Raw genomic sequence first — 111,545 nt, forward strand, 5'->3', positions numbered from 1 at the left:
TCCGCGGCTGCACGTCGTCCATCTCGTCGCGCATCCGGACGCCCTCTTCGGTGAGGGCGACCTCGACCACCCGCTCGTCGGCGGGCCGGCGGGTGCGCTCGATGAGTCCGCGTGTCTCGAGCCGGCGCAGCAGCGGCGACAGCGTGCCGGAGTCGAGCGCGAGACGGTCGCCGAGATCGCCGACGGTCTGCGTCCCCTCGCTCCACAGCGCGACGAGCACGAGGTACTGCGGGTAGGTGAGGCCGAGCGGCTCCAGCACGGGGCGGTAGGCGGCCGTCATCGCACGGCTCGCCGCGTAGAGCGAGAAGCAGAGCATGTCATCGAGTACCGCGGCCATGCACTAACGATTGCACACAATTGAATTGTGCACAACTGAATGGATGCCGCAGCCGTGACCGAACCGGGACCTGAGTCCATCGACAGCGGGACGCCGGTGCCCGAGACTGTGCTCGGGCGGAGCGGCCGATGGGGGCCTGCGGTGGTCCGCACACCGGAACAGAGGAGTTCGCGATGGCGTCAGGATTCCGCAGCATCGCTGCACTCGTCGCGGCGGCAGGCCTCGTCCTCGCCGGAGCGGTGACGGCCACGGCCGTGGACGGCGACGCCCAGGAGGTCTACCACGTCGTGCAGATGGGCGACTCGTACTCCGCGGGCAACGGCGCCGGCGACTACTACGGCGACCCCGCCGCCTACCGGAGCCACCGCAGCTGGGCGAACCTCTACGCCGACTGGCTCTCGACGCAGCCCGATCTGCCCGTGCAGTACGTCTCCTACGCGCACAGCGGTGCGGAGACCTCCGACATCCTCGAGACCCAGCTGCCGCAGGTCTCGCCCGACACCGACCTCGTGATGTTCACGATCGGCGGCAACGACGTCGGGTTCTCCACGATCGTCGAGAACTGCTTCCTGGTGGCCTACCGCAGCGCCGACGGATGCCGCAGCTCGGTCGACGCCGCAGAAGCCGACCTTCCCGACGTGGTGGCGGCGACGCGGAAGATCCTCGACGAGCTCGCCACGAAGCTGAAGCCCGACGCGCAGATCGTGATCCTGGGCTATCCGCTGCTGGCGACGGACACCCCGTACATCCTGTGCGACTACCACGTCATCTGCTGGGGCGACTACGAGTACGACGCGTCCGCGGGCGTGCGGCAGCTGGGCCTGGAGGCCAACACGCTGCAGGACACGCTCGTCGCCGAGTACAACCAGCAGCCCGGCGTGCCCCAGGCGATCCACGTCACCGACATCCACGACCTCTTCGCCGGTCATGAGCCGGCGCCCGGCGACTCGAACCCGTACCGGTGGGTGGACGAGTTCTTCGAGACCGAGACCCAGCAGGTGCCGCCGGGCTTCTCGGCCGAGACCGACTACCGCTACAGCGCCGACAAGTTCACGTTCTGGCACCCCGGGATCACCGGGCACGCGCAGGAGGCCGCCCACCTCGAGTCCGAGCTGGGGCTGCTGCCGCGGGCGAAGGCCGTGCAGGCGGCGAACGCGGCCGCGCCCGCCGACCCGGCCGGGGCGGCGGCACCCACCGCGTGGCTGGCGGGTCCGTACGTGCGGCCGGTCGGGGCATCCGTCGTGCTCGACGCGCGCGGCTCGGCGGCCGGCGGCGGCCGCCTCGTGTCGTACGAGTGGGACACCGACGGCGACGGTGTCTACAACCAGACCACCGCGGAGCCGACGCTGACCGTGCCGTTCCCCGCGACCGCCGACATCACCGCGTCGGTGCGGGTCACTCAGACCGACGGCCAGACGGCGACGGCGAGCACCCAGGTGCTCATCTCGGTCGACGGCGATCAGGTTCCGGATGCCGCGGACAACTGCCCCACGATCGAGAACGTGAGCCAGAGCGACCTGGACGGCGACGGCGTCGGCGACGACTGCGACCCCACGTCGGGATATCCGCCGCTGCAGGACGCGCCCGGGTTCTCCTGGCAGGCCGGGGACGGCGTGGAACAGCGCGCGGGGTCCGACCCGTTGCCCCTCGACGCGGTGCCGGCGGACTCGCCCGGTCGTGCGGTGACCCTCGTCGGGGTGCCCGCCGAGGGCGTCCCCGCCGGCGGTCAACTGACGGTCTCGGCGAGCGGCTTCACGCCGGCCGACCCCGCACAGGTGTCGATCGACTCGGAGTCGTACCTGCTCGCCGACACCGAGATCGGTGCGGACGGCACGCTCTCCGTCACGGTCACCGTGCCCGCAGGGCTGAGCGCCGGCGTGCACCGCGTCTACGTCACGGCTCCCGCCACCGTGGCCTCGGCCGAGGTGACCGTCGTGGCCGCCGATGCCGGGACGGGTGGGGGCTCGGTCTCGCCGGGTGCCGGCACTGGTTCCGGCTCCTCGGGCTCAAGTCCCACGCGCGGCGCGCTCGCGGCATCCGGCGCCGACGTGCCGACGGCGCCGATCGCCGCAGGCGTCCTCGCTCTGGGCGCCGGGCTGGTGCTGGCGCTCCGCGCCCGCCGCCGCCGCGCCTGAGCCGGCCCGGTCCGACCCGGGTGAGCTCGCACCCGGCCTCCACCGTGCACAGCTCAGGCGATCCGCGCCTGTGGAGCGCTCGGGGACGCCATTTCGGGGAGTTCCGCCTGGTTCTGCCTGGGTTGTGCACGCCGGGACGGGGGCGACGCGGCGCGCGACAGCGCTGAGCCGGCGCCTTGCGCTGGCGCTCAGCCGCGCGCGCGGAGCGTCGGGCCGCCCGCGATGCGGACGGTCAGGCCGCCGTCGGCGTCGCGGAGGATCGTCGCGAGGGTGTGCGTGCAGTCGCGGCACCGAACGATGAACGCCGTCCGGTCGGCCTCCACCGACCACTGCGCGAGCGGGGCCCGGCGTCCGCACGTTCCGCACTCGACCTCGACATCGGTCGCGCCGGCCGCGCCGAGCGTCTGCAGGACGCCGGCGAGGACGTTGCCGTCGAGCTTGTGCACGAGGTGCTCGGGGGGCCGCGGGCGAGGCGTGATCTGGCTCATGATCCTCCGAACCTCTCTGTGCGGACACGGGCCGGGTCGTGTCCCGCGGCCACGAGGGCGTTCGCGGTGGCCTCGACGAACCCGGTCGGCCCGCAGACGAAGGTCATCGTGTCGGCGGACGGGGGCCAGGTCAGCTCCGCGATCCGGTCGGGGGTGAGGCGCCCGACCGGACCCGTCCATCCGTCCGGTCCCTGGCGGGTGTAGGCGAAGGTGACCTCGGTGAGCGGGTCGGCGAGGGACTCGACCTCGGCGCGGTACATCGCGTCGGGGCCGGAGCGCACGGAGTACAGCAGCCGGAACCGCGCCGTGCTCCCCGACGCGCGATGCGCGCGCGCCATGGCGATGAGCGGCACGATGCCCGACCCGCCGGCGATCAGCTGCACGGGGGAGGTGGCCGCAGCATCCCACACGAAGTACTCGCCCAGCGGACCCTTCACCTCGAGGGCGTCGCCCACCTCGGCGATCTCGCCCAGATAGGGCGAGACCTCGCCGTCGGGCACCACGTCGACGCCGAGCTCGACGTCCTCCCCGGGGCCGGACGAGGCGATCGAGTACGACCGTTCGGCCTGGTAGCCGTCCTCCGCCGTCAGGCGCACGTCGAGGTGCTGACCGGGCTCGTTGCCCGGCCACCCGGGCACGTGGAGCGTGAGGACGCGCGAGTGCGGCGTCTCGGAGCGGACAGAGGAGATCGTGGCCGGCATCCAGCCGCGCACCTTCACCAGTACCGCTCCTCCTTCCAGGGGTCGCCGTACATGTTGTAGCCGTTCTGCTCCCAGAAGCCCGGCTCGTCGCGCTTCTGCATCGACAGCCCGCGCACCCACTTCGCGCTCTTCCAGAAGTACAGGTGCGGCACGAGAAGTCGCGCGGGGCCGCCGTGCTCCGGATCGAGCGGCTTGCCGTCGTACTCCGTTACGACCCAGGCCTTGCCGCCGCGCAGGTCCGCGAGCGGAACGTTCGTCGTGTACCCGCCGTAGGAGTGCGCCATCACGTACTCGTACTCCGTGGAGACGCCGGCCAGCAGGGTGTCGAGGGAGACGCCGCGCCACGTGGTGTCGAACTTCGACCACCGGGTGACGCAGTGGATGTCGGTGGTGACGTCTTCGTGGGGGAGTGCGGCGAACTCGTCCCATGACCAGGACGTGACATCGCCCGACTCCGCGACGATGCCGAACGCCCACTCCGTGAGCGGGATCTTCGGTGTCGGACCGGCCGACAGCACGGGGAAGTCGGTGGCGAGATACTGCCCGGGCGGAAGCTTGGGGTCCGACTCGCGCCGGCGGGCGCCGAAGCCCCGGGTGAACTGAGCCATCGCGAAGACCTCTTCCCTCGGAGCCGACCGTCGAAGCGAGGATACCGCCGCGGGAGCGGTCCCGTCCAAGCCCTCCTGCGACCCCCTCGCGGCGGCATGATGGGGGCATGCCGAGCCTCGATCCGTCCGACGCCGCCGCGGCGGATGCGCTGACCGCGCGCGACGCCCCGGCGCTGGTCGGTCGCGCGGTCATCGAGCAGCGGTGGCGCGCCGCGTGCTTCCTGCACTGGCGGGTCGATCCGGCCGTCGTCGCTCCGCTCCTCCCGCCCGGCACGCGGCCCGACGTCTTCGACGGGTCGGCGTGGGTCGGGCTCATCCCCTTCGTGCTCAGCGAGTTCCGGTTCCTGCCGCTGCCACCCGTGCCGCTGGTCGGATCGTTCGTCGAGATCAACGTGCGGACCTACGGAGTGGATGCCGCGGGCCGCCGCAGCGTCGTGTCCCGCGACGACCGCGAGCTGCTCGCGACGCAGATCGCCCGGGATTCCTCACGCGGTTCTCCGGTCCGACCTTCCTGCCCCGCTGACGGGGGTGTCGCGCGCCTCCTCATACGATCGCGAGCGGCAGCGTCACCTCGAAGCGTGCACCTTACGCGACTGCGAGCGGCAACGTCACCTCGAAGCGTGCACCGCGGGGCGCCGGCACGCACGTGACGTCGCCGCCGTGTGCGCGGGCGATGCCGCGGGCGATGGGCAGTCCGAGGCCTGCTCCCGCGCGGGCCTCCCGCGACGGGTCGAGGCGCACCAGTCGGTCGAAGATGCGCTCGCGCTCCTCGGCCGGCACCCCGGGACCGTCATCGGTCACGACGATGCGGGCGGTCGCGGCATCCGCGTCATCGACGAGGACCTCCACCACCACCGCACCGTCTCCGCCGGTCGCACGCGCGGCGTTGTCGACGAGGTTCGACACGATCTGACCGAGGCGATCGACGTCGGCGTCGACCGGCACCGGGCGGTCGGGCACGCGCGTCCGCAGATCGAGCGAGGGACGCCGCAGCGACAGGCGGTCGGCCTCGCTGCGCACGAGTCGGCCGAGGTCGACGCGCGTGGGGATCAGATCGAGGCCGCGATCGAGCCGCGCCATCATGAGCATGTCGTTGATGAGGCGCGAGGCGCGACCGGACTCCCGGGCGATCTGCGTCGCGAGCAGCTCGCGGTCGTCGCGGGACAGGTCCGCGCGCACGAGGGTGTCAGCCGCGGCACGGATGCCGGCCACCGGGGTGCGCAGCTCGTGCGCGGCGTCCGAGACGAAGGTGCGCATGCGTGCCTCGGCGTCCAGCGCCGACCGCTCGGCCCCCTCGACGTCGTCGAGCATCTCGTCGAAGGCGCTCGCCACCCGGCCGATCTCGGTGCGCGGTCGATCGGGGCGCAGTCGACGCCCCCGGTCGCCCGACGCGATCGACCGCGCGACCGTTGTGACGCGTGTGAGGGGAGCGAGCGTGGAGCGGACCACCAGCAGCACGCCGACCACCGCGAGCATCAGCACCGCCGCGGCCGCGATCGCCATGACCGTCCGCAGCTGCGCGACGGTGGCGGAGATCTGCGCCGTCGACGCGGTGAGGGTGAGTGTGGAGCCGTCGCTCAGCGTCGAGACGAGCGTGACGAGCTGGTCATCGCCGGAGATGGCGGATGCCGCGACCGAGACCTCACCCGACGTCGACGTGTCGGCGGACGAGCCGCTCTCTGCGGCGGGACCCGGGCGCGGGCCGCCGTCGGGACCGAGCCCGGCGGGCGGTCCCTCTCGCAGCTGGTCGGGACTGGGACCTGCGACCACCTCCTCGCCGGCCGCGCTCTCGATGCGCACGGAGAGTCCCTGCGCCGACAGACGGTCGGCGAGCTCGTCGCTGTCGACCGTTCCGACGAGCGAGGCCGCGGCCGCCGCCCGGTCCTCGAGCCGGTCTTCGAGCTGCGTCCTGAGCTGTGCGCCGTAGATGACGTCGACCGAGACCGTGAGCCCGATGAGGAGCACGACCATGAGGGCGAGCACGGCCAGAACGGTGCGCGTGCGCAGCGAGGCGGTGCGCAGGGCCGATCCGCTCCGGCCGCCGCCGGGGATCGGCGCGGTCACGCTGCCGCGGTCAGGCGGTAGCCCATGCCGCGCACGGTATGTATCAGTCGGGGGCCGTGCGACTCCATCTTCCGGCGCAGCGAGCTCATGTGCACCTCGACGAGATTGGGGTCGTAGTCGTCGAAGCCCCACACCTGCGTCAGGATCTGCGTCTTCGACAGCGTACAGCCGCGACTGGCGGCGAGGAATGCGAGGAGCCGGAACTCGGTGGCCGTCAGCGGGAGGGCGACATCCGCGCGGCGGGCGGTCGCGGCATCCGCGTCCACCACGAGGTCTCCGATCTGCAGCACCTCGGGGATGCGGCCGCGGCGCCGCAGCACCGCGGTGGCCCGGGCGACGAGTTCGGCCATCGAGAACGGCTTGCTGACGTAGTCGTCGATGCCCTCGCCGAAGCCGCGGAGGCGGTCATCCACCTCGTCGCGGGCGGTGAGCATCATGACCCCTGCGTCGCTCGCACTGCGCACGGTCGAGACGAGCTGGATGCCGGTGGGCCCGGGCATCATCCAGTCCAGCATCACGAGGTCGGGGGAGAAAGAGGTCAGCCGCCCCCTCAGGGTGGTGCCGTCGGGCGCGCCTTCCGCGACGAACCCGTCCGCACGGAGGGCGGCGACGACGGAGGTGCGGATCGTCTGGTCGTCGTCGAGGACGAGAACGCGGGCGGGGGGAGGCATGCCCCGGACGCTATGTCGGCATTCTGTGCGGCGACTATGACTCCGCCCACGGGTTGCTGAGCCTCGGCAGGCTTAAGTCGGGCTTCAGTTTCGGCTCGGATCGTGGTTCTCAGCCGGTGGACGCCGGCGCCGGACACGTCCGGCAGACCGAACACGGAGATGACATGTCCCACGACGACACGACCCCGAACGAGAACGCGGGGGACGACCGTTTCGCCCGCGATGAGACGCCGGATGCCTCGACCCGCCCGTACGAGCGGATCGACCCGGATGCCGCGACCCGGCCCCACGAGCGCATCGGCGACCCCGCCGCCGGCTCGGCCTTCGCCAAGACCCGCCCCGCGGGCGCCGATCGCGCCCGCTCCCGCACCTGGAAGCGACCCAGCCTGATCGCCGGTGCCGTCGTGCTCGGCCTCGGCCTCGTCGGCGCCACCGCGGCCATGGCCACCGCCGGCTCCGGCAACGGCATGATCCCGGCGGCGGCGAGCCCCAGCGCCTCGGCGAGCGTGACGGGGAGCCCCGCGGACGGGCCGGCAGCTCCCACTCCCGGGGCCACCGCGCCCGCGCCGGGTGCCACCGCGCCCGCCGACGGATCGGCGCCGACCCCTCCCGCCGAGGGAACCGCGCCCGACGGCGGCACCACGCCGAAGGATCCGGGGGTGTGCGGCCCCGATGGCGGTCCCGCCGCGGGCGGCCCCGGCGCCAACGGCCCGCGCCCCGACGGCACCGCCCCCACGCCGCCCACGGACGGCACGGCGCCCACTCCGCCCACGGACGGTTCGGCGCCCACCCCGCCCGCAGACGGCACGGCTCCGACCTTGCCGGCCGACGGCTCGGCTCCGACCCCGCCGGCGCCGCCCGCCGACGGCACCGCTCCCACCCCGCCCGCCGACGGCACCGCTCCCACCCCGCCCGCCGACGGCAGCGCCCCCACCCCGCCCGCCGGTTCCTGACCCATCATCACCGCCGCCCCCACCGTCCCCGAGACGGCGGGGGCGCCGTGCGTCCCGGACATTCCGGCGGGCGCGCGGGGCGGCACGCCGGATCGTGGATGCCGCACCCCGTGTGTCGGCTCAGATCCCCGCTGATCTGTCCGCCACGTGGCCGAAGGGCACCCGGGTCAGCGCTCGATCAGCCCGCGCAGCTCCCGATTGTCGGCGGTGCCGGAGAACTCCACGATGCGGCCGTTCGCGATGCGGAGCATCGAGAACTCGGCGACGTTCACGTGACGGCGGGTGGGCGCCAGCGCCCCCAGCGGGCCGAGGTGGGTGCCGCCGGCGCGCGTGTGGGCGGCGAGGCGGTCGTCCTCGACGAGGAGCTGGATCCGGCGCCACTGCCAGTCGGGGAACGCCTGGAAGAGCTCGGCCATGTCCTCCACCCACGCGTCGGCGCCGCCCGGAAGGTGCGCCCGACGCACGGCCGGGTCGACGAAGGCCCGGATCGCCGCCAGATCGTGCCGGTTGCAGGCCTCGAGGTACTCGGCGTGCCACTCGCGCATCTCCCAGGACTCCACGCCTCCATTCTCGGCGCCTGAACGAACATCCCGTGCCCGCAGCGCCATCCCTCCGCCCTTGCGCCCATGACGCGCACGCCCCTACGGTTCCGAGCAACGGAACCGTAGGACCGACGGGAGCGACATGGCCGCGAAGACACCGAAGGCGCTCGACGAGCGCACGCGGGCACTGCTCGACCGGATCGAGGCGCAGCTCCCGGCGGGCGACCTCCGCGAGGCCGCGATGTTCGGCACGCACGCGGTGATGCTGGACGAGGTGATGGTGATCGCCGTCCGCAAGGATCACAGCCTCCTCGTGCGGGTGGACGCCGACGACGATGCCGAGCTGATGGCCCGGCCCGAAGCATCCCGTCCCGACATGGGGCCCCAGCGGTCGATGGGTGTCGGCTGGATCCAGGTGGATGCCGCGTCCCTCGACGACGATGGTGTGCTCGACTTCTGGGTCGGTCACGCCCGCCGCCGGTTCGAGCGTCACGGCCCCGGCGCGCAGCCGGCGGCGTGACGCGCGCGGCTCACCTCAGGTAGGAGGCCCCGTTCGCATCGAGGACGGCGCCGGAGCACCAGCGCGCCTCCGGGGAGGCGAGCCACTCGACCGCGGCGGCGATCTCGTCGGGCGTGCCGACGCGTCCCCATGGGCTCTGCGAGCGGATGTCCTCCCCGCGGGCGCCCGACAACGTCTCGGCCTGACGCTCGGTCGCGATGAACCCGGGCGCGACGGACGTCACCGAGATGCCGTGCGGCGCGAGCGAGACGGCGAGCGACTGCCCCATGGCGTGCAGCGCGGCCTTCGTCGCTCCGTAGGCCGGATACTCCGGCTCTCCGCGGTAGGCGCCGCGCGAGCCGACGTTGACGATCGCGCCGGGCGCGCCCCGGGAGATGAGGTGGCCCGCGACGGCGTGCGCCAGAGCCGCCGGGGCGATCAGGTTCACCTGCGTCATCTCGTGCCACGCGGCGTCCCAGTCCTGATCGGATGCTTCGCCGGCGACGTGCCGGTTCGTCGCGGTCGGCGCGACCCCGGCGTTGCACACCAGGACGTCCACCGAGCCGAGAGCGGCGATCGCGTCGTGGACGAGCCGGCGGCAGGCGGCGGGATCACCCAGATCTGCGCCGAGGGCGACGTGGCCGCGCCCGGGGAGCGCGGCGGCCAGGGCTTCGGCATCGTCGCGCGAGCTGCCGTAGTGCACGGCGACCCGGTCGCCGGCCTCCGCGAAGCGCCGGGCCACGGCGGCGCCGATGCCGCGGGCGGCGCCCGTCACCAGGACGCCCCTCATACAGACCGTCCCGCCGAACTCCGGGACGCCCGTGCAGCTCCGCGCGCCGTCGTCACGAGACGGCCGTGGTGACGAGCTCGGTGATCCTCTTCTCGACCGCCGGCGTCCAGGCGCGTACGGCGAACCCGACCGGCCACAGGTCGCCGTCGTCGAGCGCGGCGCTGTCCTGGAAGCCGATGGTGGAGTAGCGCGTCTTGAACTTCTTCGACGCCTGGAAGAAGACGACGACCTTGCCGTCCGCGTCGGCGTAGCCCGGCATGCCGTAGTACGTCTTCGGCACCAGGTGGGGTGCAGCATCCGTCACCACCGCGTGCAGGCCTTCGGCCAGCACTTTGTCGTCGGCCTCGAGCTCGTCGATCGCCTTGCGCACCGCGGCGAGCCCCGCCTCGCGGTTCTTGCCCGCCTTCTCCTGCTCGCGCAGCTCCTTCGCCCGCTGCTTGACGGCGTCGCGCTCATCCTGGCTGAGTCCGTCCGATGCGCCCTTCGCGGCCATCATTCCTCCCGAGTGTCCCGGCCGATCCGTTCGGCCCCTCTCTCACGCTAGGCCCGCAGCCCTCCGGCCGCTTCTCCGATCCTGACCGTCCGTCCCCTCCCGCCTGCGCGGCGGTCGGCCGAGCCGCCACCGCACGCCCGCGGCACACGGCCGCGAACCCGCCCTCACAGGAGACGGATAGCCTGTCGGAGCGGCGGAACGCACACCGCGCACCGAGGAGGATCCATGTCGCACACCCTCGACTTCGACGCCGTCGGCATCGACGCGCTCCGTGCCGGGGGCGGCATCAAGTGGTCGCTGTTCCCCGACAAGATCGGCGCGTTCGTGGCCGAGATGGACTTCGGCACGGCGCCGGAGATCACGGCCGCGCTGCACGCGGCGATCGATGCGGGCGCGCTCGGGTACCTCCCGTCGGCGCTCGCGGCGGACATGTCGTCCGCCACGGCCGCCTGGCATCGCGACCGGTACGGCTGGACCGTGGATCCCGCCCACATCCACCCGATCGCCGACGTGATCAAGGGGCTGGAGGTCGCGATCGAGCACTACAGCGCTCCGGGCAGCCCCGTCATCCTCCCCACCCCCTCGTACATGCCGTTCCTCAGCGTTCCGCCGACGATGGGCCGCGAGATCATCCAGGTGCCGCTCGTCGAGGGGGAGGACGGCTACACGCTCGACCTCGACGGCATCGACCGCGCCTTCGCGGCCGGCGGGGGTCTGCTGATCCTCTGCAACCCCTACAACCCGGTGGGTCGCGTCTTCACCCGCGACGAGCTGACGGCTCTGTCGCTCGTCGTGGAGCGCCACGGCGGTCGCGTCTTCTCCGACGAGATCCACGCGCCGCTGGTGTACGCCGGCTCCGCGCACGTCCCCTACGCGTCGGTGTCGGCCGCGACGGCGGCGCACACGGTCACCGCGACCTCCGCCTCGAAGGCCTGGAACCTCCCCGGCCTCAAGACGGCGCAGCTGATCATCACCGATCCCGAGGACGCCGTCGTGTGGGAGCGCATCGGACCCATGGCCTCCCACGGCGCCAGCACCCTCGGCGTCATCGCCAACACCGTCGCCTACGCCGAGGGCGGCGCGTGGCTCGACGGCGTGATCGACTACCTCGACGGCAACCGGCGCTTCCTCGGCGAGGCGCTCGCCGCCGAGCTGCCCGGCATCCGCTACCGCGCTCCGCAGGGGACGTACATCGGCTGGCTCGACGCGCGAGGACTGGGATTGGATGCCGCTCCCGCAGCCTTCTTCCGCGATCACGCCGGCGTCGCACTCACCGAGGGCAGCGACTGCGGACCGGCCGGCGCCGGCTTCCTGCGCTTCGTCTTCGCCACGCCACGGCCGATCATCGCGCGCGCCGTCGAGCAGATGGGCGCGGCGTACCGCGAGCGGGCTCAGCAGCAGGGATCGCCTCAGCAGTAGGAGCGGTGCACGTGCCAGGAGTCCTCGGCGCGGAACACGTCGAAGACGAATGACGCGCCTTCGGCGTCGGTCGCCTGGAACCGCCAGCCGTAGAGGCCGCGCCGCGGCTCGGCGCCCGAGGCCCAGACCGACTCGCGCAGCCGCGTCGGCACATCGGTCACCGTCCATTGCCGCCCCGCGAAGAACATCCGGCTGGGGATGTCGCCGGTCATCCATATCGTGACCTCATGATCGATTCTCGCGGTGTCCATGGGAGCCTAGAGTAGAACAAAGTTTCGACAAGCGCGAGAGCGTCGGTGGCCGGGGAAGGATGCGGAACCGTCGTGGGGACCAACCGGAGGTACGCCGATCACGTCGACCGGCAGATGGACGAGCGGGTCCTCGAACGCATCGCCCGCTCCGGTGCCCTGCAGACCCTCTCCGACCTCGAGTTGCAGCTCGAGGCGGAGCTGTTCACCCGCGATCCGCGTCCACGGCCCGTCACGGCGTGGGTGCGCTTCGGCGAGACGCCCGTGCAGGTGCGCGCCGACGCGTGCGCGTGGACGCCGCACGCCGTCGGCATACGCTTCGCCATCGGCGGTCGGGAGTACAAGACGTGGGTGTGGGCCTCGGCGGTACGCCCCGCCGACCAGGGCCGACGGCCCGCGACGACGTGATCGCGATCCGGGCGGCGACGTGATCGCGATCCGGCCGGCGGGTGACCGCACCGGCATCGGTTCGAGACGACGGATGCCGCGGCGCTCCGTAGTCTGTCGTGAGTCGCATTCGCACCCGAGGAGCAGGACATGACCCGACTGGACCTCGTCCCCGCGCTGAGCGCGCCCGAGCTTCTGGCCGTGCCCGTGCGCGAGGCGCTCACCGCACTCGATCCGGGGCTCGCCGACCGCATCCGGGTGGCCCCCATCGACCCGGCGCTCGCCGACACCGCCGCGTTCTGCGCCGCCTACGACGTGGCGCTCGCGGCCTCGGCCAATTGCCTCGTCGTCGCCGGACGCCGCGGCGAGACTACGACCTACGCCGCCTGCGTGGTGCTGGCCACGACGCGCGCCGACGTGAACGGCGTCGTGCGGAAGCTGCTCGACGCGCGGCGCGCGAGCTTCGCGCCGATGGACGACGCGGTCTCCGCGACCGGCATGGAGTACGGCGGCATCACGCCGCTCGGGCTCCCCGCGTCCTGGCGGATCCTCATGGACGCCCGCGTGGCCGACGTGGAGGTGATCATCGGCTCCGGACTGCGGGCATCGAAGATCGCCCTGCCGGGCGCGGTGATCGCGAATCTGCCCGGTGTCGAGCTCGTCGAGGGGCTGGCCCGCGATCTGGAGCCGACCGGCTGAAGCGGCGGATCGGCTGAACCGGCAGATCGGTCGAACGGCCGCGGAACCCCACAAGCCCTGCGCAGCCTGAGGCGGAGTGGAACCTGAACGCCTTCCCGGAGCCGGGCACGGGCGACGATCTAGAATGGGCGCATCCCCGTTATCTGTTTGGATAACGCCCGTCGTGCTCTCTCTGGATCCGTCGTGACCTCTGCCACACCCGCCCGCGCCTTCGAGCTGCGCCACGTCCAGCTCGCCCGCGCTCTGTTCGCGGCGATCGCGGCGGTCATGATCACCTTCTCGCCCGACCACTCGGCGGGCATCGGGCTGTCGGTCTTCAGCGGCTTCGCCATCGCGACGGGCCTCATCTTCGGCCTTTCCGCCTGGCTCGTCCTCCCCGCCGGGCAGCGGTGTGTCGGCGTCACGATGGGCATCCTGTCCCTGCTCGCCGGCATGATCGGCGGCATCACCACCGCCCGCTCCACGACGCTCTTCTTCGTCGTGGTCATCGTGTGGGCGCTGGCGACCGGTCTCACCGAGACGATCGCGGGAGCTCGCGCCCTCCGCGCCGCGGCGCCCGGTGTCTCCGCCGAGCGCGGTGCCGCCCGCGACGCGCTCACCGTGGGCGTCATCACACTCGTCCTCGGCGCCGCCCTGCTGTTCGTGCCCACGCAGTACGCGCTGCAGTACTACATCGCCGAGGCCGACCGGAGCTTCACGCTCACCGGCATCACCATCGGCGTCGGCGTCCTCGGCGGCTACGCCGCCATCGTCGCGGTGTACCTGGCGATCGCCGGGTTCTCCCCGCGGCGCGAAACCGACGCCGTCACCACCGACGGATCGTCCGCGGTCGTGGAGGCCGCAGCATCCACCTCGACGAGTCGTGCGTCCGCCGACCTCCGGACGACCGAAGAGGCGCCGGGAGGCACCGCATGACCGACAAGCCGACCCGCCGCGACCTCATGAAGCCCGTGCAGCTGCTGGGACTCGCCTTCGGCGCCGCCCTCTTCGCCGGGATCGTCACGCTCATCTCGATGGGGTTCTTCCAGCAGCGGCAGGACGGTCAGTCCGGGCACGCCCTGCTCGTCGGACTCATCGTCGCGGGCATCACCTTCATCGTCGTGCTGGTGGGACTCGCCCTGATGCTCCTCGTCGTCGACCCGGCGCAGGTGACCAAGCAGGTCGACCGCCCGGTGCTGTACGACAGCGACCGACACCCGCACGATGAGACGACTCCGGATGCCTCGGCCCCCGGTGACGGCTCCGCTCCGCGTCGCTGAACCCGAAGCATCCGACTGTCCGTCACCTCGCGTTCATCCGGGCGTGATTGAACGGAGTCGATGGCTCCGTTCCGTTCGTCCCGCCTCCCGGTCGCGCTGCTGCTGAGCGCCGGTGTGGTCGCCGGCGCCGTCGGCGCCGCCCGCGTCGTGCTCGCCCGGCAGGCGGCGCACGCGCGACGGCTGATCGGCAAGCCACTGGGGGAGGATGCGCCCCGCGCCGACCGCATCTACAAGCGCAAGCGCGGCGACGCCGTGCGGCTGGTGCTGCTGGGCGACTCCATCGCCGCCGGGCTCGGCGCCGTGCAGCCGTCCGAGACGCTCGGCGCACGCCTGGCGAAGGGAATCAGCCGGGAGACGGGGCGCGCGGTGGAGCTGCGCACGGTCGCCGTCGTCGGCGCGGAGTCCTCGATGCTCGCGGAGCAGCTCACCCGCCTTCCTGCGGCGGACGTGGGCGACGTCGCGGTGATCGTGGTCGGTGGCAACGATGTCACGCACCGCGTGCCGGTCGAGGTCTCAGTGCGGCACCTCGGCGATGCCGTCCGCGAGCTGCAGCGGCGCGGAGCCGTCGTGGTGGTGGGCACGTGTCCTGACCTCGGCGCTCTGCGTCCGGTGCCGCAGCCGCTGCGGGCGCTCGGGGGCCGGGCGTCGCGCCAGCTCGCCGCGGCGCAGCGCACCGCCGCGGTCGCCCTCGGCGCCTACGCGGTCGACCTGGCCGCGGTGGTCGGGCCGTTCTTCATCACCAACCCCGACGAGATGTTCAGCCTCGACCGGTTCCACCCGTCGGCACTCGGCTACCGGCGCACGGCGACGGCGATCCTGCCGTCCGTGCTGCGCGCACTGGGCGTGCACGACCGCGCCGCGTTCGGCCACCACGCGCCGCGGAGCTGACGCGCGGCGGGCTGGGTCAGCCCGTGCGGCGGGCCGGTCAGCTCGCGTCGTGGCGGAGGTCGACGAGCTGCGAGGCGAGACCGGTGTACGTGCGCGGGGTGAGGGCGAGCAGGCGCTCGCGTGCAGCATCCCCGATGTCGAGGCCCTTCACGAAGGCGGCCAGGTCATCCGCACCCACCCGGCGACCCCGGGTCAGGTCCTTCAGCAGCGCATAGGGGTCGCTGATCTGCGAGCGGCCGGCGGCGATCTCTGCGCGCACGACCGTCTGGATCGCCTCGGCGAGGACCTCCTGGTTCGCCTCCAGGTCGGCGTCGAGCACCGGCTGGGCCAGCGAGATCTCGCCGAGACCGCGCTGGAGGTTGTCGAGGGCCAGCAGCGAGTGCCCGAGGGCGACGCCGATGTTGCGCTGCGTGGTGGAGTCGGTGAGGTCGCGCTGCAGACGGCTGGTGACCAGCGTGCCCGCGAGGGTCGCCAGCAGGCCGCCCGAGATCTCCAGGTTCGCCTCGGCGTTCTCGAAGCGGATCGGGTTGATCTTGTGCGGCATCGTCGACGAGCCGGTCGCCCCGGCCACGGGGATCTGGGTGAAGTAGGCGAGCGAGATGTAGGTCCAGATGTCCGTGGCGAGGTTGTGCAGGATGCCGCCGGCGTGCCGGATGCGGTCGTACAGCTCCACCTGCCAGTCGTGCGACTCGATCTGCGTCGTCAGTGGGTTGAAGCCGATGCCGAGGCCCTCGATGAAGGCGCGGCTCAGCTCCGGCCAGTCGACGTCCGGTTCGGCGGCGACATGTGCGGACCACGTGCCGGTGGCACCGGAGAACTTCGCGAGGAAGTCGGTGCCGCGCACCTGCGCCGCGACCCGCTCGAGCCGCCAGGCGAAGACCGCCAGCTCCTTGCCCATCGTGGTCGGCGTGGCCGGCTGACCGTGCGTGCGGGCGAGCATGGGCGCGTCGCGGTGCTGCTCGGCGAGCTCGCGGAGCGTCGCGATGACCTCCTCCAGCCGGGGCAGCCAGACCTCGAGCACCGCGCGGCGGACGGTCAGGGCGTAGGAGGCGGAGTTGACGTCCTCGCTCGTGCACGCGAAGTGCGTGAGCTCGGCGATGCCGTCCAGTCCGAGCTCGGTGAGCCGGTCGCGCACCAGGTATTCCACGGCCTTCACGTCGTGCCGGGTGACGGCCTCCTTGTCGGCCAGCCAGTCGATCTCGGCCTGACCGAAATCGAGGTACAGGGCGCGCAGTCGCGCCTTGTCGTCCTCCGACAGCGGGGAGGTGCCGAAGAGGGCCCGGTCGGTCAGGACGATGAGCCACTCGACCTCGACCTCGACGCGGGCGCGGTTGAGCCCGGCCTCCGACAGGTGGTCCGTGAGGCCGGCGACCTGTGCGCGGTAGCGCCCGTCGAGGGGACTGAGAGGCTGAGGGGGGAGAGCGGGCACGAGTCTGCCGTCCTGTCACTGCGGGGTGGGGGAAGGCCCTGTCGGAGCCGACGGGCGGATCGCCGGCTCGAGCTGCCGGAACAGCGACCTGCCTGCGGCCTCGATCATACCGAGGACCTCATCGAACATTCCGGGCCCGGCATAGTACGGATCGGGCACGTCGAGCGTGCCCGCGCTGCGGTCGAACGACAGCAGGAGCGCGATCTTGTCGGTGTCGGCCTCGGAGCGCGCCCAGCCGTGGAGGATCCTCTCGTGGCTGCGGTCGAGGGCCACGACGAGGTCATTGCGCATGAAGTCGTCGTGCGAGAACTGGCGACCGCGGTGGCGGCGGCCGTCGTACCCGCGTCGCTGTAGTGCGGCGAGGGTGCGGTGGTCGGCGGGCTCGCCGACGTGGAAGTCGGCGGTACCGGCGCTGGAGGAGCCGACGCGATCGCTCAGGCCCGCCTCACGGGCCAGCTGCCGGAACACGATGTCGGCCATCGGCGATCGGCAGATGTTGCCGGTGCAGACGAAGACGACGCGGAACGGCTCCTGGGCGTTCGCGGTCACCCTGCCATCATGGCGTGCCCGTGCGCTCCTGCACAGGACGGGTAGCCCCCTCCATCCCCCCGAAGGCAGGGGAGGGGAGACGGATGCTGCACCCCGGCCGACCACGATCGGATCATGCCGCTCGACCCTCCCTGCTCCGTCGATGACGCCGCCGACCTCGCCCTGGCCCGGTCGCGGCTCGAGGAGGTGGTCGCGCGGCTCGCCGACGCCGCCGCGAGCGCGACGCGACTGTGCGAGCTGACCGCGTGGAGCACCCCGGCGCAGCGGCGCTTCCGCGACGCCGTGAGCCTGTGGCGCAGCGACATGGGGAGCGTCGAGGCGCTCGCCACGGCCGTGGGCGACGACCTCTGGTGGGCGCAGCTGCGCCGGGCGGTGGGGGGAGCGTGCTGAGGGTGCGGGGCGGACGGCGGGGCCGGCGCGTGCGTGGTGGGTCGCGCCTGACGGGCGGGCTGACGGTGCGGGGCGGGTCGAGCGTGACGCGTGGGCGGCGGGTGACCGGTCGGCGGCGCGCGACGGGCGGCGGGATCCGTGGGTGACGGCGACCTCGACATCCGCGGCGGCGGGGCGGTGTCGGTCGACAGCGAGACGTTGCGCGTCGCGGCCGACGGCTTCGGTGTGCTCGGCCGGGAGCTCGACGACATCGCGGCCGCGGCCGGTTCGGCCGGAGCGCTGGTCGCACGACTCCCGCGCGAGGAGTGGCACCTGAGCGCCCGCATCGCCGACCTCGTCGTGCGCATCCACGAGAAGCGTGCGCGGGCAGAGGGCTTCGACGCCGAGCTCCGCCATGCCGCGGCCGTGTACGACCTCGTGGAGCTGCAGGCGCAGCGTGCGCTGGCCGCCGCCGGAGGCGACGAGGTCGGCGCGGCGCGGTGGGACGCCGCCATCGCCGCGCTGGAGCGCGAGCATCCCGGCGCCCTGGTGTCGGCGCGCGCGGCCGTGATGGCGGCGGAGGCGGGGTGGCCGCTCGACCTCGCGAAGCAGTCGGCCACGGGAACCTGGTGGCTGCCGTTCGGGGGTGCGCTCCTCTCGGGCGCGGCGGCCTACAGCGCCTGGCAGACGGTCCGGCGCATCGGCGCGGGGACGATCTCGTCCGGGGAGCGTCTGACGACGATGCCGGCGGCGGTTCAGGTGCGGCCCGTCGCCCCGACACGCCGTACGAGCGCGCCGGCCACGCTGGCGCAGGCGGCGGAGCGCATCCCCGGCGGAGGCGAGTCGCGCATCCGCGTCGAGAAGTACACGATGCCCGACGGATCACGGCAGTTCGCCCTGTACGTCGCGGGCACGCAGGCGCCGGCCGGGTTCGGCGGCGACGATCCCTTCGACGAGCTGTCCAACGCGCAGCTCTATGCCGGGGTCTCCTCGGCCTCTTACCAGGCGACGCTCGAGGCGCTGCGGCAGGCCGGGGCGCAGCCCGGCGATGTGCTGCACGACTTCGGGCACTCGCAGGGCGCGATGATCACCGCGCACGTCGCGCTCGAGGCCGGCTACGACTCCCGCACGCACGTGACGTTCGGCTCACCGGTCGAGGCCGACGTGGGCGCCAGCACGCTCAGCGTGGCGGTGGCGCACACCGACGACCCGGTCGCGGCTCTGCAGGGCGGAGGCCACCGCGAGGCCGTCGGCGCGCCCGGGAGCTTCATCGCCCAGCGCGAGGCGGATCCGGCCGGCGGCGTCCGCGATCTCGGGCTCCCCGCCCACGGCATGGACGGCTACGTGCAGACCGCCGGCATGCTCGACCGCTCCGACGATCCCCGCATGGACGGCGTCCGCGCCGTCTTCGACGAGCTCGGCACCGCGACGAGCGTGCAGGTGACGGAGTACTCCGCCGCGCGCGTGCTGCCCGCCCCGGAGGCCGCGCCGCATCCGCAGCCCGGGCCGGCGCCGCTGCCGCTCAGTCCCGCTTCTTCTCCGGGCGCAGGATGAGGCCGAAGACCCAGTTGATCAGCGAGATGATGATCGCCGCGACCACGCCCCACCAGAAGTCCTCGACCCGCAGGCCCCAGCTCCAGAACGACGTGATCCACGCCGTCAGCCACAGGAGGAACGCGTTGATGACGAGCCCGATGAGCCCGAGCGTGAGGACGTACAGCGGAAACGCCAGCACCTTGATGACCGTGCCGATGATCGAGTTGACGAGGGCGAAGATCACCGCCACCAGCAGCAGCGTGAGCACGAGCTGCAGGGTGTCGCCGGGCGGGAAGGCGATGACCCGCACCTGCAGCGCGGGGATCAGGGTGACCACCCAGATCGCGAAGGCGTTGATGACGACGCGGATGAGGAAGCGCATGGCCACATGATCGCACGGGCCGCAACGGCGCACACGGTGCCCTCTCGTCTCCCACGCATCCGCGCTCTTAGACTCGGACGGGTGACAGACGAACAGGGCCTCCGCCCCGCCCCCGTCCGCATCCGTCCCGAGATCGCGGCCCTGCCGCCCTATCGCCAGGGCAAGCAGGCCGGCGCCGACGCGTTCAAGCTCTCCAGCAACGAGAACCCGTTCGATCCGCTCCCCGGGGTCGTCGAGGCACTGCGGGCGACGGTCGCGGTCAACCGATACCCGGATGCCACGGCCTCCCGCCTGCGCCATCGTCTCGCCGCCCGGTTCGGCGTCGACCCCGACGGCGTGCACATCGGCGCCGGAAGCGTGTCGATCCTCGCGCAGCTCATGCTCGCCGTCTCCGGTCCCGGCGACGAGATCGTCTACGCCTGGAGGTCGTTCGAGGCCTACCCCGGACTCGTCCTCATCGCCGGCGCCACCCCCGTGGAGGTGCCGCTCACGGCGGACGCGCGTCATGACCTGACGGCGATGGCCGCGGCCGTGACCGACCGCACGCGCGCCGTCATCGTGTGCAGCCCGAACAACCCGACCGGGACCGCGGTCACGCACGACGAGTTCGAGCAGTTCGTGGCATCCGTCCCGAAGGACGTCCTCATCATCCTCGACGAGGCCTACGCGGAGTTCGTCACCGCCCCCGGATCCGTCGACGGCATGCGGGTGCTCGGCGTCTCGCGCCACCCGAACGTCGTCGCCCTCCGCACCTTCTCGAAGGCATTCGGCCTCGCCGGACTCCGGGTCGGCTACGCGATCGGCGACTCGCGCATCCTCGACGCCGCGCGCAGCACCAGCATCCCCCTGTCGGTCACCGCGCAGGCCGAGGAGGCGGCGCTCGCCAGCCTCGCCGCCGAGTCCGAGCTGCTGGAGCGGGTGCGCCACATCGCCGTCCGACGCGACGCGCTCGCCGCCGGGCTCCGCGAGGCCGGCTGGCGGGTTCCCGACGCGCAGGGAAACTTCGTCTGGCTGCCGACGGGGGCCGACACGCTGGCCGTCGCCGCCGCGTTCGAGGAGGAGGGGCTCATCGTCCGTCCCTTCGCCGGCGAGGGCGTGCGCATCTCGGTGGGCGAGGAGGAGTCTGTCGAGAAGGTCCTACGGATCGCGGCATCCGTTGTCCAGACCCTCCCAGAAGCCCACGCGGGCCGGGCGTTAGCGTAGGACCGTGACTCCGTCCGAAGATCCCGCGCTCGTGCGCGTGCTGGCGGCCGACGGGTCGCTGGCCCACACCGCCGCCGCCGAGCCGTACCTGCCGATCATCGAGGCGCTCAGCGACGCCGACCTCGAGCTCTTCTATCGCGACATGGCGGTCATCCGCGCCTTCGATCAGCAGGCGACCAACCTCCAGCGGCAGGGGCAGCTGGCCCTCTGGCCGCCGAGCTTCGGCCAGGAGGCCGCGCAGGTCGGGTCGGCCCGGGCCGCCCGCCCGCAGGACCACCTCTTCCCGTCCTACCGCGAGCACGTCGTCGCGCGCATCCGCGGTGTCGACATGCTCGACATCATCCGCGTCATGCGCGGTCTGACGCACGGCGGGTGGAACCCCGTCGACCCGAAGAACGGCAACACGCACCTCTACACACTGGTGCTCGGAGCGCAGACGCTGCACGCCACCGGGCTGGCTATGAGCATGGCCTTCGACGGCCGCTGCGGCACGGGCGATCCCGAGCGCGACGAAGCCGTCATCGTCTACTACGGCGACGGCGCCTCGAGCCAGGGCGACGTGCACGAGGCGATGGTGTTCGCCGCGAGCTACCGCACCCCCGAGGTGTTCTTCCTGCAGAACAACCAGTGGGCGATCTCGGTTCCGGTCTCGACGCAGTCGCGCACGCCGCTCTACCGCCGGGGCGAGGGGATCGGCATCCCGAGCATCCAGGTCGACGGCAACGACGTGCTCGCCAGCTACGCCGTCTCGCGCGTCGCGCTCGATGAGGCGCGCGCCGGTGAGGGCCCGCGAGCGATCGAGGCGATGACCTACCGGATGGGCGCGCACACCACGAGCGACGACCCGACGAAGTACCGCACCGCCGAGGAGGAGCAGTCCTGGGCGCTGCGCGATCCGATCGAGCGGATGCGCCTCTTCCTGCGCGGCCGCGGCGCCTCCGACGCGTTCTTCGCCGACGTCGAGGCCGAGGGTCGGGCGCTCGCCGAGGATGTGCGCGTGCGCACCGTCGCCCTCGAGACCCTGCAGACGGGCCAGATCTTCGACAACGTCTACGCTTCGCCGCATCCGCTCGTCGACGAGGAGCGCGCGTGGCTGGCCCGGTACGAGGCATCCTTCGAGGAGGGCGCATCATGACGCTCGAGACGACCGACATGACGGATGCCGCGGCCCCCGCGCCGATCACGCTGCCCATCAGCCGCGCGCTGAACGCCGGCATGCGCCGCGCGATGGAGGAATCCGACCGCGTGCTCCTCATGGGCGAGGACATCGGCCGCCTCGGCGGTGTGTTCCGCGTCACCGAGGGGCTGCAGGCCGACTTCGGCGAGCGGCGGGTGATCGACACGCCCCTCGCGGAGTCCGCGATCGTCGGCACCGCCATCGGACTCGCCATGGGTGGGTTCCGTCCGGTCTGCGAGATCCAGTTCGACGGCTTCGTCTTCCCCGCGTTCGACCAGATCACCGCGCAGCTGGCCAAGCTGACCTACCGGCACGAGGGTGCGCTCCAGCTGCCCGTCGTGATCCGCATCCCCTATGGCGGGCACATCGGCGCGGTGGAACACCACCAGGAGAGCCCGGAGACGTACTTCACGCACACCCCCGGCCTCCGCGTGGTGAGCCCGTCCACCGCGAACGACGCGTACTGGATGATGCAGCAGGCCATCGCCTCGCCCGATCCGGTCATCTTCCTCGAGCCCAAGAGCCGCTACTGGGTCAAGGGCGAGGTGGATGTCGCGGCCCCCGCGCTCCCGCTGCACGCGAGTCGCATCGTCCGCCGCGGCACCGACGTCACCCTCGTCGCTCACGGCGCGATGGTCGCCACCGCCCTGCAGGCCGCGGCGCTCGCCGAGTCGGAGGGCACGAGCGTCGAGGTCATCGACCTGCGGTCGCTGTCGCCGGTCGACTACGGCCCGATCCTCGACTCCGTCCGCCGCACCGGCCGCATGGTTTACGCGCAGGAGGCCCCCGGATTCGTGTCGCTCGGCAGTGAGATCAGCGCCACAGTCATGGAGCGCGCGTTCTACTCGCTCGAGGCGCCGGTGCTGCGCGTGTCCGGTTTCAACACCCCGTTCCCGCCCGCGAAGCTCGAGGGCGTCTACCTCCCCGACGCGGACCGCATCCTCGAAGCCGTCGACCGCGCGCTGGCCTACTAGCCCCGCCGCCCATGATCGCCCCCGTACCCGCGCCCCCATCCCCCGCGAGACTGCATCTGAGCGACGAGACTGTGGGTAAGCGCCTCGGTCTCGTCGGTCCGCTGCAGTCTCGCGGTCGGGGGACAGCTCGAAAGGACATCGGATGAGCACTCAGACGTTCCGCCTCCCGGACGTGGGGGAGGGCCTGACCGAGGCCGAGATCGTGACGTGGCGCGTCGCGCCCGGCGACGCCGTTGCGGTCAACGACGTGGTCGTGGAGATCGAGACGGCGAAGTCGCTCGTCGAGCTGCCGTCCCCGTTCGAGGGCGTCGTCGGCGAGCTGCTGGCGTCGGAGGGCGACACGGTCGAGGTCGGCTCGCCGATCATCACGATCGCGGACGAGGGTGCGTCGCCGGCTGTCGCGCCGGAGGCCGCGGAGCCCGCCGCCGACGCCAGCGGCTCGGTGCTCGTCGGCTACGGCAGCACGGGCACGGTGAATTCGCGCAGGCGCAAGCCGGCGGAGCGGCCGGCCGCAGCATCCGGCGGTGTCATCGCGAAGCCCCCGATCCGCAAGCTGGCGCGCGATCTCGGCGTGGACCTCGGCACGGTCGTGCCCAGCGGCGCGGCCGGCGAGGTCACCCGCGACGACGTCGTGAAGCACGCGTCGCAGGCGTCGGTCTTCCGCAACATCGAGACCCCGGAGTGGAGCGCCGTGCGCGAGGAGACGATCCCCGTCGCCCGGCCCGCCGCCCCGCCGGTGGATGACCGCGAGGAGTCGATCCCGGTCCGAGGCGTCCGCAAGGCCACCGCGTCGGCGATGACCTCGAGCGCCTACACGGCCCCGCACGTCTCGGTGTGGGTGGACGTCGACGCATCGCGCACGATGGAGCTGGTCAAGCGGCTCAAGGCCTCGCCCGACTTCGCGGACACGAAGGTGTCCCCGCTGCTGATCATGGCGCGCGCGGTCATCTGGGCCGTGCGCCGCACGCCGATGGTGAACGCGGCGTGGATCGAGACCGACGAGGGCGCGCAGATCCGCGTGCGGCATTACGTGAACCTCGGCATCGCCGCCGCGACGCCGCGCGGCCTCCTCGTGCCGAACATCAAGGACGCGCAGGAGCTGAACACCCGCGATCTCGCCCGTGCTCTCGAGAAGCTGACGCTGACGGCGCGCGAGGGCAAGACGACCCCCGCCGACCAGCAGGGCGGCACGATCACGATCACCAACATCGGCGTGTTCGGCGTCGACGCCGGCACCCCGATCATCAACCCCGGCGAGGTCGGCATCATCGCGCTGGGCGCCATCCGCCAGAAGCCGTGGGTGGTCGACGGCGAGGTGCGCCCGCGCTGGGTGACGACCGTCTCGGGCTCGTTCGACCACCGTGTCGTGGACGGCGACGGCGTCTCGCGCTTCGTCGCGGACGTCGCGTCGATCCTGGAGGAGCCGGCCCTGTTGCTCGACTGAGCGAGCTGGCCGGGGCCGCCGGCCGACCGACGCTAGCGGGCCGGTTCTCCTCCGCGGGTAGCATCGCCCGCATGGCTTTCCGCGGACTCCACCCCGACGCGCCCGCGTTCTTCCACGAGCTCGAGGCGCACAACACCAAGGAGTGGTGGGCGGCGAACCACGATCGCTACGTCGAGCACGTGCGCCGTCCGTTCGAGGAGCTCGCCGCCGAGCTGGAGCCCGAGTTCGGCGACGTGAAGATCTTCCGGCCGAACCGCGACGTGCGCTTCAGCAAGGACAAATCGCCCTACAAGACGCACGTCGGCATGGTCTCGCTGGCCCCGGTCGCCCACTACCTGCAGCTCAGCGCCGGCGGACTCCTCCTGGGCGGAGGCGTCTACGACGTGCCGCCCGCCGGCCTCGCCCGCTTCCGCGAGATCGTCGACGACCCGCGCCTGTCGCGCGAGCTCGACGAGGTGCTGGCGCAGATGGATGCCGCGAACCTCACGCCGATGACCGCCGACGCCGTCCGCACCGCACCCCGCGGGTACCCGATAGACCACGCCCGCATCGACCTGCTGCGCCTCCGCCGCCTCGCCGTGGGCTCCGAGGAGGAGCTCGCCGACTGGATGTGGAGCCCCGACGCGCTCGACATCATCAGCGACACCTGGCGCTCCGTCTCGATCTGGTGCACCTGGGTCGCCGAGAACCTGGGCGACCTGATCATCCACCCCGACTCCGCCCGCGGCCGCTGATCCTGGTGTGACCGGATGCCGCGGCATCCGGTCGCTTGAATGAAGGATCTCGCGCGAGCACAGGTCCCTTTGGGGGAAATCCGTCCTGTGCCGACGCGAGCTCCTGCGCTCGCACGGCCGCGCGGGCGAGCCGGCGCCGACTTGAGAACGATTATCAGTAGCGGTTAGAGTGAGGGCATGTTCACCCGACGCGTTCTCGCCACGGCGGCCCTGGGGGCCGCATCCGTCCTCGCTCTCGCCGGCTGCGCGGGAGCCGCGGGGTCAGCGCCCGCCGGCACGGGCGGCGCCGACGTCGTGCGGATCGTCGCCTCGACCAACGTCTACGGGCAGATCGCCCAGGAGATCGGCGGCGACGCCGTCGAGGTCACGTCTCTCGTGACGTCCGGGGCGCAGGACCCCCACTCCTACGAGGCGACCGCCCAGGACCAGCTCGCCCTGTCGCGCGCCGACCTCGTCATCGAGAACGGCGCGGGCTACGACGCGTTCGTCGAGGCGCTGCTCGAGGCGGCCGGCACGTCCGTGCCGACGATCACCGCGGTCGAGTACTCGCACTCCTTCCCCGGCAACGAGGGCCACGACGACGACGCGACGGCGAGCCCGGAGCCTTCGGCCGGCAGCACGGAAACCGGCAGCGCCGAGACGGGCAGCACGGAGACCGGCAGCGCCGAAGCCGAGGCGGACGGCCACGACCACGCCGAGGGCGACGGGCGCGACCACATCGAGGGCTTCAACGAGCACGTCTGGTACGACCCGCACACCGTCGAGCACGTGGCCGAGGCCATCGCGGAGGAGCTGTCGACCATCGCCCCGGAGCACGCCGACGACTTCACGGCCAATGCGGCCGCGTTCGTCTCCGGGATCGCCGGCCTCGAGTCGTCGCTGGCCGACATCGCCGCGAAGGATGCCGGAGCCGGCGTCTTCGTGACCGAACCCGTGCCGGTCTATCTGATGGATGCCGCGGAGCTGACCGACGTCACGCCGCCCGAGTTCAGCGAGTCGGTGGAGGAGGGACAGGACGTGCCTCCGTCGACCCTGCTGGAGTCGCTCGACCTCATCGACGGCGGCACGGTGCGCGTGCTGATTGCCAACGCGCAGACCGGTGGCGGCGAGACGACGCAGGTGATCGACGCCGCGAAGGCCAAGGGCATCCCCGTGATCGAATTCACCGAGACGCTCCCCGAGGGCCAGACTTATCTGCAGTGGATGCAGAAGAACATCGAGGATCTGGCCGGAGCTCTCGGCGAGTGACGCCCGACCTCGACTCACCGACGTCGCCGCTCCGCATCTCCGGGGCGGCGCTTCGGCGTGGCGGCCGCGAGCTCTGGGCCGACCTCGACCTCGTCGTGCACCCCGGCGAGTTCATCGCGGTGCTCGGCCCGAGCGGATCGGGCAAGACCACGCTCCTGCGCACCATCCTCGGGCTCGAACGCCTCAGCGCCGGCTCCATCGAGGCGCTCGGCCAGCCCGTGCGCGCCGCCGGCAACCGCCGCATCGGCTACATCCCGCAGCAGCGCCCGCTGCCGCGCGACACCTCGCTGCGCGCCCGTGACCTGGTCGGCCTCGGGGTCGACGGTCACCGCTTCGGCTTCCCGTTCCCGCGTCGCGGCGACCGCGCGCGCATCGACCGGCTGCTCGAGGCTGTCGGCGCGACGGACTTCGCCGACCGGCCGGTCGGGCTCCTGTCGGGTGGCGAGCAGCAGCGGCTCCGCACGGGTCAGGCGCTCGCCGACGACCCGCGGCTGCTGCTCTGCGACGAGCCGCTCACGAGCCTCGACCTCGCGAATCAGCAGGCCGTCGTCGGGCTCATCGACCGCCACCGCCGTGAGACCGGCGCGGGCGTGCTGCTCGTCACGCACGACATCAACCCGGTGCTCGACAAGGTCGACCGCATCCTCTACCTCGCCGGCGGCCGCTTCACGCTGGGCACCCCCGAGGAGGTGCTCGACTCCACGGTCCTCAGCGACCTCTACGGCGCACCCGTCTTCGTGCTGCGTGCGGGCGACCGACTGGTGGTCGTCGGCGCACCGGATGCCGAGGCATCCCATCACCACCATCACGACGAGGAGCACCCGGCGTGAATTGGGATGACGTCTACGCCGCGATGTTCGGCGGCCTCGCCGACTACGGCGACATCCTCGCGCTGGTCGCGAACTCCGTCGTCGCCGGCGCCGTGCTCGGGCTCGTCGGCGGCCTCATCGGCGTCTTCGTGCTGCAGCGCGACATGGCCTTCGCCGTGCACGGCATCAGCGAGCTGTCCTTCGCCGGCGCGGCCGCGGCCCTCCTGCTGGGGGCGGATGTCGTCACCGGCTCCATCGTCGGATCGGTGCTGGCCGCCGCGCTCATCGGCTGGCTCGGCGCGCGCGCGAGAGACCGCAACTCGATCATCGGCGTGCTCATGCCGTTCGGGCTGGGCCTGGGCATCCTGTTCCTCTCGCTCTACCCCGGACGCAGCGCCAACCGCTTCAGCCTGCTGACCGGCCAGATCGTGTCGGTGCAGTCCAGCCAGCTCAACTGGCTCATAGCCATCAGCGCCGTCGTGCTGGTCGGGATCCTGCTGATCTGGCGTCCGCTGCGCTTCGACTCGCTGGACCCGCAGTCGGCCGCGGCGCGCGGCGTGCCCACCACCCTGGTCTCGCTCATCTTCATGCTGCTGCTGGGCCTCATCGTGGCGGTGAGCGTGCACATCATCGGCGCGCTCCTCGTCATGGCGCTCGTGGTGACGCCGGCCGCTGCGGCCATGCGCGTCGCCTCGGGGCCGCTGTCGGTGCCGCTGCTCGCGACGGCGTTCGGCTTCGTCTCCGCCGTCGGGGGGATCCTGCTGGCCATCATGGGCACGCTGCCAGTGAGTCCGTACATCACCACGATCTCGTTCGTCATCTACCTGGTCTGCCGACTGGCCGGCCGCAGCCGCTCGCGCGTCAGCCGCGACGCCTGACCGCACACCCGCATCGCGGGCCGGCGACCCGGCCCGTTCACAGACCCCGTCGCTAGGATTCTCCGCATGGTTCAGCGCAACACGTGGCAGCGCGAGCGCGTGCGCGAGGCGCTGGCCGACTCCCGCGGCTTCGTCAGCGCGCAGTCGCTCCACGCCGCTCTGCGCGAGGACAACACGGGCATAGGACTGGCGACGGTCTACCGCACGCTCGCGGGACTGGCCGCCCAGGGCGAGGCCGACTCCCTGCAGAGTCCCGATGGCGAGAGCCTCTACCGAGCCTGCGCCAGCCCCGGCCATCACCACCACCTCATCTGCCGCTCGTGCGGGCTGACGGTGGAGATCGCCGCCACCGACGTCGAGCAGTGGGCCCACCGCACCGCCGCGACGCACGGCTTCACCGAGGCCGAGCACGTGGTCGACATCTTCGGTCTGTGCAGCGCATGCACGCAGGCCCGGGCCGGCGAGCGTGACGCGGGTTAGTCCGCCGGCGACCCGCTCCACGCGCGCGCGCTCCGGCGCGCCGCTGGTCGCGCTCGCCCTCGGCGCGGCGGTGGTCGTCGCGCTCTTCGTGATCGACGCGGTCTCCCCGCAGCTGTTCGCCGCGTCGCTGCCCACGCGCGCGCAGGACGGCCTCACCCTCGCCATCAGCGTGCTCATCGAGTCGCTGCCGTTCGTGGCGCTCGGCGTCGTGCTGTCGATCATCGTGCAGGTGTGGGTGCCGCCGGGGGCGATCGAGAGGTGGATGCCGCGGCGCGCCTGGGCGCGACGTGCGGTGCTGTCGCTCCTGGGCATGATCGTGCCGGTCTGCGAGTGCGGCAACGTCCCGTTCGCGCGTGGGCTGCTCATCCGCGGCTTCACGGTGCCCGAGACGCTGACCTTCCTCGTGGCGGCGCCGATCGTCAACCCGATCGTCATCATCACGACCCATCAGGCGTTCGGCTTCTCCGACGGCATCCTCATCGCCCGCCTCATCGGCGGCTACCTGATCGCGAACCTCATCGGCTGGCTGTACAGCCGGCATCCGGATCCCGACGGCCTGCTCACCGAGCGCTTCATCGAGACGTGCGAGATCGCCGCCGAGGAGGAGGGCGGCCGGGGGCGCCGCAGCATCGCGCAGTTCGTCGTCGAGCTGCGGGCCGTCATGCCGGCGCTCATCATCGGCTCCGCGCTCGCCGGGGCGGTGCAGGTCATCGTGCCGCGCAGCGCGCTGCTCGCCATCGGCTCGAACCCGACGCTGTCGATCGTGGCGATGATGATCCTCGCGATGGTGGTGGCGATCTGCTCCAACGTCGACTCCTTCTTCGCCCTGTCGTTCGCCTCGACGTTCACGCCGGGCTCGATCGTGGCGTTCCTGCTCGTGGGTCCGCTCGTCGACGTGAAGATGCTCGCGCTCATGCGCACGACCTTCACGACGCGCACGCTCGTCGGACTCGTCGTCATCGTCGTGCTCGCGGCCTTCGCCATCGGATCGGCGGTGAACCTCTTTGCGTAAGTACGGTTTCGCGGACACCCGCTGGCTGGGCGTGGGCCTGGCCGCCATCCTCTCGGTCGTCACCCTGGGCCTCGGCGTCACGGGACGGCTGGGGCTGTACATCAACCCCGAGTCCAGCTGGTTCGCCATCGGCATGGCGGTGCTGGTGCTGATCGGCACGGTGCTCAGCTTCGCGCTGCCGCTCGGCGCGGAGGCGGACCACGGGCATGACCACGGCTCCGCCGGCGCCCGCTCGACCCGAGCCGCGGCCCACGCGCACGACCGAGACACGCACGACGCGCACGCCGAAGACGCGCACGACGAACACGCGCATGACCACGACGTCCACAAAGGCACGGACGACCACGCCGGACACAGCCACACCGTCGGCCCCCTCGGCACTGTCGCGACGGTCGTCGGCGGGGTGCTCGCCTCGACGGTGGCCGTCTCGATCCTCGTCCTGCCGCCGGCCTCCCTCTCGGCGGAGCTGGCGATCTCGCGCGACGTCGGAGCGCCCCCGCTCTTCGCGGGCCAGGACGTCGTCGCCCTGGCGTCCACCGGCGACACCTCGCAGTTCGGCATCGGCGACTGGGCCGCCGTCTTCGCCACGGCGACGAACCCCGACGCCTTCGACGGCGACGCCATCACGCTGACGGGCTTCGTCACGCCCGGAGGCTCCGACGGGTTCCAGCTGACACGCCTGATCATCACGCACTGCGTGATCGACGCGCAGCCCGCGAGTCTGCCGGTCGAGGCGACCGGCAGCATCCCCGCCACCGGCGGCTGGGTCACGGTGACGGGCACGGTGCGCTCGAACTCCGACGGCGCCCTGCAGATCGACGCCCAGTCGGTGCAGGCGGTCGAGGAGCCCAAGGACCCGTATGAGTACTGACGGCTCCCGCCGTTCGCGACGCGACGCCGCCGCGCAACCGAGCAGCCGCCGTCCTGCGCGCCGCGGCAGCGGTGGCGAGAGCTCGTCGAGCCGCCGTTCGCAGACCCGCCGACGCCGGAGCCGCGCGTTCCTGGGCGGCTTCGCGCTCGTCGTCGGCGCGCTCGCTGTCGTCGGCGTCGTCGGGGCGGCCGCCGGGACGGCGCAGGGCCCCCGGGCCACCGACGTGCAGGTCGATCCGGCGGCGGCGGTCGCAGCATCCGGATCGCGGCTCATCGTGACCACGACCCAGTCCCTCGAGAAGGTCGATCCGTCGCAGGTGACCGTGAGCCCGGCGACGCCGTTCACGATCGACACGTCGGGGCGCAACGTCGGCGTCCGCTTCACGCTGCCGCTGTTCGACGACACCGAGTACACCGTGACGATCGATCGCCTGGTGGGTGTGGGCGGCGGACCCGCGTCGACGGTGACCGAGACGTTCCGCACGCCGCCCATCGACCTGTACCTGCTGCGGCGCGGGGAGTCGGGCGACCAGATCTTCCGCACCGACGTCGGGGCGAACAGCGCCGTTCCCGTCTTCACGAACGACCACATCGAGGACTACCGCGCCACCTCCAGCCACCTCGTCGTCTCGGTGCGCACCCCCGAAGACCGCGCCGAGCTCATCGTCACCGATCTCGACGGGCAGAACGCGCGCACCCTGAAGCTCCCGGGCAACGGCTACGTGACCAACCTTCAGAGCGCCGACCGCGGCGAGCTCATCGGCTACACCTACTCCGACAAGGCCCTCAGCGCGGGAAGCGGTCGCGAGAGCGCGCTCTACACCGCCTCACTCAAGCCGGATGCCGCGCAGGAAGACCCCACGCCGGTCACCGTCTCGGGCGATGACCCCCGGGTGGCGGAGTGGCGATTCGTGCCCGACACCGACAGCATCCTGCTGCTCACCTTCGACGGACGCCTGAGCCTCACTTCGTCGAGCGGCGGCGACCCGGTCGCGCTCGGCACCGCGCTGACCATCGACGGCATCGCGCGCGGCTCGTCGCACGCCGTGGTCGACCGCCCCGACGGGCTGGCCGAGGTCGACCTCACGGACGGCACCGAGTCGCCGCTCGTCGCGCCCGACCAGGATCTCGGCCGCATCGCATCGGTCACGCCGCTGCCCGGCGAGGGTTCCGGAACGCTCCGCACGTTCTCGCAGGTGGAGGACAACACCCGCGTGCTCGGCTCGACCATCGTCCACGTGACGCAGGACGGCATGGCCACTCCGCTGCTCGAGGTGCCCGCGACCGACGCGGTGATCCAGACGTGCGCGTCGCCGAGCGGACGCTACGCCGCCGTGCTCACCGCGCCCGACGTGGTGGCCAACCGCTACGACGCCTACCAGCTGCCCCTCCCGGCGAATCTCGAGACGCGCATCATCGACATCACCGCGACCGACCCCGCCGATGCGGTCGTCTCCATGCTGACCGGCTTCGACGCGTCGTGGTGCCAGGTGCCGCCGAAGTGAGCGTCGCGCCGACCCGCGCGGCCACGCGCGACGAGCTGGCCGCCCTTCCGCTGGAGGTCGCCCCGCGACTGCTCGGAGCCATCCTGCACACGGAGGTCGACGGCGAGGTCGTCAGCGTGCGACTCACCGAGGTCGAGGCGTACCACGGGCAGGGCACCGGGCCCACAGCCGACCCCGGCTCGCACGCGCGCATGGGACCGACCGCCCGCAACGCCACGATGTGGGGCGAGCCCGGCCACCTCTACGTCTACCTGAGCCACGGCATCCACTCGTGCGTCAACGTGGTGTGCGGCCCGGACGGCGTCGCCGGCGGTGTGCTCCTCCGCGCGGCAGAGGTGATCGAGGGGACGGATGCTGCGGCTCGCCGTCGCCGCGCGGCCACGCGTTCCCGCGATCTCGCGCGCGGACCCGGGCGCCTCGGGCAGGCGGTGGGGCTGCGGCATCCGGTCCACGACGGCATCGACGCGATCAGCGGGGCTCCGTTCCGCGGCGCTGTCGCGCGGCTGGAGCTGACCGTCGAGCCGGTCGTCGGGTACGCGTCGGGACCGCGCGTGGGAGTCGCGGGGGTGGCGGGCACGGCGGCGTTCCCGTGGCGGTTCTGGATCGAGGGAGATCCCACCGTGTCGGTGTTCCGCTGGGGACGCGGCGCGGGACCCCTCGTGGGGGAGTGAGGGCGGGGTGCGGGCGTTTCGACTCGCTGCGCTCGCTCAACGGGCGGGGGATGCTGCGGCGTGACGGGCGGGGGCCGCGCTGGCGAGACGGGCGGGGGCTGCGCCGGCGAGACGGGCGGGGGCCGCGCTGGCGAGACGGGCGGGGCGGGCGGGCACAAGGCGACACGCCGCCGCGTGCTAGACTGACTCCTTGTCCGCGCGCACTCCTGCACGTGGTTCGCCCCCCTCAACGCATCGGCCGGAGACGGCCGTCTGTCGCGCGGGGTGCAGACAAGGGATCTTGGGTGTCGCCGTCCGGCGGCACGGTACTTAAGGAGACGACACCATGGCAGCAGTGTGCCAGGTGACTGGAGCAGTTCCCGGCTTCGGTCACACCATCTCGCACTCGCACCGCCGGACGAAGCGCCGCTTCGACCCGAACGTGCAGAAGAAGACCTACTTCGTCCCGTCGCTGGGACGCAACATCAAGCTGAACGTGTCCGCCAAGGGCATCAAGGTGATCGACGCCCGCGGCATCGAAGCGGTCGTCCGTGACCTCAAGGCGAAGGGCGTGAAGCTGTAATGGCCAAGAAGGCTCAGGACGTCCGTCCGATCATCAAGCTGCGTTCGACCGCCGGCACGGGGTACACCTACGTGACGCGCAAGAACCGCCGCAACAACCCCGACCGCATCGTGCTGAAGAAGTACGACCCGGTCGTCCGCAAGCACGTCGAATTCCGAGAGGAGCGCTGATCACATGGCCAAGAAGAGCAAGATCGCGCGCAACGAGCAGCGCAAGGTGATCGTCGATCGCTACGCCGCGAAGCGCAGCGAGCTGAAGAAGGCGCTCGTGTCGCCGACCTCCTCCGACGAGGAGCGCGAGGCCGCTCGCGTGGGTCTGCAGAAGCTGCCCCGCAACGCGTCGCCCGTGCGCGTGCGTTCGCGCGACGTCATCGACGGACGCCCCCGCGGTGTCCTCACGAAGTTCGGCATCTCGCGTGTCCGCTTCCGCGACATGGCGCACCGTGGCGAGCTGCCCGGCGTGACCAAGTCGAGCTGGTAAGCACCCGCAGCATCCGGAAGGCCCGGCGATCCACGGATCGCCGGGCCTTCCGCCGTTCCGCCGCGGAATTCCGCGGAACTACGAGCACCGAGTCACATGGGTCACATCAGCCACTTTCGTCACATCGATCGTGCCGACACGCCGGTCAATATGTCCGCGAGAGGCGGAAATCCGCGGAATTCCGCGGTTTCGTGGCTATAGTCAAGGCGGTCGATCCGACCAGCCGGAGCGCGTGAGCGCCCCGGTCCCCGCAATGAAAGGCGGCCTCGCGCCGCCTTGGAGGACAACCCACATGGCTGACAAGTCCATCACCAAGACCGAGCTCGTCGCGAGCATCGCCAGCGCCACCGGCCAGAGCCAGTCGGCCGTGTCGGGCGTGCTCGACTCGCTCTTCTCCACCGTCTCCGAGGCGGTCGCCAAGGGCAGCAAGGTCTCGATCCCGGGCTGGATCGCCTTCGAGCAGGTCGCCACCTCCGCGCGCACCGGCCGCAACCCGCAGACCGGCGAGGAGATCAAGATCCCCGCGGGCAAGCGCGTCAAGGTCACCGCCGGCTCCAAGCTGAAGGCCGCCGTCAAGTAACGACGTCGACTGCGAGGGGGGATGCTGCGGCATCCCCCCTCTTCGCATGTCCGGGCGCCGCGGGCGGCCGTCCGGGCCGCCGCTCAGCCGCGCGATCTAGGCTGGACACATGGTCACCACCTCTGCGCCTCCGCGCGCCGCCGCGCCTCAGGACGCGGGCTCCGGCGCCGGCCTGATGCGCCTCGTGGGACCCGCGGTCCTCGTCGCCGTGGCCGTCATCGCCGTCGTCGCCGGTCTGGCCTACGGCGGGGGCGCCGCGCCGCTCGTCATCGGCGACCCCGGACCTCTCGTGCGCTGGGGACTCCCCGTCGGCACACTCATCGTCAACCTCGCGGCGGCCGGTATGGTCGGCTCGCTGCTGCTCGCGCTCTTCGCCTTGAAGGCCGGAGAGCGCGCCTTCGGGGTCGCCCTGGATGCGGCATCCGTCTCCGCGGCGATCTTCACGCTCGCTGCCGCGGTCGTCGGATTCTTCACCTTCCTCAACGTCATCCCCGCGGCCGTCAGCCTCGACGCGCAGTTCGGGCAGCAGCTCGGGCGCTTCCTCGTCGAGCAGGAGACGGGCCGCGGCTGGCTCATCACGACCGTCGCGGGCGCCGTGCTCACGGTGCTCACGTTCGCGGTCCGCTCATGGACGGCGACGCTGCTGGTCAGCATCCTCGCGGTCGCCTCGCTCGTGCCGATGGGCACCCTTGGGCACTCCGGTGAGGAGGCGAACCACAACTCCGCGGTCGTCTCGCTCGTCATCCACATGATCGGCGCCGCCGTCTGGCTCGGCGGGCTGATCCTCCTCGTGCTGGTGCGGCCGGTGCTCGACCGCGCCCAGCTGACCGCGGTCCTCCTGCGCTACTCGAGCGTCGCCCTGCTCGCGTTCATCGTCGTCGCGATCTCGGGTACCGTGCGCGCGAGTATCGGCGTCGGCTCGTGGGGGGCGCTCGCATCTCCCTACGGCGTGCTCGTGCTGGTGAAGGTCGCCGCCCTCATCGCGATCGGCGTGCTCGGCGCCTGGTATCGCGTGCGCCTCATCGGGCGGATGGACGGAGATGCCTCGTCCCGCCGCTTCTGGGGGCTCATCACCCTCGAGCTGGCCTTCATGGGCATCGCCTCGGGGGCCGCCGCCGCCCTCGCCCGCACGGCTCCGCCGACGAGCAGCGCCGTTCCGGCGGTGCGGACTCCCGCGGAGATCCTCACCGGCTCCCCGCTGCCGCCGGAGCTCACCCTCGGCCGCTGGTTCACGTCGTGGGATGTCGACCTGTTGTGGGCCTTCGCGGTCGGACTCGGACTCTTCTTCTACCTCGCCGGCGTTCGACGTCTGCGCCGCCGCGGCGACGCGTGGCCGATCTACCGTACGGTGCTCTGGGTGGCCGGCCTGCTGCTGCTCCTGTGGGTCACCGCCGGGCCGGTGAACGTCTACCAGGACTACCTGTTCAGCGTGCACATGGTCGGGCACATGCTGCTGTCGATGGCCATCCCGTTGCTGCTGGTGTCGGGTGCCCCGGTCACGCTGGCGGCCCGTGCGATCCGCAAGCGCGAGGACGGCACGCGCGGCATGCGCGAGTGGATCCTGTGGGGCGTGCACTCGCCCGTCTCGAGGGTGCTCACCAACCCGTTCGTCGCGGCCGGCCTGTTCATCATCTCGCTGTGGGTGTTCTACTACACCGACCTCTTCCGCTGGTCGCTCTACGACCACCTCGGCCACGAGTGGATGGTGGCCCACTTCCTGATCACGGGCTACCTGTTCGTCCTGTCCCTGGTCGGCATCGACCCGGTGCCCTTCCGGCTGCCGTACCCGTTCCGCCTGCTCACGCTCATCGGCGTCATGGCGATGCACGCCTTCTTCGGCATCGCGATCATGATGCAGAGCGGGCTGATGGTGCCGGAGTGGTTCGGCGCCATGGGCCGCACCTGGGGCGGCACCCCGCTGGAGGACCAGTACGTCGGCGGCGGGGCGGCGTGGTCGATCGGGGAGATCCCGACGCTGATCCTCGCGATCACGGTCGCCATCCAGTGGAGCCGCAGCGACGACCGTGCGCAGCGCCGGCGCGACCGGCAGGTCGACCGCGCCGGAGATCTCGAGCTGGACGCCTACAACGAGAAGCTCGCGGCCCTCGCCGCCCGCGACGCGCGCTGACGTCGGGCCGCGGGTCAGCGCAGCTGGCCGCCCACGGCGATCGAGGCCGTGCCGTCGGGCAGCACCTCGATGGTGCCGGTGACGGTGAACGGCACGTCGTCGGCGACCTCGCGCACGGTGCCGTCGAACAGCGACCGGATGTCGACCTCGATGTGCGCCACGGCCTCGGTCGAGGGGATGCGCCACCCCGCGCCGTCGGGCACGACCGCGATCACCGGCTGCTGAGCGATCGACCAGGTCGGCGGCGAGACGATGCGATCCTGCACGGGGTACCCGAACGGACATGCGCTGGGCTGCAGCACCTGCTGCGTCGCGCAGGTCGTGAGGAACTCGTCCACCCGTTCCTGCACCACCGTCACGAAGGCCTCGGTCGGGTCCGCCTGGATCTCCACGGGCACGGTCGTCATCGGCGCGTCCGACAGCACCGCCACGCCGGGCGATGCGGCGATGGGCGTGTCGACGGTGATCGAGTACACGCCCGGCGAGAACACCAGCAGCGGCACGGCGGCGAGCGGATCGGCATCCGCCCCGTCGGGGGAGACCTGGCGCTTGTCGACGGCGAATCCGTTGACCTCGAAGCTCATGGCGCCGCGCACCGTGAGGTCGACGAGCGCGAGCGGGCTGGTGGCGAAGCGCCACGACGGCACGACGCCGATCCAGCCGTTCTGCTCCACGGCGAAGGACGACGTGCCGGAGTGCCCGCCCGCGCGATACGAGACCGTGACCCGGGTGATGCCGTCGACGGAGTCCTCCGTGACGACCTCGACGTCGGTCAGTGCGGCCAGGGCGGCCGGACGCAGAAGCGCCTCCGACGCCGACGCGGGCATGCCCGCCGCCTCGAGGGTCTCGGAGTCGACGGTCACGCCGGGCAGCGCGAGCGCGTCGGCGGCGTGTCCGTCGGCGAGCAGGCCGAGGTAGCGCTGCACGAACGCGCCCGGGCTGTAGAACTCCCGATAGAGCGCGGCGGCCCCCGCGGCGATGGCGGCGACGAGGAGCACGCCGACGACGCCCAGCGCGATCAGATCACGCCGCGCCGACGACCGGCGGGCACCCGCATCACCCGGCACCTCCTGCGACGGCGAGCCGGTCCGATCGGCGCCCCCCACCGTCTGATCCACCCGACCAGTCTAAGAACCCCGACCGCTCACGCCGTGAGGTCGTGCTCCAGAGCGTCGCGCACGACGCCCACCGCGGCCAGCTGCCCGGCGGCGATCGCGGCCGCGAGCGACACGAGCGGACCGGGCGCGCTCGCAAGATGCGCGAGGTCGCCCGCCGCATACACACCGGGCACGGTCGTGCGGCCGTTCTCGTCGACCTCCACGCCGCTCGACGGCAGGATGCGGCAGCCGAGGTCCTGCGCGAACGGGGCCGACTGCCGCGCGGCGGCGCCGAGGAACAGGCCCGCCACCTCACGACGTCCGCCATCTGTCAGGTGGAGCGCGAGTCCGCCGTCGATGCGCTCGGCGCGCACGAGCTCGTCCGGCGCGATGACCGTCACTTCCGAGGCGATGCGCGCGAGCATCGCCTGCTGGAAGGCCGCATGCGGCGGCACGCCGAGCACGGCCACGGGGCGTGCGCGCAGCTCGTAGCCGTGGCAGAACGGGCACTGCGCGACCTCGCGCCCCCACGCCTCCGCGAGCCCGGGGATGTCGGGCAGATCGTCGCGCATGCCGGTGGCCAGCACGACCCGGCGAGTGTGCAGCATCCGTCCGTCCTCGTCGGTCACCGTGAAGCCCTCGTCGGTGCGGGTCACGGCGGTCGCGGACACGTCGCGCACCTCGACCGTGTCGTACCCGGCGAGCTCGGCGCGCGCCGCGGCGCGCAGTTCGGCAGGCGGGCGGCCGTCGTTGGTGATCAGGTTGTGGGCATGCTGCACGGTCTCGTTGCGGTAGCGGCCGGAGTCGAGCACGACCGTGTCGTACCGCATGCGTCCGAGGGTGAGAGCGGCCTGCAGGCCGGCGGGACCGGCGCCGATCACGACGACATCGAGCGGGGCGGGGACGGGGGAGGAGTTGCGCATCTCCCGAGTGTGTGACTTCATGTCGACATGAAGTCAAGCTCTCATGCGATCGGCGAGGCCGCGGCCCGCTTCGGGCTGGCGACCTCGGTGCTGCGGCACTGGGAGGACGTCGGTCTGCTGACGCCGGAGAGGGATGCCGCGGGTCGCCGCCTGTTCACCGACGACGACCTCGTGCGCATCGCCGTGATCCTCCGGAGCAAGGCCGCCGGCATGGGGCTCGATCAGATCGCCGTGCTGCTGGACGAGCAGGCGCCCTCGCGCCACCGCGTGCTGGAGGCCCACCTGAACGAGCTCGCGCTGCGCATGGCCGAGATGGAGCGGTCGAGGGAGATGACCCTGCACGCCCTGCGCTGCCGGTCGCATGACATCACCACCTGTCCGCGGTTCCGGGAGATCGTGGGGGCGGTCGTCGACGGCTCGGGATCGTGGCCCGGGCTCGCCGGGGCCGAGTCCGGCACGGGCGCGCACGCCGTGGCGCTGTCCACCGGTGCGGAGCGGGGGCGCGGTGCCGCGGCATCCACTCGTTAGCATGGCTCGGTGAGCACGCCGTCCCTGTCCGCCGAGCAGGAGGCTCTGTTCCGGCTCATCGAGGACACCCGCGAGCACGTCTTCGTGACCGGACGCGCGGGCACGGGCAAGTCGACGCTCCTGCAGCACCTGGCCTGGAACACGTCGAAGCAGATCGCCGTCTGCGCGCCCACCGGGGTCGCGGCGCTCAATGTCGAGGGTCAGACGATCCACTCGCTGTTCCGGCTGCCGATCGGGCTGATCGCCGGCGGCGAGCTCGACCAGTCCGACGCGACGCGCAAGATCCTCAACGCCATCGACACCCTGGTGATCGACGAGATCTCGATGGTCAACGCCGATCTGATGGACGGCATCGACCGCGCGCTGCGACAGGCGCGCGGCCGGCGCGCCGAGCCGTTCGGCGGGGTGCAGATCGTCATGTTCGGCGACCCGTACCAGCTCGCCCCCGTGCCGCCCCGCGGTGACGAGATGCGCTACATCCGCGACCACTACCGGTCGTTCTGGTTCTTCGACGCGAAGGTGTGGGCGGGCGAGGTCGCCGCCGACGGACTCGTCGACCTCGGGCGGCACGGCGCGCAGCTGCACATCCGCGAGCTCGTCGACATCCACCGGCAGTCCGACCCGCGGTTCAAGGCGATGCTGAACGCCGTGCGCTACGGGCGTGTCACGGCCGACATCGCGCAGGTGCTCAACGACACCGGCGCGCGTCGCCCGCCCGAGCCGGTCGAGGGCGAGACGCCGATCATCACCCTCGCCACCCGCAACGACATCGTCACCTCCATCAACCGCCGTCACCTCGAGGCGCTGCCGGGCCGGGCCCAGACGGCGACGGCGGAGATCAGCGGCGACTTCGGACGGGGGGATGCCGCGTACCCGGCCGACCTCGACCTGCAGCTGAAGGTCGGAGCCCAGGTGATGTTCCTGCGCAACGATGCCTCCAACTTCGGCGAGCCGCCCCGGTGGGTCAACGGCACGATCGGCACGGTCACCCGCATCGCGGGCGGCACCGTGCGGGTGGAGGTCGACGGTGAGACGCATGAGGTCGAGCCGGCCGTCTGGGAACGGTTCCGCTACGCCTACGACGCCACGTCGAAGTCGCTGAGCCGTGACATCGTGGCGGAGTTCACGCAATTCCCGCTCCGGCTCGCGTGGGCCGTGACGATCCACAAGTCGCAGGGCAAGACCTACGAGCGGGCCGTGGTCGACCTCGGCTCCGGCGCCTTCGCGCCGGGCCAGACGTATGTCGCGCTGTCGCGCCTGACCTCGCTGGACGGACTGTACCTGTCACGCCCCCTGCGCCCGAGCGACATCCGCGTCGACCCCGACGTGCAGCGCTTCATGGCCGGTGTGCGCGCCGCGGCCTCCACGCCCACCCTCGGCGCCTGACCCGCGCGATCGTCGAGCGAGCGCGGCGAGCCGCACATCGCGGGGGACCGCATCGCCCGAGCGCCCGGCTCAGGCGACGACGGCCGCCGACTCCTTCGCCGCGGCGAGGTCCACGAACAGGTCGGTGTTGAACCGATAGGCCACGAGCACCTCGTCGATCACGCGCTCCTGCTCCGCGGCGTCCCACGGCGCAGCATCCAACTGCTCTCGGTAGACGTCCTTGAAGGCACGCGGGTCGGCGATGTCGCCGAAGACGTAGAAGCCGATGCCGTTCGTGTCGAAGCCGAACTGGCGCTGCATGAGCCTGCCGATGAACAGCCCGCCCGAGAGGTCGCCGAGATACCGCGTGTAGTGGTGGGCGACGAAGCCGCCGGGCCAGGTGGCGCCCACGCGGTTGATCCGCTCGACGTAGCGGCGCGTGGTCGGCAGCGGCTCGATGCGCTCGCGCCAATCGGGACCGATGAGGAAGGCCAGATCGGCCTCGAGAGCGGGGAGCCGGGTGAGCTTGTCGCTGATGAAGACGGATGCCACGGGGTCGCGCCGCATGCGCTCGGTCACGGCCTCGAGCGCCTCGTAGATGAACCAGTGCTGCGCCACCAGGGCCACGTAGTCCTCGCGCGTGCCCTTGCCCTGCATCAGGTCGGACATGAATCCGGCATGCTCGCTGCCGGAGTGGGCGCTGCTCGAGCGCTCGCGAAGGGCTGCGGAGAAGGGGATCGGCTCGGCCATACCTTCATGCTAGCTCAAGGTAAGGGCGTCCTAACAAGAGATTTCGCTCAGGAGTGCGGACGCGGCGTCACGCCCAGACGGGCGCACGCGCCGTCGTACAGCGCGACGATCTCGCGCCGCACCTCCCGCCGCTCCGTGATCGGGCCCCCGGGCCACGGCACGCGGATCTCGTGCGTCGTCCCGTCGGCATCGGCCGCGGTCCAGGTGCCGCCGTCGCCGTCGAAGTCGGTCATCACCGCCGAGACCGCCCCGTCGCGGTCGCCGAACGCGCGCACGATGAGCAGGTTGTCGTCCGGGTGGTCGCCGTTCATGTGACTCAGGACGCCCGCACGCGCGGCGTCGTCGAAGCGGTGCGTCATCCTTCCACCCTACGAGTCGCGTCACGGGCGATCCCGCGGGTGTGTTTGAATCTCAGTGCACGATGACGGGGGGTGGGCCATGAGGGCTCGACGTGGACGTCGCCGCCCCGCCGCGGCGCTCGCCGCCGTTCTCGCGATCGGCCTGGCCGTCACCGGATGCTCCGCCGAGACCACCGTCACGGTCGATGTCCCCGCCCAGGTGCAGGGCGATCTGCCCGAGGCCACCGTGCAGCAGCTGCAGGATGCCGTCACGTCCGCCATGACGGCGTCGGGCTCGTCCGGCGCGATCGTCGGCGTCTGGGCGCCCTGGAGCGGCCAGTGGGTCAGCGGCCTGGGCACGCAGACGCCCGGCGGCGCCGACCCCGTCGACGCCGAGGCGACGTTCCGCGCCGGCCGCGTGACGCGCGCCATGACCTGCGACGCCCTCTACGCGGTCGCCGCGGAGGGCAAGCTCGCGCTGACCGACGAGGTCAGCGACTGGGTGTCGGGCGTGCCCGACCTCACCGATGTGACGCTCGGCTCGCTGTGCGACAGCACATCGGGCATCGGATCCTACGCACCGCAGCTGTCGTCGCTCTGGCTTGGTAACCCCACGCGCGTCTGGAATCCGCACGAGCTCGCCAGCTACGGACTCGGGCAGCGTGCGCTGGGCACGCCGGGCAGCGGCTACTTCGACTCCGACGCCGGGTACGTGCTCCTGGGTCTCGCGCTCGAGCGGGCGACCGGCGAGAGCGCAGCGACGGTGCTCCAGCAGTACGTCTTCGACCCCCTCGCGCTCGACTCCACACAGCTGCCGTCGGGTGAGGCGGCTGCGCCGTCGACCGGCGGCCCGGTGCTGAGCGGCTACCAGTCGTTCCGCGACGGCAACGGCGTCATGAACTGCGCGGCGCCGACGGACTACACCGTCATGTCGGCGAGCTCGGGCTACACCGACTCCGGTGTCGTCAGCGACATCACCGACCTCGGCCGCTACGCCCAGGCGCTGGCCTCCGGCGCGCTGCTCTCAGACGGCCAGGACCGTTTCGCGAACCCGCTGCCGGCATACTCCGGCGCCCCGTCGTGGTTCACCGCGCGCGGTGGCGCCTACCAGGCGGGCTCGATGGTCGGCCAGTACGGCGCGTTCCCCGGCTACCTCACCGCCGCCTTCTCTGACGCGACCTCGGGCCTCACGGTCGCCGTCGTGCTGAACAACTCCGCCGCCGACACCGGCGTCGTGGCCGGCCTCGCGTGGGAGCTCGCCGCCATCGCGTCGAAGGTGCCCGCCGCGGGCGGCGGTGCGACACCGGATGCCGGACTCCCCTGGACCGCCCAGCAGTTCCACGACGCCATCATCGCGGCATCCATCTGCCCTCCAGCCCAGTGACCCGGCGCACGGCCCCGCGTCCCTCGCCCGACGCGAGGCGTCGGTGACGACCGCGACCGGACGCGTCGCCAACCCGGCGCTGCTCTTCGTCCTCATCGGCCTCGCCTGCCAGGAGGTCGGCGCCTCCATCGCGGTGCTGCTGTTCCCGCAGGTCGGCCCGCTCGGCATGGTCATGCTGCGGCTCGTCTTCTCCGCCGTCATCCTCCTGATCATCGCCCGCCCGCGGCTGCGCGGTCACAGCGCCGGCGGCTGGCGGGCCGTGGTGCGGTTCGGGGTGGTGCTCGCCCTGATGAACGGGCTGTTCTACCTCGCGCTGGAGCGCCTGCCGCTCGGCGTCACCGTGACGATCGAGGTGCTCGGACCGCTCACCCTGTCGATCGTGGCCAGCCGTCGCCTGTCGGCCTGGGGCTGTGCGGCGCTCGCCCTCGCCGGCGTGGCGTGCCTGGGCGGCGGGGGCTGGGCCGACCTCGACCTCGTCGGCGTGCTCTACGCGCTGGGGGCGGCGGCGAGCTGGGCGTTCTACATCCTCTCGTCCGCGCGCGTGGGCGCCGAGTTCCCCGGCCTCGGCGGTCTCGCCTTGGCCATGTCGGTCGGTGCGGTGCTGTCCCTGCCCTTCGGGGTCGCGGATGCCGGAGCCGCCCTCCTGCGGATCGACCTGCTCGCGCTCGGCGCGGCTGTGGCCGTGCTCTCCTCGACAATTCCGTATGCCTTCGAGCTCATCGCGCTGCGACGGCTCCCGCCCGCGGTCTTCGCGATCCTCATGAGCCTCGGACCGGCGACCGCCGCGACCGCCGGCTTCCTGCTGCTCGGCCAGCACCTCACCGCCCTGGAGATCGCCGGGATCGCCCTGGTCATCGTCGCCAGCATCGCCGCTGTGCTGACCGCGCCGCGCACCGCCGCGCGCGACACCACCTCCGACGGGCCCGTCGCGGCTTCGACGGACCCGTTCACCGAGCCCGTCGGCTGAGGCACGGCGTCTGCCCCGACGCCCCGCAGGCTGGTCGGCGGACGGGAACCGGAATCCTCACATCGTCGGAAAGGTCGTGCAAGCCCTCGACCCGCGTCGGACGCCCGCGTTATCGTCATGCCAGGCGGGTGGACCGCCGGTGAGAGGTGGCGACATGAGCATCAACGACGAAGACATCACGCCCGAGTCCGCATCCGGCGGGGAGGGCACCGCCGACGGCGGAGCGAACCCCGGCGGCCACGACGGCGGCGCCGACGGCTCGGCTTCGGCGGGCGAGGGCACCGCTGACGGCGGAGCGAACCCCGGCGGCCACGACGGCGGCGCGGACGGCTCGGCCGACGAGGGCGAGGGCACCGCTGACGGCGGCGCCAACCCCGGCGGCCACGACGGCGGCGCCGACGGTTCGGCCTAGTGACGGACGAAGAGCGCGGGCCGATCCGTCGGCCCGCGCTCTCGCGTTGCATCCGGGTCGACGAGCAGGTCTTCGCGGACGAGTACTGGGGGCGGAAGGCCCTGCTGTCCACCGCCGAGGAGCTGGCGACACGTCCGGGCAACGAGCACGGTTTCGAGAACCTGTTCACTGCAGCATCCGTCGATGAACTCGTCACCCGTCGCGGGGTGCGCACGCCGTTCATCCGCATGGCGCGCGAGGGCACGGTGCTGCCGCCGTCGGCCTTCACCGCGCCCGGGGGCTTCGGCGCCGAGGTCGGAGATCAGGTCGCATCGGAGAAGGTGCTGAAGGAGTTCGCCTCCGGCGCCACCATCGTCCTGCAGGGGCTGCACCGGCTGTGGCCGGCGATCATCGACTTCACGCGCGAGCTCGTGTTCGACATCGGTCACCCCGCGCAGGTCAACGCGTACGTGACCCCGCCCTCGTCGCAGGGCTTCTCGCCGCACTACGACACGCACGACGTCTTCGTCCTGCAGGTGGCGGGCGAGAAGCACTGGGTCATCCACGAGCCGGTGCTCGACAATCCGCTCGCCAGCCAGCCGTGGGGCGAGGTCGGCGACGAGGTGGCCGCGAAGGCGAAGGGCGAGCCCGCGATCGACGCGGTGCTGCGCCCCGGCGACGCGCTGTACCTGCCGCGCGGATGGATCCACTCCGCGACGGCCCTCGGCGACACGTCGGTGCACCTGACGGTCGGCATGTCCGCCTACACGGGCGCCGACGTCATCGACGCGCTGCTGGGTGTCGTCCGCGACGTGCCCGACCTCCGCGCCTCGCTGCCGCTCGGTGTGGACCTCTCCGATGCGGGCCAGCTCGAGGACGTCGTCGCGCAGACGATCGCTCGCCTGACCGAGGCCCTCGCCGGTGCCGACACCGCTCCCGTCTCGCGCGCCCTGTCGTCGCGATTCGAGCGGTCGGTGCGGCCCGAGCCCGTGGCGCCGCTGGCGGCCGTGGCAGCTGCCGCCGCCCTCACGCCCGAGACCGTCGTGCGATGGCGGGCCGGCGTGCGCGTGCGGCTCGAGGATGCCGGAGAGCGCGTGCGCATCGTCACTCCGGCGGTCACGCTGGGTCTGCCCGCCGAAGCCCGCCCGGCGCTGGAGGCCCTCTCGCAGGGCGGGCCGATCGCCGTGCGACAGCTCCCCGGCCTCGACGAGGACAGCGCCGTGGTCGTCGTGCGTCGGCTCCTCCGCGAAGGGCTCGTGGTGGCGTGACCGACGCGATGGCGCCGATCGAATGGCGTCCGTGCAGCGATCGGGCCCGTGAGCGGAGCGATCCGCTCGCGGGCACCGGGCCGCGCGGCATCCGCTGGCTGCTCATCGAGGTCGCGGCGGCCTGGGGGCCGAGCGCCCTGCTCGACCCGCCGTTCGATCCGGTGCTCGGGCGCGCGATCGTCACCCGCGCCGAGGCGGAGGGCATGCGTGTGCTCGCCATCCGCCGCACGGGTCGGGAGCGGCACAGTGAGGAGCCCGGCGGCGCGTGGGCGATCGCCGACTCGCGCCCGGGGCAGGAGAGCATGCGCTGGGGCCGCTATGCCGACCTCGAGGAGCTGCGAGACCTGCCGCTCGACGGAAGCTCGGGCGTGGCATCCGACCGCCTCCTCTTCGGCGTATGCACCCACGGCCGGCACGACCAGTGCTGCGCCGTCCGCGGGCGCCAGGTCGTCACCGGGCTCGCCGCCGCCTATCCGGAGGAGACGTGGGAGTGCTCGCACCTGGGCGGCGACCGCTTCGCCGGGACGATGGTCATGCTCCCGCACGGGCTGTACTACGGCTATGCCGACGACGCGGATGCTGCAGCCATCGCCGCCGCGGCGCTCGACGGCCGCGTGGTCGATGCGTTCTACCGTGGCCGCAGCTCGCTGAGTCACCCGGTGCAGGCCGCCCAGCACTTCGCCCGCGAGGCGCGGGGCGGGGACCGCATCGACGACTGGGCGCCCCTGGCGGAGGCCCGCACCGAGGACGGCTGGACCGTCACCTTGCAGGGACCGGACGGACCCGTCGAGATCGCGCTCGGCGAGGACGCGTCCGAGCCGCTCCTCTCGACATGCGCGGCCCGGCGGCCGGTGCAGGTGAGGCACTACCGGCTGGACGGCATCCGCGACGGAGTCCGGGCCGGCTGAACTCCGCTCGCGAACCTCGCGGCCGTGGCGGGTGAGCGCGAAAGCCGGCCGTCGTGGCGACGATGGACCTCGCCGGCCCGGGTGTACTCTGACCGCGACCCCGAACCGACGAGCACACCATGGCCCGCAGTCGTCCCGGAGGCGTGACCCTCGTCGCCATCCTCGCCTGGATCTCCGGAGCGCTGAACGTCATCGGCGGCGCGGTCCTGCTGCTCACGGCGCCCGCCTCGGCCGCCCCCGGCGCCGCCGTCCTCGGCGGCATCATCGGCGTCGTGCTGGGTCTCGCCACGATCTTCGTGGCGGTCGGCCTCTGGCGCGGCAGCAACCTCGCGCGCACCATCGCCACGGTCGTCTTCACGCTCAACCTGATCAACGGCATCGTGACGATCTTCACCACGGCCGGCAACGCGTGGTCGGGGGTCGTCTCCGCCCTGTTCGCGCTGATCGGCATCGTCCTGCTGTGGACGAAGGCGGCCAGCGCCTTCTTCCGCCGCTGACGCACCACCGCTGACGCACCCCCGCGCGCAGCGCGAAACGCCCCGGAGCCGAGAAGCTCCGGGGCGTTTCCCGTGCGTACGGCTGCCGATCAGGCCGCGAGCGGGATGGCTCCGACCAGCACGCCGACCGCCAGCATCACCAGCGACACGATCGTCGCGCGCCACAGCACCTTCTTGTGGTGGTCGCCGAGGTTGACGTTCGCGAGCGAGACCAGCAGCAGGATGGCCGGTACGAGCGGGCTCTGCAGGTGCACGGGCTGGCCGGTGATCGACGCACGCGCCATCTCGACCGGCGCGATGCCGTACGTCGAGGCGCTCTCGGCGAGGATCGGCAGGATGCCGAAGTAGAACGCGTCGTTGGACATGAAGAACGTGAAGGGGATCGACAGCACGCCGGTGATGACGGCGAGGAACGGACCCATCGACGACGGGATGACGGTGGTCACCCAGTTCGCCATCGCGTCGACCATCCCGGTGCCGTTGAGAACGCCCACGAGCACGCCGGCGGCCAGCACCATCGAGACGACGCCGACGATGGACGGCGCGTGCGCGACGATCTCGTCGGCCTGACCCTTGAGCTTCGGGAAGTTGACCACCAGGGCCACCGCGGCACCGACCATGAAGATGTAGGGCAGCGGGAAGAGGTCCAGCACCAGCAGCACCATGACGGCCAGCGTGAGCGCGAGGTTGAACCAGATCAGCTTCGGTCGGAGGGTCTTGCGGTTCGGGTCGAGCATCGTGTCGGCCATCGCGGTGTCGCTCGCGTCGACCACGCCGGTCGCGGTCATCGGCGCGCGGCCGCCCGAGACGGTGACGAGGTTGCCGGTGCGCAGCGTCGCGCGTGCGCCGGGCTTGGGCTCGGCACCGCGGAAGATCGCCGGGCCGCCGAAGAAGCCGTCCTTCTTCGTGGCGTCGAGCTTCGTGGTGTCGATGGAGCCGGCGAGGCGCTTGCGCTCCGACAGGCCGAGGAACCAGGCGAAGGCCAGCGAGACGATCAGGCCGGCGGCGAGGGACGGCAGCATCGGCACGAAGATGTCGGTCGGCTGCAGACCGAGCGCGCTGGCGGCACGGACAGTCGGGCCGCCCCACGGCACGATGTTCAGCGTGCCGTTCATCAGGCCGGCGACGCACGTCAGCACCACGGGGCTCATGCCCAGGCGCAGGTAGATGGGGAGCATCGCCGAAGTCGTGATGATGAATGTGGTGGAGCCGTCGCCGTCGAGCGACACAGCGCCGGCGAGGATCGCGGTGCCGAGCACGACCTTGGCGGGGTCGTCGCCGAGGAGGCGGGTGATGACGCGGATGAGCGGGTCGAACAGTCCGACGTCGATCATGATGCCGAAGTACATGATCGCGAACATCAGCAGCGCGGCGGTGGGCGCCAGCTTGCCGATCGAGTCGATGATCATGTCGCCGAGTCCCAGTCCGGCGCCGGCGAAGAGGCCGAAGACCGTCGGCACCAGGATCAGCGCCACCATGGGCGTGAGTCGCCGCGTCATGATCAGCGCCATAAAGGCGAGCACCATGGTGAAGCCCAGGGCGACCAGGATCCCCTCGGACGGCACGAAGGCCAGGTCGTAGCCCTCGTCCGCGGCGGTGATCACCCGGTTCAGTGCTGTGATGTCCATCTCGACTCCCTCGTCTCCACCCGCGCGTCCGTGCGCGGGCTTCAACGGAATCTACGAAGCACCGGACTGATGCGCGCGCTATGCCGCATTCCCTCGCCTTCTGCGCGTAGCGTGAGTTCCGCGCATTCTGCTCATGCGCGGGCGGCCACGTCGATGCGGCCGCCGACACATCGGCCCCGAGGAGGCGGCATGCGGTTCAGCACCCGGCTCCTCCTCGTGCAGCTCGCGACCGTCGTCTCGGTCGTGCTCGTCTGCGCGGTGTTCTTCCTCCTCCTGGCGGTGCAGCAGCTGCGCGCCGAATCGGAGTCGTCCGCCCTCAACATCGCCCGCACCGTCGCCGTCGGCCCCGAGGTGCGCGAGCTGGTCGCGGCCTTCTCCGAGGATCCGGGGACCCCGGATGCCGCGCAGCTGCGCGACGGAGTGCTGCAGGCCCTCGCCGGCGACATCAGCGCCCGCACCGACGCGCTCTTCGTGGTCATCACCGACGATCACGGCATCCGCCTCGCGCACCCGAATCCGGATCTGCTGGGGCAGGTCGTCAGCACGCCGTTCGCCGACGTGCTGGCCGGAAAGGAGGTCGTCGACTGGGAGCGGGGCACCCTCGGCGAGTCCGCGCGGGCGAAGGTGCCGATCTACCCGGTGGCGGGTCTCCGGCCGGTGGGCGAGGTGAGCGTCGGGTTCGAGACGGCGAGCGTGTTCGACGACCTGCCCGCGGTGCTCGCCGCGGTCGGCCTGGCGGCGCTGGGCGCGGTCGGCCTCGCCGCACTGGCGAGCGTGCTCATGCGCCGACGGTGGGAGCGCGTGACCCTCGGCCTGCAGCCGGAGGAGCTGACGGCCCTCGTGCAGAATCAGGCCGCGGTGCTCGACGGCGTCGACGACGGCGTGATCGCCCGCGACACGGACGGCGTGATCCGGGTGTGCAACGCCACCGCGCAGCGACTGCTCGGCGCGCGGGATCCGGTCGGACGCACGCTCGCCGAGGCGGGGGTGCCCGCCGAGGCCGTCGCGCGCATCGACGCCTCGGCCGCCACCCTAGTGGCATCCGACGTCAGCCGCGCGACCGGCGGCGACGCGGGCAGCGATGCCGACGGCATCCTGATCGACGGTCATCTGGTCTACCTCGATGTGCGCGCCGTCCGCCGCGACGGTCGCGACCTGGGCGACATCATCCTCGTGCGCGATCGCACCGACCTCATCGCCCTCACGGAGCGGCTCGAGACGGTGCGCGCGATGACGAACGCGCTGCGGGTGCAGCGGCACGAGTTCGCCAACCGCATGCATGTCGCGGCCGGCCTCATCGACGCGGAGCGCGTCACGGACGCGCGGGAGTTCCTGAGCGATCTGGTCGAGCGGGGCAGCGTCGATTTCCCCGTGGAGAACCTCGACCTCGTGAGCGACCCGTTCCTGCAGGCCTTCCTCGGCGCGAAGGCGCTGGAGACGGGGGAGCGCGGGGTGCGGCTGGGCGTCGGTGACGACACCCAGCTCTTCGGCGCGATCCGGCGCGAAGAGGACGTCGCCGCCGTGCTCGGCAACCTCATCGACAACGCGGTGGATGCCGCAGTGCATGCTCCGGCGCCGCGCTGGGTGCACGTCAGCCTGCTGGACGACGGAGATGCCCTGGTCGTGACGGTCGCCGACTCCGGCGACGGGATCGCGCCCGGCACCGACGTCTTCGCGCGCCGGAGCTCGGACGGAGAGGATGACGCGGTGCACGGTCACGGCATCGGACTGACCCTGTCGCGGGAGATCGCCCGTCACCGCGGCGGCGACGTGTGGGTGATCGACCCGGGCGGTCCGGACGGCGACGGGGCCGTCTTCGGTGCGCGCCTGCCGGACAGTGTGGGAGGTGCAGGCGGATGACCGAGCCCATCCGCGTGCTCATCGTCGACGACGACTTCCGCGTCGCCGACCTGCACCGCGACATCGTCGACCAGCGACCGGGCTTCGCGACGCTGCCGCCGGCGCGCTCGGTGGGCGAGGCGAGAACGGCCATCCGGCGGGACGCGCCGGATCTGGTGCTCGTCGACGTCTACCTGCCCGACGGCGACGGCATCGACCTGGTGCGCTCCGCGGGGCTCGACGCGATCGTGCTGTCGGCCGCCACTGACGCGCCCACGGTGCGTCGGGCGCTCCGCGCCGGCGCGCTGTCGTACATCATCAAGCCGTTCGAGCGGCGGGCGCTCGTGGAACGGCTCGACCGCTACGCCCGCGCGCGCAACCTGCTCGCGGAGGACCGCCCGCTCACCCAGGAGTCGCTCGACCGGGCGCTCGCCCTGTTGCACGTCGCGGGGGAGCCGGCCTCCGTCTCCCGCACTGCGACGGAGCAGCTCATCCTGTCGACCCTCGGCGTCGCCGAGTCCACCGCCACCGAGATCGCGGAGAAGGCCGGACTCTCGCGCGCCACCGCGCAGCGGCACCTGGCCGCGCTCGCCGGCCGTGGGGAGATCGAGGTGCGCCTGCGCTACGGCACGACCGGCCGGCCCGAGCACCTCTACGTCCGCCGCGGCGCCTGAGCGCAGCATCCGCTCGGGAATACGCGAGCACGTCTGCGCGTCATCTTCTCCATGACTCAGAAGACGTGGTTCATCACCGGCACCTCCCGCGGATTCGGACGCGAATGGACCGAGGCGGCCCTCGAGCGCGGCGACCGCGTGGCCGCGACGGCGCGAAAGGTCGAGTCGCTCGACGATCTCGTCGAGCGCTACGGCGACGCGATCCTCCCCATCGCCCTGGACGTCACCGACCGCGACGCCGACTTCGCGGCCGTCGCGCAGGCGCACGAGCACTTCGGCTCGCTCGACGTGGTCGTCAACAACGCCGGCTACGGCCAGTTCGGCATGATCGAGGAGCTCAGCGAGCAGGAGCTGCGTGACCAGCTGGAGACGAACGTCTTCGGCGCGTTCTGGGTGACGCAGGCGGCGCTGCCGTTCCTGCGCGCGCAGGGCAGCGGCCACATCATCCAGGTCTCCTCGATCGGCGGCGTGTCCGCGTTCCCGAACCTCGGCGCGTACCACGCGTCGAAGTGGGCGCTCGAGGGATTCTCGCAGGCGCTCGCCGCCGAGGTGTCGGAGTTCGGCATCCACGTGACGCTCGTCGAGCCCGGCGGCTTCGCCACCGACTGGTCGGGCGACAGCGCCCGGCACTCCGAGCCGATCGCTGCCTACGACGCCGGTCGCGAGCGTCGTGCGCAGCAGCGCGCGGCCGTCTCCGGCCAGCCCGGCGACCCGAACGCGTCGGCCGCGGCTCTGCTTCGGATCGTGGACGCGCCGGAGCCGCCGCTCCGCACCTTCTTCGGCGCCGCCGCCTTCGACATCGTCCGCCCCGACTACGAGGCGCGCCTGGCGAACTGGGAGAAGTGGGACGACGTCGCCAAGCTCGCTCAGGGCTGACCCCGTCGGTCGTCTTCCGGGGGAGGATGAGCGTGTGATTGCACCGCTCCTCCTCCTCATCGACATCCAGCGCGACTACTTCCCCGGGGGACGGATGCCGCTGGTCGGCCCGGACGCGGCGGCCGACGCCGCCGCGCAGCTGCTCGCCGCACAGCGCTCGCACGGGGGCGCCGTCGTGCACGTGCGCCACGAGAGCCCCTCCGGGTTCCTCGAAGCGGGCACGCCCGGCGCGGAGATCGACTCGCGCGTCGCGCCCGCCGGCGACGAGGTCGTGGTGGTCAAGCACGCGCCGAACGCGTTCGTCGAGACGGAGCTCGACGACCTCCTGCGCGCCCGCGGCGTGACGGAGCTCATCGTGGCCGGGATGATGACGAGCATGTGCGTCGATGCGACCGTCCGCGCGGCATCCGATCTCGGCTACACCGTCACGGTCGCGGCCGACGCGTGCGCCGCCCCCGACCTCTCGTTCGCGGGCACCGAGGTGCCCGGGGCATCCGTGCACGCGGCGTTCCTCGCGGCGCTCGGCAGCGCGTATGCGCGCGTCGCGCCGGTGGCCGAGCTCATCTGACGCGGGGCGTCAGGGCGGTCATGCGGAGGGGATGACGGGAATCGAACCCGCGCTATCAGCTTGGGAAGCTGAAGTTCTGCCATTGAACTACATCCCCGGGCACCGCCTCGCGGCGGTCCGGCCAGCATAACAAACCCGGATGCCGCAGCCTCCCGCTCGTGCGCGCAGCTCGGGCGCCGGTCAGACGGACAGAACAGCGGGTCTGTGCGACGACACGCCACCCCACAGCACCCGTCGCTCGGTGTGTTGCCGGGCATCCCCGCCGGATTGTTCGCGCGGCGGCGGGGATGCGCTGGCCGAACTTCACGGATCCGGCGGCGGTAGGGTCCGGATCGGGCTGCCCGGGCGGGATGGCGGCCGGATCGGTGGAGTTGCACACCGGGCCGGGAAGGCGGAGTCCGGGAAGCGGCGGATGCCGGAGGCTGCTGTGGCGGACAGGACGGCGGGTCGTCTCGTCGACACGCCGAGCCGCCGCATCCGTCACTCGGCGTGTCGTCGGAGATCTCCGCCGGAATGTTCGCGTGGGAGGGTGACCGTCCCCCGCCGGATTGATCGCGGCGGACGGTGGCCCCCACCCGCCGCCGCCGAACCCCGCGGGCTAGGCTGGGCGCGTGCTGCTCTCGGACCGCGACATCCGCTCGGAGATCGATGCCAAGCGCATCGGACTCGACCCGTGGGACCCGGCGATGGTGCAGCCGTCGAGCGTGGACGTGCGGCTCGACCGGTACTTCCGGCTGTTCGACAACCACAAATACCCGTTCATCGATCCGGCGAAGGATCAGCCCGATTTGACGCGCCTCATCGAGGTCGAGCCCGACGAGCCGTTCATCCTGCACCCGGGCGAGTTCGCGCTCGGGTCGACCTTCGAGCGCGTCACGCTGCCCGACGACGTCGCGGCGCGGCTGGAGGGCAAGTCCTCGCTCGGGCGCCTCGGACTGCTGACCCACTCCACGGCGGGGTTCATCGATCCCGGGTTCACCGGTCACGTGACCCTCGAGCTCTCCAACGTCGCGACGCTGCCGATCACGCTGTGGCCGGGCATGAAGATCGGGCAGCTCTGCTTCTTCCGCCTGTCGTCGCCGGCGGAGAACCCGTACGGCTCCGGCCCGTACGGCAACCGCTATCAGGGTCAGCGCGGGCCGACGGCGTCGCGCTCGGCGCAGAACTTCCACCGCACCGACGTCGGCACGAGCGATGCCGGAGCCGATGGCCGCTGAGCGTCGGCGGCGCAGGCGCCCGCATCCGATCTGGACGGTGCTCGCCGCGACGGTCGTGGTCGCCGCGCACCTCGCGCTCGGCGCGGTCGTGATCGTGCCCGCGGTGGCGGAGACCCTTCGTCCGTCGCCCGTGGGTGGAGTTCCGGATGCTGCGCCCACTGCTCCGGTCGCGATCGAGGGTGCCGCGGCATCCGTCGGAAATGCGGGTCTGGTCGATCGGGAATGGGCCGAGAGCATGTCGTCGCGCAGCGGGATCCCGGTGCGGGCGCTGCTCGGCTACGCCGGCGCGGAGATCGCCGTGCGCGCGGAGAACCCGCAGTGCGGGATCGGCTGGACGACGCTGGCGGCGCTCGGGCGGATCGAGTCCAGCCACGGCCGGCACGACGGCGCGGCCATCGACGACGACGGCGTCACGCGACCCGGCGTGTGGGGGCCGGACCTCGACGGCGACGGCAACGCGCTCATCGCCGACAGCGACGGCGGCGCGATCGACGGGACGGCGGAGATCGACCGCGCCGTCGGGCCGCTGCAGTTCATCCCGGAGACGTGGGCGTCCTGGGGCGCCGACGGTGACGGCGACGGCCGCGCGGATCCGCAGCAGATCGACGATGCCGCGCTCGCGGCGGCGCGCTACCTCTGCCACTACGGCGATCTGACCCAGCCCGAGCCGTGGCGGACGGCGATCTTCGCCTACAACCATCTCGACGTGTACGTCGACGACGTCGCCGCACAGGCCGACCGCTACGCCGCAGCCGCTCGGCGCTGATTCCCGGACACGCCGGAGGCGCCCCGGGGTGACCCGAGGCGCCTCTGGTTCATCTTCGGCGGTGCGTCAGACCTGCGGGCCGGCCGACATGCGGGATGCCGCGGCCGCTCCGGCCTCGAAGCCGCGCTCGAAGGCGCGCTCGGCAGAGCGGCTCGCACCCCCGCGGCCGCGCTCATGCCCGCCGAAGCCGCGCTCGCCGGAGCCGCGCTCGCCGGAGCCGCGCTCGCCGCCGAAGCCGCGACGGTGCTCGTGCGAATGCTCGCCGTGGCCGCAGCCCTGACCGCGCTCGTGGCGGTGCCCGGAGCCCGGGTACTCGCCCCGGAACTCGGGGCGGTGGGCGTCATCGTGGTCGTGGCGACCGCGACGAGGACCCTCGCCGGGACCGAAGCCGCGGTGCGCGTTGCCGCGTTCGCCGTCGAAGGGCCGGGGGCGGTCCTCCGAATCGGGACCGAAGCCGCCGGGGCCGAAGCCCCCGCCGCGGCCGAAGCCGCCGAAACCGGGACCGAAGCCGGGCCGGAAGCCCGGACCGAAGCCTCGGCGCCCGAAGCCCCGGGGTCCGAAGCCGCGTCCCCGCGGCATCCGTCCGCTGCCGTCCCAGCCGAACTCGCGCGCGATCTTCTTCAGCGAGCCGATCAGGGCCTCGAACTCCTCCTCGGACACGGCGCCGAGCACCCGTGCCCGGATGGCGTCGACCCGGTCCTTCATCGCGTCGCGCTGCGCGCGTCCGGCGTCGGTCAGGGCCCAGGAGTCGTCGGTGCGTGCGATGAGCCCGTCGTCCTCGAGGCGGCGCAGAAGCTTGCCGCCGCGCTTGCTCTCGATCTTCGAGAGACGCGCGAGCGCCGCGTCGCCCATCTCGCCGGAGAGGAGGTTCAGCACGATCCACGCGCGGCGGTCGAAGCCTTCGTCGCCGAACTCGGCGTCGAAGGCGGCGGTCAGGTGGTGGTCGACGAGCCGCAGCCAGAAGCCCAGCGGCCGCTGCTCGTCGGAGTGGTCCGCCTCGGGGGCGGTGGAGGTGTCGTCGTTGTTGTTGTTCATGTCGTTCTCCTTCGCGGCGTCTGCGCCGCTGTCGGGGGTGGAACCGGGGTCGAGGGTGTCGTCCTTGCTGTTGATGTCGTTCTCCTTCGCGGCGATCTCGTCGCCGTCGTACGTGGTGGGGTCTGTGTCGTCGTTGTGGAAGCCGTTCACGGCTCTCCCTTCTCGCCGGTGCGGTGCTGCGGCAGTGAGTGCGGCAGCGGGCTGTCGCGGCGGTGGTGCATGTCATTATGCATGCATATGTAGTGTGACATGTGTTCCCATCGCATGTCAAGTGGCATGTAAATTGGGAGGATGCCGGACCGTACGCCCTCCTCGACGCCCGACCCCGCAGAGCAGATCGTCAGCGCTCTCGCGACGTTGCGAGGCAGACGGATGCCGCGACCGCCCTGGGACGAGAAGGGTCCCGGTGGAGACGGCCCGTGGCAGCGCCGCGGGATGCGGTTCCCCGACGGCCGCGGCGCCTCGGGGGCCGCGGCCGGATCAGAGCACGACGGCCATGCGCACGGCGGCTTCCCGCACGGGCCCCACGGGATGCGTGGCATGCCCCCGTGGGCGGCCGGCATGCCCCCTCGCTTCGGCGGGCCCGCGCGCATGCGCCTGCTGGAGGCGCTGGCCGCGGCATCCCATCCCCTTTCGATCAGCGAGATCGGCGATGCTGTCGGCGTCGACCAGCCGCGCGCGTCGCGGCTGGTGCAGCAGTCGGTCGAACTCGGGCTCGTGCGCCGGGAGGCGGATCCCGCCGACGCGCGGCGCTCCCGTGTGGTGCTCACCGATGACGGGAAGGCCCTCATCCGGGGTTTCCGCGGCGAGCGCCGCGGGGCCGTGGAGTCGGCGCTGGGCGACTTCACCGAGGCGGAGCGCGTCGAGCTCGCGCGTCTCCTGACGAAGCTGGCGCAGGCGTGGCCTCAATCGTGATTTGAGGGGAGGCGGCGGCGTGCTACGTTCAGCCGACCCGTCAACCTGAGGAAACCCTATGAGAAGCCCCAGAGTCGTGACTTCCGCTCTGACCGCCGTCCTCGCGCTCGCCCTCGTGGCGGCCGTCCCCGCTCCGGCGTTCGCCGCCGACGAGCCAGCAGAGGACAGTCGCGCCGGTTACCGTGAAACGTCGGAGGCGACGGCGGCGCCCGAGATATCGGCCGCGGCGACGGCGGGCGTCACCGCTTACGTGCAGTACAACGACTACGGTGCGCTTCGGCCCGCTGAAGGCATCACCGTCTCGATGTGGCGGTTCAGCGACGAAAGCGGTTTCTTCGAGCCTGTGGCCGTCTCCGGCGACCCGATATCGGGTGGGCGCTTCTCCGCCGATGTCGCGGAGGCTGGCCGATACGCCATCCAGTTCACCGCGGACCCGTACTCGCCCGTCGGCTCGGAGTACTACTCGGACGCCCGGTACTTCTTCGAGCGGACGGATGTCGTCATCGGAGAGAACGAGGTGAAGGACCTCGGCACCGTCACGCTCGAGCCGCGCGTGTTCGATGTGTGGCGACTAGCCGGCCCTGATCGATTCGCAACAGCGGTCGCGATCTCCAACTGGATCATCGCGGACGAGTACCGTGCTCCGGTCGTCTACGTAGCGAATGGCTACAAATTCCCGGATGCTCTCGCGGCAGGACCGGCCGCCACGTTGGGTGGCGGCGTGTTCCTCCCCACCGCACCGGATTACCTTCCGGGCTCGATCTCCGAGGAACTTCGTCGCTTGAACCCGTTGCGCGTCGTCATCGTCGGTGACGCGAACTCCGTGTCCGACGCGGTCGTGACGTCCATCCGAAACACCGTCGGCACGGGCGCCGTCGTCGACAGGATCGGCGGCGCCACCAGGTATGAGACGGCGTCCCTCATCGTGCAAGACGCATTCGGTTCGATCGGAAGCCCGTATGCGATCGTGGCCACGGGGGCGAACTTCCCGGACGCACTGGCCGCCGGCCCGGCTGCCGGCTACATGGGCGCGCCGGTACTCCTCGTCAACGGGGTCGGTCGGCTGGACGACGCCACACGCTCACTTTTGAGCGGGTTGGGTGTCACAAAGGTCGTGGTTGCGGGAGGGCCGACAACCGTGAGTCTCGGGCTCGAAGGCGATCTGCAACAGGCGCTGGGCGCCGACAACGTCATTCGGCTGGCTGGCGTGGATCGATATGAGACGGCGGGCCTCATCAACGACTGGGTGTTCGGTGACACGGACTTCACTGTGTTGGCGAACGGTTACGGGTTCATCGACGCACTGGCGGGTGGACCGCTGGCGGGAGCTTTACGCGCTCCGCTGTACCTGTCGGACACCAACTGCCTCCCGTGGCCGACCGTGGACGGATTGCTCGTGCGTCGTGCGTCCGGTGCCGTGGTCCTCGGGAGCGAGGCGACCCTCAGCCGGAATGTCGCCGAGCTCGGTTCCTGCTGACCTGAGCTGACAGCAACAGACGAGGGACGGGATGCCGCGGCATCCCGTCCCTCGTCTGTTGCCGGTTCCAAAACCTGTATGCAAGCGTTATACGAAAGCGGCACCGGGAGGATCAGACTGTGAGCGCGCGGCACACACGCCGCATCGCACCCCGGAAAGGGCGGCTCATGTCCACCTCGTCATTCATCACGGCAGCCGGTCTCGTCCTGGCTGCACTGCTCGGGGCCGCGGCACCCGCCGCGTCGGCACAGGAGCAGCCCACCGTGCAGGTCGCGCCGGCCTCCGTCGCCGTCGGCGAGGTCGCGACGGTGACCGCGACCGGCCTCGGCGGGCTGGAGAAGGCCTTCTTCGGTCTCGGCGATCCGTCCGCGGGCGCGCTCTCCGTCGACAAGACGACCTTCGGAACGACGGTTGAAGCTCCGGTCTCCAACGGCACGGCGGTGGTGTACTTCCGCGGCACGGTGGCGGGCACCGTGACCATCGCCGTCGGGACCGGCGAGACCTCGATCGCGCAGGGCACGGTCACCGTCACCGGCTCCGCGCCGGCAGGAGCCATCATCGAGCTGTCCACCTCCTCGCCGAAGGTCGGCGAGGCCGTGACGATCACGGCGAAGAATCTCGGAGGCCTCGAGTCAGCGGTCTTCGGCACCGGCGCATCGGCGCAGCAGGCCGCCATCACGCCGTCGTCCTCGCCGGTGAGCAACGGTACGGCGACGGCAACGTTCACCGCCACGCAGCCCGGCACCTACTCGATCGACGTGACCGACGGCGAGACGCCCCTCGCCTCCACCGAGATCACCGTCAGCGGGTCGTCGCCGACGCCGTCGGCCACGCCGTCCGCCGTCACCACGCCGTCTTCCTCCGCCGCACCGGCACCGGCGCCCGCCTCCGACGGAACTCCTATCGGCCCGATCATCGCCCTGGTCGTGCTCGTCCTCGTCGTGATCGGGCTGGTCGTCGCCCTGGTCGTCCGCACGCGACGCAAGGCCGGCTCGGAGAGCTGACGCGCGGCCGGAAACCCCGAAGGCGATCCCTCTTTCGTGTCAGCTGACGCGCTGGATCTTGGGGAGCTTGACGAAGAGCAGCAGCACCAGGCCCAGTGCGAGCACGACGACGATCCCGAGTACGCCGTAGATGGTCGAGCCGAAGACGGCGATGAACAGGGTCCACAGTGCGGGGGAGATGAAGCTGGCGACGCGACCGGTCGTGGCGTAGAGGCCGAAGATCTCGCCCTGCATACCCGGCGGGGTGGCTCGGGCCAGGAGCGACCGGCTGGCCGCCTGCGCGGGGCCGACGAACGCCGAGAGCAGCAGGCCGCCGGCCCAGAAGACGATCGCGCCGACGTCGTGCAGGGCGAAGACGAAGACGCCCATCGCGATGAGTCCGATCAGAGCGGCCACGATGACGTTGCGGGCGCCGAAGCGGTCGTCGGCGCGGCCGGCCAGGATCGTCGAGATGCCCGCCACGACGTTGGCCGCGATGCCGAAGATGAGCACCTCGTTGTCGGTGAACCCGAACGCCACCGCCGCGAGGATGCCGCCGAAGGCGAAGACGCCGGCGAGACCGTCGCGGTAGACGGCGCTGGCGAGGAGGAACCAGAACGTCGGCGGGTGCTCGCGATACAGCTTCGCGATGTCGCGCACGAGGATGCCGTAGGAGGCGAAGAAGCCGACCCGGGGTGCGCGCTCGAGCGGCGGACGCTCCGGGACGTTGAGGAACAGCGGAAGGGCGAACAGGATCGTCCACAGGCCGCAGCCGGCGGCGATGACGCGGTAGGCCATGCCGTTCGAGGTGTCCATGCCGAACCAGCCCAGCTGCGTGAGGATGACCACGAGGGTCAGCGCCACGATGCCGCCGATGTAGCCGAGGCCCCAGCCGAGACCGCTGACCTTGCCGATCGTCCGCGGCGTCGAGACCTGCACGAGCATCGCGTTGTAGTTCACGCCGGCGATCTCGGAGATCACGGCGCCGAGGGCGAGCACGATCGCGCCGTACCAGAAGAAGACGGGGTCGGCCTGGACGAAAAAGAGCGCGAACTGCGCAACGGCCAGCAGCAGGGTGAAGGCCATCAGCCACTGCTTCTTCCGCCCCGACCGGTCGGCTGTCTGCCCGAGGACGGGCGCGAGCAGCAGGATGAGGAGCCCCGCGAGCGTGGTCGCCAAGCCGTAGCCGCTGGTGAGGTCGGCCAGCGCGCGCTCGCGCGCCGGGTCGCCCGCCGGCAGCGCGGCGATGTCTGCGGGGAGGAAGTTGTCGGACACGAGATAGAGCGATGCGAAGACGAACGTCAGGATGACGGAGTTGAAGGGCTGCGTCGCCCAGTCCCACATCGCCCACGAGACCACCTGGCGCCGCGGGACCGGCTCGTCGGTGAGCTCGCGCGCCATCGGACCGATGGCGCCGGTGTTGGCCGTGGGCGGCGGCACCGGGGCCGAGGGCGCAGGATCGGGTTCCATGTGCGTCACGGTAGGACCTCTCGGTGAACGTGCGGTGCACCCTGCCGGGAGAGGTCGGAATCCGGATGCCGCGGCGCGCCGTCACGCCGCCCGCTCAGGCTAGCGCGGCGCGCGGTCGGGTCTGCCGCCCTCGCCATCGCGCTCGACATCGCGCTCAGCAGAGGCGATCGGGGCCCGCCCACCCGCCGACGTACGCCTCGACGTCGGGGTCGTCGCGCAGCACGGGGGCGTCGTCGAGGATCAGGCGGCCGGTGCGGAAACCGCGGTCGTCGCCCCAGCGGTCGCGCCGCGCCCGTGCGCGCCGGGAGACGGCCACGCCGAGCACGGCGCCGTCGGGGGAGACCAGCTCGACCGACCCGTCCTCGTCGGTGCCGAGCGCCGCGACGCGGTCCCGCAGACGGTCCCAGGAGAGCAGCACCGGTCGCGGCAGGGTCAGCGTCACGCGGGCGTCGCCCGGCGCCGCCTCGCCGCTCAACAGGTCGTGCACACGGGGGTCGTCGCGCAGCGCGGGCACGTCGGGCAGGCGGTCGACGAGGATCGTGGCGGTCGGCACCGCTGTCAGCAGGGCGTCGACGCAGACGAAGGCGGCGGCATCCGTCGGCTCTCCCCGGAGGTGCACGAGCAGGTCGGGCTGCGCGGGCAGGAGACCCGCGCCGCGGGATCCGGTGACCGGGATCGCCGTGGCCAGCCGCAGCGTCTGGCGGTTCGCGGCGGCGCGGGAGGCCGCGTCGGGGCGGCCGGCCCAGTCGGGGCCGTCGTGCCAGGCGACCGCGTCGGGAACGTGGGCGAACACGGCGCCGGCCTGCCAGGCGCGGTGCGCCCACTCCCAGTCCTCGCCGCCGTACGCGGTGAAGGACTCGTCGAACCCGCCGAGCTCGTCGAAGAGCGCACGGGTGCACGCGATGACCGCACCGATGACGAACCGGTACGAGCGGTCGTCGCTGCGGAGGAGGTCGCCGCTGCGCCGGTAGGCGTCTGCCAGCCACTCCGGCTCGGGCAGGGCAGCCCCAGGTCCCGCCTCCTCGATCGGGGCGTCCGCCGGCGTGTCCCGCAGGTCGGCATGGCGGCGTCGCCCCACGGTGACCGCCTCGGGCAGCAGGGCGGGCAGGCGGGTGAGGGCGCGCACGTAGCCGGGCTCGGGCGCCGTGTCGGCGTCGAGGAAGCACAGCACGCTGCCGGTCGCGGAGCGGGCGCCGAGGTTGCGGACGGCCGACAGGCGGAACCCGAGGTCGTCCTGGCGGACGAGAGCGATGCCCTCGGGCACGAGCGGGGCGATCGTCGAGCCGTCGTCGGCGACGATCACCTCGAGCAGATCGCGCGGGTAGTCCTGCCGCGCCAGGGCGAGGAGCGTGCGGGCGAGCTCCGCAGGCTGCTCGTAGTGCGCGACGATGACGCTCACCCGCGGGAGCGGATCGGGCGCGCGGCCGTCGAGGAGGTCCCAGCGGTTGCCGGGCACCCGGTCGCCCGTCGTCCGGCCGGTCACGGCATCCCCTCGTCCCACCAGCGCAGGTACGCGGCGGCGACATCGGCAAGCCCGCCGGGCACCTCCGTCAGCCCGTGCCAGGTGGATGACGGATCGGATGCCGCGGCCTGCACCGCCGCGGTCAGCTCGTCCTCCTCGACCACCGTGAGGGCTCCCGGCCGCAGCGCCGCCATCTCCCGCACGTACCGGTTCGCCACGGAGATCGGCCGTCGGCCGTAGCCGATCCACGACGCGAGCGACCCCGACGCCGAGACGTGACGATGGGCGACGACCGGCACGCCCACCGATCGGCACCGCTCCGCCATCGCCGCGTCGTCGAGCCATCCCGTCACCGAGACCGCGACGCCGGCGTCGCGCCCTCGGGCGACGAAGGCCGCGAGATCCTCGGCGTGGCCGTCGGACGCGCGGCCCAGGACGATCAGTGCGTGCAGTCCGGCCGCGCGAGCCGCCGCGAGCGCTTCATCGTGGCCCTTGCCCGGATAGAAGTAGCCGAGGACCCCGACATCCGGAGTGCTGACGGCCTCGGCGGGCGGCCGGGCCGCGGCATCCGCCATCAGATCCACCGGCAGGGGGATGACAGCGGTCGCACCAATCCACACGCCCTCCTCGGCCAGCAGCAGTCGCTCGTGCTCGCTGTTGACGACGATGCCGCGCGCCGCCTGCGCAACGGCTCGATAGGCCGCGCCCCGCCGGGGACGGTTGCGTTCGCCGTCTGACGCCTGCGGGACGTCGTGCAGCGTGACGGAGACCGGATGCCGCGCCGCGAGCTCCAGAAAGGCCGTCGCCGCCTCCTCAGGATTCCCGCCCCACAGGCGGTCGGTGAAGTGGACGTGCACCGGGACACCCGCGGGAAGGCCCTCCGCCGCGGAGAACGGGGCGGTAGGGACGGCCGCCGAGCGCGTCACGGCGGCGGCCACCTCTCGCTCGTACACCGCCACCCCGTGCGGTCCGTCGCGGAGCAGAAGCACCGGCGGCGCGCTCCGCGCGGCCGTCACGCCCATCTCGCCAGCAGCGGAGCGAGCCGCCGCGTCGCGGCCTCGACGAAGGCGGGGTGTTCGGCGTACCAGGAGAGATGCGCCTCGCGCACCTGCGCGGCGGGCAGCGGGTCACCGTGCACGAGCCAGTCGGGGTGAGGCGCAGCATCCGATCCCCACGCTTCGATCGCCCAGTCCTCACGGGGTGCGCGCACCGACGACAGGATGGGCCGACCGGGGTCGGTCGCTTCCGTTCCGCGCCCGAGTGCGCGCAGGATGCGCTCGCCCACGGGGAGGAAGACGGCGTTCCCAGGGTGGTTGATCGTGCGCATCTGCGCGAATCGCGGCGAGGCGAAGAGGTCGGACACGCGTATGTCCGTGTGTTGCTCGCGACGCGCGAGTTCCCCGACGGACTCATCGGCGATCGCGCGGATGTCCTCGCGGGCGAGGCGGTGACGGACGGGGGTTCCGGCGGCCTCCGCGAGCAGCCGGACATCGTGGTAGCCGACGAGGGGCGGCTCGTACTCGAGATCGTGCATGCGGATGGCGACCTGGAAGGGGTGAAGGCCGGCGAAGCGGATGACGGGGACCACGACGGTCGGCGCTCCCGCCGGCAGGGACGCCCGCAGTTGTGCGGTGCCCAAGGGGAGGTCGTGGTAGTCGTCGCGGATGGGCTGGCTGACCAGGAACGACGCCCCGCGGAGGAGATCGTGCAGGTCGCGGGCGTCGTCGGCGGTCATCTCGTGCACCGCCCGGGTGCGGATCGTCGGCGTCTCGGGCGAGTCGATCACGAGCCGCACCGATTCGGCCTGGCAGTTGCCCACGACGACGCCGTATCCCGACGGCGGCCGCACTGCTAGCACCGGAGCATCACGCGCCGCAACCCTCCCGGCGTCCGCTGCGTGCTGTTCATGATGAGAACCGTAATACTTCGGTCTCGTCGAACCCTCACCGCCTGTGTTGCGTTGCGGACGCCCAGCCGATGCGGTACACGCACTCGCCGGCGTCCGAACGTTTGCAGGAGGAAGAGATAGACGCGCTCGCCAGCAGGACTCTCACGGTCGCGGCCGTTCCCGCCGCCCACCCGTACTCGCGTGCGGTCGCGGACGTGGCGCACGTCCGCGTGATCGACGACCCCCGCCCGCCCGGCGCCCCCGCCGGGCAGTGGTGGCCGCCGCAGGTGCTCACCTCCGGCTGGCTGCAGGCGCACGCGCGCGACCTCGACCTCGTGCACGTGCACTTCGGTCTCGAGTCCTTCACGCCGGCCGAGCTCGCGCAGGCTCTGGCGGCGCTGCGCGCCGCCGGCCGCCCCGTCGTCTTCACCGTGCACGACCTCGAGAACCCGCAGCTCGGCGACCAGGCGGCCTACCTCCTGCTCCTCGATGAGCTGGTGCCGGTGGCGGACGAACTCATCACCCTCACGGACGGTGCCGCCCACGAGATCGCGGCGCGCTGGGGTCGTCGCGCGAGGGTGATCCCCCATCCCTCCCTCCTCGAGGACGATGCCCCGCGCCCCACGGGGACGCCCGCATCCGTCCGCCGCGTCGGCGTGCACCTGCGCGACCTGCGTCCGAACATCGACGGCCTCGGCACGGTGCAGACGCTCGCCGCCGCCGTCGCGGTCCTGCGCGCGCGTGGCACCGAGGTCGAAGGAGTCGTCCGGCTGAACGAGCGCGTCCGCGACGAGGCGCAGGCCGCGGCCATCGCGGACCTCATGGCGGAGGCCCCGGGCGCGGTCCTCGAACGCGAGCCGAGGCTCGACGACGACGCGCTGGCCGACTGGCTGGCCGACCTGGACGTCTGCTTGCTCCCCTATCGCCACGGCACGCACTCGGGCTGGGTGGAGCTGTGCTTCGACCTGGCCGTGACGGTCGCCGGCCCTCCCGTCGGCCACGCCGGGTCGCAGCATCCCGACGACTTCCACCCCTTCGCGATCGGCGACGCCGACTCGCTCGCGACGGCGATCTCCCGTGCGGCCGCGGCCGGCAGCAGTCCGGGCTCCGCCGAGCGCGAGCGTGAGGTGCGCGCTCGGGCCGCCGAGCGCGCCGCGGAGCGCGTCCGCGTCCGCGAGGCCCACCTCGCGGTCTACGCGCGTGCCCTGGGGGTGGCGGCATGAGGGCCCTGGAGACCCTGCGCATCCTCGTCATCGCTCCCGCGCGGCACGCCGTGCGCCAACCTCACGCCGGCGGCCTCGAGGCGGCGGTGTGGGACCGCGTGCGCTGGCTCCGCAGCCGCGGGCACGAGGTCACCCTGGCCGCCGCGGCGGGATCCGACTACCTGGGCCCGTCGAGCGCCTTCATCCTTCCCTCACCGACGTGGGACGACCCCGCCTCCTCCTCCGACACCGACTATCCCGACGGCTATCCGCTCGCGCTCGAGCGCGCCATGGACCGCCTGCTGCGGGTCGTGGGCTCGGCGTCCCGTCCGTTCGACGTGGTCGACAACCACAGCCTCGACCCTGCGCCGATCCTCTGGAGCCGTGATGCCGGGGTGCCGGTCGTGACCACGCTGCACACGCCGCCGCTGCCCGGCATGGTGGCAGCAGGCCGAGCCGTCCACGATGCGCCGCACCGGTTCGTCGCCGTCAGCGGGCACACCGCGCGGGCCTGGTCGGCGGAGGGCATCGACGCGTTCGTCTTCCCCAACGGCGTCGACACCGATCGCTGGTCACGCGGTCGGGGCGGAGCATCCTGGGTGTGGTTCGGGAGGATCGTGCCCGAGAAGGCGCCGCATCTGGCGATGGATGCTGCGCGTCGGGCCGGTGCGCACATCGTGCTCGCCGGGCGGGTCGGTGACGTCGCCTACTTCGATCGCGAGATCGCACCCCGTCTGGGCGGGGGAGCGCAGTACCTCGGCCCTCTCCGCCAGCCGGAGCTGTGCGCGCTCGTCGGCGGCTCCGCCGTCGCCCTCGTGACCCCGGTGTGGGAGGAGCCGTTCGGGCTCGTCGGCGCCGAGGCGCTCTCGACCGGAACCCCGGTGGTCGCCTTCGCCGAGGGCGGGGTGCCCGAGGTGCTGCACGGCCTGCCCGGCACCGCCGTCGTGCCGCCGGGCGACGTGGACGCCCTCGCGCTCGCCGCGTCGGAGCTCGCCCTGCTCGGCACCGACCCGCCGTCGCGGCGGCAGGTGCGCAGGGCCGCGGTGCGCCGGCACGCGCTGTCGCGCCGCCACCGCGACGTCGAGCGGGTTCTCGCCTTCACCGCGAAGGCGCCGGTGCCCCAGATCGTGCCGGAGTCGGCGCCCGCCCTGGCGGCGCTCGACCTGCGCGCGACCGGTCTGTGACGGCGGCATGATCGGCTGGTACGTCCACCACCATGGATCCGGGCACGCGACGCGGTTCCTCGCCGTCCGGCCGCACCTCCTCGACGCGGTCACGGTGTTCTCCTCCCTCGCACCGCCGGCCGACCTGCCCGCCGACACGGAGTGGGTGCGCCTGCCCGCCGACGACGACCCGATCGTGCGCCGCGACGGGAGTGAGCTGGCGCCGCAGGCCGCCGACCCCACGGCGGGCGGGGCGCTGCACTGGGCGCCGCTCGGCCACCGCGGGCACCGCTCCCGGCTGGCCGTCATCGCCGCCGCGATCGAGGCCCGCGACATCGACGTGATGGTCGTCGACGTCAGCGCCGAGGTCGCCGCCCTCGCGCGGCTGCTCGGCACGCCGACGGTGGTCGTGACGCAGCCGGGGGAGCGCACCGATCCGCCGCACCTCCTCGCCTACAGGCTGGCGACGCGCGTGCTCGCCCCCTGGGCGACGGGCCTGCACCCTGATCCGCCCGCGGCGACGACCGTGTTCACCGGCGGCATCTCGCGCTTCGGCGGGCGCGCGCCCGCCGAGCGCGAGGACCGCTCCGTCCTCCTCCTCGGGCGGGTCGCACCTGAGCCGGTCGTGGCGGCGACCGCCCGGCTGCTGGCCGCCGACGGCTGGACCTTCCGGTCCATCGGCGCGGGGACGGACGACCGTGTCGCGGATCCCTGGCCGCTGCTGAGCGGCAGCGCCGTCATCGTCAGCGCCGCGGGTCAGAACAGCGTCGCCGACCTCGCCGCGGCCGACGCGCGCGCGGTCGTCGTGCCGCAGGAGCGTCCCTTCGACGAGCAGCGTGCGACGGGAGAGGTTCTCCGGCGGCACGGCCTCGCCGTGGTCGCCGACCCCGATCCGGACGCCGAGACGCTCGTGAGCATGATCCACCAGGTGCGAGACCTCCGCCCCGACTGGACGAAGTGGGGCGTGAGCGGCGCCGCCGCGCGGGCGGCGGCCGTCATCGAGGGGACGCGCCGGTGAGCGGCGAGAACACCGCGCCCGTCGCCGCGCCCGGCCGCACGGCGGTCATCACGACCGCCTCCGCCGCGCGCCACGAGCACCTCGTACGGCAGCGCCGGTTCCTCGCGGAGGCGGTCGCCGGCGAGCCGGAGAGCGAGCGGATGCTGCGGGTCGAGGTCTGGCTCGACGCCGAGGAGCTCGACGCGACGACAGCCCAGGGACTGCCCGCGGACATCTCGCTGCACGTCCCGCCCGGCCCGGGCGGCCTCCGCGTCGCCGCGGGGCGCAACGCCGCCGCCCGCGCGGCCATCGACGCGGGGGCCGACCTGCTGGTCTTCCTCGACGTGGACTGCCTGCCCGGGCGGGAGCTGCTGCCGCGCTACCGCGATGCCGCGGCGCAGCATCCGGAGGCCATCCTGTCCGGCCCGGTCACCTACCTTGCGAGCGTGCAGCGCCCGGAGCTCATCGACGACCTGCCAGCGCTCCGGCGCCCGCACCGCGCGCGACCGGCGCCCGATCCCGGCGAGCTCGTCACCGCCCCCGACGCGCAGTACGACCTCTTCTGGTCGCTGTCCTTCGCGCTCACCGCCGACACGTGGCACCGCCTCGGCGGATTCGACGAGGCGTACGAGGGCTACGGCGCGGAGGACACCGACCTCGCCTGGACCGCGCGGAGCCGCGGCATCCCCCTCATCTGGGTCGGCGGCGCGGACGCGTTCCACCAGTGGCATCCGACGAGCAGCCCCCCATGGGCGCACCTCGACGCGATCCTGCGCAACGGCGCGGTGTTCGCCGACCGCTGGGGCACCTGGCCGATGGGCGGCTGGCTCGACGCGTTCGCCGCCGCCGGTGCCGTCGAGTACTCCGACGGCACCTGGCGACGCACGACGGACGGCCCCGCCCTCCGTCGCTAGGCTCGTCGCCGGAGAGGTGGATCATGTCCGAGGGCGACGAGAGCACGGCGGCGACGCCCCGGTCGCGACGGGAGCGCTTCGGACGCGCGGGCGCCCGACCGGCGGAGCTGGCGGGCCGCAAGGACGCCTTCGTGGCGTACCTGAAGGAGCGCGTCTACGCGACCTTCACCGGGCTGGCCATCATCCTGGCCGTCGACCTCGGCGACCACCCGGAGGCCGACCACGCCCTCGTCGCGCTGCTGCTCGGCGTGCTGGGCATCACGGTCGCCGGCTTCGTGTCCGACATCCTGTCCCACCTCGCGGTGCACCGCACGTTCCCCGACGGCACCGAGTTCGCCATAAGGCTGCGGGTCGCTGCGGGGTCGATCAGCACGATGGTGACCCCCGGCATCCTGCTCGCCCTTGCGCTGTTCGGCGTCCTCGAGATCGACACGGCGCTGCGCATCTGCCTCATCGTCTACATCGCCACGCTCGGCGTCATCGGCTGGCTCGCGGTGCGCCGGTCGCGGCTGACGTGGTGGCAGCAGCTCAGCGCGCTGGCGATGCTGATCGCGCTGGGGCTCGTCGTCGTCGGCCTGCAGACCCTGGCGCACTCCTATTGAGGAGCGGATGCCGCGGCATCCGATTCACAGCAGAACTTGAGCCTTCTCATGTCAAGTTGCCTTGACAGGTTCTCGGAGCCTTCGATAGCCTTGAGTCATTCCGGCTCAACCCTCTGGTTGCGGCCCGGACCACAACTTTCAACAAGGGAGAGAAAATGCCACGTGCTGTCGGAATCGACCTCGGTACGACCAACTCCGTCGTCAGCGTCCTGGAGGGCGGCGAGCCCAAGGTGATCGCGAACGCCGAGGGCTTCCGCACCACCCCGTCGGTGGTCGCGTTCACCAAGGACGGCGAGGTGCTCGTCGGTGAGACCGCGAAGCGCCAGGCCGTCACCAACGTCGACCGCACGGTCGCCAGCGTCAAGCGCCACATGGGCACCAACTGGACCTTCGACGTGGACGGCAAGAAGTACACGCCGCAGGAGGTCTCGGCCCGCATCCTCGGCAAGCTGAAGCACGACGCGGAGGAGTACCTCGGCGACACGGTCTCCGACGCCGTCATCACGGTCCCCGCCTACTTCAACGACGCCGAGCGTCAGGCCACGAAGGACGCGGGCGAGATCGCCGGCCTCAACGTGCTGCGCATCATCAACGAGCCCACTGCCGCGGCGCTGGCCTACGGCCTCGACAAGGGCAAGGAGGACGAGCTCATCCTCGTCTTCGACCTCGGTGGCGGAACGTTCGACGTCTCCCTCCTCGAGGTGGGCAAGGACGACGACTTCTCCACGATCCAGGTGCGCTCGACCGCCGGTGACAACCGCCTCGGCGGCGACGACTGGGACCAGCGCCTCGTCGACTACTTCATCAAGCAGTTCAAGGCCACGTCGGGCGTCGACGTCTCCGGTGACAAGATCGCCCTCCAGCGCCTTAAGGAGGCTGCCGAGCAGGCGAAGAAGGAGCTTTCGAGCTCCGCGTCCACGAGTGTGAACCTGCCCTACCTGTCGCTGACCGAGAGCGGCCCCGTGTCGCTCAGCGAGACGATCACGCGCGCGAAGTTCGAGGACCTGACCAAGGACCTCCTCGACCGCACGAAGAAGCCGTTCGCCGACGTCATCCGCGAAGCCGGCATCAAGGTCGAGGACATCGACCACATCGTGCTCGTCGGCGGATCGACCCGCATGCCCGCCGTGGCCGAGCTCGTCAAGCGCGAGACCGGCAAGGACGCCAACAAGGGCGTCAACCCGGATGAGGTCGTCGCCGTCGGCGCCGCCCTGCAGGCCGGTGTGCTGCGCGGCGAGCGCAAGGACGTGCTGCTCATCGACGTCACCCCCCTGAGCCTCGGCATCGAGACCAAGGGCGGCATCATGACCAAGCTCATCGAGCGCAACACGGCCATCCCGACCAAGCGCAGCGAGACCTTCACCACGGCCGACGACAACCAGCCGTCCGTGGCGATCCAGGTCTTCCAGGGCGAGCGCGACTTCACCCGCGACAACAAGCCGCTGGGAACGTTCGAGCTCACCGGCATCGCCCCGGCCCCCCGTGGCATCCCGCAGGTCGAGGTCACCTTCGACATCGACGCCAACGGCATCGTGCACGTGTCCGCGAAGGACAAGGGCACCGGCAAGGAGCAGTCGATGACCATCACCGGCGGCTCGTCGCTGCCGAAGGATGACATCGAGCGCATGGTGCGCGAGGCCGAGGAGCACGCGGCGGAGGACAAGAAGCGCCGCGAGTCCGCCGAGACCCGCAACCAGGCCGAGACGCTGTCCTACTCGATCGACAAGCTGATCAAGGACAACGACGACAAGCTGCCCGAGGACGTCAAGACCGAGGTGCAGGGCGACGTCGACGCGCTGAAGACGGCGCTCGCCGGCGATGACGACGACGCGGTGAAGACCGCGTTCGACAAGCTCAACGCCAGCCAGGGCAAGCTGGGCGAGGCGATCTACGCCTCCTCGCAGGCCCAGGGCGAGCAGGCCGACCCGAACGTCGGTCAGCCCGGGAACGGCGAGACGCCGAACCCCGAGGAGGACGTGATCGACGCCGAGGTCGTCGACGACGAGGACGAGAAGAAGTAGGACGACTCCCATGAGCAAGAAGGACCGCGACGCGCCGATCGGCGACGAGGGCCCTGATTCCGTGAACGGGCCGGCGGATGACTCCGCCGGCCCCGCCGCGGGTGGGGCTCAGGAGCCGCTGACGGTCGACGACATCCTGGGTGCCGAGCAGACGGGGGATGCTGCGGCCGCTGACGCCGCGGGCGCCTCCGGGTCGGGGGACGACAGTCTCCTGATCGACCTGAAGCGCCTGACCGCCGAGTACGCCAACTACCGCCGGCGCACCGAGGAGCAGCGGCAGATCGAGGTGGAGCGCGCCCAGGGGCGTGCGGCCACCGCGCTGCTGCCGGTGCTCGACGACCTCAGCCGTGCCGAGAAGCACGGCGACCTGACCGAGGGCTCGCCCTTCGCCGCCATCGCGGAGAAGGTGCGCGCCGTGGCCGAGAAGCTCGGCGTGGAGTCCTACGGCGCCGCGGGCGAGGTGTTCGACCCGCAGCAGCACGAGGCGATCTTCCAGGTGCCGACACCCGGAGCCACCGAGTCCACCGTCCTCGAGGTCGTGGAGACCGGGTACCGCCTGGGCTCCATCGAGCTGCGTCCGGCGAAGGTCGTCGTCGCCGTTCCTGCCGACTAACGCCTCAGAAGGAGACGCATGGCCAGTCAGGACTGGTTCGACAAGGACTTCTACAAGGTCCTCGGGGTGTCCAAGGACGTCAGCGAGGCCGACCTCAAGAAGACGTACCGCAAACTGGCGCGCAAGTATCACCCGGATTCCAATCAGGGGGATGCTGCGGCCGAGGCGACCTTCAAGGAGATCAGCGAGGCGTACGCCGTGCTGTCCGACACGGAGCAGCGGGCGGAGTACGACCAGATCCGGGCCATGGGCTCCGGGGCGCGCTTCCAGGCCGGCGGCCAGAACGGCGGCGGCTTCGAGGACGTGTTCAGCCGGTTCGGCCAGAGCCGCGGCAACCCCCGCGCGCAGACGGCCGAGGACTTCGACGACATCTTCTCGATGTTCAACCAGGGCGGGCGCTTCGGCTCCGGCGGCTTCGGCCAGACGAGCGGCGGCTTCCGCGGCTTCGGCGGTCCGACGCGCGGCGCCGACGTCACCGCGCGGACGACGATCGACTTCATCACCGCGACCAAGGGCGACACGATCTCGCTGCAGGGCGAGGACGGCAACCCGTTCAAGGTGAAGATCCCCGCCGGCGTCTCCGACGGGCAGAAGATCCGTCTGCGCGGCCGCGGCCGTCCGTCGCCGGACGGCGGTGAGACCGGCGACATCGTCGTGCAGATCGCCGTGCGGCCGCACCCGGTCTTCACACGTGACGGCCTGAATCTGCGAGTCGTCGTGCCGGTGTCGTTCACCGAGGCCGCGCTGGGCGCGACCATCGAGGTGCCGACGCTGGGCGGCGATCCCGTCAAGCTGCGCGTCGCCCCCGGCACCCCGTCGGGCCGCGTGCTGCGCGTGAAGGGCCGCGGCGTGCAGACGTCGAAGGGACTCGGCGACCTCCTCGCCGAGGTGCAGGTCGCCGTGCCGTCGCACTTGGACGACGAGGCGCGCGCCGCGCTCGAGAGGTTCCGCGAGCTCGAGCCGACCGAGAGTCCCCGCGCCGACCTGATGTCGAAGGCGCGCGGCTGAGCCGATGATGCGGGCAGGAGCGGGTGGCATGACCGACGACCTCGACGAGAACTCGCCGATTTTCGCGATCGCCGGGGCGGCCGAGCTCGCCGGGATGCACCCGCAGACGCTGCGCCAGTACGACCGGCTCGGCCTCGTGGTGCCGGCGCGCACGCAGGGCGGATCGCGCCGGTACTCCCTGCGCCACGTGCAGCAGCTGCGCGAGGTCGCCCGGTTGTCCGCCGATGGGATGAGCCTCCCCGCGATCGCGCGCGTGATCGAGCTCGAGGAGCAGGTGCACGCCCTCAGCCGTCGCGTCAGCGACCTCGAGCGGCAGCTTCAGATCGAGCGTGCCTCCCGCCCCGGCGCCCGCGTGTTCGCCGCCGGAAGCGTCGGCCCCGCCGTGCCGCTGCGGCACGGCGCCCGCGTGCGTCGAGCGACCGAGGTCGTGCTGTGGCGCCCGCGCCGCGAGCTCGACCCCGACGACGCCGAGGTCGAGGACTGACCGAAGCCCTCGCGGGCCCATGCGGCCCGCTCCGGCTTCGCCCCGCCCGTGTGACCCGCGTCGGCCGCGTGTCGCTGCGCGGCGCGCACCGGCCGTCGTTCCGGTTGCATGCCTCTGCGCGGCCTCTTCGACCCGCGAGACGTCGCAACACGCCGTGTCGCGCACCGATCGCGCGGCGTGTTGCGACTTCTCGCGGTGCTGATTCGGATGCCGCGGCGCGCGCCGTCGGCCCGTCAGGCTGCGCCGGAGTCTGGCCGTCGCCGGACGGGGGAGGACGGCGCCCATCACCGGGACTGGACAAGTGCACGTGATCGGGATCGTTGCGGCCGTCGTCGCGGTGGCGACCGGACTGAGTCTGCGCAACGCCCCGCCCCAGACCGAAGTCGACACCGCCGCCGAGGTGCGCGAGGGCGTTCGCTGAGCCGGACGGCGGGTCTGCGTCGGCGGGGTGGTGGTCGCGCCCGGCGACGGGCACACTGACCGCATGGCCGACTTCAGCGACATCGACGCCATCGCGCGCGACCTGCCCGACTCCGAAGACGGTGTCGAGGGACACCGCGGCGGACGCGCCTGGCGCGCGTCGAAGGGCATGTACGTGTGGGAGCGGCCGGCGTCGCAGACCGATCATGCGCAGCTGGCCGAGCTCGGACGCACCTGGCCCGACGGCACCGTGGTCGGCGTCCGCGTCGACGGCATGGAGGGCAAGGCCCAGGTGCTCGCCGCCTACGACGACGTCGCCTTCGACACCCCGCACTTCGCGGGCTATCCCGCCGTACTCGTGCGGCTCGACGACATCGACGTCGACCGGCTCCGCGAGCTGGTGGTGGACTCCTGGATGCTGCGCACCACCGCGGCGCGCCGGAAGGAGTGGGCCGCAGCATCCGGTCGGTGAGAAACCGACCGTGTGCGGTGAGGCGTCCGCTGAGGGCGTAGGCCGGGCGTTGGCGGTGTGTCCGGGGTTCGGTCTAGCCTGAATCCGCTCCCATCGACCGCCGTTCGCGGCATCCCGGTCTTCGTGGAGCCTCGACATCCATCGGAGACGCTCGTGCTCGCAAAACTCCTCATCCGCTATCTGTCCCGGTATCGCGCGCTGCTCGCCGGCGTTCTGCTGTTCCAGTTCGTCGCCGCCATCGCGTCGCTGTTCCTGCCCCGGCTGAACGCCGACATCATCGACAAGGGCGTCGCGACCGGCGACACGAACTTCATCTGGACGACCGGGTCGTTCATGCTCGCGATCTCGCTCGGGCAGATCATCGCCTCGGTCGTGGCCACCTACTTCGCCGCGCGCGCGGCGATGAGCGTCGGCCGCGACATCCGGCTCGACGTCTACGAGAAGGTGAGCGGGTTCTCCGAGCGCGAGGTCTCGAAGTTCGGCCCCGGGTCGCTGATCACGCGCAACACGAACGACGTCCAGCAGGTGCAGATGCTCGCCATGATGGGCGCCACCATGCTCGTCAGCGCTCCGCTGCTGGCCATCGGCGGCATCGTCATGGCGCTGCAGCAGGACGTCGGGCTCAGCTGGCTGATCGGCGTCGCCGTGCCGCTGCTCCTGATCATCGTCGCGCTCATCATCAGCCGGATGGTGCCGCTGTTCCGCAGCTTCCAGGTCAAGCTCGACGCCGTCAACCGCGTGCTGCGCGAGCAGCTCACGGGTGTCCGCGTGGTGCGCGCCTTCGTCCGTGAAGACATCGAGGAGGAGCGCTTCCGTGGCGCCAACACCGACATCATGGTCGTCGGGCGCAAGGTCGGATCTCTCTTCGTGCTGATGTTCCCCGTCGCCATGCTGGTGCTCAACGTCACGGTCGTGGGCGTCATCTGGTTCGGCGGCATCCAGGTCGACCAGGGCGGTGTCGAGATCGGCACGCTGTTCGCCTTCATGCAGTACGTGGGTCAGATCCTGATGGGCGTGCTCATGGCGACCTTCATGACGATCATGATCCCGCGCGCGGCCGTGTCGGCCGAGCGCATCGGCGAGGTGCTGGCCAGCGAGTCGACCCTCACGCGCCCCGAGAACCCGGTCAGCGTCTTCAGCGAGCCGGGCACCGTGCAGTTCGACAGCGTCGAGTTCACCTACCCGGGCGCCGAGTCCCCCGTCATCAAGGGCATCAGCTTCGGCGCGGCCCGCGGTGAGACGGTCGCCATCGTGGGCTCCACGGGCGCGGGCAAGACGACGCTCGTCTCCCTGCTGCCCCGGCTCTTCGACGTCACGGGCGGAGAGGTCCGCGTCGGCGGTGTCGATGTGCGCCAGGCCGATCTTGATCACCTGTGGAAGAGGATCGGCCTGGTGCCCCAGCGCCCCTTCCTGTTCAGCGGCACGATCGCATCGAACCTGCGGTTCGGGCGCGAGGACGCCACCGACGAGGAGCTGTGGGCGGCGCTGGAGATCGCCCAGGGCCGGGACTTCGTGGAGAAGATGGACAAGCAGCTCGACGCGGCGATCGCGCAGGGCGGCACGAACGTCTCCGGCGGACAGCGTCAGCGCCTGGCCATCGCCCGGGCCATCGTGCACCAGCCCGACATCCTGATCTTCGACGACTCGTTCTCGGCGCTCGACCTCACGACCGACGCCAGACTCCGGCAGGCGCTCTGGCGCGAACTGCCCGACACGACCAAGATCGTCGTCGCGCAGCGCGTGTCGACGATCACGGAGGCCGATCGCATCGTCGTGCTGGAGGACGGCCGCATGGTGGGACTCGGCACGCACGAGGAGCTGTTGAAGGACAGCGAGACCTACCGCGAGATCGTGCAGTCGCAGCTGGGGGTGGAGGCATGAGCGCCGCCGACGCACTGACCGAGGAGGAGCGCCTCGAGCTCGAGCTCGCCGAGCAGGCTCGGCAGACGTCGGGCGACTGGGACAGCGTCAAGCCCGGAAAGGCCGACAACTTCGGCAAGAGCTTCGGCCGTCTGGTCGGCCTGCTGAAGCCGCATGCCGCCGCCTTCGTGTTCGTCTCCATCCTCGGAGCGATCGGCGTCTTCCTCTCGGTCATCGCGCCGAAGGTGCTCGGCGAGGCGACGAACATCATCTTCGAGGGCGTCATCTCCCGCACCCTGGGCGACCAGTTCCCGGCCGGCACGTCGCAGGCCGACGTCGTCTCCGCACTCCAGTCGGCCGGCCAGGGCGACTTCGCGAACGTCGTCAGCGGCTTCAGCGACTTCCAGGTGGGTGCAGGCGTCGACTTCGACCGCCTGCGCATGGTGGTCGTGGCCGTTCTCGCGATCTACGTGGCGTCGGCGTTCCTCAGCTGGATCCAGGGCTACGTCATCAACGTGATCATGGTGCGCGCGATGTGGAGCCTGCGCGAGCAGGTCGAGGCGAAGATCAACCGCCTCCCGCTGGCCTACTTCGACAAGGTCCAGCGCGGCGAGCTCATCTCGCGTGTCACGAACGACATCGACAACATCACCCAGACGATGCAGCAGTCGCTGTCGTCGGTGGTGACCTCGGTGCTGACGGTCGTCGGCGTGCTCATCATGATGTTCTCGATCTCCTGGCAGCTCGCGATCGTCGCGCTCATCTCGCTCCCGCTGATGGCCGTCATCTTCGGCGTGATCGGACCGCAGTCGCAGAAGGCCTTCGGCATCCAGTGGCGCAAGGTCGGGCGCCTGAACGCCCGCGTCGAGGAGTCCTTCTCCGGACACGCCCTCGTCAAGGTCTTCGGCCGCGAGGAGGACTCGCGGAAGAAGTTCGAGGCCGAGAACGAGGAGCTCTACGAAGCGAGCTTCAAGGCGCAGTTCCTCTCCGGCATGATCATGCCGGGCATGATGTTCATCGGAAACCTCACCTACGTCGGCATCGCCGTCCTGGGTGCCCTGCAGGTCGCGAGCGGCACGCTCCGCCTCGGCGACGTGCAGGCCTTCATCCAGTACTCGCAGCAGTTCACCCAGCCGCTGTCGCAGCTGGGCGGCATGGCCGCGGTCGTGCAGTCCGGCACCGCATCGGCGGAGCGCGTCTTCGAGCTGCTCGACGCCGAGGAGCAGGAGCCGGATGCCGTGGATGCCCCGCATCCCGCGCACGGCGAGGGCGTCATCGAGTTCGAGAACGTCCGCTTCTCGTACACACCCGAGCGCCCGCTCATCACCGACCTGTCCTTCCGCGTCGAGCCCGGGCAGACCGTCGCCATCGTGGGCCCGACCGGCGCGGGCAAGACGACGCTGGTGAACCTCATCATGCGGTTCTACGAGCTCGACGGCGGTCGCATCCTGCTCGACGGGCAGGACATCGCCGAGCTCACCCGCGACGACGTGCGCTCGCGCACCGGCATGGTGCTGCAGGACCCGTGGCTGTTCGCCGGCACGATCCGCGACAACATCCGCTACGGCCGCGAGAGCGCGACCGATGAGGAGATCGTCGAGGCCGCCGTCGCCACCCGCGTCGACAAGTTCGTGCACTCCCTCCCGGAGGGCTACGACACCGTTCTCGACGAAGACGCGTCGAACGTCTCGGCGGGCGAGAAGCAGCTCATCACGATCGCGCGCGCGTTCGTGGCGCAGCCGTCGGTGCTGATCCTCGACGAGGCCACCTCGTCGGTCGACACCCGCACCGAGCTGCTGCTGCAGCACGCGATGGCGGCGCTCCGCGAGGGACGCACGTCGTTCGTCATCGCGCACCGTCTGTCCACCATCCGCGACGCCGACCTCATCCTCGTGATGGAGCACGGCGACATCGTGGAGAAGGGCTCGCACACCGAGCTCATCGCGGCGCAGGGTGCCTACTGGCGGCTCTACCAGTCGCAGTTCGAGCAGGCCGCGCACGACCTCGACACCGACGGCGCCGCGCCCGCGACGTCGCCTGCGTCCTCGCCCGACACGGCGACCGAGGCCGCGATCGCCGGCGCCACCGGTGTCGCACCGTCCGCGAACTGACACGAACAGAGGAGGGGCGGATGCTGCGGCATCCGCCCCTCGTCGTTTCGCCGGCCCGTCCACCCGCCCGTTGAGCGAGCGGAGCGAGTCGAAACGCCCGTCAGACGCGTGCGAGCCCGGGCGCCACCAGCACGACACCCGCGATCGCCGACACCGCCGCCGTGACGACCCATCCGCGCGTCATCAGCCACACCTGCAGCCGCTCGCGCCGCCCCGCGCGGATCACCGACACCACCACCAGGGCGAGCGACGCGACGACCGCGAACAGCCCCACGAGCACCAGCAGCGGACCGATGGGCCGGTCGGGGTCGGCGGCGATCGCGAGCCCGGCGGCGATCAGCAGCAGCAGATTCTTCGGATTCAGCGCCGACTGGAAGAAGCCGAGCGCGAAGCCCAGCCCGAACGTCGCATCGTCCGCGCCGCGGAGCCAGATAGGAAGCTCGGGCTCGTCGGCGTCCCGGGGCCGTGTCCACCACGCGCGCAGCGCAAGGAGCAGGAGCAGCGCGCCCGCGACGAGATGGAGGATGCCGCGGGCGGAGGCCGCAGCATCCCGATCGGTTGGGAGCACGACCGCGAAGAAGCCCACCACGGCCAGCACGATGACGACGCCGAGCGTCCAGCCGAAGAGGAATCCGCTGACGGCGCCTGGCGCGCGGCGACTCCGCAGCAACAGGACGAGGGCGACCAGCGCCATCGGGGTCAGCGCGACGCCGAGCGCCGACGGCAGCGCGAGGAGCTCGGTCACGCGGGATCGAGGCGCAGCACGGTGGCCGACTCGCCGACGGCGAGGTCATCGACGACCCGCAGGGTGCGCGCAAGGGCGTCGACGTCGCCGATCACGGTGCCGAAGCGCTCCCGGTCGGAGCACACAGCCGTCACGGTGACGAAGTGGGTGCCAGTGTCCCAGGTGTAGGTGGCGAACGGCGGGGTGCGCGGCTCCGACGGCAGCGGCATCGCGAGCTTCTCGCCCACGCCGAGGTAGGTTCCGCGGAAGTTCTCGGTGTCGTCGTACTCCATGGGCATCATCGCCCGCGCCGTGCGCAGCTGCGGCGTCGCGACCTGGAGCTGGGCGACAACGACGAGCAGGTCGGGGTCGGACTTCCACACCCAGGCGAGCACGCGGCCCGCCGCCCGGCGCATGAGGAACGGCGCCGCCTGGCTCATCGCCCAGGCCGCCACGCCCCCACCCGGACGCCCCTCGGCCCCGACGGCGAGGCCGGCCTGACCCAGCAGCATCCGGATCGCCTTCTTGCGGTGACGACGCCCGCGCAGGCCGAGGGAGTCGGTGACCGGAACCCACCGGCCCGGATCGGCGTCGGCCTGGAGTCGGGGCATGCCACCAGCGTACGGGGCGGTCGCAGGGAGGCGGATGGATGCCGCGACGGCCCGTCCACCGGGGACCACCGGAGCCCTCGGGTAGAGTCGGGGTGCGAATGCAGCACCTCGTGCGACCCCGTTCCCGCCGCAGAGATAGGCATCAGCAGCCCGTGAGCACCCCCGCGACGCCCGCCCCCGACGCGCGACCCGCCGACGACCGTCGGCCCCTGCGCGTCCTGATCGGCGCCGACACCTTCCTGCCCCACGTCAACGGCGCGGCCCGCTTCGCCGAGCGCCTCGCCGCGGGCCTGGTCGCCCGCGGCCACGACGTGCACGTGATGGCCCCGAGCGACGGTCACCGCAACCACGGCCGCTTCACCGAGGTCATCGAGGGGCAGCCGATGACCATGCACCGACTCCCGTCGTACCGGTACGCCCCGCACGACTGGCTCACGTTCGTGTGGCCGTGGCGGGTCAAGCACTACGCGCGCCGGATCCTCGACGACATCAAGCCCGACGTCGTGCACATCCAGTCGCACATCGTGATCGGCCGAGGACTGGCCCGTGAGGCGCACAAGCGCGGCATCCCCATCATCGCGACGAACCACGTGATGGCCGAGAACATCGTCGACTTCACCACCCTTCCGCCCGTGCTCGACAAGATCGTCGTCAAGCTCGCCTGGGACGACGCGAAGCGCACCTTCGACCTCACCCGCGCCGTGACGACGCCCACGCGCAAGGCCGCCGACTTCCTGGAGCGCACCGTCGACATCCACGGCGTGATCCCGATCAGCTGCGGCATCGACGCGACGAACTACACGCCCGACCTCACGCCGCGCGACGCGAACCGCATCGTGTTCGTCGGCCGCCTCACCACCGAGAAGCACATCGAGCTCGTGCTGCGGGCGATGGCGCGGCTCGATCCCGCGCTCGACACGACGTTCGACATCGTCGGCGGCGGCGATCAGCGCAAGAACCTCGAGCAGCTCACGCACCAGCTCGGCCTCGACGACCGCGTGACCTTCCACGGGCGCACCTCCGAAGACGACCTCCGCGCGCTCCTCTCCCGCGCGAGCGTCTTCGCCATCGCCTCGATCGCCGAGCTGCAGTCCATCGCGACCATGGAGGCGATGGCCTCCGGGCTCCCGATCGTCGCGGCCGACGCGGTCGCCCTCCCGCACCTCGTGCAGCACGGTGAGAACGGCTACCTGTTCGAGCCGGGCAACGTCGAGGAGCTCACGGCCCGTCTCACCGACGTGCTGACGGCGAGCCCCGAGGAGCGGCTCCGCATGCAGCAGGCCTCCCTCGACGGCGTCGTCATCCACGACATCAACCGCACGCTCGACACCTTCGAGGCGCTCTACCGCGACGAACCGCTGCCGGGCTGACGATGCACGTCGTCATGTTCGGCGACCAGCACGTCGAGACCTCGGGCGGCGCGCAGGTCTCGATGCGTCTGCAGCGTCGGTTCCTCGAGAAGGCCGGGCACACGGTCACCATCGTCGCGCCCGCGCTGCACGGCGCGCGGGCGCGACAGACGGATCCGGATGCCGCGTACCTCGACATCCCGTCGATGCCCATCACCCTCGACCGCGAGTACGCCTTCGTCTGGCCCGGCTCCCGCGCGGACCGCGTGATCGACGACCGGATGTCGCGGCGACCGCCGGTCGACATCGTGCACGTGCAGGCGGACTTCTGGGGGGCGTTCCTCGGCCACCGCTTCGCCCGCCGCCACGGCCTGCCGGTGGTGCACACGATGCACAACCGCGTCGACGTGGGGATCGAGGCGACCGCGCCCTTCCCCGGGCTCGTGCTCCGCGTGCTCAACGCCTGGCAGCGCCGGGCGCTCGGCGGCGCCCGCGGGCAGACCGACCGCGGGCGGGCCGGTGGCCGGCGAGCCGGTGGTGGCGCTCCGGCCGGTCGCGACGGCTGGGCGTTCCTCCGCACCTTCGCGAGGCGGTCGCAGGCCGTCACCACCCCCTCCGCCCATTTCGCCCGGCGGCTGGAGGGTCACGGCGCCGTGCCCGGCGGAACCGTCGGGGGGCGGGTCGACGTGGTCTGGAACGGCATCGACGACGACCTCCTCGACGAGGTGCTGCGCAGCACGCCCGACGAGCGCGCGCCGGGCCGGCCGCGCTTCGTCTGGGTGGGCCGGATGAGCCCCGAGAAGCGCCTGCTGCCCTTCCTCGAGGCCGTCGCGGCGTCGGGCGTCGACGCCGACGTCGAGGTGATCGGCGGCGGGGGACAGCTCTCCGCGGCGCGGCGACTCGTCGCGCGGACGCGGGGTGCAGCATCCGTCCGCTTCTCGGGCCGGCTGCCCTACGCCGAGACGCTCCGGCGCATCCGCGCGGCCGACGCGGTCGTGCAGACGTCGATCGGCTTCGAGACGCAGGGCATGACCATCTTCGAGGCGGCCGCGCTCGGCACCCCGGCCGTCGTGAGCGACCCCGACCTCGCCGGAGAGCTCGGCACCGGCTTCTGGGCGGTGGGCGGGGACGTGGATGCTGCGCCGTCCGCTTCCGACGCCTCGATCGGCGCGCTCGCCGCCACCGTGCGCGCAGCCGCCGCAGACATCTCCGCGGGTAACGCCGTGCAGCCGTCCGCGCGCTTGCGCGAGGAGTTCCGACAGTCCTCGCGCACGGCCTCGATGATCGACGTGTACCGCCGAGTGCTCGGCGCGGCCTGAGCCGGCCGGCTGACCGAGGACCCCATCGGGGCTCCGGCCGCGACGAGCGGACTCGGCCGAACGGAGGCTGATCGGGTGGTCACGCCGAGATCGACGGGCTCAGCCGTACGCGAGGCCGATCACGAGCGGGAACAGCAGCCCCACGACCGCGCCGACCAGACCCGCGATCGCGATGCCCGTGCCGATGCCGGCGAACGCGCGCGGACGGTCGCGGACGACGAGGCCGATGACCCCGAACACCAGCCCGGCAACCGAGAGCAGACCCTGGATGGTGAGGTTCACGGCGGCCAGCGCCCCCAGCGCTGAGGGCGTCGCGTCCGCGATCGCGCCGGCCTGGATGAACAGGAACACGAAGGCCCACAGCATGGTCGCGGCGCCGAGGATCAGCGAAACCAGGCCGGGGACGTTGCGCGAGCGCGCAGCCGGCGCGCGGCCGGCGGGTCCTGCGGCCGGCGGGTAGCTCTGAGGGTGCCCGCTACCCTGCTGCGGATATCCCTGCTGCCCCTGCGGATACGCCTGCGGTCCCGCCGCGTGACCCTGCGTAGGTTGCGCATTCCCGGGAGTCGGTGGCATCGACGGTGGCGCTGGTGCGGGCGCGTGCCGCTCGGATGGCGCAGGCGGTCGGTTGTCGAACGGTCCGGACGGCGGTGACGGGCGAGTCGACATCGGCAGCCTCTCTGTGACTCGGATGCAGACCGAGTCTAGGGAGCGGGACGGATCAGCGGCACGTGGACAGGATGCGCTCCAGGATCTTCCTGTCGTACATTCCGTAGTTGTAGAAGTCGACCTGGTCGGCGCCGGCGGACCGGGCGGCGTCGACGTGGGCGATGAGATCGTCCTGCGTACGGGCATCGGGGAAGCCGGGTCGCAGGATGACGCGGAGCGGCGTCTCACCCGTCGCCGTGCGGTAGGAAGCGACGTCATCATGGAGGCGGCCTGCGTCACGGACGTAGCCCAGCACGCTGTACGAGTCGACGGACGGGGCGATCGCGGCGGGATCGATCCGCAGGCGCCAGGCCTGCTTCGCGGCGTCCGGCCCGGACGGCACCCCATCGTCGTAGCCGAGCACCGCGCCGGTCAGGTCCATGAAGGACAGCCGTCGACCCGTGCCGCGGACGGCGGAGGCGACGTCTGCAGCCAGCGAGGTGACGGCCGTCGTCCCCGCGTCGAGATAGCGGAGGACCGGTTCGCCGACGGCGCCGGCGAGGGCATCCCGCGTCGCGGGGATGCCGGCTTCGCTGGAGAAGGCCCTCTGCAGATGGTCCTGCAGTCCGTAGCGCAGGCCGTCGACGTCGACGTCGGCTCCTTCGCCGAGCAGCCGGCAGGCGTCGCAGAAGCACACCGCGAGCATCACCTGCTCGCCCTCCCCCAGCGGGGTGAAGGATCGCTCGTGATGATGGCCGTGGGCGAATGTCTGCCCGCTGAGCGCCTCGGCGATGACATCGAAGCCACGACCCGCCACGGCAGTCGCCAGGCGCAGGGCGTAGGCACGCACCGCGGCATGCGAGGGGCACAGGTTGGCGTAGAGGGGGTCGCCGAAGCAGGTGTGAGCCACCGCACTCGGCAGCCGCTCGCCGAGCGTGGTGTTGTGGAGGAAGACGGTCCACGCCTCTGGCGCAGACCCGTCGGCCGCTGCGCGCAGTTCGGCGACGGAGCGGTTCTCCTCGGCGCTCTGCACGGGTGGCGTGAGCTCGGGGGACGGCCACCCCTCCTTCTCCTCGAAGAAGACGCCGTCCCGGCGGAAGCGGAGGCGAGGCTTGTGGCCGGCGTGCGGAAGGACGTCGCGGGCCTGGTGATAGGCGACGGCGACCGCGGGCCTGCAGCCGAGTCGATCAAGCGCTGCCAGGACGACGTCCACCCCCTCGTCGACGAGATCGGAGGGGAACAGGTACATCGCAGATCCGGAGGACGCCATGACGTGGTCCTTCCCTTCCTGGCGGGCGCTCGTGTTTCCCGCTGATTTCCGATTGCTGCGAAACGCAGCGATGACATGCCAACAGCTTGACAGGTTGACCGTACAACCGCACTCTAGATTCCGACGGGCACCCGGCCGTCGCCCCCGAAACGAAAGGCCACTCCTGATGAACACACGTGCGCGCACCGTCTTCGCCGTGGCGACGCTTGCCACGGCCATGATCGCCGCAGGCTGCTCCGCCGACCCCGGCGCTCCCGCGGATGAGGACGGCGTCGTCATCGGCTACGACTCCTATTTCGTCGGCAACACCTGGTCGGCGCAGCTCGAGGCGGAGTTCTCCTCGGCGGTCGAGCGGCTGGGCGACGAGATCGACGACGTCATCATCACGCAGAGCAACAACGACGCCCAGACGCAGATCAGCAACGTGCAGTCCCTCATCGCCCGTGACGTCGACGCGATCATCGTGACTCCGATCTCGCCCGAGGGCATCGCGCCGGTCCTCGCCCAGGCGCAGTCCGCAGGCATCGTGGTGGTCCTGAGCGCGTCGGGGGCGGACAGCGACGCCTACACCTCGTACGTGAACGTCGACGACACCGCGTTCGGCGCCACCGGAGCGCAGTGGCTTGCCGACGAGCTGGGGGGACAGGGCCGGATCATCGCCCTGAACGGCATCGCAGGCATCCCGACAAGCGATGACCGCTGGCGCGGCGCGCAGGACGTCTTCGCCGACTATCCCGGCCTCGAGGTCGTGTCGACCATCGACGGCCAGTGGGATCAGGCCACGGCCAAGACCGCGGTGGAGGACGTCCTGGCGGCGAATCCGGATATCGACGGCGTCTGGTCTCAGGGCGGGTCCATGACCCTGGGAGCGATCGAGGCGTTCGAGGCGGCTGGAGTCCCCCTGGTGCCGATGACGGGCGAGGACAGCAACGGGCTTCTGAAGAAGTGGGAGTCGATCATCGCCTCCGGTGACGGTGGCTTCGATGCGATCGCGGTGGCCAAGCCGACGTGGATCTCCGCCACCGCCCTCGAGACGGCGCTGGCTGCCGTCCGCGACGAGGAGGTCGAGAAGGACCAGATCCTCGAGCCGGAGGTCATCACGGCCGAGAACATCGCCGAGTTCGTGCGCCCGGACATGCCCGACAGCCTCTGGGTGAACACCAAGATGACCGACGACGAGATCCTGGCGCTGTTCGGCTGAGATGCGCAGCGAGAATCTCACCACCAGCGACGCATACGCGCTCGAGTGCCGCGGCGTCACGAAGTCCTTCGGGGCGACGCGCGCCGTTGCGGACATCTCCTTCCACGTGCGCGCCGGTGAGGTCCTCGCGCTCGTCGGCGAGAACGGCGCCGGCAAGTCGAGCCTCATGAACCTGCTGTCGGGCGCGCTGACGCCCGACAGCGGCAGCATCCACCTCGCACCCGCGGAGGGGCCCTTCGGCCGTCAGGTCGCGATGGTCCATCAGGAACTCAGTCTCTTCGGAAACCTGACCGTCGCGGAGAACCTGGAGCTCGATCGTGCGGACGCCGGTCCCGTCGTCGCGGAGAAGCGGTCGCGCGTACGGGCCCAGAAGGTGCTCGACGAGCTGGGTCTCGACATCTCCGTCGATGCGACGGTCGAGGACCTGACGGTCGGTCAGCGTCAGCTGGTGGAGGTGGCGAAGGCCGTCGCCGTCGCACCGGTCCTGCTCATCCTGGACGAGCCGACCTCGTCATTGGAGGGACCGCAGGTCGAGCTGCTCTTCGCTGCGGTCCGGGCCCTCACGCGACAGGGAACCGCTGTCATGTTCGTGTCGCATCGCATGGAGGAGCTGTTCGCCCTCTGCGACCGCGTCCTCGTGATGCGGGACGGCGAGCAGGTGGAGTTCGGCGCGCTCGCCGGCCACACGCATTCGTCGCTCGTCGAGGCGATGGTCGGACGCGAGGAAGGGGAGGTCTTCCCCCCGCGGTCCGGAGCCGCCGGAGACTCCGACCCCGTCCTGACGCTGGAGGACGTCACGGTCCCCGGTCGCGTCGCCGGTGTGTCGCTGTCACTGCGGCCGGGGCGCATCGTCGCCCTGGCGGGGCTGGACGGCCACGGCCAGAGCGAGATCGCGGAAGTCCTTGCCGGCGCGCGCAACCCGGCCACAGGGCGCATCCTCGTGGACGGGAAGCCCACGCGGCTGCGCGGGCCGCGCGGGGCAGTGCGACGGGGAATCGGGTACGTCTCGCCCGACCGGCGCCGCACGGGTCTCCTGCTGGAGAAGTCGATCGCCGAGAACGCCATGCTGCCGTCGGCGCCGAGCGTCTTCCGCACCGGATTCCTCAACGCCGTACGCGAGCGCCAGATCGTGCGCGCTCTCGTGCAGCGCCTCGCCGTCAAGAGCCGGTCGGTGCAGCAGCCCATCATCGAACTGTCCGGCGGCAACCAGCAGAAGGTGATCGTGGGGCGCTGGCTGATCTTCCCCCGGCTGAGGGTGCTGGTCCTCAACGACCCCACACGCGGTGTCGACGTCGCCTCCCGTGCCCAGATATACCGGGCCATCCGTCAGATCGCCGACGACGGGGTCGCCGTCGCCCTCGTCTCGACCGATCTGCAGGAGATCCTCGGTCTGGGAGACGAGATCCACGTCGTGTACTCGGGACGCATCACCGGCGTCCTCCCTGGAGCCGAAGCGACCGAGACCGCCGTCATGCACCTCGCAACAGGAGCTGAGCATCATGTCTAACCCCCTGTCCACGACCGCGCTGCGGGCACTGCGCAGAGCAGGCGCGCTGTGGGCGATCGCCGTGGTGGTCGTGGCCGTCGCGGCCATCACGCTGCCCGCCTTCCGCAGCACCGTGTCGATCAACTCCCTGCTCGCTTCGCTGGCTCCCATCGTCCTGATCTCCATCGGGCAGGCCGTTGTGATCATGATCGGGGGCATCGACCTCTCCGTCGGAGCCGTCGCAGGCCTCGCCACCGTCGTGCTGTCGCTGCACGGGATGCTGCCGGGCGGAGCGCCGACGGCGCTCGTGCTCGCCCTCCTCGCCGGGCTCGCCGTCGGCCTCGTCAACGGGCTGGGGATGACCGCGGGCATCAACCCACTCCTCATGACCTTCGCCATGGCCGGCGCGATCCAGGGGCTCGCACTCCTCCTGCAGGATTCTCCCGACGCGGCGGCGCCATACGATCTGATCGGCGCGCTCGCTCAGTCCTTCGGTCCGGTGCCCCTTCTCGCCCTCGCCGCTCTCGTCGCGCTCGTCATCGTGTGGCTCTGGATGAGCCAGAGCCGCATGGGGCGCATCATCCAGGCGACCGGCTACGACCCGCGGAGCGCCGGACGGCTCGGGTTCCCCGTGCACGCGGCCACCCTCGTCGCCTTCGCCGTCGCCGGGCTCCTGGCTGCGCTCGGCGGCGTCGCCATCGTCGCGCGTACCTTCACCGCCGATGCCCTGGTCGGCTCCTCGTCCGTCATCGACTCCATCGCGACGGTGCTCGTGGCAGGCATCCTCATCACGGGCGGCGTGGGATCGGTCCTCAATGTGCTGCCCGCCGCCGTCATCATCGCCGTCGTGGGCCAGGTGATCACCCTGACCGGAACCGATTCCTACTACCAGATGATCTTCAAGGGCGTGCTGCTGCTGGCCGCCATGGGCGTCTACCAGCTCGTCGGGTCCGGCGTGCGCGTGCCCTGGCGGCTGAAGGGTGCGCTTCTGCGCCGGGAAGGGGCTCGCGCGTGAGCGCCGTCGCCGCCGCGGTCCGTCGTGTTCCCCCGCAGCTGTGGGTCGCCTACGGACTGACCCTGGCATGCCTCATCCTCCTGGCCGTCACCGCGTCAGGGGGGCTCAGCATCGATCGCGTGCTGCGCATCCTGTCCAACGCCGCACCGCTCGGTGTCGTCGCCATCGCCCAGACCATCGTCATCATCAACCGCGGCCTCGACCTGTCCGTGGGACCGGTGATGAATCTCGCGGGGATCATGGTGGCGGTGCTCACGGCTGCACCGGGCGCGAGTCTGATGACGACCGTGCCCCTCGTCATCCTGGCGGGGATCGGGATCGGCCTCGTCAACGGCCTGCTCCTCGCCTACACCGCTATCCCGCCGCTCCTCGGAACCCTCGCCACCGCGACGATCATCCAGGGCGGCTACTCCTTGATCACCCGCGGCCAGCCGAAGGGCGTCGTTCCGCCCGAGCTGCGCGAACTCGCCGACGGACGGGTGCTCGGTCTGCCGGTGTCGGGCTCACTGCTCGTATTCCTGCTTGTCCTGGTCGTCGTCGGACTGTTCTTCAGCGTCACGGTCGCCGGTCGCCGCTTCTACGCCGTGGGCGCCAACCCGGAGGCCGCGTGGCTGAACGGCGTGCCGCGCCGGCGTCACACGCTGCTCGCCTACACCGCATCGGGCGGCCTCGCCGCGCTCGCCGGCATCCTGCTGATCGCCTACTCCGGCGCGCCTTCCCTCACCGCGGCCGACAGCTACGCACTCAACTCCGTGGTGGCCGCCGTGATCGGCGGCGCTGCCCTCAGCGGCGGAGCGGGAGGAATGATCGGTACCTTCGCTGGAGTGGCCGTGCTGGCGCTGCTCACGACGGTGCTGAACTCGTTCAACGTGTCGTCGCCAGTTCAGGCGATCTTCTACGGAGCGGTTCTCATCGCGATGCTGTTCATCAACGGACGCCTGGCGAAGGCGAGAGGAAGGCGTCGAGCATGACACGTTGGCTGGATCTGGCCTGGCCGGAGGTCGAGGCCGCCGTCGCGGAGCGTCCGTTCGCCCTGCTGCCATTCGGCGCCGTCGAGGAGCACGGGCCGCACCTGCCTCTCGGCACGGACGTCTTCGCGGCCGACGCCCTCGCAGGCCTGATCTCCGAACGGGCCGGTCTGCTCGAGCTGCCGACCATGCCGTACGGGCAGGTCTGGTCGCTGGAGCACTTCGACGGAAGCCTCTCTGTCAGCGACGACACGCTGATCCACCTGGTGACCGATGTCGCCCGGGGTCTGGAGCGCGTCGGCGTGCGGGGGCTCGTCCTCCTGTCCGCCCATCTCGGCAACGCCGCCGCCCTGAAGAAGGCGACGCGTGCGCTGGAGGAGTCAGGAGGTCTTCCGGCGATCGCCCTGACCTACCCGGGCCTGTCGGCCGTGGCCGGGGAGGTCCGCGAGAGCCCGGAGAGTCACCCGTCGATCATGCACGCCGATGAGCTCGAGACGTCGATCATGCTGGCGCTGGACCCGCATCGGGTGCGCATGGAGCGGGCGGTGTCGGAGTACCCCGATTACCCGGGCCACTTCGACGTCGCCGCCGTCCGGTGGCACACGGTGTCGGAGAGCGGCGTCTTCGGCGACGCGACGGCGGCCACCGCAGCGAAGGGCGATGTGATCGTCGAGCGGGTCGTCGCGACCGCCGCAGCGCTCATCTCCGACTGGAAGGCCGAGGTCTCCGCATGACCGACGAAGGGATCGACGTCGGCACGCTCGGCGAGTTCGACGCCCACTCCGACACCCCGCGCTATCGGCAGATAGCCGATCGGCTGGCTGTCCGCATCCAGGACCGCTCGCCCGGTGTGCGGCTGCCGTCCGAGCACGAACTCGTCCGCCACTTCCGCGTGAGCCGTGCGACCGCGACGCAGGCCCTGCGCGACCTCGAGCAGCGCGGATTGGTCTACCGGCGGCAGGGCCGAGGCACCTTCGTCGCGGATGTCGATCGTGCCGTGCGCTCGAACGTCGCGCGCACTCTGCCCTCCTTCAGTGAGGACCTGCGCGCGGCCGGACACATCACGAGCGAACGGGTGCTGTCGGTCGAGCGCACGCGCAGCCCGCAGGAGGTCGCATCGACACTGGGTCTCGGACCCGACGACGAGGTGTGGCGCGTGGAGAGGATCATCGTCAGCGACGGCGAGCCCGTCGTGCACCTGACCTCGTGGCTGCCGGCGGCCGTCTACCCACGGGTGGATGCGGACCAGATCGCGCGCACTTCGCTTTACGAGTGCCTCGAGAGCGTGTCCGGTCCGGCGGGCAGGCCGTCTTCCGCGGACGAGCAGTGGAGCGCGGCGCAGGCGCCGGATGCCACCGCAGAGCATCTCGAGCTCGAACGCCACACACCGGTCATGCGGGTGGGCCGCACGGCCTACCTCGAGGACGGCACGCCCGCGGAATCCTCGCTGTCGTACGTCCGCGGCGAGAGCTTCGCCGTGGCGATCCGCATCGGCCGCGGCACGCCGGGCAGACGCGTGCTCGAGCACGTCGAGGAGAGCTCCGCGTGAGTGGACGCTGGACTCTGGGGATCGATGTCGGAACCACCAGTGTGAAGGCGCTCGTCCTGGACCGCGCAGGAAGGGTCGTCGAGAGCACCGCCGCACACCATGGCATCTCCGACCACGCGGACCGGGTCGAAGTGGACGCCGAACGGTGGTGGGACTCGCTGTGCACCGCCGTCCAGAGCCTCACCGTCCCTCTGAGTGAGATCGACGCGATCGGCTTCAGCGGCAACATGAGCTCGGTCGTCCTGGTCGACGAGGCACTCCGGCCGCTGCGCCCCGCGATCCTCCTGGCCGACACCCGCGGCGCCGATCAGCTCGCGACGCTTCCGGACGAGGTGACGGCCGGCATCGTGGATGCCACCGGCAATGTCCCCGAGACGGTCTTCTCGCTGTCCCCCCTGCTCTGGCTGCGCGATCACGAGCCGGAGGCGCTGACGCGGTGCACCGCCTGGCTCTCTTCCAAGGACTTCCTCCGGGCGCGCCTGACGGGGGTCATCGCCACGGAGCCCACCGACGCGGGCAACTCCCTTCTGCTGAGCGACGGCGCGTGGGCGGACGAGACGATCGCGGCTCTCCGTCTGCCGCGGACTGCCTTCCCGACCCTGCTCACGTCGGACGGGAGCGGGGGAGCCGTATCGGAGGACGCGGGGCGTCTGAGCGGGCTGTCGGCCGGGACGCCCGTCGCGGTCGGAGCGGGCGACGTCGCCGCGGCACTCGTCGGCTCGGGCGGGTTGGCGCCGGACCAGCTCGCCGTGTCGCTGGGAACCTCTGCGACGCTCATGGCCGCGCTCGCCGATCAACATCTCTCTCCTCAGGCGCTGAACAAGCTCACCGTGCACCCCGGCGCCGACGGCGGGCTCTTCGCGCTGGGGTCGCTCCTGACGGGTGGTCTCGCGCTCAATTGGCTGCGCGACAGCTTCGGCGCATCGGCGCTCACCGCAGCAGAGAGCGAGCCTCCTCTCGGCGAGCTGTACTTCCTTCCGTACCTCGCGGGCTCCGGGAGCCCGGATTTCGTTCCGGAGATGCGTGGCACCGTGTACGGGATCACCCCCGCCACGCGACCGGAGCAGCTCGTCACCGCGCTAATGGAGGCGGTCTCCTTCGACATCGCCGAGCTGATCGACGCCATCGGCGGGGATTACCGCCGCATCGTGCTCTCCGGCGGCGGGAGCCGCCTGCCCGCCTGGCCTCAGGTCCTCGCGGATGTCACCGGCATCCCCGTCACCCGCTTCGACGCGCCCGACCTCTCCGCCATCGGGGCCGCCGTTCTGGCGTGGCGCCTGCTCGGCGTGAAGGTCGAAGCCGCCGGCGAGCACGCCGACGTGCTTCCGCGACCCGAGTACGCCCCCCGCTGGAGCCGTCGCCGGGCCACCTACCGGCTCGCCCGCGCTCACGCTCTCGACCACTACACGTCGACCGTCCTTGCGACCAGACCCGCACCAGCCGGTTCGACCGCCTCCTCCCCGACCACCGTTTCGACAGATCGGAAGCAGCACCCATGATCCGCACCGTGACAGGCGACATCGATCCCGACGAGCTGGGCTTCACCTATTCGCACGAGCACCTGATCGGCGCGCCGCCCGAGGCGAAGCGCAACGACGAGGACCTCGTGATCCTCGACGAGGAGATGGGCCTGGCCGAGGCGCGCGCGGCCGCCGCCGTCGGTGTGCGCAGCCTCTACGAGGCATCGGCGTGGGACTACTCGCGCAATCCCGCAGCCCTCCGACGCATCTCGCAGGAGTCGGGGGTGCAGATCATCGGATGCGGCGGCTACAACAAGGGCGAGTGGTTCGACGACCTCCTGGGCGACGTCCCCACCGAGGAACTCCAACGGCGCATCGTCGCCGATGTCGAGGTCGGTATGAACGGCACGGACGTCCGCGCGGGCGCCATCAAGTACGGCACGGCCTACAACCGCATCACCCCGACCGAGGAGCGCGTGCTGCGCGCAGCCGCCCGCGCGCACCGCGCCACCGGTGCCGTGCTGCACGGGCACACGGAGACCGGCACGATGGCGCTCCGACAGCTCGACCTCCTCGAGGAGGAGGGCGTCGACCTCAATCGCGTCGGGATCGTCCACCTCATGCGCAATCCCGATCCCTTCCTCCACAAGCAGATCGCCCGGCGGGGTACCTACCTCTGCTACGACGGCTTCGCCAAGATCAAGTACTTCCCGGAGAGCACGCGCATCAACGTGCTGCTCGAGGTGGTGGAAGCCGGACTTGCTGACCGCATCCTCATCGGCGGCGATCTCGCGCGCAGAACTGACCTGACCGCCTATACGGGGGGCCCCGGCCTTCACTACATCGCGGGGGAGTGGCTGCCCCGGTTCCGCGCGGAGCTGCTCGAGCGTCACTTCTCGCAGAAGGACATCGACGAGCTGGAGCGGCTCTTCTTCGTGGAGAACCCGAAGCGCTACTTCACCTTCGCCCAGCCCTACTGAGGAGACCCGTCATGACGAACCAGGACACCGAAGGCCGTCTTGCTCGGGCCGGCATCATCGCGACGCTCCGGGCACCGCATCGCGCGGGCGCGCTCGCCGCCGTGGAGGCGATGGTGGCCAGCGGCATCACCGCGATCGAGGTGACGTATTCGACCCCGGACGTGGTGGGCGTGCTCGACGCGATCCTCGAGCGCTTCGGCGACGCGGTCCACCTCGGCGTCGGGACCCTCATCCACCCCGCCCAGGTCGCGGAGTCCGCGGCGGCCGGCGCGCAGTTCTTCGTCTCGCCCGGCTTCGATCGAGAGGTCTACGCAGCCATCCGCGATGTCGGCGGGTTCGCGATGATCGGGGCATTCACCCCGACGGAGGTGCAGACGCTGATCAAGCACGAGGTGGACGTGGTGAAGTACTTCCCGGGCAGCATCGCCGGACCCGCGGGTTTGAAGGCGCTGCGCGGACCGTTCCCACAGGCCACGTACATCCCGACCGGGGGAGTCAATCCCGGCAACATCGGTCAGTGGCTGGCCGCCGGCGCGCTGGCCGTGGGAGCGGGGAGCGAGTTGCTGCCCGCGGCGGCGCTCGCATCCGCGGACGTGGACGCGCTTCGCCTGCGAGGCGAGGACTTCGTCGCCGCGCTGAGGGCTGCGCGCTCGGAGTCCTAGTCGCGGGGCCGGTCCACGCCGAAGGCCGACCACGACACCGTGATCAGGGCAGGCGGGTGCGGTCGGTGGGCACGTGGTGGTATCCGTCGCGACGCAGCGCGACGCCGGTCTGGACGACGGCGACGACGGACAGGGCGGCGATAAGGATGACGATGAACATGGCAGGAACGCTACGCTTGCGCGGATTCGGCCACGACTGGCAGGATGGACATGAAGCGTCGGATTACTGCCAGTCCGCTTCGACGCGCGAGAGCGGGGAGTCGCCATGATGAAGTCTGTCGCCGTCATCGTCCAGAACGGGTTCGCGCCCTTCGAGTTCGGGCTCGCGTGCGAGGCGTTCGGACTTGACCGCTCGGACGACGGCATCCCGAACTTCGACTTCCGCATCGTCACTCCGCTGCCCGGAGTCGTCGCCAGCAACATGGGCTTCTCGATCAACGTCGAGCACGATCTGGCGTTCGCCGACGAGGCCGACCTCGTCGTCGTCACCCCGGTGCCGCGCGACGCGTGGGCGCAGATCGATCGCCGTGTCGCCGACGTGATCCGCCGCGCGCACGAGCGCGGTGCGTGGATCCTCACCGTGTGCAGCGGTGCGTTCGTCGTCGCCGCCTCCGGCATCCTCGACGGGCGTCGCGCCACCACGCACTGGATGTACGCCGACACGATGGCGCGGATGTATCCCGCGATCGAGGTCGACCCCGACGTGCTCTACGTGCAGGACGGACGCATCATCACGAGCGCCGGGACCGCAGCGGGACTGGACGCCTGCCTCCACCTGCTCCGCCAGGAGCTCGGCGCCGAGATGGCCAACGTCATCGCGCGCCGCATGGTCGTCCCGCCGCAGCGCGACGGAGGGCAGGCCCAGTTCATCGACAAGCCGCTGCCGGCCGTCGCCTCGCTGTCGCTCGCGCCGGTCACCGACTGGATGGTGGAGCACCTGCGCGAAGACCTGTCGGTCGACCAGCTCGCCGCCAAGGCCCACATGTCGCCGCGCACCTTCGCCCGGCGCTTCAAGGCCGACTTCGGCGCGACGCCCGCCGCGTGGCTGGCACGTCAGCGGCTGATCCACGCGCAGCGGCTTCTGGAGAAGACCGACCTCGGGCTCGACCGCATCGCGTGGGAGAGCGGCTTCGGTTCGGCCGCGGTCCTGCGCCAGAACTTCGCGCGCACGCTGGGCACCACGCCCACCGCCTACCGGACGACGTTCAGCTGTCTGCGCGCGGAGGACGCCGCGTCGACGCCGGAGCTCGTGGCCTGACGCGCCCGGCGGTGTCCCGCAGGACGTCCTTGCCGCAGCATCCGTTCGCCTGATAAACTTGAGTCAGACAGGCTCAAGTTTGCAGACAGCCTGCGGAGACTTCAGGAGAACACATGAACGCCACACAACAGCCCGGGCAGGAGGAGGCGCAGAGCGCGCTGGAGCAGTTCGGGATCAACCTCACCGATCGCGCCCGGCAGGGCAAGCTCGACCCCGTCATCGGGCGTGACAGCGAGATCCGTCGCGTCAGCCAGGTGCTCACCCGGCGCACGAAGAACAACCCCGTGCTCATCGGCGAGCCCGGCGTCGGCAAGACGGCCGTCGTCGAGGGTCTCGCCCAGCGCATCGTCGCGGGCGACGTCGCGGAGTCGCTGAAGAACAAAGAGCTCGTCACGCTCGACATCTCGGCGCTCGTCGCCGGTGCGATGTACCGCGGGCAGTTCGAGGAGCGCCTCAAGAGCGTGCTCAAGGAGATCACCGAGTCCGACGGACAGGTCATCACGTTCATCGACGAGCTGCACGTGCTCATGGGTGCGGGCGGCGGCGAGGGCTCGGTCGCGGCATCCAACATGCTCAAGCCCATGCTCGCGCGCGGCGAGCTGCGCCTCATCGGCGCGACCACCCTTAACGAGTACCGCGAGTTCATCGAGAAGGATGCCGCACTGGAGCGTCGCTTCCAGCAGGTCTACGTCGGCGAGCCCACGGTCGAGGACACGGTCGCGATCCTTCGCGGACTCAAGGAGCGCTACGAGGCGCACCACAAGGTCGCGATCGCCGACGCGGCGCTGGTGGCCGCGGCATCCCTGTCGCATCGGTACATCCCGTCGCGGCAGCTTCCCGACAAGGCGATCGACCTGATCGACGAGGCGGCGTCGCGGTTGCGCATGGAGATCGACTCCGCCCCGCTCGAGATCGACGAGCTGCGCCGGCACGTCGACCGGCTGAAGCTCGAGGAGCTGGCGCTCAAGCGCGAGAAGGACGACGCCTCGAAGGAACGACTGGCCGCGCTGCGTGAAACCCTCCGCACCGAGCAGGAGCGCCTCGGCGAACTGCAGGCGCGGTGGGAGCGCGAGCGCTCGTCGCTCAACCGCGTCGGCGACCTCAAGACGAAGCTCGACGCGGCCCGCATGGAGGCCGAGCGCGCTCAGCGCGAGGGCAACCTCGAGAAGGCGTCGCGACTGCTGTACGCCGAGATCCCGGCGCTCGAGCGGCAGCTCATCGACGCCGAGCGCGAGGAGCCCGCCGGCGACCGCATGGTCAACGACCAGGTCACAGACGAGGACATCGCGGCCGTGATCGCCGCGTGGACGGGCATCCCCGTGGGCCGGCTGCTGCAGGGCGAGACCGAGAAGCTCCTGCACCTGGAGGCCGAGCTCGGCAAGCGCCTGATCGGGCAGAAGGACGCCGTGAAGGCGGTGTCCGATGCCGTCCGGCGCTCGCGCGCGGGCATCAGCGACCCCGATCGTCCGACCGGATCGTTCCTGTTCCTCGGGCCCACGGGCGTCGGCAAGACCGAGCTCGCGAAGTCGCTCGCCGACTTCCTCTTCGACGACGAGCACGCCATGGTGCGCATCGACATGTCGGAGTACGGCGAGAAGCACTCCGTGTCGCGTCTGGTCGGTGCCCCTCCGGGATACATCGGCTACGAGCAGGGCGGACAGCTCACCGAGGCGGTGCGCCGCCGGCCCTACTCCGTCGTGCTGCTCGACGAGGTCGAGAAGGCGCACCCCGAGGTCTTCGACGTGCTGCTGCAGGTCATGGACGACGGACGCCTCACCGACGGCCAGGGCCGCACGGTCGACTTCAAGAACGTGCTGCTGATCCTCACCTCGAATCTCGGCTCGCCGATCCTCATCGATCCGACGCTGTCGATCGAGCAGAAGCGCGAGTCGGTGAACGCGCTGGTGCGCCAGGCGTTCAAGCCGGAGTTCATCAACCGGCTGGACGACATCGTGATCTTTCAGGCCCTCACGCAGGACGATCTGGCCCAGATCGTCGAGCTGAGCGTCTTCGCGCTGCAGCGGCGGCTGCGCGACCGGCGGCTCACGCTGGCCGTCACCCCCGACGCGCGCGCCTGGCTGGCCGAGCGCGGCTACGACCCGCTCTTCGGAGCGCGGCCGCTGCGGCGCCTCATCCAGTCCGAGATCCAGGACCGCCTCGCGATGGCGATCCTCGCGGGCCGCGTGCACGACGGCGACGTCGTACGGGTGGATGTCGCGGCCGACGGCTCCACGCTGGCGCTGACCAGCGACGGGCCGGGGGCGCCGGAGTCCGAGGACGACGACGACGTGATCGAGGCGATCCTCGAGGAGGACTGAGCCGGGTCCGCGGCCGGTGCGCGCGGGTTCGCGCGTGCGGATCGGGAGGACATGTGCCGAAGGGGAGGGCGGATGCTGCGGCATCCTCCTCCCCTTCTGCACAACTCCTCAGCATCTGCACGGCGGTGCCCGAGGTCGGAGCGGGCTAGCGTCGGGGTATGACTGCTGCGCGCTCGCCGCTCCGGGTGGCCGGCGTGCTGTGGCGATCGACGCACCCCGGACCGAGCGTCGTCGTCACGGCGATCGCGGTGGTGCTGGGTGTCGCCGCCGGGCTGGACGTCTGGCGCATCGTGGTGCTCGGCGCCGCGATTCTGCTCGGTCAGCTGTCGGTCGGACTCTCCAACGACGCATTCGACGCCGCCCGCGACCGGGCGAACGCGCGAGCCGACAAGCCGCTCGCCCGCGGTGACGTCGCCGTCCGCACCGCGTGGATCGCCGCCGGCGCGACCGTGGCCGCGGCGCTCGCGCTGTCGGCGGTGCTCGGAACCGGGATGCTGGTGGCCCACCTCATCGCGCTCGCCTCGGCGTGGGCGTACAACGCGCGCCTCAAGGCGACGCCGTTCTCGGTCGTGCCGTTCATCGTGAGCTTCGGCCTGCTGCCCTCGCTCGTCACGCTGTCCGCGGCCGACCCGCGCATGGCGCCCGCGTGGGCGTGGGTCGCGGGCGGGGCGATCGGCGTCGCCATCCATCTCACCAACGTGCTGCCCGACCTCGAGGACGACGCGCGCACGGGTATCCGCGGCCTCCCGCACCGCCTCGGCCGCACGGTGTCGGCGGTCATCGCCGCGCTGGCGCTCGTCGCGGGAGCGGTCGCCGTGCTCGCCGGCCCGACGTCGCCGTCCGTCATCGGCTGGATTGTCTTCGCGCTGGCTGCCGCCCTCGCCGTCGCGGGGCTCGTCCTTGCGCTCGTGCGTCCGCCGGGCCGCGCGGTGTTCCGGCTGGTGATGCTCGCGGCGCTGCTGCTGTGCGTGCAGCTCGCGGTCACGGGCCAGTCGCTCGTCAGCTGAACGGGGCGGGGCGGCCTGCTCTCGCTCGCCCGGGTGGACCCCGTGGCGCGTTCACCTGACGGTTCCCGCGGGTATCGCGCGGTGGTAACCGCGACTCGGGTCAGGTGAAGGCGAGCGAGCGGATGCCGCAGCCCCGCCACCCGCGACGAGTTCAGGCGTCGGCGTCCAGGCCCATGGCGTAGGCCGACGCGAAGAAGCCGCCGATGGGCCGGCCGAGCGCGAGTCGGAGAGCGAGGCGCCGCCCGGCGTCCGCGACGGGAGACAGCGGGCGGCCGAGGGCGGTGTTGACGGCGGCGAGCCGGGCGGCGGTACCCGCGGAGCGGACACGACGCCGCTCCCACCGCCGGAGCTCCTCGTCGGGGGCTGTGCCCGAGCGGATCCAGCGCGTCAGCAGCGGGGCCAGGGTCGCAGCATCCAGGAGTCCGAGGTTCATCCCCTGCCCACCGATGGGGCTCACCTCGTGCGCGACGTCGCCGATCGTGAAGACGCGGCCGCGACGCAGCGCCGGCGCGACGACGCGGCGCACGCCGAACGAGCTCGCCGCGGTGACGGCCTCCGCGGCGACACGGTCGCCCCGGCGCGCGACGGCCTCGGCGAGACGCGCCGCGCGGGCGGCGGGCTCGTCGTCGCCGGGGCGGGAATCCCACGCGACCACGCGGCGGCGCCGGCCGGGCAGCGGGAACGACTCCATCACGCCGGTGCCGTCGATGTCGACGACGGCCACGTCGTGGTCGGGGCGGTCTCCGGTGTCGACGTCGGCCATCAGGTACCGGTCGGGATAGACGTGGGTCGGGATTCTGCGGTACACCAGGTCGCGTCCGGACCAGCCGGTCGCGACCACGACGACGCGCGCGTCCAGCGAGTCCGTGCCCGCCGAAGCGTCGAAGCGGACCTCGGCGCGGTCGTCGCGCGCGTGCACCGCGGTGACCGCGGCCGCGCGCCGCGGGGCGGGCGCGTGGGCGGCGAGCACCCGCTCGGTCGCCGCCTGGGGCAGCGTCGCGACGAAGGGGAAGCGCGTCGACAGCCGGTCGAAGCGGACGACGCCGAGCGTGCGCCCCGCCGACCGGGCCTCGCCGCGGCCCACCCGCACGGCGTCCTGCAGCAGGTCGTCGGTGATGCCGCTCGGCTCGAGTGCGGCCAGCACCGGCGCGTGGACGCCGATCGCCCGCGTGCCGGCACCCGCGGCATCCCGTCGCTCGAGCACCTGCACGTCGAGCCCGTCCTTCGCGAGGAGCGCGGCGAGGACGAGACCGACCGGTCCCGCTCCCACCACCGCGACGTCACGCACGCGCACAGCCTCTCACTCCGGCGACCTCGCGGTCACGACGTCCCGGTCCCGACGCGCTATAGGTCATGGCGTCCGGGGACCCGCCGCGGCGCCGGCCGTCACCGCGAGCACCCGGAACGGGACCGGTCGCTCCACACGCCACCCGGGGAGGGCCGCCGCGAGCTCATCGGAGCGGTAGCTGCGGCGGATCGAGCGGAGGCCGTCGGTGCGCAGGAACGTGCCCGGCGCGAGCGGCGTGATGCCGACGGCGTAGAGCGCGTAGGCCGTGCGATTGCGCTCGATGTCGGCGTGCAGCACGAGCCCGGTCGACAGCGTGCGGGAGTCCGCCGCGAAGCTCGTCAGCTCGTCGGACGCGAGGTGGTGGAGAACGTGGTTCGACAGCACCACGTCGAACTGCGCTCCCTCGCGCACGAGGGCGGCCGAGTCGGTGCTCCGGAACTCGACATTGGAACCGCGGCGCTCACTTGCGACCTCGAGGGCGCGCGGGTCGGGGTCGACGCCGAGCCACGAGACGTCGAAGCCGTCGGCGCGGGCGAGCCGCGCCAGGCGGACGACCACGTCCCCTCCGCCGCAGCCCAGGTCGAGGACGCGCGCGGGCCTTCCGAGCGACGCCAGCAGCGGCCGCAGGTGACGGCGGTAGACCGTGTCCCAGCCCGAGATGAGCCGGTTCACCGTGTCGAAGCGGCGCAGCGTTTCGCGCAGGCGATCGGGGTCGCACGCCGGATCGTCCATCAGCTCCCGGAGCCGGACGTCGCGTTCGCGGAGGCTCATGCCTCGGACGGCATGTGCTTCACGGCGAGGAGCGACTCGACCGTCAGTCCCGGCCCGAACGCGAGCCCGGCTATCCGGGCGTCGTCGCCGAGCACGGTGTCGGCCAGCAGGTCGCGCAGGATGAAGAGGATCGTCGCGCTCGACATGTTCCCCGCCTGCTGCAGCACGGACCGCGACGCCGCGAGGGCCGACCGGTCGAGCGACAACGAGGATTCCACGCGATCCAGGATGCTGCGACCGCCCGGGTGCACGGCCCAGGCGTCCACGCCCCACGGCCGCTCGTCGCCGGGTGCGGCATCCAGGAATCCCGTCACGACGTCGAGGATCTCGCGCCCGATGATGCGCGGCACCTCCGCCGTGAGGGTCATCTCGAAGCCCTCGTCGCCGATGAGCCAGACCATGTCGGTCTCGCCCTCGCTCGTGACACTGGTGCCGAAGCGCTCCAGCTCCAGGCTCGGACCGGAGCCCGGGCGGCCGGAGACGACCGCGGCGGCCGCGCCGTCGGCGAAGACCGAGGACGCGACGATCTGGTCGGGCTCGGTGCTGGAGCGGATGTGCAGCGAGCACAGCTCCGCGCAGACCACGAGCACGACGGCGTCGGGCCGCGAAGCGCAGATGTGCGACGCGGTGCGCAGTGCCGGGAAGGCGGCGGCGCAGCCGAGGAAGCCGAGGTGGTAGCGCTCGACGGTCGCGGGCAGTCCGAGGTCGCGGATGAGGCGGTAGTCGGGACCGGGCGCGAAGAAGCCCGTGCACGACGCGGTCACCACGTGGGTCACGGCGTCGGCGGTGATGCCCGCCTCGGTCAATGCGGCCCGCGCGGCCTCCGCGAAGAGCCCGGGCGCTTCGGCGGCGTAGACCGCATTGCGGACGCCCGTCGAGGGCGACTGGAGCACCCCGTCGGCCGACACGAAGACGTCGCGACCGTGGGCGCCGCCGTCGGCGAGCTCGGCCACCACGGTGTGACGCCGCTCGATCGCCGCCGCGTCGAAGGCGGCGTGGACGAGCCGGGAGGCCAGGCGGTCGTAGCCCGGCTGGCGGGCGAAGAAGTCGCGCACGTCATCCTGCTCGATCGTCGTCTGCGGCAGGGCGGTGCCGATCGACAGGATGTGCGCGGTCATGCTTCACCTTAGGCACGCTCGGCGGACCTTCGGACCAGGGTGGCGCCGGGAGCGGGGGCGGGCTACGCCTCGCGGGCGTCGACGCGCGCGACACGCGTGCACGGAGCGCCCCGACGCGCGCACATCGCGTACACCCCGAGCGCACGCGACACGCGCGCACGCCCGACGCACGCGCCGCGCCGGCCGCGTCAGGCCGCGAGGATGCTCTCGGCCAGCGGTCGGCGCACCCGGGGCGCGATCTCGCGCTCGCGGAGCACGTCGGAGAGCTGGGCGGCGTCGCCGACCGGGCCGACGGCGATCACGACGGTCGGGCTGAAGCGCTCGTCCAGGTCGAAGGCGGAGCGCACGGCGTCGCGGTCGAAGCCGCCCATCTGGTGGACGTGCAGTCCGTCGTGGTGCGCCTGCACGCTGAAGTGCGCGACGGCCTGTCCGAGGTCATAGGCGGCGAAGGCGAGGGGGCGGCCGTCCTCGGACTCGGTCTCGGCGACCGCGACGACGAGGGCCGCGGCATCGCCGGCCCACTCGCGGTTGAAGCCGACCAGCGAGTCCACGACGAGGCGGTGGTTCTCGGTGCCGCGGCGGGCGACGATGAAGCGCCACGGCTGGGAGTTGTTGGCCGACGGCGACCAGCGTGCGGCCTCGAGCGCGCTCGCGAGGGCGGCCTCGTCGACGGGCGCAGTGCTGTCGAAGGCGCGCGGGCTCCAGCGCTCGGCGAGTACGTCGAGCACGGGGCTGTCGGTGACGGCGGTGCGGTCGATGGTGGGGGAGTTCGCGTTCATGGCGCTTCCTTCTGCTGGGATGACGGGGGGGCGCCGTTGCCACCGAGCATCAACACTATGCGGCTGAATCTATTCCCGACGCCATGCGTCCTCCGGTGACGCCGGCATGCCGTAGACAGTCGTCGGCCGCGGGGGCACAGTGGACCAGGAGGGTGGGCGGCCACCCGGAGGAGGACGACATGTTCAGTGCGGAACGGGCCTTCAGCGGCTTCTCGGTCGACGACATCGAGGCGGCTCAGCGCTTCTACGGCGAGACACTCGGACTCGATGTGCGCAAGGACGACATGGGCTTCCTGGTCCTCCACCTGCCGACCGGATCGGACGTGCTCATCTACAGCAAGCCGAACCACGAGCCGGCCTCGTTCACCATCCTGAATTTCCCCGTCGACGATGTGGAAGCGGCGGTCGACGACCTCAACAGCCGCGGCATCGTCACGAAGATTTACGACGACAGCGAGGGCAACACCGACGAGAAGGGCATCTCCCGCGGCTGGGGTCCCGACATCGCGTGGTTCCGCGACCCCGCTGGCAACGTCCTCTCGGTGCTCAAGACCGACTGAACCACCCCGTCACGCCGCGACGCCCGGCACCTCGGCGAGCGATCGATAGACGGGGATGCCGCGGCTCTCGGCGATCGCGACGTCCTGGTCGGCGCCCTTCGACGCGCCGGGCAGGCGCAGCACCGCGTCGCAGCGCTGCAGCAGCCGTTCGGCCGTCGGGTACATGACCTCGGCGGCCAGCGGGTCGGTCGGGCCGGTCGCACCGGCGCTGGACAGCACCGGCAGCGCGACCCACTCGCCGATCATCGGCACGTGGCCGGCCTGGAAGATGGGCCACGCCGCCTCTTCGAGTCGTGACAGGTTGGCGGCCATCAGCGCGGGGTCGCCGCCGGTTCCGGACGCGTAGGGGCCGGCGATCAGGATCATCAAAGGTGCAGTCATGTCGGCTAGACTACGATAAAACGTGCAAGAACCAGAAGGAATGCGAATGCTCGCTGCCGCGCGGAGGGATCTCCTGCTCGAAAGGCTCCGCCGTGACGGGCGGCTCGTCGCGAAGGATCTCGCCCGAGAGCTCGGACTCTCCGAAGACAGCATCCGCCGGGATCTCCGCGAACTGGATGCCGCGGGCCTGGCCGTCCGCGTGTACGGCGGCGCCCTCCCGGCGTCGCCCGCGGTGGCCGACCTCGCGGCCCGGGCGGTCGTGGCGCCCGACAGCAAGCGACGGGTGGCAGCGGCCGCCGTGGCGCTCATCGAACCCGGCTCCACGGTCATGATCGACGGCGGCACCACAGCCCTGGCCCTGATCGCGGCGCTCCCCACGACGTTCGCGGGGACCGTCATCACGCACAGCCCGACGATCGCGTCCGCCCTCCTCGACCACACCGCCGACGTCATCCTCATCGGCGGGCGCCTGTTCAAGCACTCCGGCGTCACGTGCGGCGCGGCGGCCGTCGAGGCCGCGGGCCGGCTGAGCGCCGACGTGTTCTTCCTCGGGGTGACCGGGGTGCACGCCGCAGCCGGGCTGACGACGGGCGACGAGGAGGAGGCCGCAATGAAGCGCACGCTCTCCGCGCGCGCGGCGGAGACCTTCGTGCTCGCGAGCGTCGAGAAGATCGGCGCGGCCTCCCGCTACGGCGTCCTGCCACTCGACGCGGTCGCAGGAGTCATCACCGACGCCGACCCCGCGCACGCCGCGATGCGCGACCTCGCCGCCGCCGGCGTGCCGGTCGTCGAGGCCTGAGGCCGCAGCATCCGTCCAGGGCCGACGTGAAGCGGCAGGACCGTCAGAGCTGGGGCCAGGATGCCGGACCGGGCGTTCCCGCCGGATACTCCTCCAGCGGAACCGTGTCCGCGTGCCAGGCGTCGATCACGGGCTGAACGATGCGCCAGCACTGCTCGGCGGTGTCGCCGCGCACCGAGAGGGTGGGGTCGCCGTCGAGGATGCCCTGCAGCACCTCGGCGTAGGCGAGCAGCTCGCCCTCGCCGAACTCTGCCTCCATGGCCACGCGGTCGAGCTCGAACGGGTCGCCGGGGCCGTTGACGTTGATCTCCAGCGCCATGCGGTCGGGTCCGAGGGTGAGACGCAGCACGGTGGGGTCAGCCGATCCCTCGAAGCCGCCGGGCAGGTGGGTCACCGGTTTGAAGCGGATGACGATCTCGCTTCGACGGTCGCCGAGGGCCTTGCCCGAGCGCAGGGTGAAGGGCACGCCCGCCCAGCGCGAGGTCGCCACGCCCACCGTCATCTCGGCCAGCGTCTCGGTGCCGCGGGCCGGGTCGACGCCCTTCTCGTCGGCGTAGGCCGGCAGCGTGCGGTCGCCGATCGTGCCGGCGGCGTAGCGCGCACGACGCGACGACGCGATCGCGTCGTCCTTCCACAGGCTCGTCGCTCGGAGCACGACCGCCTTCGCGTCGCGGAGGTCCATGGCGCCGAGGGTCGAGGGCGGGTCCATGGCCACGACCGCCATCACCTGCAGCAGGTGGCTCTGGATCATGTCGACGAGCGCGCCCGCCTTGTCGTAGTAACCGGCACGCCCCTCGAGGCCGAGCGCCTCGTCGTAGCGGATGACCACCGACTCGATGTGCTCCGCCGACCAGGTCGGCTCGAAGATGCGGTTCGTGAAGCGCACGCCGAGCACGTTGAGCACCGTGGAGCGCCCGAGGAAGTGGTCGATGCGGTGCACCTGGTCTTCGGGCACGAGCTTCGTCAGCACCTCGTTGAGCGCGTGCGCGCTGGCCTCGTCGGTGCCGAACGGCTTCTCGAGCGCCAGGATCAGCCCCTCGGGGAGCGTGACCTGCTCGAGCGCGACGCACGCCTTGGCCGCGACCGCGGGCGGCACCGCGAAGTAGAACGCCGGACGCCCCTCGGCCTCGGCGAGCAGCGCCGTCAGATCCTCGGGCTTCGTGATGTCCGACTGCCGGTACGTCGCGCCCGCCAGCACGGCGTCGACCGCGGAGCCGCTCGCCTTCACCGTCGCGAACGACGCGGTCACGACCTCGCGCCACTTCGCGTCGTCCCAGTCGTCCATGCCGGCGCCGATGAGGCGGATGCCGCGCTGCGGCTCCCGCGTGAGCAGCTGGCCCAGCGCGGGCATGAGCAGGCGCGACGTGAGGTCGCCGGAGGCGCCGAGCACGATCAGCGTGGTCTGGGTGGCGGTCATGTCGCCACCCTATGCCGCGACGGCATCGCCCCTCCACGACGCGTCGGGGTGGATCCGCGACGCACAGCGGATGCCGCGCCGGCGCATCGCCGACACACAGCGGACTCATCGGCGCGACCGGGGCCCGCGGCATCCGCTCACTGCCAGACTCTGCCCATGGCTTCCCCCATCGAGGACTACGCCGTCCTCAGCGACTGTCACACCGCTGCCCTCGTCTCGCGTGACGGCAGCATCGACTGGCTGTGCCTGCCGCGCTACGACTCGCCGTCGACCTTCGCCGCCCTGCTGGGCACGGAGGACCACGGACGGTGGATGCTGCGGCCCCGCGATCCGCATGCCACGAGCACCCGCGCGTACGACGGCGACGGATTCGTGCTGCGGACGCGGTGGCAGACGCCCACGGGTGTCGCGGAGGTGCTCGACGTGATGCCGTACGGCGACCGCCGGGCGGATGTGATCCGCCGGATCCGCGGCGTCTCGGGCACGGTCGAGTTCCACCAGGAGGTGCGCGTGCGGTTCGACTACGCGCGCGCGATGCCGTGGATGCGCCAGGCCGGCACCGACGACGATCCGCTGCTCATCGCGATCGCGGGACCGGACGCCCTCGTCTTCCGCGGGGCGGCGCTGCGCGCCGTCGACCACGCGCACGCCGGCACCGTCACCGTCGGCGCGGGCGACACGGTCGATCTGACGATGACCTGGTATCCGTCGCACCGGGAGATCCCCGACCCGGTCGACGTCGACGCCGCCTTCGCCACGACGAACGACTGGTGGGCGGCGTGGGCGGGACGCATCCGCCACGTCGGACCCCACCGCGACGAGGTGGTGCGGTCGCTGCTGGTGCTGCGCGCGCTCACCCACGAGGACACGGGCGGCATCGTCGCGGCCGCGACCACGTCGCTGCCCGAGGACTTCGGCGGCGTGCGCAACTGGGACTACCGCTACGTCTGGCTGCGCGACGCATCGCTGACGCTCGAAGCGCTGCTGGAGCACGGCTTCACCGGCGAGGCGGCGATGTGGCGACGCTGGCTGCTGCGCGCGATCGCGGGCGATCCGGCCGACGTGCAGATCATGTACGGGCTGGCGGGCGAGCGCGACCTCGAGGAGCGCGTGCTGCCGAACCTCCCCGGCTACGACGGTGCCGCGCCCGTGCGGATCGGCAACGGCGCGGTGACCCAGTACCAAGCCGACGTGATGGGCGAGGTGATGCTCGCGCTCGAGGCGGCGCGCAACGCCGGCGTCGACGAGGGGGCGTACTCCTGGCCGCTCCAGCGGGCGCTGCTCGGGTACGTCGAGGAGAACATGGACCGGCCCGACAACGGCATCTGGGAGATGCGCGGCGACCCGCGCATGTTCACCTACTCGCGCGTCATGATCTGGGCGGCATTCGACCGCGGTGCGCGGGCGGTGCGCGAGCACGGGCTCGACGGTCCGGCCGACCGGTGGGAGGAGCTGCGCGAGCGGATGCGGGCCGAGATCGACGAGCACGGATATGACGCCGAACGCGGCCACTTCGTGCAGGCCTACGGCTCGCCCGAGGTGGATGCCGCGCTGCTGATGCTTCCGCAGGTCGGGTACTGTGCCGCCGACGACGCCCGGATGCTGGGCACGGTCGCCGAGATCGAGAAGCGCCTGATGCGCGACGGGCTCCTGCGCCGGTATCGCACGCAGTCGGACGTCGACGGACTGCCGGGCGACGAGCATCCGTTCCTCGCCTGCTCGTTCTGGCTCGTCGAGCAGTACGCGGCGAGCGGTCGCCTCGCCGACGCCGAGGCCCTGATGGACCGCCTGTGCGGTCTGGCGAACGACGTGGGACTGCTGTCGGAGGAGTACGACGTCACCCTGCAGCGTCACGCCGGCAACACCCCGCAGGCCCTGTCGCACCTCGCACTCGTGCGGGCCGCAGACGCGCTCGCCGGCGCCCAGCCCCCGCGCGGCCACCGGCGCTGACCCGGCCGCGGCTCTCCTGACCTCGCCCGTTCCCGGCCCTCCCCCGGATAAACGCGATTCCCGCACGGAAACGCCGCGGTGCAGCGTTTACGTGCGGGAATCGCGTTTACCCCGGGGGTCCGGGCCCGTCAGCCGACACCCCACGCCGGCGCAGACCCGGTCAGCCGCGCAGCGCCTCGGCCAGCTTCACGCGGCCGCCCATGCGCAGCAGCGAGTTCTGATAGATCTTCGCGCCGAGCAGGATCGCGCCGACGCAGGTCGCGACGAGGATCAGCAGCGACACGATCGGCTCCCAGCCCTGCGCCTCGCCCAGGAAGAGGCGCATCGGCATCCCCACCGGGGCCGAGAACGGCACGTACGACATGATCGTCAGCACGACGGGGTTGTCGTTGAAGAAGATCACCAGGAAGTACGGCGCCATGATCAGGATCGTGATCGGGAACGTCGTCGAGCCGATGTCCTCCTGACGCGACACCATCGCGCCGGCGGCGGCGAACAGCGCCGCGAGCAGGATGAAGCCGAACAGGAAGAACACCGCGAACCACAGGATCGGCGCGCCCAGCAGGCTGAGCAGCTGGCTCTGCCCGATGATCGACAGCCCCGTGATCGAGATCGCCGCAAGGACGAGGATCTGCCCCATCGCGAGGATCGTGTTGCCGATCACCTTCCCGGCCAGCAGCGTCCGCGCGCGGATCGCCGAGATCAGGATCTCCACGACACGCGTCTGCTTCTCCTCCACGACGCTCGCAGCGATCGTCGACCCGAACAGGCTGGCCGCCATCAGGAAGACGATGCCGAAGCCGATCGCGACGAAGTACCGGATCGCCTCATCTGTGCGCGCCGGTTCGAGCAGCTCGACGGGCGGCACCTCGGCGAAGCCGAGCATCAGCGACGTCGGGGCCGACGACTTGGCGACGATCGAGTATCCGAAGGGCTGCGCCGACGGGTCGGGCACGATTGCGGCATCCACCGTCCCGTCCATCACCAGCTGCTCCGCGGCGGCCCGGTCGGGTACCTGGGTGACGTCCAGCCCCGCCTCCGACGGAACGAGGGAGGCCGCATCCGAGACGACCGCGACGGGCGTGCCCGACTGATTCTGCGCCGCGAGTCCGCCGAAGACGAGCCCGGCGAGGGCCGCCAGGAACAGGATCGCGGTGGAGATCACGAAGGCCTTGCTGCGGAGCTTGGTGCCGATCTCGCGCTCGGCGACGAGCCAGATGGCGGATGCCTCGCTCGGCGCGGCGGGATGCTCCACCCTGCGGCGGGCGGGGGCTGTGGTGGTGGCGTTCATCGGACGACCTCCCGGAAGATCTGGGCGAGGGTGGGGCGCTGGGGGGCGAAGGTGCCGACGGCGCCGCGCGAGACGGCTTCGCGGAGCACGCGCTGGGCGGTCTCGTCGGTGTCGACGTCGAAGACCGCGTAGCCGCCGTCGAAGTCGACGATCTCGACGCCCTGCACGGTGCGGAGCCAGCCGGCATCGCCCGCCGAGACGAGCTCGTACCGGCGACGCGCGTGCTGCGCGCGGAGGTCCTCGCGCTCACCGGAGGCGCGGATCGTGCCGCCGGCGATGATGACGAGGTCGTCGCACAGCCGCTCGACGAGGTCGAGCTGGTGCGACGAGAACAGCACGGCGGTGCCGGCGGCGGCGCGCTCCTGCAGCACGGCGGCGACCACGTCGACCGCGATCGGGTCGAGGCCCGAGAACGGCTCGTCGAGGATGAGCACCTCGGGGTCGTGCACGAGCGCCGCGGCGATCTGGGCGCGCTGCTGGTTGCCGAGCGACAGCGTCTCGACGTTGTCGTTCAGCTTCTCGTGGAGTCCGAGACGCTCCAGCAGCGCGGTGGCGGAGGCCGTGGCATCCGTCTTCGAATACCCGTGCAGCCGCGCGAGGTAGACGATCTGCTCGAGGACCTTCATCTTCGGATACAGCCCGCGCTCCTCCGGCATGTAGCCGAACCGACGGCGGTCGGCGGTGGTGACGGGTGCGCCGTCGAGCGCGACCGTTCCGGAGTCGGCGGCGAGCACGCCCAGCGTGATGCGCATGGTGGTCGTCTTGCCGGCGCCGTTGCCGCCGACGAAGCCGGTCAGCCGACCGGGGCGCACGTCGAAGGACACGTGATCCAGCACGTGGTGCGAGCCGTAGCTCTTGTCGAGGTCTCTCAGTTGCAGCATGTGCCCACGCTATTGAGGACGGATGCTGCGGCGGATCCCCCGCGCGACGGAGATCCCTTCTCCGTCGCGCGGCGTCCCTGTCAAGCCGATGACCCGATTTATGCGCCCGCATAGGCTGTCGATTCCCGCCGTGGAGGCGGAACCTCGCCGCGTGCTTCGCGCGCAACCGCTGAGAACAGGAGAATCCCATGACCGAGCGCACCATCGGCTACATCGTCGGCAGCATCTCGTCGACCTCGATCAACCGCCGTCTCGCGAAGGCCCTCGAGCGCCTCGCGCCCGCGGGCACCACGCTCAAGGAGATCCCGATCGCCGACCTCCCCTTCTACTCGCAGGACCACGACGCCGACTTCCCGCAGGTCGCGCGCGACTTCAAGCAGGCCATCGCCGACGTCGACGGCGTCATCATCGTCACGCCGGAGTACAGCCGCTCGATCCCGGGCGTGCTGAAGAACGCGCTCGACTGGGCAGCCCGTCCGTACGGCGAGGGCGCCTTCGACGGCAAGCCCACCGCCCTGATCGGCACATCGGGAAGCGCCATCGGCACCGCCACCGCGCAGCAGCACCTCAAGGCCATCATGAGCCACCTGAACGCGCCGACGATGGGCCAGCCGGAGGGCTACGTGCAGTCGCAGCCCGGCGTCTTCACCGACAGCGGCGAGGTCACCAACGACGAGACCGCGGAGTTCCTCGTCGGCTACCTCACCGCCTTCAACGCCCTCGTCGACCGCTACGCGAAGACCCCCGCTGCCGTCTGAGCCGCGAGGGTCCGCGGCGGGGTCGGGTTCGCGTCGGCTCGGGTTCGCCGCGGCGGCCGTCTTGCTCACCTGACACTTCCTGCGGAAGTCGCGGGCGTAATCCCGCAGGGCGCGTCACCCGAACAGCCGTGATGGCCGCATGCCGCGGCATCCGTCTCACTCACCTGACGCTTCCTGCGGAAATCGTGGGCGTATTCCCGCAGGGCGCGTCACCTGAAAGGCCATGCTGACCGGATGGCGCGGCATCATGTCGACTCAGGTGACGCCTCCTGCGGCATCCGCGGGTCCATTCCCGCAGGAAGCGTCACCTGAGCGGCTAGGCGGATGACCGAGGCGCCGGATGCCGCATCCGGCTGGCGCGCCGGCGCGCAACTCCACGGATCCGCGCCGACGGGCGCCCGCAGCCCTGCAAACCGCCCCGATCTCGCCGCGATCCGTGGAGTTGTCCACGCGCCGCGCGGCGGCGGGTCAGCCCAGTCCGTGCCGAAGGGCGATGACGGCGGCATGCACGCGGTCGCGGGCGCCGAGCTTCTGCAGGATGTTCGACACGTGCGTCTTGACCGTCGCCTCGCCGATGTACAGCTCCTGAGCGATCTCGGCGTTGCTGCGCGCCCGGGCGAGGAGGCGCAGCACCTCGGCCTCGCGCTCGGTGAGCGCTTCGCCCGGGGTCTCCGGCTCGAGCTCCGACGCCCGCGCGCCGCTCAGACGGCGCACGTCCCCCTCGCCCGAGGTCCCCGCACCGGAACCTGCGGTCCCCGCACCGGAACCCGCGCCCCCCGCCGCGAACCTCTCGATCACCCGGCGTGTGACCTCCGGCGCGAGCAGGGCGTTGCCGCCCGCGACCACGCGCACGGCCGAGACCAGTTCGGCGGCGCCGGCGTTCTTCAGCAGGAACCCGCTGGCCCCGGCCTCGAGCGCGGCGAAGAGGTAGTCGTCGCGGTCGAAGGTCGTCACGACGATGACGGCCGAGTGCACGGCGGGGTCCGCGACGATGCGCCGCGTGGCCTCCAGGCCGTCCATGTCGGGCATCTGGACGTCCATGCAGATGATGTCGGGATCCAGAGCGGATGCCGCGGCCACCGCTTCGGCGCCGGTCGCCGCCTCGCCGACCACGGTGACGTCGCCGCCCGCCTCGAGGATCGTGCGGAAGCCCGAGCGCATGACGGCGTGGTCGTCGACCAGCAGCACGCGGATCACCGGACCGCCTCCGCCAGCGGGACGGATCGCCCGGCGGACGACGCGCCGCCGAGCGGCACCGTCACTCGCACGCGGAACCCGCCGCGCTCGCGCGGACCGATCTCGATCCGTCCGCCGGAGGCCGTCGCCCGCTCGCGCATGCCGAGCTGCCCGAGTCCCGGGCGCGGCTCCGGCACGACCCGGCCGGTGTTGACGATCTCCAGCTCGACGGCGGACGCGTCGTAGCGCAGCCGCACATCCGCACGTGCGCCCGGTCCCGCGTGGCGGCGGGCGTTCGTGAGCGCTTCCTGGGCGATGCGGTACAGGTTCACCTGGGTGACGCGCGGCACAGGGGCGTCGTCGCCCACCACGGCGAACGCGGTCGGCAGCCCCGCCGCGTCGGAGGCGGCGACGAGCGCCGGAAGTCCTTCGAGCCCGACGGTCGACCCCGACGGCTCGCCGGCGTCATCACCCGCCCCGCCACCCGGAGCGCGGAGGGTGTCCAGCAGCTGATGCAGCTCGTCGATGGCCTCGCGGGCCGAGCCCTCGATGCCGTCGAGCAGGTCGCGCGCGGCATCCGTGTCCGTCGCGAGGACCGCGCCAGCGGCCCCCGCCTGCACGCCCATCACGGAGACGTGGTGGGCGACGACGTCGTGCAGCTCGCGGGCGATGCGCACCCGGTCGAGGGCCACCGCCTGCGCCGCGGTCACCTCGCGCTCGCGCTCGAGCTCCGCGGTGCGCTCCTCGAGCGTCGCGCGCTGGCGGGCCGCGAGCCAGGAACGGTCGCCGAAGTAGTACGCCCCGCCGAAGTAGAGCAGGTTGGTCAGCACGTTGAGCAGCGCACCGGCGACGTACGGCGACATCGCGCCCGCGATGACCTCGGCCTCGTCGGCCTTCGCGATCGCGTCCGAGTACATGGAGATGATCAGCCACGTGAACATGCCGATGATGATCGCGATCCGCACGATCATGGCCCGACGGCGGCTGCGCGACCAGGCGCCCACCGTGTAGAGCGCGATGAACATGGCGATGTTGCCCACGTAGAGCTCGGGAACGCGAAGCGTCACCGCCGCGAAGTAGGCGGTGCACACGACGACGGCCACCGTCGCGGGGAAGCGGCGACGCAGCGCCAGCGGCACGGCGAGCACGACGGCGTAGACGACGGCCTGCCACAGCGGGCCCTGCTCGTCGCCGTAGATCCCCGAGATCGCGCTGAGCGCGGCGCTGAGCACAGCGCCGACGAGGATCACCCCCGCCAGCACGAGATCGGTC

114 protein-coding genes and 1 tRNA gene (1 of these 115 running past the window's edge) are annotated in these 111,545 nt (G+C 71.7%); 77 read left to right on the forward strand and 38 right to left on the reverse strand.

Annotated elements, in window-relative coordinates; genetic code table 11:
- Positions 1–337, reverse strand: a 337-nt coding sequence (locus ABC304_RS04240; RefSeq protein ID WP_412929069.1) for a MarR family winged helix-turn-helix transcriptional regulator, incomplete at its 3' end; no start/stop codon positions are given.
- A 173-nt stretch (positions 338–510) separates the two neighbouring features.
- Between ABC304_RS04240 and ABC304_RS04245 the strand changes: the two genes are divergently transcribed.
- Entirely contained in the window at positions 511–2,472 is a 1,962-nt protein-coding gene (locus tag ABC304_RS04245) for a GDSL-type esterase/lipase family protein (protein WP_412929071.1), read from the forward strand.
- Between the two features lie 188 nt (positions 2,473–2,660).
- On the opposite strand, the gene ABC304_RS04250 is transcribed toward ABC304_RS04245, so the two are convergent.
- Genes ABC304_RS04250 through ABC304_RS04260 form a run of 3 tightly spaced genes read right to left on the reverse strand, consistent with a single transcriptional unit; the run spans position 2,661 to position 4,269 of the window.
- Positions 2,661–2,960, reverse strand: a complete 300-nt coding sequence (locus tag ABC304_RS04250; protein WP_412929073.1) for a DUF6510 family protein — start codon at positions 2,958–2,960, stop codon at positions 2,661–2,663.
- Entirely contained in the window at positions 2,957–3,679 is a 723-nt protein-coding gene (locus ABC304_RS04255) for a ferredoxin reductase (RefSeq protein WP_412929074.1), read from the reverse strand. Before ABC304_RS04255 ends, ABC304_RS04250 begins: the two co-directional genes overlap by 4 nt.
- Positions 3,676–4,269: a sulfite oxidase-like oxidoreductase gene (locus ABC304_RS04260; protein WP_412929075.1), complete on the reverse strand. Its 594-nt coding sequence runs from the start codon at positions 4,267–4,269 to the stop codon at positions 3,676–3,678. Before ABC304_RS04260 ends, ABC304_RS04255 begins: the two co-directional genes overlap by 4 nt.
- Positions 4,270–4,376: 107 nt before the next feature.
- On the opposite strand from ABC304_RS04260, the gene ABC304_RS04265 reads away from it, so the two are divergent.
- A complete protein-coding gene (locus ABC304_RS04265; RefSeq protein WP_412929077.1) occupies positions 4,377–4,919 on the forward strand; it encodes a DUF2071 domain-containing protein in 543 nt (180 codons plus the stop codon).
- Here ABC304_RS04265 and ABC304_RS04270 read toward each other — a convergent pair.
- Positions 4,855–6,333: an ATP-binding protein gene (locus ABC304_RS04270; RefSeq protein WP_412929078.1), complete on the reverse strand. Its 1,479-nt coding sequence runs from the start codon at positions 6,331–6,333 to the stop codon at positions 4,855–4,857. The two genes, ABC304_RS04265 and ABC304_RS04270, sit on opposite strands and share 65 nt — an antisense overlap.
- Positions 6,330–7,004 (reverse strand): response regulator transcription factor, encoded by a 675-nt coding sequence (locus ABC304_RS04275; RefSeq protein WP_412929079.1) that lies wholly within the window; start codon positions 7,002–7,004, stop codon positions 6,330–6,332. Before ABC304_RS04275 ends, ABC304_RS04270 begins: the two co-directional genes overlap by 4 nt.
- Positions 7,005–7,168: 164 nt before the next feature.
- On the opposite strand from ABC304_RS04275, the gene ABC304_RS04280 reads away from it, so the two are divergent.
- The gene (locus ABC304_RS04280) at positions 7,169–7,957 is read left to right on the forward strand and encodes a hypothetical protein (RefSeq protein WP_412929080.1); all 789 of its coding nucleotides are present in this window, start codon (positions 7,169–7,171) and stop codon (positions 7,955–7,957) included.
- Between the two features lie 167 nt (positions 7,958–8,124).
- Here the strand turns inward: ABC304_RS04280 and ABC304_RS04285 are convergent, their stop codons facing one another.
- Positions 8,125–8,517 (reverse strand): ester cyclase, encoded by a 393-nt coding sequence (locus tag ABC304_RS04285; protein ID WP_412929081.1) that lies wholly within the window; start codon positions 8,515–8,517, stop codon positions 8,125–8,127.
- A 124-nt stretch (positions 8,518–8,641) separates the two neighbouring features.
- Here ABC304_RS04285 and ABC304_RS04290 point away from each other — a divergent pair, with 124 nt between their 5' ends.
- On the forward strand, positions 8,642–9,019 hold the full coding sequence (locus ABC304_RS04290) for a TfoX/Sxy family protein (RefSeq protein ID WP_412929082.1): 378 nt from the start codon (positions 8,642–8,644) through the stop codon (positions 9,017–9,019).
- Between the two features lie 10 nt (positions 9,020–9,029).
- Here ABC304_RS04290 and ABC304_RS04295 read toward each other — a convergent pair whose 3' ends face one another.
- Together ABC304_RS04295 and ABC304_RS04300 are read right to left on the reverse strand one after the other, a co-directional pair.
- Entirely contained in the window at positions 9,030–9,773 is a 744-nt protein-coding gene (locus ABC304_RS04295; RefSeq protein WP_412929085.1) for an SDR family NAD(P)-dependent oxidoreductase, read from the reverse strand.
- Positions 9,774–9,840: 67 nt separating this feature from the next.
- On the reverse strand, positions 9,841–10,284 hold the full coding sequence (locus tag ABC304_RS04300; protein ID WP_412929086.1) for an iron chaperone: 444 nt from the start codon (positions 10,282–10,284) through the stop codon (positions 9,841–9,843).
- A 222-nt stretch (positions 10,285–10,506) separates the two neighbouring features.
- Between ABC304_RS04300 and ABC304_RS04305 the strand changes: the two genes are divergently transcribed.
- Complete coding sequence (locus tag ABC304_RS04305) at positions 10,507–11,700, forward strand: MalY/PatB family protein (protein ID WP_412929088.1); 1,194 nt, start codon at positions 10,507–10,509, stop codon at positions 11,698–11,700.
- Here ABC304_RS04305 and ABC304_RS04310 read toward each other — a convergent pair.
- Positions 11,691–11,912 (reverse strand): hypothetical protein, encoded by a 222-nt coding sequence (locus ABC304_RS04310; protein ID WP_412929089.1) that lies wholly within the window; start codon positions 11,910–11,912, stop codon positions 11,691–11,693. The two genes, ABC304_RS04305 and ABC304_RS04310, sit on opposite strands and share 10 nt — an antisense overlap.
- Positions 11,913–12,023: 111 nt before the next feature.
- Between ABC304_RS04310 and ABC304_RS04315 the strand changes: the two genes are divergently transcribed.
- From ABC304_RS04315 to ABC304_RS04335, 5 genes are all read left to right on the forward strand, one after another.
- On the forward strand, positions 12,024–12,356 hold the full coding sequence (locus ABC304_RS04315) for a hypothetical protein (RefSeq protein ID WP_412929090.1): 333 nt from the start codon (positions 12,024–12,026) through the stop codon (positions 12,354–12,356).
- Between the two features lie 129 nt (positions 12,357–12,485).
- Positions 12,486–13,034 (forward strand): YbaK/EbsC family protein, encoded by a 549-nt coding sequence (locus tag ABC304_RS04320; RefSeq protein WP_412929091.1) that lies wholly within the window; start codon positions 12,486–12,488, stop codon positions 13,032–13,034.
- Positions 13,035–13,217: 183 nt separating this feature from the next.
- Positions 13,218–13,949, forward strand: coding sequence for an acyl-CoA synthetase (locus ABC304_RS04325; RefSeq protein WP_412929094.1), 732 nt, complete (start codon positions 13,218–13,220; stop codon positions 13,947–13,949).
- Entirely contained in the window at positions 13,946–14,293 is a 348-nt protein-coding gene (locus ABC304_RS04330; protein WP_412929095.1) for an amino acid transporter, read from the forward strand. Before ABC304_RS04325 ends, ABC304_RS04330 begins: the two co-directional genes overlap by 4 nt.
- 60 nt (positions 14,294–14,353) lie before the next feature.
- Entirely contained in the window at positions 14,354–15,181 is an 828-nt protein-coding gene (locus ABC304_RS04335; RefSeq protein WP_412929097.1) for an SGNH/GDSL hydrolase family protein, read from the forward strand.
- A gap of 37 nt (positions 15,182–15,218) precedes the next feature.
- Here the strand turns inward: ABC304_RS04335 and purB are convergent, their stop codons facing one another.
- Both purB and ABC304_RS04345 read right to left on the reverse strand, forming a co-directional pair.
- A complete protein-coding gene (gene purB, locus ABC304_RS04340) occupies positions 15,219–16,610 on the reverse strand; it encodes an adenylosuccinate lyase (protein WP_412929099.1) in 1,392 nt (463 codons plus the stop codon).
- 15 nt (positions 16,611–16,625) lie between these two features.
- The gene (locus ABC304_RS04345; protein WP_412929100.1) at positions 16,626–17,159 is read right to left on the reverse strand and encodes a low molecular weight protein-tyrosine-phosphatase; all 534 of its coding nucleotides are present in this window, start codon (positions 17,157–17,159) and stop codon (positions 16,626–16,628) included.
- 114 nt (positions 17,160–17,273) lie between these two features.
- Here ABC304_RS04345 and ABC304_RS04350 point away from each other — a divergent pair, with 114 nt between their 5' ends.
- Together ABC304_RS04350 and ABC304_RS04355 are read left to right on the forward strand one after the other, a co-directional pair.
- A complete protein-coding gene (locus ABC304_RS04350) occupies positions 17,274–17,549 on the forward strand; it encodes a hypothetical protein (RefSeq protein WP_412929102.1) in 276 nt (91 codons plus the stop codon).
- Positions 17,550–17,687: 138 nt separating this feature from the next.
- Positions 17,688–19,082 (forward strand): hypothetical protein, encoded by a 1,395-nt coding sequence (locus tag ABC304_RS04355; protein WP_412929104.1) that lies wholly within the window; start codon positions 17,688–17,690, stop codon positions 19,080–19,082.
- On the opposite strand, the gene ABC304_RS04360 is transcribed toward ABC304_RS04355, so the two are convergent.
- Positions 19,051–19,446 carry a phage holin family protein gene (locus tag ABC304_RS04360; RefSeq protein ID WP_127097002.1) on the reverse strand — a complete coding sequence of 132 codons (396 nt, stop codon included), beginning with the start codon at positions 19,444–19,446 and terminating at the stop codon, positions 19,051–19,053. The genes ABC304_RS04355 and ABC304_RS04360 overlap by 32 nt on opposite strands.
- A gap of 81 nt (positions 19,447–19,527) precedes the next feature.
- On the opposite strand from ABC304_RS04360, the gene ABC304_RS04365 reads away from it, so the two are divergent.
- From ABC304_RS04365 to ABC304_RS04450, 18 genes are all read left to right on the forward strand, one after another.
- Complete coding sequence (locus ABC304_RS04365; protein ID WP_412929106.1) at positions 19,528–20,649, forward strand: histidinol-phosphate transaminase; 1,122 nt, start codon at positions 19,528–19,530, stop codon at positions 20,647–20,649.
- A gap of 4 nt (positions 20,650–20,653) precedes the next feature.
- A complete protein-coding gene (locus ABC304_RS04370; protein ID WP_412929107.1) occupies positions 20,654–21,784 on the forward strand; it encodes a thiamine pyrophosphate-dependent dehydrogenase E1 component subunit alpha in 1,131 nt (376 codons plus the stop codon).
- A gap of 17 nt (positions 21,785–21,801) precedes the next feature.
- The gene (locus ABC304_RS04375; RefSeq protein ID WP_127097436.1) at positions 21,802–22,800 is read left to right on the forward strand and encodes an alpha-ketoacid dehydrogenase subunit beta; all 999 of its coding nucleotides are present in this window, start codon (positions 21,802–21,804) and stop codon (positions 22,798–22,800) included.
- A gap of 142 nt (positions 22,801–22,942) precedes the next feature.
- Entirely contained in the window at positions 22,943–24,244 is a 1,302-nt protein-coding gene (locus ABC304_RS04380) for a dihydrolipoamide acetyltransferase family protein (protein ID WP_412929109.1), read from the forward strand.
- Positions 24,245–24,315: 71 nt separating this feature from the next.
- Positions 24,316–24,978 (forward strand): TIGR02453 family protein, encoded by a 663-nt coding sequence (locus ABC304_RS04385; protein WP_412929110.1) that lies wholly within the window; start codon positions 24,316–24,318, stop codon positions 24,976–24,978.
- Positions 24,979–25,155: 177 nt separating this feature from the next.
- On the forward strand, positions 25,156–26,226 hold the full coding sequence (locus ABC304_RS04390) for a metal ABC transporter solute-binding protein, Zn/Mn family (RefSeq protein ID WP_412929111.1): 1,071 nt from the start codon (positions 25,156–25,158) through the stop codon (positions 26,224–26,226).
- Entirely contained in the window at positions 26,223–27,056 is an 834-nt protein-coding gene (locus tag ABC304_RS04395; RefSeq protein ID WP_412929113.1) for a metal ABC transporter ATP-binding protein, read from the forward strand. Before ABC304_RS04390 ends, ABC304_RS04395 begins: the two co-directional genes overlap by 4 nt.
- Positions 27,053–27,913 carry a metal ABC transporter permease gene (locus tag ABC304_RS04400; RefSeq protein ID WP_412929114.1) on the forward strand — a complete coding sequence of 287 codons (861 nt, stop codon included), beginning with the start codon at positions 27,053–27,055 and terminating at the stop codon, positions 27,911–27,913. Before ABC304_RS04395 ends, ABC304_RS04400 begins: the two co-directional genes overlap by 4 nt.
- A gap of 66 nt (positions 27,914–27,979) precedes the next feature.
- Positions 27,980–28,393, forward strand: coding sequence for a Fur family transcriptional regulator (locus ABC304_RS04405; protein ID WP_412929116.1), 414 nt, complete (start codon positions 27,980–27,982; stop codon positions 28,391–28,393).
- Between the two features lie 43 nt (positions 28,394–28,436).
- Complete coding sequence (locus ABC304_RS04410; protein ID WP_412932828.1) at positions 28,437–29,405, forward strand: permease; 969 nt, start codon at positions 28,437–28,439, stop codon at positions 29,403–29,405.
- Complete coding sequence (locus tag ABC304_RS04415; RefSeq protein WP_412929118.1) at positions 29,398–30,276, forward strand: TIGR03943 family putative permease subunit; 879 nt, start codon at positions 29,398–29,400, stop codon at positions 30,274–30,276. The genes ABC304_RS04410 and ABC304_RS04415 overlap by 8 nt, the downstream gene beginning before the upstream one ends.
- Positions 30,266–31,780 carry a hypothetical protein gene (locus ABC304_RS04420; RefSeq protein ID WP_412929119.1) on the forward strand — a complete coding sequence of 505 codons (1,515 nt, stop codon included), beginning with the start codon at positions 30,266–30,268 and terminating at the stop codon, positions 31,778–31,780. Before ABC304_RS04415 ends, ABC304_RS04420 begins: the two co-directional genes overlap by 11 nt.
- On the forward strand, positions 31,777–32,451 hold the full coding sequence (locus tag ABC304_RS04425; RefSeq protein ID WP_412929120.1) for a DNA-3-methyladenine glycosylase: 675 nt from the start codon (positions 31,777–31,779) through the stop codon (positions 32,449–32,451). The genes ABC304_RS04420 and ABC304_RS04425 overlap by 4 nt, the downstream gene beginning before the upstream one ends.
- A gap of 325 nt (positions 32,452–32,776) precedes the next feature.
- Positions 32,777–33,013: a 50S ribosomal protein L28 gene (gene rpmB / locus ABC304_RS04430; RefSeq protein WP_412929121.1), complete on the forward strand. Its 237-nt coding sequence runs from the start codon at positions 32,777–32,779 to the stop codon at positions 33,011–33,013.
- The gene (gene rpmG / locus ABC304_RS04435; RefSeq protein ID WP_029145259.1) at positions 33,013–33,183 is read left to right on the forward strand and encodes a 50S ribosomal protein L33; all 171 of its coding nucleotides are present in this window, start codon (positions 33,013–33,015) and stop codon (positions 33,181–33,183) included. Before rpmB ends, rpmG begins: the two co-directional genes overlap by 1 nt.
- Before the next feature lie 4 nt (positions 33,184–33,187).
- Positions 33,188–33,493 (forward strand): 30S ribosomal protein S14, encoded by a 306-nt coding sequence (gene rpsN, locus ABC304_RS04440; protein WP_412929122.1) that lies wholly within the window; start codon positions 33,188–33,190, stop codon positions 33,491–33,493.
- A 292-nt stretch (positions 33,494–33,785) separates the two neighbouring features.
- Entirely contained in the window at positions 33,786–34,073 is a 288-nt protein-coding gene (locus ABC304_RS04445; RefSeq protein WP_127096988.1) for an HU family DNA-binding protein, read from the forward strand.
- A 175-nt stretch (positions 34,074–34,248) separates the two neighbouring features.
- Positions 34,249–36,201 carry a bifunctional copper resistance protein CopD/cytochrome c oxidase assembly protein gene (locus ABC304_RS04450; protein ID WP_412932829.1) on the forward strand — a complete coding sequence of 651 codons (1,953 nt, stop codon included), beginning with the start codon at positions 34,249–34,251 and terminating at the stop codon, positions 36,199–36,201.
- A gap of 14 nt (positions 36,202–36,215) precedes the next feature.
- On the opposite strand, the gene ABC304_RS04455 is transcribed toward ABC304_RS04450, so the two are convergent.
- Together ABC304_RS04455 and ABC304_RS04460 are read right to left on the reverse strand one after the other, a co-directional pair.
- Positions 36,216–37,319: a hypothetical protein gene (locus tag ABC304_RS04455; protein ID WP_412929125.1), complete on the reverse strand. Its 1,104-nt coding sequence runs from the start codon at positions 37,317–37,319 to the stop codon at positions 36,216–36,218.
- Between the two features lie 26 nt (positions 37,320–37,345).
- A complete protein-coding gene (locus ABC304_RS04460) occupies positions 37,346–38,221 on the reverse strand; it encodes an NAD(P)/FAD-dependent oxidoreductase (protein WP_412929126.1) in 876 nt (291 codons plus the stop codon).
- Between the two features lie 27 nt (positions 38,222–38,248).
- On the opposite strand from ABC304_RS04460, the gene ABC304_RS04465 reads away from it, so the two are divergent.
- The gene (locus ABC304_RS04465) at positions 38,249–38,749 is read left to right on the forward strand and encodes a MerR family transcriptional regulator (protein WP_412929127.1); all 501 of its coding nucleotides are present in this window, start codon (positions 38,249–38,251) and stop codon (positions 38,747–38,749) included.
- A 9-nt stretch (positions 38,750–38,758) separates the two neighbouring features.
- On the forward strand, positions 38,759–40,135 hold the full coding sequence (locus ABC304_RS04470) for an ATP-dependent DNA helicase (RefSeq protein WP_412929128.1): 1,377 nt from the start codon (positions 38,759–38,761) through the stop codon (positions 40,133–40,135).
- Positions 40,136–40,204: 69 nt separating this feature from the next.
- Here the strand turns inward: ABC304_RS04470 and ABC304_RS04475 are convergent, their stop codons facing one another.
- Complete coding sequence (locus tag ABC304_RS04475; RefSeq protein ID WP_412929129.1) at positions 40,205–40,864, reverse strand: biliverdin-producing heme oxygenase; 660 nt, start codon at positions 40,862–40,864, stop codon at positions 40,205–40,207.
- Between the two features lie 47 nt (positions 40,865–40,911).
- The gene (locus tag ABC304_RS04480; RefSeq protein WP_412929131.1) at positions 40,912–41,223 is read right to left on the reverse strand and encodes a DUF2470 domain-containing protein; all 312 of its coding nucleotides are present in this window, start codon (positions 41,221–41,223) and stop codon (positions 40,912–40,914) included.
- A 79-nt stretch (positions 41,224–41,302) separates the two neighbouring features.
- Between ABC304_RS04480 and ABC304_RS04485 the strand changes: the two genes are divergently transcribed.
- The 6 genes from ABC304_RS04485 (at position 41,303) to ABC304_RS04510 (ending at position 46,617) form a co-directional block, all read left to right on the forward strand.
- Complete coding sequence (locus ABC304_RS04485; RefSeq protein WP_412929133.1) at positions 41,303–42,586, forward strand: serine hydrolase domain-containing protein; 1,284 nt, start codon at positions 41,303–41,305, stop codon at positions 42,584–42,586.
- Positions 42,587–42,629: 43 nt separating this feature from the next.
- A complete protein-coding gene (locus tag ABC304_RS04490; protein ID WP_412929134.1) occupies positions 42,630–43,553 on the forward strand; it encodes an EamA family transporter in 924 nt (307 codons plus the stop codon).
- A 154-nt stretch (positions 43,554–43,707) separates the two neighbouring features.
- Positions 43,708–43,965 (forward strand): BatC protein, encoded by a 258-nt coding sequence (locus tag ABC304_RS04495; RefSeq protein ID WP_412929136.1) that lies wholly within the window; start codon positions 43,708–43,710, stop codon positions 43,963–43,965.
- Entirely contained in the window at positions 43,965–45,212 is a 1,248-nt protein-coding gene (locus ABC304_RS04500) for a cupin domain-containing protein (protein WP_412929137.1), read from the forward strand. The genes ABC304_RS04495 and ABC304_RS04500 overlap by 1 nt, the downstream gene beginning before the upstream one ends.
- On the forward strand, positions 45,209–46,120 hold the full coding sequence (locus ABC304_RS04505; protein WP_412929139.1) for a ferredoxin family protein: 912 nt from the start codon (positions 45,209–45,211) through the stop codon (positions 46,118–46,120). The genes ABC304_RS04500 and ABC304_RS04505 overlap by 4 nt, the downstream gene beginning before the upstream one ends.
- Before the next feature lie 119 nt (positions 46,121–46,239).
- The gene (locus ABC304_RS04510; RefSeq protein WP_412929140.1) at positions 46,240–46,617 is read left to right on the forward strand and encodes a hypothetical protein; all 378 of its coding nucleotides are present in this window, start codon (positions 46,240–46,242) and stop codon (positions 46,615–46,617) included.
- Positions 46,618–46,706: 89 nt separating this feature from the next.
- Here ABC304_RS04510 and ABC304_RS04515 read toward each other — a convergent pair whose 3' ends face one another.
- Positions 46,707–48,245 carry a CitMHS family transporter gene (locus ABC304_RS04515; protein ID WP_412929142.1) on the reverse strand — a complete coding sequence of 513 codons (1,539 nt, stop codon included), beginning with the start codon at positions 48,243–48,245 and terminating at the stop codon, positions 46,707–46,709.
- Between the two features lie 189 nt (positions 48,246–48,434).
- Here ABC304_RS04515 and ABC304_RS04520 point away from each other — a divergent pair, with 189 nt between their 5' ends.
- From ABC304_RS04520 to ABC304_RS04535, 4 genes are read left to right on the forward strand one after another with little or no spacing between them, the layout of a single operon-like run.
- Positions 48,435–50,105 carry a sensor histidine kinase gene (locus tag ABC304_RS04520; protein WP_412929143.1) on the forward strand — a complete coding sequence of 557 codons (1,671 nt, stop codon included), beginning with the start codon at positions 48,435–48,437 and terminating at the stop codon, positions 50,103–50,105.
- Positions 50,102–50,758 carry a response regulator gene (locus ABC304_RS04525; RefSeq protein WP_412929145.1) on the forward strand — a complete coding sequence of 219 codons (657 nt, stop codon included), beginning with the start codon at positions 50,102–50,104 and terminating at the stop codon, positions 50,756–50,758. The genes ABC304_RS04520 and ABC304_RS04525 overlap by 4 nt, the downstream gene beginning before the upstream one ends.
- Before the next feature lie 51 nt (positions 50,759–50,809).
- Positions 50,810–51,634: an SDR family oxidoreductase gene (locus tag ABC304_RS04530; protein WP_412929146.1), complete on the forward strand. Its 825-nt coding sequence runs from the start codon at positions 50,810–50,812 to the stop codon at positions 51,632–51,634.
- Positions 51,635–51,668: 34 nt separating this feature from the next.
- The gene (locus ABC304_RS04535) at positions 51,669–52,202 is read left to right on the forward strand and encodes a cysteine hydrolase family protein (RefSeq protein ID WP_412929148.1); all 534 of its coding nucleotides are present in this window, start codon (positions 51,669–51,671) and stop codon (positions 52,200–52,202) included.
- Positions 52,203–52,228: 26 nt separating this feature from the next.
- Here ABC304_RS04535 and ABC304_RS04540 read toward each other — a convergent pair.
- Positions 52,229–52,299 (reverse strand) — tRNA-Gly (locus ABC304_RS04540).
- 514 nt (positions 52,300–52,813) lie between these two features.
- Between ABC304_RS04540 and dcd the strand changes: the two genes are divergently transcribed.
- Entirely contained in the window at positions 52,814–53,419 is a 606-nt protein-coding gene (dcd, locus tag ABC304_RS04545; RefSeq protein ID WP_412929149.1) for a dCTP deaminase, read from the forward strand.
- A complete protein-coding gene (locus ABC304_RS04550) occupies positions 53,409–54,185 on the forward strand; it encodes a lytic transglycosylase domain-containing protein (protein WP_412929150.1) in 777 nt (258 codons plus the stop codon). Before dcd ends, ABC304_RS04550 begins: the two co-directional genes overlap by 11 nt.
- Positions 54,186–54,251: 66 nt before the next feature.
- On the opposite strand, the gene ABC304_RS04555 is transcribed toward ABC304_RS04550, so the two are convergent.
- Positions 54,252–55,370 carry a MarR family winged helix-turn-helix transcriptional regulator gene (locus tag ABC304_RS04555; RefSeq protein WP_412929151.1) on the reverse strand — a complete coding sequence of 373 codons (1,119 nt, stop codon included), beginning with the start codon at positions 55,368–55,370 and terminating at the stop codon, positions 54,252–54,254.
- Between the two features lie 141 nt (positions 55,371–55,511).
- Between ABC304_RS04555 and ABC304_RS04560 the strand changes: the two genes are divergently transcribed.
- From ABC304_RS04560 to ABC304_RS04570, 3 genes are all read left to right on the forward strand, one after another.
- Positions 55,512–56,135, forward strand: coding sequence for a MarR family winged helix-turn-helix transcriptional regulator (locus ABC304_RS04560; protein ID WP_412929152.1), 624 nt, complete (start codon positions 55,512–55,514; stop codon positions 56,133–56,135).
- A gap of 115 nt (positions 56,136–56,250) precedes the next feature.
- Positions 56,251–57,612, forward strand: a complete 1,362-nt coding sequence (locus tag ABC304_RS04565) for a cell wall-binding repeat-containing protein (protein ID WP_412929154.1) — start codon at positions 56,251–56,253, stop codon at positions 57,610–57,612.
- A 167-nt stretch (positions 57,613–57,779) separates the two neighbouring features.
- Positions 57,780–58,616, forward strand: coding sequence for a hypothetical protein (locus ABC304_RS04570; protein ID WP_412929156.1), 837 nt, complete (start codon positions 57,780–57,782; stop codon positions 58,614–58,616).
- 39 nt (positions 58,617–58,655) lie between these two features.
- Here the strand turns inward: ABC304_RS04570 and ABC304_RS04575 are convergent, their stop codons facing one another.
- The 4 genes from ABC304_RS04575 to ABC304_RS04590 form a co-directional block, all read right to left on the reverse strand.
- Positions 58,656–60,065: an MFS transporter gene (locus ABC304_RS04575; RefSeq protein ID WP_412929158.1), complete on the reverse strand. Its 1,410-nt coding sequence runs from the start codon at positions 60,063–60,065 to the stop codon at positions 58,656–58,658.
- Between the two features lie 154 nt (positions 60,066–60,219).
- On the reverse strand, positions 60,220–61,548 hold the full coding sequence (locus tag ABC304_RS04580) for a glycosyltransferase (RefSeq protein ID WP_412929160.1): 1,329 nt from the start codon (positions 61,546–61,548) through the stop codon (positions 60,220–60,222).
- Entirely contained in the window at positions 61,545–62,543 is a 999-nt protein-coding gene (locus ABC304_RS04585) for a glycosyltransferase family protein (RefSeq protein ID WP_412929161.1), read from the reverse strand. Before ABC304_RS04585 ends, ABC304_RS04580 begins: the two co-directional genes overlap by 4 nt.
- Positions 62,540–63,376, reverse strand: a complete 837-nt coding sequence (locus ABC304_RS04590) for a WcbI family polysaccharide biosynthesis putative acetyltransferase (RefSeq protein WP_412929163.1) — start codon at positions 63,374–63,376, stop codon at positions 62,540–62,542. Before ABC304_RS04590 ends, ABC304_RS04585 begins: the two co-directional genes overlap by 4 nt.
- 128 nt (positions 63,377–63,504) lie before the next feature.
- On the opposite strand from ABC304_RS04590, the gene ABC304_RS04595 reads away from it, so the two are divergent.
- The 12 genes from ABC304_RS04595 to ABC304_RS04650 all read left to right on the forward strand — a co-directional run bounded on the left by ABC304_RS04595 (position 63,505) and on the right by ABC304_RS04650 (position 77,282).
- A complete protein-coding gene (locus tag ABC304_RS04595; protein WP_412929164.1) occupies positions 63,505–64,638 on the forward strand; it encodes a glycosyltransferase in 1,134 nt (377 codons plus the stop codon).
- Positions 64,635–65,801: a glycosyltransferase gene (locus ABC304_RS04600; protein WP_412929165.1), complete on the forward strand. Its 1,167-nt coding sequence runs from the start codon at positions 64,635–64,637 to the stop codon at positions 65,799–65,801. The genes ABC304_RS04595 and ABC304_RS04600 overlap by 4 nt, the downstream gene beginning before the upstream one ends.
- A gap of 7 nt (positions 65,802–65,808) precedes the next feature.
- Positions 65,809–66,798, forward strand: a complete 990-nt coding sequence (locus tag ABC304_RS04605) for a hypothetical protein (protein WP_412929167.1) — start codon at positions 65,809–65,811, stop codon at positions 66,796–66,798.
- The gene (locus ABC304_RS04610; protein ID WP_412929170.1) at positions 66,795–67,691 is read left to right on the forward strand and encodes a galactosyltransferase-related protein; all 897 of its coding nucleotides are present in this window, start codon (positions 66,795–66,797) and stop codon (positions 67,689–67,691) included. Before ABC304_RS04605 ends, ABC304_RS04610 begins: the two co-directional genes overlap by 4 nt.
- A 23-nt stretch (positions 67,692–67,714) precedes the next feature.
- Positions 67,715–68,293 carry a hypothetical protein gene (locus ABC304_RS04615; protein ID WP_412929172.1) on the forward strand — a complete coding sequence of 193 codons (579 nt, stop codon included), beginning with the start codon at positions 67,715–67,717 and terminating at the stop codon, positions 68,291–68,293.
- Between the two features lie 155 nt (positions 68,294–68,448).
- The gene (gene dnaK / locus ABC304_RS04620) at positions 68,449–70,314 is read left to right on the forward strand and encodes a molecular chaperone DnaK (RefSeq protein ID WP_412929173.1); all 1,866 of its coding nucleotides are present in this window, start codon (positions 68,449–68,451) and stop codon (positions 70,312–70,314) included.
- Between the two features lie 10 nt (positions 70,315–70,324).
- Positions 70,325–70,927, forward strand: coding sequence for a nucleotide exchange factor GrpE (locus ABC304_RS04625; RefSeq protein ID WP_412929174.1), 603 nt, complete (start codon positions 70,325–70,327; stop codon positions 70,925–70,927).
- An 18-nt stretch (positions 70,928–70,945) separates the two neighbouring features.
- Positions 70,946–71,935: a DnaJ C-terminal domain-containing protein gene (locus tag ABC304_RS04630; RefSeq protein ID WP_412929175.1), complete on the forward strand. Its 990-nt coding sequence runs from the start codon at positions 70,946–70,948 to the stop codon at positions 71,933–71,935.
- 28 nt (positions 71,936–71,963) lie between these two features.
- On the forward strand, positions 71,964–72,419 hold the full coding sequence (locus tag ABC304_RS04635; RefSeq protein WP_412929176.1) for a heat shock protein transcriptional repressor HspR: 456 nt from the start codon (positions 71,964–71,966) through the stop codon (positions 72,417–72,419).
- 484 nt (positions 72,420–72,903) lie between these two features.
- Complete coding sequence (locus ABC304_RS04640; protein ID WP_412929177.1) at positions 72,904–73,311, forward strand: hypothetical protein; 408 nt, start codon at positions 72,904–72,906, stop codon at positions 73,309–73,311.
- Positions 73,312–73,464: 153 nt separating this feature from the next.
- Positions 73,465–75,192 (forward strand): ABC transporter ATP-binding protein, encoded by a 1,728-nt coding sequence (locus ABC304_RS04645; protein ID WP_412929179.1) that lies wholly within the window; start codon positions 73,465–73,467, stop codon positions 75,190–75,192.
- Positions 75,189–77,282 carry an ABC transporter ATP-binding protein gene (locus ABC304_RS04650; protein WP_412929180.1) on the forward strand — a complete coding sequence of 698 codons (2,094 nt, stop codon included), beginning with the start codon at positions 75,189–75,191 and terminating at the stop codon, positions 77,280–77,282. The genes ABC304_RS04645 and ABC304_RS04650 overlap by 4 nt, the downstream gene beginning before the upstream one ends.
- Before the next feature lie 100 nt (positions 77,283–77,382).
- Here the strand turns inward: ABC304_RS04650 and ABC304_RS04655 are convergent, their stop codons facing one another.
- Both ABC304_RS04655 and ABC304_RS04660 read right to left on the reverse strand, forming a co-directional pair.
- Positions 77,383–78,027: a GAP family protein gene (locus ABC304_RS04655; RefSeq protein WP_412929182.1), complete on the reverse strand. Its 645-nt coding sequence runs from the start codon at positions 78,025–78,027 to the stop codon at positions 77,383–77,385.
- Positions 78,024–78,617: a hypothetical protein gene (locus ABC304_RS04660; protein WP_412929184.1), complete on the reverse strand. Its 594-nt coding sequence runs from the start codon at positions 78,615–78,617 to the stop codon at positions 78,024–78,026. The genes ABC304_RS04655 and ABC304_RS04660 overlap by 4 nt, the downstream gene beginning before the upstream one ends.
- 152 nt (positions 78,618–78,769) lie before the next feature.
- Between ABC304_RS04660 and ABC304_RS04665 the strand changes: the two genes are divergently transcribed.
- Together ABC304_RS04665 and ABC304_RS04670 are read left to right on the forward strand one after the other, a co-directional pair.
- On the forward strand, positions 78,770–79,987 hold the full coding sequence (locus tag ABC304_RS04665; RefSeq protein ID WP_412929185.1) for a glycosyltransferase: 1,218 nt from the start codon (positions 78,770–78,772) through the stop codon (positions 79,985–79,987).
- Positions 79,988–80,001: 14 nt separating this feature from the next.
- Entirely contained in the window at positions 80,002–81,285 is a 1,284-nt protein-coding gene (locus ABC304_RS04670; RefSeq protein WP_412929186.1) for a glycosyltransferase, read from the forward strand.
- A gap of 99 nt (positions 81,286–81,384) precedes the next feature.
- Here ABC304_RS04670 and ABC304_RS04675 read toward each other — a convergent pair whose 3' ends face one another.
- Entirely contained in the window at positions 81,385–81,858 is a 474-nt protein-coding gene (locus ABC304_RS04675; protein ID WP_412929187.1) for a hypothetical protein, read from the reverse strand.
- A gap of 145 nt (positions 81,859–82,003) precedes the next feature.
- A complete protein-coding gene (locus ABC304_RS04680) occupies positions 82,004–83,200 on the reverse strand; it encodes a hypothetical protein (protein ID WP_412929188.1) in 1,197 nt (398 codons plus the stop codon).
- 166 nt (positions 83,201–83,366) lie between these two features.
- On the opposite strand from ABC304_RS04680, the gene ABC304_RS04685 reads away from it, so the two are divergent.
- The 12 genes from ABC304_RS04685 to ABC304_RS04740 all read left to right on the forward strand — a co-directional run bounded on the left by ABC304_RS04685 (position 83,367) and on the right by ABC304_RS04740 (position 97,104).
- Positions 83,367–84,401 (forward strand): ABC transporter substrate-binding protein, encoded by a 1,035-nt coding sequence (locus tag ABC304_RS04685; protein ID WP_412929190.1) that lies wholly within the window; start codon positions 83,367–83,369, stop codon positions 84,399–84,401.
- Between the two features lies 1 nt (position 84,402).
- A complete protein-coding gene (locus ABC304_RS04690; protein WP_412929192.1) occupies positions 84,403–85,908 on the forward strand; it encodes a sugar ABC transporter ATP-binding protein in 1,506 nt (501 codons plus the stop codon).
- Positions 85,901–86,902, forward strand: a complete 1,002-nt coding sequence (locus ABC304_RS04695; protein WP_412929194.1) for an ABC transporter permease — start codon at positions 85,901–85,903, stop codon at positions 86,900–86,902. The genes ABC304_RS04690 and ABC304_RS04695 overlap by 8 nt, the downstream gene beginning before the upstream one ends.
- Positions 86,899–87,873 carry an ABC transporter permease gene (locus tag ABC304_RS04700; protein ID WP_412929196.1) on the forward strand — a complete coding sequence of 325 codons (975 nt, stop codon included), beginning with the start codon at positions 86,899–86,901 and terminating at the stop codon, positions 87,871–87,873. The genes ABC304_RS04695 and ABC304_RS04700 overlap by 4 nt, the downstream gene beginning before the upstream one ends.
- Positions 87,870–88,604: a creatininase family protein gene (locus ABC304_RS04705; protein WP_412929198.1), complete on the forward strand. Its 735-nt coding sequence runs from the start codon at positions 87,870–87,872 to the stop codon at positions 88,602–88,604. Before ABC304_RS04700 ends, ABC304_RS04705 begins: the two co-directional genes overlap by 4 nt.
- A complete protein-coding gene (locus ABC304_RS04710; protein ID WP_412929200.1) occupies positions 88,601–89,419 on the forward strand; it encodes a GntR family transcriptional regulator in 819 nt (272 codons plus the stop codon). The genes ABC304_RS04705 and ABC304_RS04710 overlap by 4 nt, the downstream gene beginning before the upstream one ends.
- Positions 89,416–90,918, forward strand: coding sequence for a xylulokinase (locus ABC304_RS04715; protein ID WP_412929202.1), 1,503 nt, complete (start codon positions 89,416–89,418; stop codon positions 90,916–90,918). The genes ABC304_RS04710 and ABC304_RS04715 overlap by 4 nt, the downstream gene beginning before the upstream one ends.
- On the forward strand, positions 90,915–91,859 hold the full coding sequence (locus tag ABC304_RS04720; RefSeq protein WP_412929204.1) for a phosphotriesterase family protein: 945 nt from the start codon (positions 90,915–90,917) through the stop codon (positions 91,857–91,859). Before ABC304_RS04715 ends, ABC304_RS04720 begins: the two co-directional genes overlap by 4 nt.
- Positions 91,860–91,870: 11 nt before the next feature.
- Positions 91,871–92,521 (forward strand): bifunctional 4-hydroxy-2-oxoglutarate aldolase/2-dehydro-3-deoxy-phosphogluconate aldolase, encoded by a 651-nt coding sequence (locus ABC304_RS04725; protein ID WP_412929208.1) that lies wholly within the window; start codon positions 91,871–91,873, stop codon positions 92,519–92,521.
- A 268-nt stretch (positions 92,522–92,789) separates the two neighbouring features.
- Complete coding sequence (locus tag ABC304_RS04730; RefSeq protein ID WP_315268637.1) at positions 92,790–93,779, forward strand: GlxA family transcriptional regulator; 990 nt, start codon at positions 92,790–92,792, stop codon at positions 93,777–93,779.
- A gap of 113 nt (positions 93,780–93,892) precedes the next feature.
- Complete coding sequence (locus tag ABC304_RS04735) at positions 93,893–96,097, forward strand: ATP-dependent Clp protease ATP-binding subunit (RefSeq protein ID WP_412929210.1); 2,205 nt, start codon at positions 93,893–93,895, stop codon at positions 96,095–96,097.
- Positions 96,098–96,255: 158 nt separating this feature from the next.
- A complete protein-coding gene (locus tag ABC304_RS04740) occupies positions 96,256–97,104 on the forward strand; it encodes a UbiA family prenyltransferase (RefSeq protein ID WP_412929212.1) in 849 nt (282 codons plus the stop codon).
- 151 nt (positions 97,105–97,255) lie between these two features.
- Here the strand turns inward: ABC304_RS04740 and ABC304_RS04745 are convergent, their stop codons facing one another.
- The 4 genes from ABC304_RS04745 to ABC304_RS04760 all read right to left on the reverse strand — a co-directional run bounded on the left by ABC304_RS04745 (position 97,256) and on the right by ABC304_RS04760 (position 101,060).
- A complete protein-coding gene (locus ABC304_RS04745) occupies positions 97,256–98,392 on the reverse strand; it encodes an FAD-dependent oxidoreductase (protein ID WP_412929214.1) in 1,137 nt (378 codons plus the stop codon).
- 63 nt (positions 98,393–98,455) lie between these two features.
- Positions 98,456–99,163, reverse strand: a complete 708-nt coding sequence (locus ABC304_RS04750) for a methyltransferase domain-containing protein (protein ID WP_412929216.1) — start codon at positions 99,161–99,163, stop codon at positions 98,456–98,458.
- Positions 99,160–100,281, reverse strand: coding sequence for a type III polyketide synthase (locus ABC304_RS04755; RefSeq protein WP_412929218.1), 1,122 nt, complete (start codon positions 100,279–100,281; stop codon positions 99,160–99,162). Before ABC304_RS04755 ends, ABC304_RS04750 begins: the two co-directional genes overlap by 4 nt.
- Positions 100,282–100,469: 188 nt before the next feature.
- The gene (locus ABC304_RS04760; protein ID WP_412929220.1) at positions 100,470–101,060 is read right to left on the reverse strand and encodes a nitroreductase family protein; all 591 of its coding nucleotides are present in this window, start codon (positions 101,058–101,060) and stop codon (positions 100,470–100,472) included.
- 179 nt (positions 101,061–101,239) lie between these two features.
- Between ABC304_RS04760 and ABC304_RS04765 the strand changes: the two genes are divergently transcribed.
- Positions 101,240–101,620 (forward strand): VOC family protein, encoded by a 381-nt coding sequence (locus ABC304_RS04765; protein ID WP_412929222.1) that lies wholly within the window; start codon positions 101,240–101,242, stop codon positions 101,618–101,620.
- Between the two features lie 9 nt (positions 101,621–101,629).
- Here ABC304_RS04765 and ABC304_RS04770 read toward each other — a convergent pair whose 3' ends face one another.
- Positions 101,630–102,001, reverse strand: coding sequence for a DUF4406 domain-containing protein (locus ABC304_RS04770; protein ID WP_412929224.1), 372 nt, complete (start codon positions 101,999–102,001; stop codon positions 101,630–101,632).
- A gap of 46 nt (positions 102,002–102,047) precedes the next feature.
- Here ABC304_RS04770 and ABC304_RS04775 point away from each other — a divergent pair, with 46 nt between their 5' ends.
- A complete protein-coding gene (locus ABC304_RS04775) occupies positions 102,048–102,800 on the forward strand; it encodes a DeoR/GlpR family DNA-binding transcription regulator (RefSeq protein ID WP_412929226.1) in 753 nt (250 codons plus the stop codon).
- A gap of 43 nt (positions 102,801–102,843) precedes the next feature.
- On the opposite strand, the gene ABC304_RS04780 is transcribed toward ABC304_RS04775, so the two are convergent.
- Entirely contained in the window at positions 102,844–104,217 is a 1,374-nt protein-coding gene (locus ABC304_RS04780) for a glucose-6-phosphate dehydrogenase (protein WP_412929228.1), read from the reverse strand.
- Positions 104,218–104,373: 156 nt separating this feature from the next.
- Here ABC304_RS04780 and ABC304_RS04785 point away from each other — a divergent pair, with 156 nt between their 5' ends.
- Positions 104,374–106,167 (forward strand): glycoside hydrolase family 15 protein, encoded by a 1,794-nt coding sequence (locus ABC304_RS04785; RefSeq protein WP_412929230.1) that lies wholly within the window; start codon positions 104,374–104,376, stop codon positions 106,165–106,167.
- Between the two features lie 160 nt (positions 106,168–106,327).
- On the opposite strand, the gene ABC304_RS04790 is transcribed toward ABC304_RS04785, so the two are convergent.
- Together ABC304_RS04790 and ABC304_RS04795 are read right to left on the reverse strand one after the other, a co-directional pair.
- Positions 106,328–107,458: an ABC transporter permease gene (locus tag ABC304_RS04790; RefSeq protein ID WP_412929232.1), complete on the reverse strand. Its 1,131-nt coding sequence runs from the start codon at positions 107,456–107,458 to the stop codon at positions 106,328–106,330.
- Positions 107,455–108,339 (reverse strand): ABC transporter ATP-binding protein, encoded by an 885-nt coding sequence (locus ABC304_RS04795; protein WP_412929234.1) that lies wholly within the window; start codon positions 108,337–108,339, stop codon positions 107,455–107,457. The genes ABC304_RS04790 and ABC304_RS04795 overlap by 4 nt, the downstream gene beginning before the upstream one ends.
- Positions 108,340–108,527: 188 nt before the next feature.
- On the opposite strand from ABC304_RS04795, the gene ABC304_RS04800 reads away from it, so the two are divergent.
- Positions 108,528–109,097, forward strand: a complete 570-nt coding sequence (locus ABC304_RS04800; protein ID WP_412929236.1) for an NADPH-dependent FMN reductase — start codon at positions 108,528–108,530, stop codon at positions 109,095–109,097.
- A 468-nt stretch (positions 109,098–109,565) separates the two neighbouring features.
- Here the strand turns inward: ABC304_RS04800 and ABC304_RS04805 are convergent, their stop codons facing one another.
- A complete protein-coding gene (locus tag ABC304_RS04805) occupies positions 109,566–110,258 on the reverse strand; it encodes a response regulator (RefSeq protein ID WP_412932830.1) in 693 nt (230 codons plus the stop codon).
- Positions 110,259–110,290: 32 nt separating this feature from the next.
- Positions 110,291–111,545, reverse strand: the 3' portion of a protein-coding gene (locus ABC304_RS04810) for a sensor histidine kinase (RefSeq protein WP_412929238.1). It continues 50 nt past the right edge of the window; the window shows 1,255 of its 1,305 coding nt (coding positions 51–1,305); the start codon falls outside the window, past its right edge — the gene reads right to left on this strand; its stop codon occupies positions 110,291–110,293.

It is taken from the genome of Microbacterium jepli, assembly GCF_047237905.1.
Taxonomy (GTDB): Bacteria; Actinomycetota; Actinomycetes; order Actinomycetales; family Microbacteriaceae; genus Microbacterium.

Coding starts and splice junctions, on each gene's coding strand:
- ABC304_RS04795 (WP_412929234.1), bottom strand. CDS start 108,339: ATGCTGCAACTGAGAGACCTCGACAAGAGCTACGGCTCGCACCACGTG.
- ABC304_RS04710 (WP_412929200.1), top strand. CDS start 88,601: ATGACCGACGAAGGGATCGACGTCGGCACGCTCGGCGAGTTCGACGCC.
- ABC304_RS04630 (WP_412929175.1), top strand. CDS start 70,946: ATGGCCAGTCAGGACTGGTTCGACAAGGACTTCTACAAGGTCCTCGGG.
- ABC304_RS04275 (WP_412929079.1), bottom strand. CDS start 7,004: ATGCCTCCCCCCGCCCGCGTTCTCGTCCTCGACGACGACCAGACGATC.
- ABC304_RS04550 (WP_412929150.1), top strand. CDS start 53,409: ATGGCCGCTGAGCGTCGGCGGCGCAGGCGCCCGCATCCGATCTGGACG.
- ABC304_RS04750 (WP_412929216.1), bottom strand. CDS start 99,163: ATGAGCCTCCGCGAACGCGACGTCCGGCTCCGGGAGCTGATGGACGAT.
- ABC304_RS04510 (WP_412929140.1), top strand. CDS start 46,240: ATGGCCCGCAGTCGTCCCGGAGGCGTGACCCTCGTCGCCATCCTCGCC.
- ABC304_RS04705 (WP_412929198.1), top strand. CDS start 87,870: ATGACACGTTGGCTGGATCTGGCCTGGCCGGAGGTCGAGGCCGCCGTC.
- ABC304_RS04570 (WP_412929156.1), top strand. CDS start 57,780: ATGTCCACCTCGTCATTCATCACGGCAGCCGGTCTCGTCCTGGCTGCA.
- ABC304_RS04250 (WP_412929073.1), bottom strand. CDS start 2,960: ATGAGCCAGATCACGCCTCGCCCGCGGCCCCCCGAGCACCTCGTGCAC.
- ABC304_RS04265 (WP_412929077.1), top strand. CDS start 4,377: ATGCCGAGCCTCGATCCGTCCGACGCCGCCGCGGCGGATGCGCTGACC.
- ABC304_RS04465 (WP_412929127.1), top strand. CDS start 38,249: ATGAAGTCAAGCTCTCATGCGATCGGCGAGGCCGCGGCCCGCTTCGGG.
- ABC304_RS04290 (WP_412929082.1), top strand. CDS start 8,642: ATGGCCGCGAAGACACCGAAGGCGCTCGACGAGCGCACGCGGGCACTG.
- ABC304_RS04385 (WP_412929110.1), top strand. CDS start 24,316: ATGGCTTTCCGCGGACTCCACCCCGACGCGCCCGCGTTCTTCCACGAG.
- ABC304_RS04330 (WP_412929095.1), top strand. CDS start 13,946: ATGACCGACAAGCCGACCCGCCGCGACCTCATGAAGCCCGTGCAGCTG.
- ABC304_RS04575 (WP_412929158.1), bottom strand. CDS start 60,065: ATGGAACCCGATCCTGCGCCCTCGGCCCCGGTGCCGCCGCCCACGGCC.
- ABC304_RS04775 (WP_412929226.1), top strand. CDS start 102,048: ATGCTCGCTGCCGCGCGGAGGGATCTCCTGCTCGAAAGGCTCCGCCGT.
- rpmG (WP_029145259.1), top strand. CDS start 33,013: ATGGCCAAGAAGGCTCAGGACGTCCGTCCGATCATCAAGCTGCGTTCG.
- ABC304_RS04405 (WP_412929116.1), top strand. CDS start 27,980: ATGGTTCAGCGCAACACGTGGCAGCGCGAGCGCGTGCGCGAGGCGCTG.
- ABC304_RS04245 (WP_412929071.1), top strand. CDS start 511: ATGGCGTCAGGATTCCGCAGCATCGCTGCACTCGTCGCGGCGGCAGGC.
- rpmB (WP_412929121.1), top strand. CDS start 32,777: ATGGCAGCAGTGTGCCAGGTGACTGGAGCAGTTCCCGGCTTCGGTCAC.
- ABC304_RS04800 (WP_412929236.1), top strand. CDS start 108,528: ATGACCGAGCGCACCATCGGCTACATCGTCGGCAGCATCTCGTCGACC.
- ABC304_RS04625 (WP_412929174.1), top strand. CDS start 70,325: ATGAGCAAGAAGGACCGCGACGCGCCGATCGGCGACGAGGGCCCTGAT.
- ABC304_RS04780 (WP_412929228.1), bottom strand. CDS start 104,217: ATGACCGCCACCCAGACCACGCTGATCGTGCTCGGCGCCTCCGGCGAC.
- ABC304_RS04675 (WP_412929187.1), bottom strand. CDS start 81,858: ATGCCACCGACTCCCGGGAATGCGCAACCTACGCAGGGTCACGCGGCG.
- ABC304_RS04690 (WP_412929192.1), top strand. CDS start 84,403: ATGCGCAGCGAGAATCTCACCACCAGCGACGCATACGCGCTCGAGTGC.
- ABC304_RS04600 (WP_412929165.1), top strand. CDS start 64,635: ATGAGGGCCCTGGAGACCCTGCGCATCCTCGTCATCGCTCCCGCGCGG.
- ABC304_RS04805 (WP_412932830.1), bottom strand. CDS start 110,258: ATGCGCTCGGGCTTCCGCACGATCCTCGAGGCGGGCGGCGACGTCACC.
- ABC304_RS04310 (WP_412929089.1), bottom strand. CDS start 11,912: ATGACCGGCGACATCCCCAGCCGGATGTTCTTCGCGGGGCGGCAATGG.
- ABC304_RS04475 (WP_412929129.1), bottom strand. CDS start 40,864: ATGGCCGAGCCGATCCCCTTCTCCGCAGCCCTTCGCGAGCGCTCGAGC.
- ABC304_RS04740 (WP_412929212.1), top strand. CDS start 96,256: ATGACTGCTGCGCGCTCGCCGCTCCGGGTGGCCGGCGTGCTGTGGCGA.
- ABC304_RS04615 (WP_412929172.1), top strand. CDS start 67,715: ATGTCCGAGGGCGACGAGAGCACGGCGGCGACGCCCCGGTCGCGACGG.
- dnaK (WP_412929173.1), top strand. CDS start 68,449: ATGCCACGTGCTGTCGGAATCGACCTCGGTACGACCAACTCCGTCGTC.
- ABC304_RS04605 (WP_412929167.1), top strand. CDS start 65,809: ATGATCGGCTGGTACGTCCACCACCATGGATCCGGGCACGCGACGCGG.
- ABC304_RS04685 (WP_412929190.1), top strand. CDS start 83,367: ATGAACACACGTGCGCGCACCGTCTTCGCCGTGGCGACGCTTGCCACG.
- ABC304_RS04560 (WP_412929152.1), top strand. CDS start 55,512: ATGCCGGACCGTACGCCCTCCTCGACGCCCGACCCCGCAGAGCAGATC.
- ABC304_RS04360 (WP_127097002.1), bottom strand. CDS start 19,446: ATGCGCTTCCTCATCCGCGTCGTCATCAACGCCTTCGCGATCTGGGTG.
- ABC304_RS04680 (WP_412929188.1), bottom strand. CDS start 83,200: ATGGCGTCCTCCGGATCTGCGATGTACCTGTTCCCCTCCGATCTCGTC.
- ABC304_RS04445 (WP_127096988.1), top strand. CDS start 33,786: ATGGCTGACAAGTCCATCACCAAGACCGAGCTCGTCGCGAGCATCGCC.
- ABC304_RS04485 (WP_412929133.1), top strand. CDS start 41,303: ATGAGGGCTCGACGTGGACGTCGCCGCCCCGCCGCGGCGCTCGCCGCC.
- ABC304_RS04480 (WP_412929131.1), bottom strand. CDS start 41,223: ATGACGCACCGCTTCGACGACGCCGCGCGTGCGGGCGTCCTGAGTCAC.
- ABC304_RS04350 (WP_412929102.1), top strand. CDS start 17,274: ATGCCGCTCGACCCTCCCTGCTCCGTCGATGACGCCGCCGACCTCGCC.
- ABC304_RS04735 (WP_412929210.1), top strand. CDS start 93,893: ATGAACGCCACACAACAGCCCGGGCAGGAGGAGGCGCAGAGCGCGCTG.
- ABC304_RS04785 (WP_412929230.1), top strand. CDS start 104,374: ATGGCTTCCCCCATCGAGGACTACGCCGTCCTCAGCGACTGTCACACC.
- ABC304_RS04375 (WP_127097436.1), top strand. CDS start 21,802: ATGACGGATGCCGCGGCCCCCGCGCCGATCACGCTGCCCATCAGCCGC.
- ABC304_RS04520 (WP_412929143.1), top strand. CDS start 48,435: ATGCGGTTCAGCACCCGGCTCCTCCTCGTGCAGCTCGCGACCGTCGTC.
- ABC304_RS04420 (WP_412929119.1), top strand. CDS start 30,266: ATGAGTACTGACGGCTCCCGCCGTTCGCGACGCGACGCCGCCGCGCAA.
- ABC304_RS04525 (WP_412929145.1), top strand. CDS start 50,102: ATGACCGAGCCCATCCGCGTGCTCATCGTCGACGACGACTTCCGCGTC.
- ABC304_RS04335 (WP_412929097.1), top strand. CDS start 14,354: ATGGCTCCGTTCCGTTCGTCCCGCCTCCCGGTCGCGCTGCTGCTGAGC.
- ABC304_RS04670 (WP_412929186.1), top strand. CDS start 80,002: ATGTTCGGCGACCAGCACGTCGAGACCTCGGGCGGCGCGCAGGTCTCG.
- ABC304_RS04755 (WP_412929218.1), bottom strand. CDS start 100,281: ATGACCGCGCACATCCTGTCGATCGGCACCGCCCTGCCGCAGACGACG.
- ABC304_RS04390 (WP_412929111.1), top strand. CDS start 25,156: ATGTTCACCCGACGCGTTCTCGCCACGGCGGCCCTGGGGGCCGCATCC.
- ABC304_RS04460 (WP_412929126.1), bottom strand. CDS start 38,221: ATGCGCAACTCCTCCCCCGTCCCCGCCCCGCTCGATGTCGTCGTGATC.
- ABC304_RS04300 (WP_412929086.1), bottom strand. CDS start 10,284: ATGATGGCCGCGAAGGGCGCATCGGACGGACTCAGCCAGGATGAGCGC.
- rpsN (WP_412929122.1), top strand. CDS start 33,188: ATGGCCAAGAAGAGCAAGATCGCGCGCAACGAGCAGCGCAAGGTGATC.
- ABC304_RS04695 (WP_412929194.1), top strand. CDS start 85,901: ATGTCTAACCCCCTGTCCACGACCGCGCTGCGGGCACTGCGCAGAGCA.
- ABC304_RS04495 (WP_412929136.1), top strand. CDS start 43,708: ATGAGCATCAACGACGAAGACATCACGCCCGAGTCCGCATCCGGCGGG.
- ABC304_RS04720 (WP_412929204.1), top strand. CDS start 90,915: ATGATCCGCACCGTGACAGGCGACATCGATCCCGACGAGCTGGGCTTC.
- ABC304_RS04260 (WP_412929075.1), bottom strand. CDS start 4,269: ATGGCTCAGTTCACCCGGGGCTTCGGCGCCCGCCGGCGCGAGTCGGAC.
- ABC304_RS04450 (WP_412932829.1), top strand. CDS start 34,249: ATGCGCCTCGTGGGACCCGCGGTCCTCGTCGCCGTGGCCGTCATCGCC.
- ABC304_RS04730 (WP_315268637.1), top strand. CDS start 92,790: ATGAAGTCTGTCGCCGTCATCGTCCAGAACGGGTTCGCGCCCTTCGAG.
- ABC304_RS04770 (WP_412929224.1), bottom strand. CDS start 102,001: ATGACTGCACCTTTGATGATCCTGATCGCCGGCCCCTACGCGTCCGGA.
- ABC304_RS04765 (WP_412929222.1), top strand. CDS start 101,240: ATGTTCAGTGCGGAACGGGCCTTCAGCGGCTTCTCGGTCGACGACATC.
- ABC304_RS04595 (WP_412929164.1), top strand. CDS start 63,505: ATGCGGTACACGCACTCGCCGGCGTCCGAACGTTTGCAGGAGGAAGAG.
- ABC304_RS04660 (WP_412929184.1), bottom strand. CDS start 78,617: ATGCCCCGACTCCAGGCCGACGCCGATCCGGGCCGGTGGGTTCCGGTC.
- ABC304_RS04640 (WP_412929177.1), top strand. CDS start 72,904: ATGGCCGACTTCAGCGACATCGACGCCATCGCGCGCGACCTGCCCGAC.
- ABC304_RS04380 (WP_412929109.1), top strand. CDS start 22,943: ATGAGCACTCAGACGTTCCGCCTCCCGGACGTGGGGGAGGGCCTGACC.
- ABC304_RS04305 (WP_412929088.1), top strand. CDS start 10,507: ATGTCGCACACCCTCGACTTCGACGCCGTCGGCATCGACGCGCTCCGT.
- ABC304_RS04320 (WP_412929091.1), top strand. CDS start 12,486: ATGACCCGACTGGACCTCGTCCCCGCGCTGAGCGCGCCCGAGCTTCTG.
- ABC304_RS04530 (WP_412929146.1), top strand. CDS start 50,810: ATGACTCAGAAGACGTGGTTCATCACCGGCACCTCCCGCGGATTCGGA.
- ABC304_RS04635 (WP_412929176.1), top strand. CDS start 71,964: ATGACCGACGACCTCGACGAGAACTCGCCGATTTTCGCGATCGCCGGG.
- ABC304_RS04760 (WP_412929220.1), bottom strand. CDS start 101,060: ATGAACGCGAACTCCCCCACCATCGACCGCACCGCCGTCACCGACAGC.
- ABC304_RS04725 (WP_412929208.1), top strand. CDS start 91,871: ATGACGAACCAGGACACCGAAGGCCGTCTTGCTCGGGCCGGCATCATC.
- ABC304_RS04650 (WP_412929180.1), top strand. CDS start 75,189: ATGAGCGCCGCCGACGCACTGACCGAGGAGGAGCGCCTCGAGCTCGAG.
- ABC304_RS04280 (WP_412929080.1), top strand. CDS start 7,169: ATGTCCCACGACGACACGACCCCGAACGAGAACGCGGGGGACGACCGT.
- ABC304_RS04790 (WP_412929232.1), bottom strand. CDS start 107,458: ATGAACGCCACCACCACAGCCCCCGCCCGCCGCAGGGTGGAGCATCCC.
- ABC304_RS04515 (WP_412929142.1), bottom strand. CDS start 48,245: ATGGACATCACAGCACTGAACCGGGTGATCACCGCCGCGGACGAGGGC.